Raw genomic sequence first — 114,571 nt, 5'->3', positions numbered from 1 at the left:
CCGATCATCATGGGCCACTCGTTCGGCGGCGTCATCACGCAGATGCTGGCCGACCGCGGCCTCGGCGCCGCCTACGTCGGTGTCGCGCCCGCACAGACCGCCGGCATCAGCGTGCTGCCGCTGTCCACGCTGCGCACCGGCCTGCCGATCCTGTCCAACCCGTTCGGCCGCAACGGCGCCAAGCCGCTCTCGAAGGCGCACTTCCACTTCACCTTCGGCAACGACCTGAACCGCGCCTCGTCGGACGTCCTCTGGGAGCAGTCCGCCGTCCCGTCCTACAACCGGGTCCTCTTCGAGGGCGTCGCGTCGACGATGAACGAGAAGACCGGCGTCACCCACGTCGACTACGCCCGCGCCGACCGCGCGCCGCTCCTGGTGATCACGGGCGGCATCGACCACGTGGCCCCGCCGGCCATCGGCAAGGCGATCGTGGCCAAGTACACCGGCACCGGCAGCCCCTCGGTCGTCGAGTACAAGGAGTACGCGGGCCGCACGCACCGGCTCGTCTCCCAGCCGGGCTGGGAGGAGATCGCGGACCACGCCCTGACCTGGGCCACGTCCCACGCCGCCGTCACCGCCTGACGGCGGGCTAGGGTCCGAGGGTGCGCATCGAGACCAACGGCCGCCCTGCGGCACCCACGGACCTGTTCAGCACCTACGGCCACTTCACGGCCATGCAGGTGCGCGACGGCGGGGTCCAGGGCCTGGACCACCACCTGACCCGGCTCGACGAGGCGCACCGCGAGCTGTTCGGCCGGCCGCTGGAGGCGGACCGGGTCCGCGACCTGGTCCGGCACGCGCTGGACGGCACGGCGGACGCGTCCGTGCGCGTCGTCCTGCGGCACGCCGAGCACGTCGTGGTCACGGTCGCCGAGCCGCACCACCCGCCCGCCGCGCCCCAGCGGCTGCGGTCGGTCCCCTACCTGCGCCCGTTCGCGCACCTCAAGCACCTGGGCGGCTTCGCCCAGCTCGAGTGGGCCCGCCGGGTCGGCCGCGACGGGTACGACGACGCCCTGCTCACCACGCCCGACGGCGCCGTCGCGGAGTCCTCGATCGCCAACATCGGCTTCTTGGAGCCCGGCGGTGCCGTCGTCTGGCCGGAGGCTCCCTGGCTCCACGGCACCGCGATGCGGCTGGTCGAGGACACCACGCCGTCGTCCCGCAGGCTCGTCCCGCTGGCCGACGTCGCCGGCTTCGCCGGGGCCTTCCTCGTCAACTCGATCGGCGTCGTCGCCGTCGCGTCGATCGACGACGTCCCGCTCCCCGACGCCGGCCCGCTCCTGACGGGCCTCGTCGACCGCCTGGCCGCAGTCCCGTGGGACCGGATCTGAGTCCGGCCGCCGCGTGCCCTGCGCACGCCAGGTGACACGCCCTGGGACGAGACCGGCCGGGTGCGCTGAACTTCGATCAGCCTGGGCCCGCGTAATCCGGCTGAGCCGAATAATCCTGCACAGCTGAAGAACCCGGGCCACAGCCGAGCGAAGTTCAGCCCAGCCGACACCCTCCGCACGAGTGCTGGCTACTCCGCCGAAGACCCCACCGAAGCCGGGACCTCTCAGACGCCGAGGCTCGCCCCGCCGTTCGCCGTCTCGAACGCCGCGCGGGCCTCGGCGATCTGGTCCTGGTGCTCCTCCGTCCAGGACACCAGAGCCTGGGTCGTCGCGAGCAGCGTGCGACCCAGCGCGGTGAGCTCGTACTCCACGCGCGGCGGCACCTCGGGGTAGACCGTGCGGCGCACCAGGCCGTCGCGTTCGAGGTTGCGCAGCGTCACGGTCAGCATCCGCTTGCTGATGCCGTCGATCTCCCGGCCCAGCTCGCCGAACCGCAGCGTCCGCTCGTCGAGCAGGGCGATGACCAGCAGGGACCACTTGTCGGCGATGCGGTCCAGGATCTGCCGCACCTGGCAGTCCTCGCGGACGTCCCACTGGAACGGGTCGCGGTCCGCCCGGCACTCCGCCAGCTCCGCGGCGGTTACCTCGGGGGAACCCGGTGACGTCGAAGTGCCTTCTTGTGCCATCCGTCGATCGTGCCCAACGATCGTCATGGTTACAAGTGGTAACCATGCGGCATCCGAGCGAGGAGATCTCTGTGACGGACACGAGTGCGGTCGCCCGACCGACCACCGCGACACGGACGGGCTGGGGAGTGCTCGCCGTCGTCTGCGGCGCGCTCTTCCTGGAGGGCATCGACATCGCGATGCTCAACGTCGCGGTGCCCGCCATCGCCGCCGACATCGGCCTGGCGACCGCCGACGCGCACTGGGTGATCAGCGCCTACGTGCTCGCCTACGGCGGGTTCATGATCCTCGGCGGCCGCACGGCCGACCTCGTGGGCCGGCGCCGCACCTTCCTGGTCGCCCTCGCGGTGTTCGTCGTGTTCTCCGGCCTGGGCGGCCTGGCTGACGACGCCTGGGTGCTGGTCGTCGCCCGGTTCGTGACCGGAGCTACCGCGGGGTTCATGACGCCGGCGGGCTTCAGCCTGCTGACCACCAGCTACCCCGAGGGTCCGCTGCGCGACCGGGCGCTGGCGATCTACGGCGCGATCGGCGCGGGCGGGTTCACGCTCGGCGTCGTGGCGGGCGGGTTCCTCACCGACGCCGGCTGGCGCTGGGTGTTCTTCGCGCCGGTGATCGTGGGCGCCGCGCTCTGGGTCGCCGGGCGGCTGCTCATCCGGACCGACGAGCCGGCCGCGGGGCCGCGCGGCGGGTTCGACGTGGGCGGCGCGATCACGCTGACGGGCGCGATGGTCGCGCTCATCTACGGCGTCGTGGCGCTGGGCGAGGGCGGCGACGTCGTCGCCGGGGTCGCGTCCTTCGTCGCGGCGGCGGTGCTGACCGGAGCGTTCGTGCTGATCGAGCGGCGCGCGGCCGACCCGCTGCTGCGGCTCGCCGTGCTGCGCGAGGGCCTGCTGCTGCGCGCGAGCCTCGCGGGGCTGCTGGTGATCGGCGCGTTCTTCGCGTTCCAGTTCCTGATCACGCTCTACCTGCAGGAGTATCGCGGCTGGTCGCCCGTCGCGACGGGGCTGGTGTTCGCCGTCATGGGCGCCGACATGCTCATCGCGCCGCTGGTCACCCACCGGCTCGTCAGGCGGTTCGGGAACGTCCCCGTGCTGGTGGTCGGGATCGGCGCCGGCGCGGTCGCGTTCGTCCTGGCGCTGCGCCTCGACGGGACCTGGGGCTACCTCGACCTGCTGCCGTCGCTGCTGCTGGTCGCGGTCATGTTCGCGCTGGTGTACGGGCCGCTGACCGCCGCGGCGACGGCGGGCCTGGCCGAGTCGGAGCACGGTGTCGCCGGCGGCGTCGTCTACACGGCGTTCCAGTTCGGGGCCGCGCTGGGCGTCACGGCCGCGACGATCGTGCTGGTCGACGGGCACGCCACGGCCGCCGGCGCGGGCGACTACCGGCGCGCGCTGCTGGTCCCCGCGGTCGCCGCACTCCTGGCGCTGGCCCTCGGGATCGCCACCTGGGTCCGGGGCCGTCGGGCGGGCGCCACAGCCGCGCGCTGACGCCCCCCGGTCCGGGCGCTCGCACGACCCCCCGGACCGGGTGATTCCTGGACAAATTCACCGAGCTGCCGGGGCCCGTTCACCCGCCCGTGGCCGGGGAGATCGATCGTGTGCGTGCGCCGTCGGAGGACGACGGCGCGACGGCGTGCAACCAGCGCCCGCCTCCCCTCCGCACACGAGGAACCCCCATGCGCACTACGACCCCGAATCGCCGGTGGTCCCGCTCCCTGGCCGCGGCTGTCGCCGCGGCCACCCTTCTGACAGCGCTGCCATCCGTGGCCCAGGCCTCCGACACCCTGGAGTCCGGCAACCCGGTGGACGAGCTCACCCTGATCGACACGGTCGAGGACGTCGGCCCGGGCATCAGCCTGCGGCACCTGAAGGCGGTGGAGGCGGGCGGCTGGTACGACGCCCGCTTCCTCACCGTCGACCTCTCCGAGGATGCCGTCAGCACCGACCTGCTGACCGCCGGCCCGGTCGCGTCGGCCGGCCCGCTGAGCGCCGCCGCCAACCGGGCAGGTGCTGTCGCCGGCGTCAACGGCGAGTTCTTCGACATCGGCAACAGCAACGCCGCCCTGGGCGGCGAGGTGCAGGGCGGCGTGCTGCGCAAGTCCGCGGACGTCGGCGGGCGCGAGCACGTCGGCGTGAGCAGTGCGGGCATCGCGCAGCTCGTCGACCTCGCCGTCGACGCGAGCGCCGACCTGGCGGGGGCCGCGCACGACGTGCTGTCGGTGAACGCCGCGAACGGGGGCGGCGTGCCCGCGAACGGCATGGTCGCGTACACCCCGGTGTGGGGCGAGTACAGCCGCAACCGCGGGTTCACGAACGTCGCGGCGGACCGGATCGCCGAGGTGGTCGCGGACGACGGCGCCGTGGTGTCGGTCGCTCCGTCGGGTCCGGCGGGCTCGGGGCAGCTCCCGGAGGGCGGGTTCGCCCTGGTGGGACGGGACGGTGCGGCCGACGCCCTGCGGGCGCTGCGGCCGGGCGACCCGGTGTCCCTGCGCTACGGGCTGGCCGACGAGGCCACCCGCGACCTGGAGTTCGCACTCGGGCACGGCGGCACGATCGTGCGCGACGGCAAGGTGGTCGACGGTCTGCAGACGTCGGTCGCGCCGCGGACCGCGCTCGGTTTCAAGGACGGCGGCCGCACGCTCGTGCTGGCGACCTGGGACGGCCCGGGCGGCACCGGCAAGGGCGGTGTCGGCATCGACAAGGCCGCACGCGACCTGGTCCGGCAGGGCGTCGAGACCGCGGTGAACCTGGACGGCGGCGGCTCGACCACCATGGTCGCGCGGGCGCTGGGCGACCAGGACGCGACCCTGCGCAACGTGCCCTCGGACGGGCACGAGCGCAACGACCCGAACGGCGTGGGCGTCTTCGTCGCCCCGGGTGACGGCCGCCTGCACGACCTCCTGGTCTCCCCCGCCGCCGGCGCGGCCACCGCGGACGGCGACCTGCGGGTCTTCCCCGGCCTGCACCGCACCCTGGTGGCCAAGGGCACCGACGACCACGAGACACCGGTCGAGGTGGACGCCGGCGACGTGCGCTGGGACGCGCGCGGTGCGTCGGTGACCGGCGGGCGGCTCCAGGCCCCGGCGAAGGCCCGCGGCGAGATCACCGTCACCGCCCGGTCGGGCCGCGAGCGCGACACGGCGGACGTCCGCGTGCTCGGCGCCCTGGACGACGTCGAGCTGTCGACCGAGCGGCTGTCGATCGCGGACGCGACGTCGTCCGCCGTCACGGTCGGGGTGACCGGACGCGACGCCCAGGGCTTCACCGCCCCGATCGAGGCCGGCGACCTGGAGCTCGACTACGACCGCGACGTGGTCCGGGTCGAGCCGGCGCCCGGCGGTCTGCGGATCACCCCGCTGCGGGACGCGGCGACGATCCTCACGATCGCCGTCGCGGGCGAGTCCGTGCAGCTCCCGATCACGATCGGCGTGCAGAACGTCACGGTCTACGACTTCGACGACGACGTGCTCGCCCGCTGGCGCAACAACAGCACCCGGGCCACGTCGTTCTCCGCGGACCCGGACGGTCTGCGGGTCGACTTCGAGGGCATGCGTAACGTCGGCATCTCCGCGGCGTCGGCGTCCGTGCGCGTCCCCGTGCCCGGCCAGCCGCTGCGCCTGCGGGTGCGGCTCAAGTCGAGCATCTCCGTGCCGAGCGGCCTCACCTACATCGCCTACGTCGACGCGACCGGCAAGAGCGGCGGCGTCTACGGCACCGGCCTGACGCCGTCCGACGACTGGCAGAACGCCACGTTCACGCTGCCCGCCACCACGGCGTACCCGATCTCGGTCACGGGCTGGCAGGGCATCAACACCAACGCGGCCCAGCAGAAGCCGGGCACGTTCGTGCTGGACCGGATCGAGGCCGACGTCCCGACGTCGATCGAGCTGCCCCCGCGCCCCGACCTGGAGGCCGACCCGCTGATCTCCGTCGACGGCGAGGGCCTCGACGGCCGCGGCACGTGGAACTTCGCCACGCTGTCCGACGTCCAGTTCACCGCCGACAATACCGACCTGACCCAGGTCGCCACCACGGCGCTGCACACGATCCGCGCCACGAGGCCGGACCTCGTGGTCCTCAACGGCGACATCACCGACCGCGGCCTGCCGCAGGACATCGCGCTCGCCCGTCAGGTCCTGGAGGACGCCGGGTGCGACCTCGTCGCGGTCGGCGAGGAGCCGGCGCCGGACAGCACGCCCGACCCGCGCTCGGGCACGGTGCCCTGCTACTACGTGCCGGGCAACCACGAGTCGTACGGGCTGAACAACACGCAGGCCACGCTCGACCCGTTCGTCGCCGAGTTCGGGCAGCCGTACCGGACCTTCGACCACAAGGGCACGCGGTTCGTGCTGCTCGCCAGCTCGTACGGCACGCTGCGCGGCACCGCCTGGGACCAGCTCCCGATGCTGCAGAAGGCGCTGGCGGACGCCGAGCGCGACCGCACGGTGGACAACGTCGTCGTCTTCGCCCACCACCCGGTGGCCGACCCGGGCGACACCGCCGCCAGCCAGCTCGGTGACGGCAACGAGGTGGCGCTGGTCCAGAGCATGCTCACCGGGTTCCGGGAACGCACGGACAAGGGCGCGGTCATGGTCGGGTCCCACGCCCAGATCGTGGACGTGCATCGCGAGGAGGGCGTGCCGTACGTGGTGCTGCCGTCGTCCGGCAAGAGCCCCTACGGCACGCCCGACCGGGGCGGCTTCACGGGCTGGGTGAGCTGGTCGGTGGACCCGCGCGGCGAGGCCGACGAGCAGTGGGTCGAGGCCGACGTCCGCGCGTTCGCGCAGTCCGTCGAGCTGACCACGCCCGAGACGCTCGAGGTGGGCACGACGGCGCAGCTCAGCGGCAACATCGTCCAGCCGAACGGCGTCGCGGAGGGCACCCGTGTGGTGCCGCTGCGCTACCCGATGTCGGTGCACTGGAGCGGGTCGCACGACCTCGCGATCGGCTCCGGCGAGCGCGCCGTCGAGGCGGCCCGCCGCTCCGGCAAGGTGGCGGTGCTCGACCCGGAGACCCGGACCCTGACGGCGCTGCGCCGCGGCGAGGTGACCGTCACGGTCACCAACGACGCGATGCGGCCCTACGACGGCGACGCGTCGCTGGCGCCGGTCACCACGTCCGAGACGATCGACGTGGTCCCGGCGGCGGACGCCGGTCCGCGGATCACCGCCGAGGCCCCGGTGTTCACGGCACAGCCCGTGGGCACCCGCGGCCAGGTGCAGAAGGTGACGATCACGAGCACCGGCACGGCGCCCGTCCGGATCCGCGCGGTGGACGTCGAGGACGACGAGCGGCACAGCCCGTTCACGGTCGACCGCGACCGCTGTGACGACCGGGTCCTCGCGCCCGGCCGGACCTGCGAGGTGTGGGTGCGGTTCGACCCGGTGCGCCCGGACGAGACGTCCACGGCGGAGCTCCGACTCACGACGAACGGCGTCGGGCGCACCGTGACGGTGCCGCTGACCGGCACCAGCACCAGGCTCACCTGGACCAGGACGGACGACGGTCCGGCGCGCCACTGAGGCCACCGCTGGTCGAGCTTGTCGAGACCTGGGTCTCGACAAGCTCGACCGGCACGACGGGCTCGACGTCAGCTGTTGCGGGCCGCGTCCAGGATGACCCTGGTGACGGCCCCCGGCTGGCTGATCATCGCGACGTGGGAGCTCTTGAGCTCGACCGTCGTGGAGCCGGCGCGCTTCGCCATGGCCCGTTCCGCCTGGGGCGGGATGATCCGGTCGTTCTTGGCCACGATGTACCAGCTCGGGATGTCCTCCCAGGCGGGTGGGCCGGACGGCGTCACCAGCGAGCTGAGCGTCGCCGGGCGCTGGGTCGCGGCCATGAACCGCGCCTCGTCGCGCGGGAGGTCCTGGGCGAACAGCCGCGGGAACCAGACGGGGTCGATGTACGCGTCGGCGTCGTTCTCCGGGGCCCCGGGGTAGGGGCGCAGCACGAGGTGGTCGATCACCTCGGGCGGCGGGCCACCGCCCAGCGCGTTGGCGTCGGCGACCGTCTCCCCCTCAGCGAGCGCGAAGCCCGCGACGTAGACCAGGGCCTCGACGTCCGGGTCGCCGGTCGCGGCGTTGGTGATCACGGCACCGCCGTAGGAGTGGCCCACCAGCACGATCGGCCCCTCGATCGTGTCGAGGAACAGGCGCAGGTACTCGCTGTCCGACGTCGCGCCGCGCAGCGGGTTGGAGAACGCGATGACCGGGTAGCCGCGGTCCATGAGGCGTTCGGAGACGCCGGACCAGCCGCTGGAGTCGGCGAACGCGCCGTGGACCAGCACGACGGTGGGCTTGTCGTGGTCGCCGTGGCCCCCGGAGGGGCCGTGCGTACGGGCCGGCGTCGCGGCGCCGGTCACGGAAGAGAGTGCGAGCAGCGTCGTGGCGAGCGCTGCGACCAGTGCGGTGGGGCGGGTGAAGCGTCTCCTGGTCATCGGTATGTCTCCTGTCGTGGTACGGACACCAAAGATCATCCGCAGCAGGCCGGGTGATATGGACCACGTGAACCGCGTAGTCCCTCGCCGTCGGCCCTACCGTGGGCGCATGGAGACCGCCGCCGCCCCCGTCGGGCGCGACGAGGAGCTGCGCCGGCTGGCCACGCTGCTCGGCGGTGCGCGCAACGGCCGGGGCGGCTCGCTGCTGGTCCTGGGCGAACCGGGCATCGGCAAGACCTGCCTGCTGACGGCGGCGACGCACGCCACAGGCCTCGCCACGATCCGCCTGGACGGGTACGAGTCGGAGTCGACCATCCCGTTCGCCGCCGTGCAGCGGCTCGTCTCCCTGCTCCGCGAGCACTGCGAGAGCCTCCCGGAGCGGCAGCGGCAGGCGGTGCGCGTGGCGTCCGGCCAGGCCGACGGGCCCGCCCCGGACCGCTTCCTGGTGGGCCTCGGCGTGCTCGGCCTCCTGGCCGCGGCCGGGGCCAGGCGGCCGGTGGTGTGCGTGGTCGACGACGCCCACCTGATCGACGCCGAGAGCCTCGACGCGCTCGCCTTCGTGGCGCGGCGCCTCGCGGTCGAGAACGTGGCGGTCGTGTTCGCGGCCCGGGACGACGGCGGGTTCGCCGACCGGATGGGCGGGGTGCCGCGGCTCGGCCTCACGGGCCTCTCCCCGGAGGCGGCCGCGCAGCTCCTGAACCGTTCGGCGGAGCGGCCGCTCGCGCCGTCGGCGGCCGCCGCCATCGCCCGCGCGACCGGCGGCAACCCCCTGGCCCTGATCGACCTGGCGGGCGACGCCCTGGTGCACGAGCTGCCGGACCTGGGCCTCGGCGGGGCGCCGGTGCCCGTCGGCCGGCACCTCGAGGAGCACTACGTACGGCAGGTGCGCCGGGCCGACCCGCACGTGCAGACCTGGGTGCTGCTGGCCGCGGCGGACTCGACGGGGAACATCGACCTCGTGACCGCCGCGGCGGCCGACGTGGGCCTGGGACCCGACGACGGCGACCGGGCCGAGGTGGCCGGCCTGGTGGAGCTGCAGCCCGTCGTGCGGTTCCGGCACCCCCTGGTGCGGTCCGCCGTCTACAACGCCGCGCCGGGCGCGGAGCTGCGCCGGATGCACGGCGCGCTCGCGCGGGCGGCCGAGGGGCTCGGCATGGTCGAGACCGAGGCCTGGCACGCCGCGCGTGCCGTGCTGGGCACGGACCCCGCCGTCGCCGACCGGCTGGCGCACACCGCGGACCTCGCCGCGCGGCGCGGCGGCCTCGCCTCGCGTGCGACGATCCTGACCCGGGCGGCCGAGCTGACCGCGCCCGGCCCGGTCCGCGACGCGCGCCAGGTCGGCGCCGCCGAGGCCGCGCTGGCCGTGGGGGCGGTCCACGTGGCCCAGCGGCTCGCGGACGAGATCGACCTGCCCGCCGTGGACCCGGTGACGCGCGGCCGCGCGCTGGCCGTACGCACCGCGCTCAGCCTCTTCACCGCCGACGCCGACCAGGTGCGCGGCGCCACCGCGGCGCACCTGCGCGCCGCCGACGCGTTCCACGGACACGACGCCGAGCGGGAGCAGGTGGCCCTGATCCGGGCGTTCGACAGCTGCTGCTCGGCCGAACGGCTGGTGGTGGGGGTCACCCGGACCGAGCTGGGGCGCCGCCTGTCCGCGGGAGCCGCCGTGGCGGACGGCCCGGCGGCGGACGTCTTGCGCGGGCTGGGCGCACTGATCCTCGAACCGTACGAGCGCGCGGTCGCCCCGGCGCGCGCGGCGTTCGACGCCGTCCTCGCCCTGCCCGACGACCACCTCATGCAGATGGGCACCATCATCGCGGCGCTCGGCTCCTTCCTGTGGGACGACGGCGGCCGCGGCGCCGCGCTCGAGCGGGCCGCCGACGCGGCGCGGGACGCCGGGGCGCTGCAGTCGCTCGACACCCTGCTGTGGGTGATGGCGATCTCCGAGCTCTGGGGCGGCACCGCCCGCCGGGCCGCGCGGTACGACGAGCTCGTCCGCGAGGTACGCCATGCCATGGGCTACGACGCCCAGAACGTCGTCAACGTCGCGGTGCTGGCCTGGACCGGGGCTCCGCGCGAGGTCGTGCAGGCGGTCGCCACGGGCGCGGACGCCGTCGGGTTCGGCGGGGTCGGCGCGTCCGCCGTCGCCTCGCTCGCCGTCCGGGACCTCGCCGAGGGGCACTACGGTGCCGCCTACGAGCGGTTCGGCCCGCTGATGGCGCAGCCATTCCTCCAGGTCACGCCGACCCAGTACCCGGACTACGTGGAGGCGGCCGCGCGGAGCGGGCAGCCCGGCGAGGCGTCGCGGGTCGCGGGGATCCTGGCGGCGCTGGCGGACGCGAACGGCTCCGACTGGTGCCGCGGGGTGGCGGAGCGGGCGCTGGCGCTGGCTGCCGGGGACGAGGACGCCGAACGACACCACCTCGCGTCGATCGAGGCCCTCGGCCGCACCGGGGCCGAGATGGACCTCGGCCGGGCCCACCTCGTGTACGGCGAGTGGCTCCGTCGCGTCCGGCGGCGCCGGGCGGCCGGCGAACAGCTCCAGCTCGCCCTCGAGCACCTCCGGCACAGCGGGGCCGAGCTCTTCGTCCCCCGCGCCCAGGCGGAGCTCGAGGCGGCCGGGCTGCACGAGGTCGCGGGGGCTGCGCCACACCGCTTCGACCTGACGGCGCAGGAGCACACGGTGGCACGGCTCGCCGGGTCCGGGCACACCAACCCCGAGATCGCGGCGAACCTGTTCATCAGCCCCAGCACCGTCGACTACCACCTGCGCAAGGTCTTCCAGAAGCTCGGGGTCACCTCGCGGCGGCAGCTCGCCGACCGGCTGGCGGCCCCGCCGTCGTCGGCGCCGGGCGCGACCCCGCCGTCGGACGAGAATCCCCGCCCCACCACGTCGTAGCCCAGGTCACGGGCCTGCGACGGACTACGTGGTTCGCGTGGTCCGCGCGGACGGGGGTGGGCGGCAAGGTCAAGGTTCATCACCCGACCGACCAAGGGGGGCCACATGCCTTACGTCACCGCCGACGACGGCGCCGAGATCTTCTACCGGGACTGGGGCACGGACGGCACGCCCGTGCTGCTGAGCCACGGCTGGCCGCTGAGCTCCGACGCGTGGGAGGCGGCGGCGCTGTTCCTGGCCGAGCGGGGCCACCGCGTCGTCGCGCACGACCGGCGCGGCCACGGCCGGTCCAGCCAGACCTGGCAGGGCAACGAGATGGACACCTACGCCGACGACCTGGCGGTGCTCATCGACACGCTCGACCTGCGCGACCTGACCCTCGTCGGTCATTCCACCGGCGGCGGCGAGATCGTGCGGTACGTGGGCCGGCACGGCACGGCGCGGGTCGCCAGGCTCGTGCTGGTCTCCGCCGTGCCGCCGCTCATGGTGCGCACCGACGACAACCCCGAGGGCCTGCCGCCCGAGACCTTCGACGCCATCCGCGCGGGCGAGCGGGCCAACCGGGCCCAGCTCTACCGCGACCTGGCCGACGGCCCGTTCTTCGGGCACAACCGGAACCAGGACGTCGACCAGGGGTTCCGCGACGCGTTCTGGGCGCAGGGCATGGCGACCGGGCACCGCGGCGCCTACGAGTGCATCGCCGCGTTCTCGGCCACGGACTTCCGGCCCGACCTCGCCAAGGTCGACGTGCCGACGCTGGTCATCCACGGCGACGACGACCAGATCGTGCCCTTCGAGGTGGGCGGCAAGCGGTCCGCCGCGCTGGTCGACGACGCCGTCCTGACCGTCTACGAGGGCGCCTCCCACGCCCTGCCCGACACGGCGCGCGAGCGCCTGCACGCCGACCTGCTGGCGTTCATCGACGGCTGACCGGCCGCACCGCACTACTCCGTCCGTCCCCGCTGTTCCCCGCTGTTTCCCCGCTGTTCCCGCTGTTCCCGCTGTTCCCGCTGTTCCCGCACCCCGAGGAGCCCTGTCATGAACGCAGCACAACCCGACACCGTCGTCCTGGTCTACGGCCTCTGGATGACCCCGCGCAGCTGGGAGGCCTGGGTCGACCACTACCGGGCCAAGGGCCTGAACGTGGTGACGCCCGGCTACCCCGGCTTCGAGATCGAGGTCGAGGCCCTGCGGGCCGACCCGGACCTCATCGCGAAGCTCACCGTGCCCGAGACGGTCGACCACCTCGCCGGTGTCATCGAGGCGCTGCCGAGCGCGCCGATCATCATGGGTCACTCGTTCGGCGGGACGCTCACGCAGCTCCTGCTCGCCCGGGGGCTCGGCGCCGCGGGCGTGGTGATCGACTCCGCGCCGACCGAGGGCGTGCGGGTCAACCCGTTGTCCCAGGCCAAGTCCCTGTTCCCCGCGCTGAAGAACCCCGCCAACCGGCACCGCGCCGTCGGCTTCACGGCCGAGGAGTTCCACTACGCGTTCACCAACACGCTCTCGGAGGAGGAGTCCCGGCAGGTCTGGGAGCGGTACGCCATCCCGGCGCCGGGACACTGGGTCTGGGAGTACGGCCTGTTCGCCAACTTCAAGCCCGGACCGCAGGAGACCTGGGTGGACTACGCCGCCGACCGCGCTCCCCTGCTGTTCATCGCGGGCAGCGAGGACCACATCATGCCGCCGTCGGTGAACCGGTCGAACGCCAAGCACTACGACAAGTCGCCCGCGATCACGGAGTACTACGAGTTCGAGGGCCGCGACCACTGGACGTGCGGCGCGGAGGGCTGGCAGGAGGTCGCGGACCACGCGCTGGCGTGGGCCCAGGAGCACGCGTCCGCCGACAAGCCGGTCGCCTGACGCCTGACTCCTGACTCCGGACGCCTGACGCCTGACGCCTGACGTCTGACTCCTGACACACCTCACCTTTGAGGCCCGGGTTTCTTCGCTTTGACGTAGTCCAAAGCGAAGAAACCCGGGCCTCAAAGGGAAGTGGGGCGCCGGGGCCGCGGTCAGGCCGGGCCCGCGGTCAGGCCAGTTCCGCTGTCAGGCCGGGCTCGCGGCGGCGGGGGACGACGTCGGGGTCGCGTCCGCGACGCCGTTCACCTCCGGCGTCACCCGCCGCCCGACGGCGTACGACGTCGCCGCGATCCCGGCGCAGCCCGCCACGACCACGCCGATGAAGGCCCCGGCCCAGCCGTGCTCCAGCAGCAGCCCCGCCACCACGGGCCCGGCGATGGTGCCCGCCTGGAACGAGCCCGACCCGATCGCGTTGTACCGGCCGCGCAGGTGCGCGGGCGCCATGTCGTTGGTCAGGGCGGGCAGCACCGACTGCATGAGGGTCTCCCCCAAGCCGAACACGCCGTGGAACGCCAGGACGATCACCACGGCCGCCAGCCCGCCCGGCATCAGCCCCGTCACCCCGAGCAGCAGCCAGGCCGCCGCCCAGACCACGGCCATGAGCGCCAGCACCCGCGTGCGGCGGCGTCCGCTGACCCGGTTCATCACCCAGAACTGCAGCGCCACGATCACCACGGTGTTCACCACGAACGCGAAGCCGACCACGCGCGTGGACACCTCGGCGACCTGTCGCGCGAAGGCCGGGAAGCCGCCCTCCATCTGGCCGTAGCCCACGAACGCCGCGAGCAGCCCGAGCGCGGCGAGCCACAGGACCTCGGGCCGGCGCAGGATCGCCAGGTAGCTCTCGCCGCCCACCTCGGCGTCGTGCGGCCGGTCCACGCGACCGTGCAGGTGGCGCAGCGGCCCGAGCAGCACCACGATCGGGAGCAGGAACGTCGCGGCGTTGACCAGGAACGCCATGACGAAGGTGCCGGGCCGGTCGACGTCGACCACGAGCCCGCCGACCACGCCGCCCACACCGACGCCGAGGTTGAGCAGCGCGAAGTTCACGCCGTAGTACCGCTGCCGCAGGTCGCCGTCGACCACCGTGGCCACGAGCGCGTTGACCGACGGCCAGCCGACGCCGAGCTGCACGCCGAACAGGGCGAGCCCGGCGGCCGCGACGAGCGGGGTCGTGGCGAAGGCCAGCACCGAGTAGCCCGCCACGGCGAAGAACAGGCCGGTCAGCATGACGCGCCGGGCGCCGTACCGGTCCACGAGGGCGCCGGCCGGGCCGGTCACGAGCACGCCGACCACGGCGATCAGGCCCATGAGCGTGCCGGACAGGGCGAGCGAGAACCCCCGCACCTCGTGCAGGTAGATGATCGTGAAGGGGAGCGTCAGGCCGCGGCCGAAGAACTGCACCACCACGGTGGACAGCAGCCAGCGGCCGTCCTGCGGCAGGTCCGCCCAGAATCCGAGGGCGCCGGTGCGTGGAGAAGAGGTCACTGCCCGATCCTCACCCCGGGCGCGGCGGCGCGGAAAGCGGATTTCGGACGTCACCGTGCCGGCGTCGGGAACGTCACACCGGCACGGCCCCCGAGCGCACCCAGCCGCGGGTCGCGGCGTGCCAGCCGAGCTGCACCCGCGTCTCGACGCCGGCGAGGTCCATCAGCGCCCGGACCCGCCGCTGCACGGTGCGCAGGGACGTGCCGAGCTGTTTGGCCACCGCCTGGTCGGTGAGCCCGGCGAGCAGCAGCCCGAGCACGCGGGCGTCGTCGTCGTCCACGTGGTCCACGACGTCGCCGGCCAGGCCGGACGTGCCCACCAGCAGCGGCGTCGCCCGGTCCCACACGTTCTCGAAGAGCGCGAGCAGGGCGTCGAGCAGCGTGCTCTCCCGGACCAGCAGCGCGCCGACGACGTCGCCCGACGACGTGAGCGGCATCAGGGCGAGCCGGCGGTCGATGACGATGAGCTTGAGCGGCACGCGCTCGGCGAACCGGACGTCCTCCCCCGCCTCCGTGGCCTCGACGGCCTCGTCGATCGTCACGTCCTGGCTCTCCAGCATGCTGCGCTCGACGACCACGCGGTACTGCACGCCCCGCTCCACGGCCTGGCCCTCGGCAGAGTTCTCCTGGCTGGACGTGACGATCACGGGCGGCCGCACGAAGGCGTCGACGCACTCGCGCGCGCCGAGCTGGAGCTGCTCGAACCGGTGTCGCACCGCGTCCTCGCCCCGGATCACGTCGACCACGTCGGTGGGCCCGCGGCCCGCCGCGGCCACCCGGTAGACCTCCTCCAGGCGGCTGAGCTCGACCTCCGCGTGCCGCACCTCGTCCTGCCGGCGCGCGAGGAGGGCGCCGAGCGCGATCGCGGGCGGCGCGGCGGCGAACCGACGCTCGTCGCCGGTGATCCGCGCGGCCAGGCCGTGCTCCTCCAGGCGGCGCAGCAACCGGTGGGCGTCCCCCAGCGAGGTGCCGAAGGGGCTGAGCGCGGCCGCGAGATCCGCCACGGTCGCCGAGGGCAGGGCGACGAGCTCGCTGTACGCGAGGGTCTCGTCAGGGGTCAGTCCGAGCACGTCGCCGAGCATGGCACTCCTCCGTCACGTCGATGGGTGCCCAACTCTGGCGGAGTCGCGACATGCCGTAAAGCCGCCACGATGCGCCTCTTGTGACGTGTCGCCGCTCGCTGGGAGTGTCCAGGTCCATGAGATCCCCCACTCGGCGCGGGCTGTCGGCCGCCACCCGGGCCGCCGCGGCAGTCGCCGCGACCGCCCTGGTCGCTGCGATGGCCACCACGGCGCACGCGACAACCGACCCCACGTCCGCCGCAGAGCCCGCCGCGGGCCCCCGCAGCTCGTCCGGTCCTGGCGGCTCCGGCGGCTCCGGCGCCGCGCCGCGGACGCCTGCCCTGGCCGACGGCCGCACCACCGTCACCCTCGTGACCGGCGACGTCGTCGACGTCACCACGACCGACACGGGCGCGCTGACAGTCGGCGTCGAGCCGGCCGACGGCGGCGCCGTCCGCACCCAGCAGGTGGGCGACCATCTCTACGTGGTGCCCGACGCCGCGCTGCCGTACCTGGCCGCGGGGACGCTCGACCGGCGGCTCTTCGACGTCACCACGCTGCTGGAGCTCCAGTACGACGACGAGACCGTGGCCGCGACGCCGCTCATCCTGGAGCACACCCGCGCCGCGGCGCGCTCCGCCACGTCCGACCTGCCGGGGGCCAGGCGCACGCTCGACCTGCCGAGCATCGACGCGTCCGCCGTGGACGCGAGCAAGAAGAAGGCGTCGGCGTTCTGGTCGGCGGTCGCCGCACCCGAGGCCGCGTCGGCGCGAGCCGCGCGCGGCGCGGCGGCGGACGCCGGCACGTTCCGCGGCGGAGTCGAGAAGATCTGGCTCGACGGCAAGGCCGAGTCCACGCTGGACCACAGCACCGCGCAGATCGGCGCGCCCGAGGCGTGGGCCGCGGGCTTCGACGGCACGGGCGCCACGGTGGCCGTGCTCGACACCGGCATCGACGCCACGCACCCCGACGTCGCCGACCAGATCGCGCAGGCGGAGTCGTTCGTGCCCGGCCAGGCGGTCGACGACGACCAGCACGGGCACGGCACGCACGTCGCCTCCACTGTGCTCGGCACGGGCGCGGCGAGCGAGGGCCTGTACAAGGGCGTCGCCCCGGGCGCCGACCTGCTGGTCGGCAAGGTGCTCGACAACGACGGCTACGGCCAGGACTCCTGGATCATCGCGGGCATGGAGTGGGGTGCCGCGAACGCGGACGTCGTCTCCATGAGCCTCGGCGACTCGAGCCTCAACGACGGCACCGACCCCATGGCGCAGGCGCTCAACGCGCTGAGCGAGGAGACGGGCGCCCTGTTCGTCGTCGCGGCCGGCAACAGCTACGCGGAGGGTTCGCTCGGCAGCCCGGGCACGGCGGACGCCGCGCTCACGGTCGGCGCGGTGGACGACGACGACGTGCGCGCCGACTTCTCCAGCTACGGCCCGCGCGTGGGCGACCACGCGATCAAGCCCGACCTGACGGCGCCCGGCGTCGGCATCGTCGCGGCCCGTTCACAGCAGTCGGGCGGCGAGGGCTGGTACGTGTCGATGAACGGCACCTCCATGGCCACCCCGCACGTCGCGGGCGCGGCCGCCATCGTCAAGGGCGCGCACCCGGAGCTCACCGGTCAGCAGCTCAAGGAGGCGCTGGTCTCCTCCGCCGCCGACATCGACGCCCCGGCGTACGAGGTGGGCACGGGGCGACTGGACGTCCCGGCCGCGCTCGACGGCGTGGACGCCTCCGGCGCCGGCTTCCTCGGCTTCTACGACTGGCCGCACGATGGCGACGAGCCCGCGAGCAGCACCGTCACCTTCACCAACGCCACGGACGCCGACGTCACGCTCGCGCTGAGCACCGACGTCACCGGGCCGGACGGCGCGCCGAGCGACCTGATGACCCTGTCCGCCTCCGAGGTGGTGGTCCCGGCGAGCGGCACGGCCGACGTCACGGTCACCGCCGACGCCGACGACGCCGGCCTGGCCGGCAAGTACAGCGGCGCCGTCGTCGGCACGGACGCCTCGGGCGAGGTGACCGTCCGGACCGCCGTCGCGCTGGTCAAGGAGGAGGAGCGGTACGGCCTCGACATCACGGCGCTCGACCGGTCCGGCGAGCCGGCCGGCGGTTACGTGGACTTCTACCGCTACGGCGACCAGTTCGTCAGCAGCCTGCCGATCGACCCGGCCACGGGCGAGGTGCCGACGCAGCGTCTGCAGCCCGGCGTCTACTCCGCGACCGCGTTCCTCGACGTCGCCGGCTCGACGGGCCCCGGCTCGACCGGCATCGCGCTGGTCGGCGACCCGCAGGTCGTCGTCACGGACGCGGACCAGTCGCTCGTGCTGGACGCACGCGACGCCGACGAGCTGACGCTCGACACGCCCCGCGCGAGCGACGTCGCCTACCGGCGGTTCCAGTTCTTCAACGACTCCGGGATCGGCGGCCTGTACTCGACGTTCGGCGCCACGTACGCCGTCCCGGCGGACGTCGACTCGTTCTACGCCGCGAGGACCGGCCCCGTCGACAGCGCCGACTTCGACTTCGCCGTGCGGTGGCGGGCCACCGAGCCGGCGCTCGACGTCCGGGCCTGGACGCCGCTGCCCGCGGCGTTCGACCCGGTCTACCAGGTCGGCTCGGCACGGCTCGACGGCCGGGTCTCGCTGCGGGCCGTCGCGGCCGGCACGGGTACGGCCGCCGAGTACGAGGGCGTGCACGCCGAGGGCCGCGCGGTCCTCGTGACCCGGGACGACGCCGTGTCCGCCGAGGAGCGGGAGGCCGCCGCCCAGGCGGCTGGTGCCGCCCTGCTGGTGGTCGTCAACGACCGGCCGGGCTCCCTGGTCGGGTACGCGACGCAGGGTGACGTGCCCGTCGTCTCGGTGCGGGCCGCGCAGGGCGCGAGGCTCCTCGCGGCGGCGGGCAAGGGCCGGCTCACCCTGACCGGCAAGGCAGTCGAGTTCCCGACGTACCTGTACGACGTGTCCAAGAGCTGGCCCGGCGAGATCCCTGCCGAGCTCGCCCTGGCGCCGTCGACACGGCAGCTCGCGACGGTCGAGAGCCGGTACAACGACACCGAGGCGCGTCTCGCGGTCGACGACCGCGCGGACTGCCGCGACTACCAGTGGCCGCCGTGCCTCAGCGTCCGGGTGCTGCAGCCGACGGCGTCGGAGCGGACGGACTACGTCTCCACCTACGACGACGTCACCTGGTACGAGAACGTGGAGCACGAGAGCACCTGGGAGCAGCGCGGCGTCCGGCAGGCGTACGAGCCGCGCAGCACCACCGTGCGCGACTGGTTCGCGCCGGTCACCGCGCCTCGCACGGGTGACGGCTACTGGGGTCCGTGGCACAGCGGCGACTGGTTCGCGGTCAACGTGTCGGCCGCGGGCGGCCAGGACGGCCTCACCGGCGGCTTCCCGTGGGGCGAGACCCCGGTGACCTCCCGGCTCTACCAGGGCGACACCCTGGTGCGGGAGAACATCGGCCAGGCGGTCCAGGCCTCGGTCCCGGCGGTCGAGGGGCCGCAGGCCTACCGGTTCGAGATCGACACCGACGCCGCCGACGACACTCACCGGTACTCGACGAGCACCCGCACGTCGTGGACCTTCGTGGCCGACCAGGCGGACGCCGAGGTGCCGGGGCAGACCGGCACGCCGCTCCCGCTGGTCCAGCTCGACTACGACGTGGACACCGCGCTGGACGGCACGGTCCGGGCCGGCTCGACCGTGCCGTTCGCGGTGGAGCCGTACACGGTGCCGGGCGCGCCGCGGGCGGGCACGGTCAAGGGGGCGACGCTGGAGGTCAGCTACGACGGCGGCACCACGTGGTCCAAGGTCTCGCTGCGGCGCGACGACGACCGCTGGGAGACGCGCCTGCGCATCCCGTCCCGCGGCGCCGACCTGGTCTCGCTGCGGGCCACCGCCCGTGACGACGCCGGCAACTCGGTGACCCAGGAGGTCACGGCGGCGTTCGGCATCTCCGGCAAGAAGTAGTCCCGCAGGAACGCCGACGAGGCCCGGTCCCCCGCACCCAGCGGGAGACCGGGCCTCGTGTCGCGAAGGGTTCGACCGGATCAGGCGACGATGTACCGTGTGTCGCCGATCGTGACCTCAACACTCAGAGTGCCGCCCAGAGCCTGGGCGTAGCGGCGCAAGGTGTCGAGCCGAGTCGACTCCGCGCCGCCCGACTCGATCTGCGAGACCCGGTTCTGACCGACGTGCATACGCGCCGCGAGCTCGGCCTGGGTCAGGTCCTGCTGGGTACGTAGCTCGCGCAGCTGCCAGGCCCGCTGCCGCGCGAGCAGCCGCTCCTCGGCGGCGGCCACCTTCTCCGGATCGACCGGCCGAGCCCGGTCGAGGTCGTCAAGGCTTCGGGTCATCGTTCCTCTCCTCTTCCTGCGTCGCCGTCGGCCCGCCTCCAGAGCGCCTCGAGATGGACGTCGTAGCGGTCGTCAGCCATCGGGATCGCGGACCGGTACCAATCCTGCCAGCGACCTGCCTTGTCACCGCCGACCAGCAGAATCGCAGATCTCTCGGGGTCGAAAGCAAACAACACGCGCAGTTCGCTGCGACCTGCTGACCCTGGCCGCAGCTCCTTCATGTTCTTGTGCCGCGATCCGACAACCGTGTCCACCAGCGGCCGACCCAGCTGCGGACCTCGGTCGCGCAACACGTTGAGCGCAGCACGCACCTGAACGAACGACTCCTCCTCCAACCCGGTCAACCACTCGAACACCGCCTCGTCGAACTCCACATCCCAAGCCACACTATCAGGCTATCGTGATGTACTGATGGTGTCGCGACGAACGAGCGCAGCGCGGCGGCCCCCCGGGGGGCGTCACGGGAACAGCATGAAGTAGTTGAAGGCGCTCAGGAACGAGTTCCATGCGACACGACCCGTCGAGACACCCAGTCGCCGCGATGCCCTCCACGAGGAGACACCCATCAGCAGCGTCCCCGACAGGCACAGCGCGACGGTCAGCACCCTGATCCACCCGGGAATCGGGAACACAAGGGCGACGAAGGAGATCAGCAGGCCGACGAAGCCGATCCAGACGGCGACCACCGCCGTCGGAGTCGCGAACTCCTGGGCGAACGAGATCCCTCTGCGAGGGCGAGCGCGTCCGGCCTCATCGACCTGTCCGTTCATCGGAGGAAGCCTCCCAGGACGCATGCGCATCGCGCAGGGTTACGGAGAGGGAGCAGTGCTACTTCTCCGTTACCCAACCCGTCCGCACGTCTTCGCACGCGGCGGTCCAGGTTCGGCCCGACCCCGGTTCGCCTCGTCGAGTCCCCTTTGAGGCCCGGGTTTCTTCGCTTTGAGCTGGCTCAAAGCGAAGAAACCCGGGCGTCAAAGGTGATGTGGCCGCGGCAGCCCCGGCACCGGGGTCCGCCACACGCGGTCGACGGCGGCCGGCGGCCGGCGGCCGGCAGCCGGCAACCGAAGACGACCGGCGGTCAGCTCAGTCGCAGCTGTCGCAGACGCCCGTGGCCGGGAGCTGCATGAAGCAGGTCGGGCAGGTCGGCGGGGCCGGCTCGGGCTCCTGGGCGGCCGCCGCCTTCGTCTTCCTCGCGGCCTTCGCGGCGCTCGTCCGTCCGGCCGGTGTGGCCGGGGTCGACAGCACCAGGCGCTCGTACCCGCCCTCGTCCTTGCGCAGGTCTACGGCGTCCTTGCTGAAGAAGGCCGTCACCTCGTGCCCCGTGCCGGGCGAGACCGCGATGTACGTGCGCGTGGTCGGGATCCAGATGCGGGACGTGTCCAGGCCCTCCGCGATGGCGCGCATGGCCGGCCGGTTCGCCTGCGGGACCTGCAGCGCCTCGAGCGCCGCGTCGAGGGACTCGAAGTCGTCGCGGCCCGGGTCGCCGTCGAGGGCGATGAGGCACGACCTGCAGATCTTGAACTTCTGGCGGTCCAGCTCGGTCGCGGGCTGGAGCGTCGCCAACCGGCTCGGGGTCAGGTGCGGGCAGTCCTTGCCGTGCAGGACCTTGCCGTAGGGCACCCGGTAGAGCAGCTCGATCGGTATCTCCGCCCCCGCCTCCGCAGGGGTCACGATGGACGTAGTCACACTCCAGTATCGCGGTTCCGCGGACTCCCTCCTGCCACGGGTGTCATCTGCGGCGGAGCTCGGCCCGGATGAGGTCGGCGTAGACGTCGACCCTCGTGTACCCGCTGTAGGCGTCCGCGCACACCGCGCCGTTGCGGGAAAGGATCGGCCCGAACACCCCCGCGAGCCGCCCGTCGACGACCAGCGGGCCGTCCTCCTCGTAGATGCCCCAGCCGAGGATGGTTGCCTGCCGTCCGGGGGCGCGTAGCGCCCCGCGTCGTCGGCGTCGACCATGCGGAGGGTGCGGTAGGGCATGGGGTCCTCCAGGGTCAGCACCGACAGGTCGCCCCCGCCGACGAACACCGGCCCCCCTGGGCGGGCGCGGCGGCGAGGGACAACAGCATCGCGACGGCGACGACGGGGGCGAGCAGGACGGAGGCGAGAGGTGCTCCGGTGGGTGTCATGCGTCCGACCGTAGAAAGGTCTCGGCCCCCTGACATCGGGATTGCCCCTGGTAGCGACCCCGACCCGCCGGGCCGGAGAAATCCGGCGAAGATTTCTCGTGACCGGTTGTCGTATGCGGCCCGGCCGTGCCGACCAAGGGGTACCACGACGGCAGAGCGCCGTCGGACCCAACCCAGGAGGAACCATGAAGTACCTGATCCTGATGCAGATCAACCCCACCGTCCTCGAACAGCTCACGCCGGAGCAGAACAAGCTGGTCCAGGACGGGCACGAGGCGTTCATGGCGCACCTCAAGGAGCGCGGCGAGTTCGTCGGCACGCAGGCCCTGGCCGACCCGAGCCAGAGCAAGGTGGTGCGGTCCGTGGCGGGGACGCCGCAGACCAGCGACGGGCCGTTCGCCGAGGCCAAGGAGTTCCTGGGCGGCTTCTACCTGGTGGACGTCGAGGACGAGGCGCGGGTCCTGGAGCTCGCCCGCATGATCCCGGACACGTCCATCGACGGGCTGGCCGTCGAGGTGCGGCCCGTGATGTTCAGCGACCTCGGGGACCTGTGAACCCTGGACCGGGCGTCGGCGAGGACCTGCTGCGCGAGCTCGCGCCGCAGGTCCTCGCCCGGCTCGTGCGCACCCACGGCCCGGGCCAGTTCGACGTGTGCGAGGACGCCGTCCAGGACGCCCTGCTCGCGGCGTACCGCCAGTGGCCGGCCGACCCGCCGTCGGACCCGCTGGCCTGGCTCGTCACCACGGCCCGACGGCGGTACGTGGACCGCGTGCGCGCCGACAGCCGGCGTCGTGACCGCGAGACCCGCGAGGCGCTCCTGGCCCACCCGCTGAGCACGCCGCCGGACGACACGGACCCCGGCGCCTCCCCCGCCGACGACAGCCTGCTCCTGCTCCAGCTCTGCTGTCACCCGGCGCTCGCCCGCCCCGCGCAGGTGGCGCTGACGCTGCGCGCCGTGGCCGGCCTGACGACGGCGCAGATCGCGAACGTCCACCAGCTCCCCGAGGCGACCGTCGCCCAGCGCATCACCCGCGCCAAGCGCCGGCTGGCCGAGCTCGGCGGGGACGTACCCCGGCCTCGCGATGCCGCCGAACGGCTCAGCCCCGTGCTCGACGTGCTCTACGCGATGCTGACCGAGGCCCACCACACGACGTCGGGCGCGCCCGCCCGGGACGCGGACCTCGCGGCGGAGGCGATCCACCTGGCCCGGCTGCTGCGCCAGGCCCTGCCGGAGGACCCGGAGGTGGCCGGGCTGCTCGCGCTCATGCTGCTCACCGCGTCGCGCGGGCCCGCACGGCAGGCGGACGACGGCTCCCTGGTGCCGCTGGACGAGCAGGACCGCACCCGGTGGGACCGCGCCCTCGTGCGCGAGGGCGTCGCCCTCGTCGAGGCGACCGTGCCCGGCGCAGAGCCCGGTCCCTACCTGCTGCAGGCCTGCGTCGCAGCGCTGCACGCCGAGGCCGCCGACACCGCCTCGACCGACTGGTCGGAGATCCTCGCGCTGTACGGGGTGCTGGAGGTCGTCACCGGCCGGAAGAACCCGACGATCGCGCTCAACCGGATCGTCGCCGAGGCCCAGGTGCACGGCGACGGCGCGGCCCTGGCCTCGGTCGACGACCTGGGGCGGCAGCATCCCGGGCTGCCCCGCCTCGACGCCGTCCGCGCGCACCTCCTGGAGCGCCTGGGCCGGACGACGGAGGCCGCCGACGCGTACCGCCGGGCCGCCCGGTCGACCCACAACCTCGCCGAGCAGCAGTACCTGAACCGCCGCCTGCGAGCCCTCCTGCCGGGCCTTCCCTGAGGGGACCCGCGGTGAGGTCGGCAGGTGCCGCCAAGATCGGCAGTTTCCTGCGAGGTCGGCAGTTTGTATCGAGGTCGGCACAGGCCTGTGCCGACCTCGATGCAAACTGCCGAGTTTGCGATGCAAACTGCCGAGTTTGCGATGCAAACTGCCGAGTTTGCGATGCAAACTGCCGAGTTTGCGATGCAAACTGCCGAGTTTGCGATGCAGACTGCCGACCGCCCGGCTCACGCTGCCGATCGCACCGCGCCGCGCGGCCGGACGAGCCCCAGCTCGGCGAGGCTGCGGCCGGTGTCGACCAGCGTCTCCCGCACGGGCCGCATGCTCCAGCCGAGCTCGCGGCGCGCCTTGTCCGCGCTGACGAGCTCCGCGCTGCCGACGAAGTCGAGGCCGAGCCGCACCTCGCGGTCGAACCGGCCGACCGTCCAGAGCATCCAGTACGGCATCCTGCGCCGCGGCACGCGGTACCCCAGCGGCCCGAACTCCTCGTCGAGGATCCGTGCGAGGTCGCCGAACCAGAAGTTGTCGCCGGCGCAGATGTACCGCTGGCCCGCGGCGCCGGGCGCCTCCATGGCCAGCCGGTGCGCCCGCGCCACGTCCCGCACGTCGACCGGGGCGAACCCGAGCTCCGGGACCGCCGGGATCTCCCGGCCGAGGAGCCTGCGGACCAGCGACACCGACGTGCCGGACGCCGCGTGCTGCACCGGACCCAGGACGAGCCCCGGGTTGATCACCGCCAGCTCGAGCTCGGGGTGGTCGGCGACGAAGTCCCAGGCCGCGCGCTCCGCCAGCGTCTTGCTCTTGGCGTAGGGCGCGATCCGGTCCGGGTCGCTCCAGTCCTCCTCCGTGCACCGCCGGTCGCCCGCGCGCGAGGAGGCCGCGCTCACGGCGGCGAGGGACGAGGTCATGACCACGCGCCGCACCCCGGCTCGCGCGCTCGCCCCCAGGACCCGCAGGGTGCCGTCGACGGCCGGCCCGACCAGCTCGTCCTCGTCCCGTGGCGGCGCGGCCGGGAACGGCGAGGCCATGTGCAGCACGTACTCCCGTCCGGCCACGGCGTCGTCCCAGCCGTCGTCGCGGGACAGGTCGGCCTCCACCAGGTCGAGCCGCCCGCCGACTGCGTCGGCGATGCGGTGCAGGTGTGCCACGCGGGCCGGATCCCGCAGCGAGCGCACCGTGCCGCGCACCTCGTGACCGTTCCTGAGCAGCTCCTCGATCGCGTGCCCGGCGATGAACCCCGTGGCGCCGGTGACAAGAACCCTCGACATCGCGTCTCCAGTCTGAGCAGTGTTTAGATTATGAGCACCGTATAGATTGCGGCCATGGAGGTCAACGGGTCACGCACACGGGAGACGTACCACCACGGCGCGCTGCGCGAGGAGCTCGTCGAGGCCTGCGTGCGGCTCATCGAGGCCGAGGGGATCGCCGCCGTGAGCCTGCGGCGCGTCGCACGCGAGGCCGGCGTGAGCCCGGGCGCGCCCTACCACCACTTCGCGGACCGAGCGGCGCTGCTGTCCGCGATCTCGGCCCGCGGCTTCGAGCTGCTCACCCAGGACTTGCTGGGCGCGACCGGCCGGCCAGGCACGACGTCGGGCGGCGACGAGGTGGCGCGGACCGTCGCCGCCTACGTCGCCTTCGCCCGGCGGCAGCCGGGCCACTTCCAGGTGATGTTCCGCCCCGAGCTCTCCGAGCCCGAGAAGCATCCGGCCGTGCAGGAAGCGGGCGACGCCGCGCTCCAGGTACTGACCGACCTGGTCGGCCGGCTGGGCGTCGCCGACCCGCACGCGCTCGGGCTCACCCTCTGGGCCACGGGTCACGGCTTGGCGGCACTCGCGCTCGACGGCCTGCTCACCCAGAAGGCCGAGACCTGGGACACCGACCCCGACGACCTGCTCGCTCGCGCCGTCGGCCAGATCGGCCGGTCGGTCGACGCCCTCACCGGGCTGCCCGGCGAGGCGCAACAGCAGAAGGCCTGACCCCGCCGCACGGCGGGGTCAGGCCGGGTCAGGCTGGGGTCACGCCCAGCGCTCGCCGCGCCGGTTGGGCTCCTCGATCGGCGCCGCGTCGACGAAGGTCCGCGCCCGCACGGCGCCGTCGTCGTCGACGAGCCACAGGTGCAGGCGGGCGGACGACGCCCCGCCCGACGCCGGGGTGCCGGGCGGCGGCACCGTGACCCGGACGGCCGGGCTGAGCACGAACGGCTTGGCCTCGACGGTCTCCGACGCGACGCCGCCCGGCCCGTCGGAACCCAGAGGACTCCCGGCGAACGGCGTGCCCGCTGGGACCCAGGCCGCGCGGACCTGCCCGCGCACGACGCCCGGGCCGTGGTGCGAGACGTGCACGTCGAGGCCGAGCTCGGCGTCCGGCACGGGGAGGTCGGCGCCCGCGTGCGCGGGGACGAGGTCGACCACGAGCACCGTCTCGGCGTTCATGTCGCGCGGTTCGAGGCCGCCGCGGTCCTTGGGCCGGCGGTCGACGTCGAGCAGACCCGCCATCTCGTGCTCGACGTCGGTCAGCTCCGTGTAGACGTAGCCGGCGAACCGGTCGTGGCGGCGCAGCTCCTGGGTCTGCCAGCGCAGGTGCCAGGCCCGTTCGAGGCTGGTGAACCCCGCCCCGTACTCGCTGTTCAGCACGGGCAGACCGGTGCGCGGGTGGTCCGCCGACCCGTACAGCGACTTCCTGGCCAGGAAGTCGGCGGCGAGCCGGACCGGGAAGTCCTCGCCCGTGCCGTCCGCGAGCGCCGCGACGTTCGCGGCCCAGGCGGCGGGGTCCTCGTCGTAGTAGTGCCAGTCCACGAGGTCGGTGCGCACGTGGGCCCAGCCGGAGTTCTCGACGATCGGTCGGGTGTCGTCCAGCGCGTGCAGCGTGTCGTAGGCCCGGACGGCGGCGGCCGCGCGGTCGGTGCTGCCGGGGATGTCCCAGTCCAGGCCCCACTCCTCGTTGTACAGGCCCCAGATCACGATGCTCGGGTGGTTGCCGTCGCGCTCGACCATGGGCGCGACCTGCTCCTCGAACGCCCGCGCGGCCTCGGGGCTGAACCGGCTGGGGGCGGGCGGCTCGGCCCAGACCAGCATGCCCGTGCGGTCGGCGTGGTGCAGCCAGCGCGGGTCCTCCAGCTTGATGTGCTTGCGGACCAGGTTGTAGCCGAGGTCGCGGGCGTGCTCCAGGTCGGCGACCAGGGTGTCGACGTCGGGGGCGGTGAGCCCGGAGTCGGGCCAGTAGCCCTGGTCGAGGACGCCGCGCAGGTAGATCCGCTCGTCGTTGAGGTACAGGTGCTCGCCCCGGCGGTCGATGCGGCGCAGCCCGCCGGTGATCGCGACGGCGTCGGGTTCGCCGGCGCCGTCCGGCCCGGCGCCGTCGGCGGCCCGGCTGGTCACCGTGAGCACGTACAGGTGCGGGTCCGCCGGGCTCCAGAGCCGGGGTTCCGTGATCTCGATCCGGCCCGACGCCGCGCCCGCGCCGTCGGCGACCAGCTCGACCCGCTCCCCCGCACCCGCCGCGCCGCCCGGACCAGCCGCACCCGGCCCGGCCGTCACCTCGACCGTCACCACCGCGCCCGCGGGCGCGTCGCCCGCGACGTCGACCGTCACGTCGAAGCCGGTCAGCGAGTCGCCCCGGACCCCGACGCGTGCGGCATAGGTGCGGCCGCGGGCCTCCAGCCAGACCGGCTGCCAGATGCCGGAGGTCGGGGTGAACGAGACGCCGTCGTAGTCGTCGCGCGGGATGGAGCGCTGCTTGCCGTGCGGGATGGCGCGCTTGTCGGCGGGCGCGTGCACCTCGACCTCCAGCGTCCCGGTCGCGCCGGCCGCGAGGACGCCGTAGAGGTCGACCTCGAACGGCGTGGACCCGCCGACGTGCTCGGCGACCTGGACGCCGTCGACCCGGACGACGGCGTGGTGGTGCACGGCGCCGAAGCACAGCACGGGCCGCGCGTCCGTCCAGGCGGCCGGGACGGTGACCGGGCGCCGGTAGGTCGCGTGCTCCAGCCAGGTGCGCCCGACGCCGGAGGCCGCCGTCTCCCAGGCGAACGGGACGGTGACCGGCACCGTGCCGCCGGGCACGTCGAGGTCCCACGTGCCGTCCAGGCTGGTCCAGCGGTCGGAGCGGTCACGGTCGGGCCGGGGGTAGGCGGGGGCTGCGTCGGGGCGAGCGGCGTCGGGGCGCGGGAGAGCCGAGGTCATGTGTGTGTCTGCCTTTCAGGAATGCGGGGTTCAGCCCTTGACGCTTCCGGCGAGGATGCCGTTGATGAAGTGCCGCTGGAGTGCGATGAAGACGATGAGGAGCGGGACGAGGGCGATCGACGCGGCGGCGAGCAGCTCGCCGGTCACGGTCGCGTAGTCGGCCCCGACGCGGTTGCCGGTGATGTTCTGCGCGAGGGTGGAGAGAACCACCTGCAGCGTGGCCATCCGCTCGGAGCTCGCCGCCACCACGGGCCAGACGAAGTCGTTGTAGATGTTCATGACGGTCAGGACCGCCAGCCCGGCCAGCGCGGGCCGGATCACGGGCAGCACGATCCTGGTGAAGATGCCGAACTCGCCGCAGCCGTCGACGCGCGCGGCGTCGAGCAGCTCGTCGGGGACGTCGGCGATGACCTGCCGCATCCAGAAGATGGCGAAGGCGTCCACGGCGCCCGGCAGCACCAGCGCCTGGTAGGTGTTGACCCAGCCCAGCGCCTTCATCTCCAGCAGCAGCGGGATGATCAGCACGATCGTGGGCAGCATGAGGGTGATCAGCACGGTGCCGAACAGCAGGTCGCGGCCCGGGAACCGGTACTTGGCGAACGCGTAGGCGGCCAGCGGGGCGCAGAACAGCGTGATGCTCCCCTTGGTGACCAGCACGACGGCGGTGTTCAGGAAGCCCTGGCCGATAGGCACGTCGGCGAACATGCGCTCGTAGTTGTCGAACGTCAGCGCCGTCAGGTCCAGGCCCAGCGGGTCGCTGATGATCTGCGTGGCCGGCTTGAACGCCGAGACCAGCGCCCACACGACCGGGGCGAGGAAGGCGAGGGCGAGCAGCAGCAGGAAGGCCTGGGAGCCGACGGCGGCGGGCAGCCCGCGGGGGCTCGTCCGGGGTGGCCGGGTCGCCGTTGCGCGGGTCCGGGCCGGCCGGGTCCCGGCCGGGCTGGGGGCGTGCGTGGTGGTCATGTCAGTCCTCCGTCCGCAGGAACCGGACGAACAGCAGCGAGAGGCCCATGACGACGACCACGAGCAGGAACGAGTTCGCCGCCCCGGTGCCGAGGTCGCCGCGGGTGATGTGCTCGTACAGGTGCAGGCCCGCGGTGGTCGTCGAGTTGTAGGGGCCGCCGTCCGTCACCACGAACGGCTCGGCGAACATCTGGAACACGGCCAGAGTCTGGAGCACCACGGAGAACATCAGGGTGCGCCGCACCAGCGGCACGGTGATGCTCCAGAGCTGGCGGGTGCGGGAGGCGCCGTCGATCGAGGCCGCCTCGTAGACGCTCGCGTCGATCGACTGCAGGCCGGAGAGCAGGATGATCACGATGAAGCCCGTGGTCTTCCACAGGAACAGCAGCGCGAGGGTCGGCTTGGCCCACGCGCTGGTGGTGAGCCAGCCGACGTCGGGCAGGCCGACCAGGTTGAGCAAGCCGTTGACCGCCCCGAACTCCTGGTCGAAGACGACCACCCAGATCTGGGCGACGGCGACGAGCGGCGTCACGAACGGCACCAGGAACGCGATCCGGTAGAAGGAGCGCATCCGGATCTTCGCGTTGTTCAGCAGCACCGCGACGAGCAGGCCGAGCACCACCTGGACCGGCACGATCATCAGCCAGAGCACCGCCGAGTTGGCCAGCGAGCCCCAGAACATGTCGTTGCCGAGCAGGTAGGTGTAGTTGTCCCAGCCGACCCACCGCGCCGCGCCCGAGCCGCGCCAGTCGGTGAAGCTCAGGCGCAGCGTGAACAGCATCGGGTAGACGCTGAACGCGACGAAGATCGCGACGAACGGGAGGACGAACACGTACGGCGCGACCTTGCGGGGCAGCCAGGGCCGCAGCAGCGGCCGGCTCTGGCTGCCCCGGACACGCTCCGGGCTGACGAGCGTGCTCACTGCCGGTCGACGAGGTTCGTCTGGATGTCGGCGGTCGACTGCTCGATGACCTCGTCGGGGGTCATGTCGCCGTCGTACATCCGCTGGACGTTCGTGCCGAGGTAGTCGACCGCGCCGGTCCACCAGGTCGGGGCGGGCGCCCCGCCGGGGATCTGCGCGCCGGCCTCGACCGCGGTGGTCCACAGGTCCTGCCCGCCGAGCCCCTCGACCGGCCCGAACAGCGGCTTGTCCGGGTCCGCCGCGGGAGCGTACGCCGGGATCGACGTCGCCAGGCCGTTCGGGTAGGTGTCGTTCTCGCCCCAGACGGCGCTGTAGCCGTCCTCGTGGAACATCAGGAACTCGTAGAACAGCCAGGCCAGGTCGGAGTTCTCGCCGTCCTTCGGCAGCACGAACGACGAGCCGCCCATGGCGCCGGAGCGTGCCCCGCCGTCCTCCCACGCGGGCAGCGGCATGGCGCGCCAGTCGCCGCTGGTCTTCGTGAGCTGCTGCTCGGGGGCGAAGCTGAACCAGATGGCCCAGGGGTAGAACACCTGGTCACCGGACTCCAGCGCGCCGACGTCGGACGGCGACAGATACTCCGCCCGGGTGCCGAGGCCCTCCTGGTTGACGGTGTCGAGCCAGCCGAGGACCTGCCGGTACTCGTCGGAGTCGAGCCGCAGCTCGCCGTTCTCGTCGGCCAGCGCCGTGCCGAGCTGGCTCGCGTACATCTCGAGCTGGAGCTGGCCCAGGAACGGGCTCTGCTCCAGGTGGATCGGCTTCGACCCCGGTACCGCCTCCTGGTACTCGCGGGCCGCCGCCAGCAGGTCGTCGTAGGTCTCGATCGTCGTCGCGTCGATCCCGGCCTCGGTCAGTGCCGTCTCGTTGTAGAACAGCAGCCCCGGGTCGAGGTCGAACGGCACGCCGTAGATGGCGCCGTCCTGCGAGTTGACGTCGATCTTCTGCGGGGCGATGTCGTCCGTGTACGGGGCCAGCACGTCGGTGAGGTCCCAGAGGTAGTCGGAGAAGCCGGCCACCTTGGCGTCGTCGAGGAACACGCCGTCGGGCACGTCGGCCCCGGTGATCAGGGTGTTCTGCAGCTTGGCGTCGATGTCCACGGCCTCGTGGTGCACCGTGATGTCGGGGTAGACCTCGTTGAAGTCGTCGATGACGGCCTCGAACACGTTGAACAGGTCGCCGGACCGGTCCCAGATGGTGATCTCGCCCTGGGGCGACTCCTCGGCGGGGGCCTGGAGGCGGTCGGCGGACGCCGCGGCGTCGTCCGGGCCGGCCTCCCCGCTCGTGATGGCGGGGCCGCACGCGGCGAGCGTGGCCGCCAAGGTCAGGGCTCCGGCGGCGACGGCCGCCGTGCGGCGCGCGGCGGACGGGCGGCCGACGGCGGACGGGCGGGCGGTGACCGCGTGGCTGTCGGCCGCGCGGGTGGTGCGAATCGGGTGCATGAGCACTCCCTTGTGCATGCGCGGGGCATGGCGCCCCGCGAGGTTTTCAACGTGTGCAAACTAGCTCGGCTTTGCGTACGTTGCAAGGCCTATCCTTAGGTCCACCAGGATGAAAGGGGACCGCGGTGCCGATCACACTGCGCGATGTGGCAGAGAAAGCCCAGGTCTCGGTGCGGACGGTGTCGAACGTCGTCGCCGGCTACACGCACGTGAGCGAGCGAACCCGGCAGCGCGTGCAGGCCGCGATCGAGGAGCTGGACTACCGGCCCAACCCGGTGGCCCGCACGCTGCGCACGGGGCGCACCGGCGTGCTGGCGCTCGTGGTCCCGGAGATCGACGTGCCGTACTTCGCGGAGCTCGCGCGGGAGGTGATCGACGCCGCCGCCGCGCTCGACTACCGCGTCATGGTCGACCAGACGGGGCACGACCACGAGCGCGAGCGCCGGCTCCTGACGGGCGCCGACCGCACGATGCTGTTCGACGGCGTCCTGTTCACCCCCCTGGTCACGCAGGGCGAGCTGGCCGAGATGGAGCCCAGCCGGTCGATGCCGCTCGTGCTGCTCGGCGAGCACGACTTCGACGGCCGCTACGACCACGTGGCCATCGACAACGTGCAGGCCGCCCACGACGCGACGGCCCACCTCATCGCGACCGGCCGCACCCGCATCGCGGCGATCGGCGTGCAGCCCGACGAGGACTACACCACGCCGCGCCAGCGCACCGTGGGCTACGAGCGCGCGCTGGCCGAGGCCGGGCTCACCCCCGAGCGCGACCTGCTGCGCCCGGCCGCGCACTACAGCCGGGCCGACGGGTACGACGCCGCCACGGCGCTGCTCGCCCTGCCCGAGCCGCCCGACGCGATCTTCTGCTACTCCGACCTGCTCGCCATGGGCGCGATGCGCGCCGTCTTCGACGCCGGCCGCAGCGTGCCGGACGACGTCGCCGTGATCGGCGTCGACGACATCGAGGAGGGCAAGTACACGCACCCCAGCCTGTCGACCGTCTCCCTGGACACCCCGTTCATCGCCCGGCAGGCAGTGGGCCGGATCGCCGAGCGCATCGACGACCCCGACACCCCGGCGGTCGAGGTCACGGCACCGCACACCCTGGTGGTCCGCGAGAGCACGACGGTCCCGACCGGGGGCTGACGGCGGGGGCCCCGCTCTTGGAGCTGGTGGTGCCGGAGTCGGCCCTCCGGTTCTCGCGCCGGGACTGAGCCAGAGCCTGCTCTCCGGTTGTCACGCCGGGGCTGAGCCAGAGCCTGCTCTCCGCTCCTTGAGCCTGGCTGGCGGCAGGTTCGGCAGTTTGCCCCGCAAACTCGGCAGTTCGCATCCAGGTCGGCAGTTTGCCCCGCAAACTCGGCAGTTTGCATCGAGGTCGGCACAGGCCTGTGCCGACCTCGATGCAAACTGCCGAACCCTCTGGCGTCCTCCCGACCGCGAGAGCACGACGGCGCCGGCCGGGAGCTGACAGCATCGCCCGACACCGGGTGTGCACTGCCCAGCGTTGACCGAGCGTCACCCGACACCCGCGCCGAGCCAAGCTGGGGCCGAGCCAAGCCGGGGCCGAGCCGGGCCGGGCCGGGCCACGCCGGGCCACGCCGGGCCGCACCGGGCCGCACCGGGCCGCACCGGGAAGTCACGGTCCACACAGTCATTGCGCCCGGAACTCATGTGATTCCGGGCCAGATCGCTGGGTAGAACACGACTTTGCCGCGCGCCGGGTCTTGCAACGTGTGCACATCGTGGGCCACAGTTGGCTTTGCAACGTCTGCAAAGGTGCATCTCGGGCACGACGTCCCGCACCGCTGCCGGACATCACGCGCACGACAAGGAGGTCCTGCACCATGTCTCGACATCTCACGACCCCGCGGAGATCCGCCGCGCTGGCCGTCGCCCTCGCCGCGGCGTTCGCCCTGGCCGGAGCACCGGCCGGTTCGACGGCGCCGCTGGGAGCCGCGCCGGCCACGGCGACCACGACCACAACTACGACCGCGACACCAGCGACGACGCCGTCCGGCGACGTCGCCCCCGCCGCCCTCCCCGGCACCGTGCTGTACAGCCCGGACCTGGGCCAGCACCCGAACGGGACCGCCGGCTACCCGCGGGCGGTCCGCCTCGACCACGATCAGAGCGCGAACCAGACGATGCTCGCCACGTTCGCGCGCGGCGGCACCGGCTCCCCCACGGCGCTGCCCGTCTACCGCAGCACCAACGGCGGCCAGTCGTGGTCCGCCGTGTCCACCATCACCTCGAACACGCCGGGCTGGGACCTGGAGGCGCCCACCCTGTACGAGGTGCCGCGCGCCATCAACGGCCTGGCCGCCGGCGACGTCCTCGCCGCGGGCACCGCCTGGCAGGTGGGCGACTACAGCACGCAGAAGGTCGAGGTCTTCCGCTCCACCGACCGCGGCGCCACGTGGCAGTTCCTGTCCAACTGCACGCAGACCTCGGGGCAGCCCGACACCTGGGGCCACGGCATCTGGGAACCCGTCTTCCTGGTCACCGAGGACGACCGGCTCGCCTGCTTCATCTCCGACGAGCGCCCCGCGAACACCCCGACCAACAACCAGGTGATCGGGCACTACACCTCGTCCGACGGCGGACGCACGTGGAGCTCCTCGATGACCGTGGACGTCTCCTTCCCGGCCGACAACCTGCGGCGTCCGGGCATGCAGACGTTCGCCGCGCTGCCGGACGGCGACCACCTGATGGCGTACGAGATGTGCCGCGACGCCACCGACCCGGACCACGCCTGCGAGGTGTACGTCAAGCGCAGCGCGAACGGGTACGACTGGGGCGCGGCCGGCGACGCGGGCACCCTGGTGCGCACGGCCGACGCGCGCGAGCTCCTGCACACCCCGTACATCTCGTGGGTCCCCGGCGGCGGCCCGAACGGGACCGTCCTGCTGTCCGGCCAGCGCGTCGTCGCCGGGCCCACCGGCAACAAGACGGTCCTCGCGGAGTCGGGCACCGTGCTGTTCGCCAACACGTCGCTCGGCAACGGCGCGTGGACCGAGGCGGCCACCCCGGTCACCGTCAGCCCGACCGGCGGGTACGGCACAGGCGTGCCGTCGTGCCCCGGCTACTCCACCCCGGCCATCCCCCGCGAGGACGGGACCTCCTACCTCTACCTCGCCGCGACGTGGCTCGGCACCGGCAACCAGTGCGAGGTGCGGTTCGGCATCGGCGCCCTGCCCGGACCCACCGGGCCGGTCGGCGCGCCGGGCGGCAAGTGCCTAGACGTCGACACCAACACGGCCGTGAACGGGAACGCCGCCCAGCTCTGGTCGTGCGGCACCGCGACCGGCCAGACGTGGTCCATGGGCGCGGACGGCACCGTCCGCGCGTTCGGCAGGTGCCTCGACGTGGACGCCAACGGCACCGCGAACTTCACCAAGGTGCAGCTCTGGGAGTGCAACGGCTCCGGCGCGCAGCAGTGGGACGCCCGGGCCGACGGCTCGCTGTACAACCCGCAGTCGGGCCGCTGCCTGGACGTGCCCCAGGGCAACACCGCCGACGGGACCGACCTGCAGATCTACGACTGCAACGGGCTCTGGACCCAGGTCTGGAGCGTCCCGCAGTAGGTCCGCGGGCCGCGGGACGGGCGCCGGCCACCCGTCCCGCGGCAACCCGGCGAGACTGATCACGAAAAGATCACGTCAGGTGGGTCCCGCACCGCCGGATGAGGCGCTAGTGTGGGCGCACCTCGGCTCGGCCCACCACGACGCCGCGTGTGCGCTTCCCCTTCCGAACCAGAAAGGTCCCAGCCTTCATGGATCCCAACCTCGAACCGGCCGCACTCCCCCGTGCACGCGGCCGGCACCGGGCGGCGCACCGCCCCCTGGCCGGCGTCGCGCGCGCCGCGGGCGAGCAGGTCAGCTCGTTCGCCGGACGCGGTGCGGTCGTCGCGGCGGCGGGCGGCGGCGTGCTGCTGTCGCTCATCGCCACCCCGGCCCAGGCGGCACCGGCCACGACGGCGCTGCAGGGCGCGCCCGTCCAGGGCGCGCTCAACACCGCGGACCTCAACGCGCTGACCGCCCAGGCCCGCGAGTCGGTCTCGGCCTCACCGATGATCACCGTCGCCGCGGACGCACAGCTGACGCTGGAGAAGTCAGCCGTCTCCGTGGTCTCCGCGACGGAGAACGCCGAGTACCAGGCGCAGATCGAGGCCGAGCAGGCGGAGCAGGCCGCGAAGGAGCGGGGCGCTTCGGTGGTCTCCATCGCGATGCGGTACCTGGGCGTCCCGTACGTGTGGGGCGGCACCACGCCGTCCGGCTTCGACTGCTCCGGGTTCACGTCCTACGTCTTCGCCCAGGTGGGCATCGACCTGCCGCGCACCTCGTCCCAGCAGCTGTACGCCGGTACGCCGGTGTCGTGGGCCGAGGCCCAGGCGGGCGACCTGATCTGGACGCCGGGACACATCGCGATCTACGCGGGCAACGGCATGCAGATCGAGGCGCCGGTCCCCGGCAAGAGCGTGCGGTACACCAGCATCTGGCAGTCCAACCCGACGTTCCTGCGGGTCGGCTGAACCCAGGTCGCGTCTTCGGGCGGTGTTGCGGAGAGTGGACGATGTCGACTCCCCGCAACACCGCCCGAGTCGTTTCCCGACCACCGTGCGACGACGCGCGACGCGCGCGCCGACCACCGAGCGAGGTGCCATGGTCAGATCACCCGGACCCGACCGGATCCGCCGGCACTGGGACCGGCAGGCGGCGGCCTACGACCGCAAGATGAACGGCGCCGAGCGCATGTTCGGCGACACCCGGGACTGGGTCTGCCGGCAGGCCACCGGCCAGGTGCTCGAGGTCGCCGTCGGCACGGGCCTCAACCTGGGCCTCTACCCCGCGCACACCACCCTGACCGGGATGGACCTGAGCCCGGCCATGATCGACCTGGCCCGCCGGCACGCCGCCGAGCTGGGCCGCGCGGTCGACCTGCGGGTCGGCGACGCCCAGCGGCTGGAGTTCGCCGACGCCTCGTTCGACACCGTGGTCTGCACGTTCGGGCTGTGCGCCGTGCCCGACGACCGCGGCGCCGTCGACGAGATGGTGCGCGTGCTGCGGCCCGGCGGCATGCTGCTCCTGGCCGACCACGTGGTCAGCACCTCGGCCCCGCTGCGGGCGCTCCAGGCCGTCGCGGAGCTGTACAGCGTGCGGTTCCAGAACGAGCACTTCCGACGCCGCCCGCTGCTGCACGTCGAGGCCGCCGGCCTGGCGATCGAGCGGCACGACCGGTTCAACCGCGGCGTCATCGAGCGGCTCGCAGCCCGCCGGCCGGGGCTCGCGCAGGAGCCCGGGCCGCAGCTCGCGCAGGAGCCCACGCCCGAGCCCGGGCCGGAGCTCAGCCCGCCGACATCGCCGCCAGCCCCCGCGCGGTAGCGGCGTCCCGCTCCTCCGGCGTGAGCTGGAGCCGAGCCTTGACGTCCCGGGTCCACTGGTCGGCGAGCACCTCGGCCGAGCCTGCCTCGACGCCGTCGAGCGCGGCGTCCGCCAGGGCCGACGGCGCGATCTTGTCCACGGCCCAGCCCGCCGACATGTCCGTGTCGGCCAGGCCGAGGTGGACGGCGGTCACGAGCGTGCCCTGCGGGGCGAGCTCCAGCCGCACGCCGTTGGTCATGGCCCAGGCCGCGGCCTTGCTCAGGTGGTACGCGTTCGCGCCGTCGACCCCGAACCACGACATGGCGGACAGGACGTTGACGACGGCGCCGCCGCCGTTCGTGGCCAGCGCCGGGGCGAGCTCCCGGATCATCGCCAGACTGCCGAACAGGTTGGTCTCCAGCTCGTGCCGGACGCCGTCGAGCGGGCCGGTCAGGAGGCTGGTGCCCGTGGTGATGCCGGCGTTGTTGACCAGGAGGGTGACGTCGGAGGCCACCTCGGCGGCGGCGCGCACGGACGCGGGGTCGGTGACGTCGAGGGCCAGTACCTCCACTCCGGGCAGGTCCACGGTCTCCGGACGGCGGGCCGTGGCGTAGACCTTGCGGGCGCCCCGGTCGAGGAGCCGCTGGGCGAAGGCGCGGCCGAGCCCGCGGTTGGCTCCGGTGACGAGGGCGACTGAGTTGTTGATGTCCATGTCCGGTACGCTAAAACCTGACGCTGACGTCAGGGTCAAGCAGCAACTCGCCAGACGATCAAAAAGGGGCAGTGATGACGGTCACCGAGGCAGCGGCCGCAGTGGGAACAGGGCCGCTGATCCGCATCGGCGAGGTGGCGCGGGGCGCCGGCGTCTCGGTGCGCGCCGTGCGCTACTACGAGCAGCAGGGGCTGCTCACCGCGGAGCGCAGCCCGTCGGGTCAGCGGCTCTACCAGCCCGGCACGGTGGACCGCGTGCGCTTCTTCCAGCAGATGTACGCCGCCGGCCTGACCAGCCGCAACATCGCGGAGCTGCTGCCGTGCATCGAGTCCGGGCACACGGACGCCGAGCAGCGCACCATGCTGCACGCCGAGCGCGACCGGATCCGGGCGAGGATCGACGAGCTGCAGACCGCCCTGGACCGGCTCGACCAGGTCATCGAGGTGACGGCGAGCCACCCGTAGGCGCGGTCACCCCGTGTCGCGGCCGGCCCGCTCACCGCCGCGCGCCGGGATCCGGCCGGCCACCAGGGGCAGCACGATCACCGAGAGCACGCCGGCGCCGACGAGCGCCGCCCCCGTCTGCGTGGTCATGATGCCGCGCTCCACCGCGATCCCCGTCAGCGCGACCAGCAGCGGGAGGGCGGTCGCGGAGTAGAGCGCGGCCTGGACCCGCTCCCCGGTGGGCAGCTCCCGGCGCAGCCACACCAGCACCGGGCCGCCGCGGACCAGCACCATCAGGGCGAACAGGACCAGGGGCAGGGCGGGTGCGGCGAGGATGGAGGCCACGTCCAGCGCCATCCCCGAGCTCACGAAGAACACCGGGATGAACACCCCGAACGCCACGGCGTCGAGCTTCTTCTCCAGGCTCCCGACGTCGCCCGGCGCCCAGCGCCGCAGCACCATGCCGCCGACGAACGCGCCGAGCACGGCGTCGAAGCCGAAGGCCGACGCGACGGAGAGCAGCCCCACCAGCAGCAGCACCGTCAGCCGCAGCGTGCTCTGCCCGGTGCCGTGCTCGGAGTCCTGGACGAGCCGCACGGCCACCGGCGCCCGGGAGCCCGGTACCAGGGCCACGGCCACGGCCAGGACGGCGAACAGCACCAGCAGCACGGCGGCGGCCCCCGAGCCGCGGGTCCCGAGCAGCAGCGCCATCGCGACGATGGGCCCGAGCTCGCCGTACGCGCCCACCACGAGAACGGCGCGGCCGAACGGGGAGTCGAGCCGGCCGGCGTCCCGCAGCACCGGGAGCACCACGCCGAGCGCGGTGGTCGTCAGCGCGATCGCCCCGGCCGCCAGCTCCTCCTCCTTGTCCGGCCGGACGATCAGGAGGACCACCACCGCCGCGAGCAGCAGCGAGGTGCCCCACGCGGCGCCCGCCCGGCGACCGAACCGCTCGCGCAGCAGGCTCGGCTGCAGCTCGTAGCCGGCGAGCAGGAAGAGGAAGCCCATCCCCAGGTCGGAGAGCAGCGTGACGTCGTCGGGCTCGGCCATCTTGAGCCCGGCCGGGCCGATGAGCACGCCGCCGAGCAGGAGGAGCACCACCTGGGGCAGCCGGGCCCGCACGGGCATCAACCCGGTCAGCAGCGGCGCGAGCAGCGCCACCACGAACACGGGCACGAGCGGCGCGTAGACGTTCACGACTCGACCGTCGCGGGCCGGCGGGCGTTGAGCAGCCCCTTGAGCAGCGTGCCGACGAGTGCCCCGAGGATCGCGGGGACGGTGACGGCGGCCCCCGCGCTCACGCAGAGCAGGAGGGCGAGGACGAGGGCGGTCACGGGCATCCCGGCGGCAGCCGCGACCCCGGCGGCGAGGCCGCAGGCCACCAGGGGCGCGAGCGCCGTCCCGGGGATCAGGAGGGCGGCCGCGGCACCGGCGGCGGCGCCGATGAACACCGACGGGAAGATCGTCCCGCCGTGGAACCCCGTGCCGAGGCTCACGGAGTAGGCCGCGGACTTCACGACGGCGACGACGACCAGCGTGCCCGCGGCGGTCGTCGTCGTCACCGTGGACAGGGACTGCTGCCCGGAGAACAGCACGGTGTCCACGTCCGCGCCCGTCGTCGCCCGGACCAGCAGCGCGAGGAGGCCGACCGTCAGGCCGCCCGCGAGAAGCGCGACGAACGGGCCGCGTGACGCCAGCCGTCGCGCGACGGCGCCGAGGCGCATGGCCGCGACGACGAGGCCCGCGGCCACCAGGGCCGCCAGGGCCCCGGCGAGCAGGTCGACCACATGGAGGGCGGGGTACGAGCCGAGGTCGCCCATGGACAGCTCGGGGACGTGGACGCCGGGCCAGTCGGCGATGCCGATGCGCACCACGTAGCCCGCGCCGAGCGCCGCGAGGATCGGGACCACCTGGAGCACCGGTTGCTCGGGACGCGGCCGCGCGGAGAGGAACATCGCCTCCAGCACGAGCAGCATCGTGACCACGGGGTTGCCCAGGACGACACCGAGCGCGGCCGCGGCGGAGGCCATGACGAGCACCTTGGACGCGTCGGTGCCGAGCCGGCGGTGCACGGCGAAGCCGATGCTCGTGCCGATCGCGATCAGCGGGGCCTCCGGGCCGAGCACCGCGCCGAACACCAGGGAGGACGCCGCCGCCAGCAGCGTCGAGGGCAGCTCGTGCGCCGTGATGTCGAAGGCGAACCCGTCCAGCGGGTGGTGGCCGCCGTGCCCCGGCAGCCGCGACGCGCCGGCGACGCCCAGAGCGCCGAGCAGCAGCATGAGCAGCACCCACCACCACGGCACGCCGTCGAGCCCCAGGGTGTTCGGGAGCCAGGTCCACAGCAGCTGCTCGGCACCGTGGACCAGCGACGTGAAGAGCGTGGCGAAGAGCGCCGCCGCGACGCCGACCACCGCGGGCAGTCCCACGAGCGTGGCCAGCGGCCTCTTGCCCTGTGCGTCCATGGCCGCACCCTCGGTCGCCTACCGCTGAACATGCCGATCGTCGCACCGCGCCGCGCGGTTCGCGCGCGGACGGCTCCCCCGGACGGCCGGTCCCGGGGTGATCTCCGCCGTCAGACGCCGCTGGCGACCAGCGGGATCAGCGGCACGTCCGGGTGGGCGCGCTCGAAGGCCCGGGCGTGCCAGACGTCGCGCAGCAGCACGAGCGGGGTGCCGTCGCCGCGGCGCACGACCTCGACGCCCGGGTAGGCGGCGATCGTGTCGATGTGCTCCGGCGCGGCCTCGCGGGCCAGCGACAGGCCGAGCTGCTCCGTCCGGATGGGTGCCGAGAACTCGTGCTCCATGCGGAAGGTCGCGACCTCGAACTGGAGCGGGCCGACGGCCCCGAGGATCGGGTTGCCGTCGCCGCGCGCCTCGGACACCAGGACCTGGACCACGCCCTCCTGCTCGAGCTGCGAGATGCCCTTGCGGAACTGCTTGGAGCGGCCCGGGTCGGCCGAACGGGCGGCCGCGAAGTGCTCGGGCGCGAACACCGGCATCGGCGGGAAGCGCACGTGCGGGCCCGCGGCGTCGAACACCGTGTCGCCCACGGCGAGCGTGCTCGCGTTGACCAGGCCCACGACGTCGCCGGGGTAGGCGTCCTCGACCGTCGAACGCTCGCGCCCGAACACCGACAGGGCGTACTTCGTGGCGAACGGCCGGCCGGTGCGCTCGTGCGTCACGACCATGCCGCGCTCGAAGCGGCCCGAGCACACGCGGATGAAGGCGACGTGGTCGCGGTGGTGGGGGTCCATGCCGGCCTGCATCTTGAACACGAAGCCGCTGAACGCCTGGTCGACGTCGCGCGCGCCGCCGTCGACGTCGGGCCGCGCGCCGGGCGCCGGGGCGAGGTCCACGACGGCGTCGAGGAGCTGGCGGACGCCGATGTTGGCCAGCGCCGCGCCGAACAGCATCGGCGTCGTGGTGCCGGCGAGGAACGACTCGCGGTCGAGCTCGTCGAGGAGCTGCACGCTCTCGACGGCCTCGGTGTGGTCGTCGCCCAGGGTGTCGGCCGCGGCCTGCGGCGTCAGCAGCTCCTCCTCGGCGATGGACGCGCCGCCGGGCGCGCGCCGGTAGGTGCGCACCTCGCCGGTGGCGCGGTCGAGCAGCCCGAGGAACCGGCCGGCCTCGCCGATGGGCCAGCTCAGCGGCGTCGGGCGCAGGTTGATGCGCTCCTCCAGCTCGTCGCACAGCTCCAGGGCCTCGCGCCCGGGGCGGTCCCACTTGTTGACGAAGGTGATGACCGGGACCCCGCGACGGCGGCACACCTCGAACAGCTTGAGCGTCTGCGGCTCCAGGCCCTTGGCGGAGTCGAGCAGCATGACGGCGGCGTCCACCGCCGTCAGCACGCGGTAGGTGTCCTCGGAGAAGTCGGCGTGGCCGGGGGTGTCCAGGAGGTTGATCACCACGTCGCCGTAGGCGAACTGCAGGGCCGCGGACGTGATGGAGATCCCACGCTTCTGCTCCATCTCGAGCCAGTCGGAGACGACACCGGCACGGTTCCCCTTGCCATGCACCGCCCCGGCCTCGTCGATCGCGTGGGCGTGCAGCGCGAGGGCCTCGGTGAGGGTCGACTTGCCGGCGTCGGGGTGGGAGATGACCGCGATGCTGCGGCGACGTGCCGCCTCGGTCCCGACGGGACGGGTGTCGGAGGTCAGGACGGTCATCGGGCTCCACCGTTCAGTTCGTGCTGCACCAACGCCATCCCCATCTCCCGCATCTCCTGCTTCCGGACAGCCGACAACTCTACCCTCCCCCTCCCCCCGCTGAGTGCTGGCTATGTGCGGTCCGAGGCGGCTCAAAGGCGCAGATAGCCAGCACTCAACGGAGGCTTCTGCGCGGGTATACACCGTGTGTATAGTCGCTGGCATGACCGTTGGACATGCACTGCTCGGGCTGCTCGAGGGCGGGCCGCGGCACGGGTACGACCTCAAGCGTTCCTACGACGAGCGGTTCGGCCACGACAGACCGCTGGCCTACGGCCAGGTCTACTCGACGCTCGCCCGGCTGCTGCGGAACGGCCTCGTCGAGGTCGAGGCCGAGCCGGGCGCCGGCCCCGAGCGCAAGAAGTACGCGATCACCGAGGCGGGCGTCTCCGACGTCGCCGCCTGGCTCGCCCGGCCGGAGAAGCCCGAGCCCTACCTGCAGAGCACCCTCTACACCAAGGTGGTGCTGGCCCTGCTCACGGGGCACGACGCCGACGACGTGCTCGACACGCAGCGCACCGAGCACCTGCGCCTCATGCGGGAGCTCACCCGCCGCCGCGACGCCGGGGACCTGGCCGACCAGCTCATCTGCGACCACGCCCTGTTCCACCTGGAGGCCGACCTGCGCTGGCTGGAGGTCACGGCGGCGCGCGTCCGGCAGCTCGCCGCGCAGGTCCGCGCGTAGCCGCTCCCCCACCGACCCGCGCGCGCCCGCCGCGTGCACCGACCCTGGAGAAACGATGGCCGACGAACCCCTGCTCATCGCCGAGAACCTGCACCTGCGCTTCGGCTCCACGACGGCGCTGGAGTCCGCCTCCGCCGAGGTGCACGCCGGGGAGGTGCTGGCGCTCATGGGCCCGTCGGGCTCCGGCAAGTCCACCCTGCTGCACTGCCTGGCCGGCATCCTGACGCCCGACGCCGGCCGCGTGACCTACGCCGGACGCGACCTGACCGCCATGCACGACACCGAGCGCAGCGCGCTGCGGCGCACCGAGTTCGGGTTCGTGTTCCAGTTCGGGCAGCTCGTCCCGGAGCTCAGCTGCCTCGAGAACGTCGCGCTGCCGCTGCGGCTGGGCGGCGCGAGCCGCCGGGCGGCGCTGCGGAGCGCGGCGGCCTGGCTGGAGCGGCTGGAGGTGTCCGACGTCGCGGGCAAGCGCCCGGGCCAGGCCTCGGGCGGTCAGGGACAGCGCGTGGCGGTCGCCCGCGCCCTGGTGACGCGGCCGCGCGTCGTCTTCGCCGACGAGCCGACCGGCGCCCTGGACACCGTCAACGGCGACCGCGTCATGCAGCTCTTCGTGGCCGCCGCGCGGGACACCGGGGCCGCCGTGGTGCTCGTGACGCACGAGCCGCGGGTCGCGGCGTACTCCGACCGCGAGGCCGTGGTCCGCGACGGCCGGGTGCGCGCGCAGGAGTACGTCCGATGAGGCGGTGGTTCGTCGACCTCTCCCTCGGCGTCCGGCTGAGCGTGGGCGGCGGACGGTCCGGCTGGGCGCGGCTCGCCCTGATCGCCGCCGGCGTCGGGCTCGGCGTCACGATGCTGCTGGTCGCGGCGAGCATCCCGCCCGTGCTGGACGCCCGTGACGAGCGCGCCACCGCCCGGTCGGTGGACACGGAGCAGGTCCTGACGCCGGGCGCGCCCACCCTGCTGACCGCCGAGGTCCGGTCCGTGTTCCACGACGCGGCGATCAACGGCCGGCTGCTCCAGCCCGAGTCGGACGCCGCCCCGCTGCCGCCCGGCGTGACCCGGCAGCTCGCGCCGGGCGACGTCGTCCTCTCCCCCGCGCTGGAACGCCTGCTCGCCTCCGATGACGGCGCCGCGCTGCGCGGCCGCTGGGGCGAGCGTGTGGTCGGCACGATCGGCGCGGCAGGGCTGGCCGGACCCGGGGAGCTCACCTTCTACCTGGGCACCGACCAGCTCACCGACGAGACGGCGGACCGGATCCAGTCGTTCGGCGGGGCCACCGCGGTCGAGGAGGGCCCCGGGCCCGTCCTGATGCTGCTCGCCCTGGTCGGCATGGTGGTGCTGCTGCTCCCCGTCGCGATCTTCGTCAGCACCGCGGTGCGGTTCGGCAGCGAGAACCGGGACCGCCGGCTCGCCGCCCTGCGCCTGGTGGGGGCCGACGTCGGCGCGACCCGCCGGATCGCCGCCGGCGAGACCCTCACGGGCGCCGTGCTCGGGCTGGCCGTCGGCGCCGCGCTGTACCTCGGCGTCCGCCAGGCGGCCGGATACCTGGTTCCCGGCGGCATGAGCTTCTACCCGGGCGACTTCCGGCCCGTGCCCGCGCTCGCCGCCCTGGTCGTGGTGCTCGTGCCCGTGACGACGGTACTGGTCACGCTCTCCGCCCTGCGACAGGTGCTGGTCGAGCCGCTCGGCGTGGTGCGGCGCAGCGGCGAGCGCCGCCGCCGCCTCTGGTGGCGGCTGGTCTTCCCCGTGCTGGGGCTGGCGCTGCTGCACCCGCTGGTCACCGGCCTGGACGACGCGCTCGGTACCCAGGTCATGATCGTGGCGGGGCTCGTGCTCCTGCTGACCGGGGTCGCCCTGGTCCTGCCGTGGCTCGTGGAGGCGACCGTGCGTCGGCTGGGCGGGGGCGGCGTCGCCTGGGACCTCGCGGTGCGCCGGCTGCAGCTCGACAGCGGGACGGCGGTGCGCGCCGTCTCGGGGATCGCGGTCTCGGTCGCGGGGCTGATCGCCCTGCAGGGGCTGGTCGGGGCGATCGGGGCGCTGACCGCGCAGGCGCAGGCCGACACCAGCACCTACCAGGCGTCCGTGCTGGACATCCGCGGCGGGTCCGGTGCCGGCGAGGCCTGGGCCCGCGAGCTGGCAGGGGCCCCGGGCGTGACGGCGGTCGGGACGCTGAGGTCGGTGTGGGCCACGCCCGACCCGGCCGGATCCGGGGCAGGGTCCGCCGACGAGGTGCTGATCGACTCCGGTTCCTGCGACGTGCTGGCCCAGCAGGCGCAGCTCGGTTCCTGCGCGGACGGCGACACGTTCGTCGTCCTGCCCGAAGGCGCCACCGCGCCGGCGGCCGGCAGCTCGTACCTGCTGGGTGACCCCGGCGCCGGCGATCCGTCGGGCGGCAGCAATCCGTCCGGCGCCGGCGATCCGTCCGGCGCCGGCGCCCCGTCCGGCGCGGGCGGCCCGGAGGACCTCGCGCGGTGGACGCTCCCGGCGTCGGCCACCACGGTGGCGCCGCCCGAGGGCGGGGTCTCCGCGATGGGCGGCGGCGGGCCGGCGCGGATCCTGGTGACGCCCGGGGCGCTGGCGGGTGCGACATTCGTGCCGATGTCGGTCACCTCGTACGTCGCGCTCGATCCCGCCCAACCGGACGCCCTGGACCACATGCGGACGGCGGCGGCGCAGGTCGACCCGACGGCCTACGCCTCGCCGATCGACCAGCGCGGCATCGCGGCGGCGCTCGGCGGGCTGCGCCAGGTGCTGCTGGTCGGCACGGTCGCCCTGCTGCTGATGATCGGGGCGAGCATGCTGGTCAACGTCGTCGAGCAGCTCCGGGAGCGACGTCGCCTGCTGGCGGTGCTGGTCGCGTTCGGGACGCGACGCCGGACCCTGAGCGCCTCAGTGCTGTTCCAGGTGGCGATCCCGGTGGTGCTCGGGCTGGCGCTGGCGGTGGTGACCGGCACGGTGCTCGCGGTGGCGCTGCAGACCGCCGTCGAGGCCCCGGTCCGGTTCGACTGGGTGGGTGTGGGCGCGACGTCGGGCGTGGCCGCCCTCGTGGTGCTGCTCACGACGGCGGCGGGCCTGCCGCTGCTGTGGCGGCTGACCCGCCCGGAGGGCCTGCGCGCCGAGTGACCGGACCACCCCCTGACTCGCCGCACCAAGGGTGCCGAGTCAGGGGGTGGTCCGGTCGGCCACCAGGTGTCAGACGGCCGTCCGATCCCGACAGCCGGCCTGGGCGGCGACCCGGGCGGTCGGGTCGGAGACCGCCACTCCCGGCAGGGCGCCCGGCGTCGTCCCCGTCACCCGCACGGTGATCCGGTGCCCGACGTCGGCGGCGGTGAGCCGGTACGTCCGGCCCTCCGCCCCGGAGACCGCCGCGCCGTCGCGCAGCCACTCGTAGGCGAACGCGAGCCGCCGCTGGTCCCACTGCCCGGACGTCGCGGTGAGCGTCGACCCGGCCGTAGCCCGGCCGTTCACCTTGGGCGGCCGCTGGGCCTGCGGCCGGACCCCGGCGTAGGGCAGCGGGTCCACGCTCGTGAGGGTGGGCGTGACCTGGTGCATGAGGCCGTCGGCGCCGAATGTCAGCCGGTCGATCGTGGTCTCGCGGTGGGTCCCGTCTCCGCCGGGGATCGCGAAGCGGTGGTAGGCGATGTACCACTCGTCGGTGCCCGGCACCTGGACGATCGAGCTGTGGCCGGTCGCCTGGATGCCCTGGCTGGTGTCCTTGGACAGGATCACGCCGCGGTAGGTCCACGGCCCGTCGACGCTGGTGGCGGTGGCGTACCCGACGCGGTAGTCGGCGGACCCGGTGTCGTCGATCGAGTACGTCAGGTGGTACAGCCCGTCGCGGTAGTTGAGGAATGTCCCCTCACGGAAGCTCGTGAGCCCGCCGATCCGCGCCAGGGTCTCCTGCTTGATCGACAGCATGTCGTCGCTCAGCTCGGCGTACACCGGGCCGTTCGACGGCCCGCCGTTGCCCCAGAACAGGTAGTACCGGCCGGTCTCCGGGTCCTGGAACGCGGCGGGGTCGATCGCCTGCCCGGACGTGATCGCCTCGTTGTTGAGGATCATCGCCGTCGGCTGCGCGACGAAGGGGCCCTCGGGGCTGTCGGCGACCGCGACGCCGATCGTCTTGCGGTTGTAGGTCGCGTTGTGGCCGGAGAAGTAGAAGTAGTACTTCCCGCCCCGCTCGATGATCGTGGGCGCCCAGGCGTTGCCCGTGGCCCACGGCACGTCGCCTCCTCCGCCGTCCAGGGTGAGGATCGGCTCGGCCGAGCGCTCCCAGTCCACGAGATCCTTCGACGTCCAGACGTAGAAGTCCTTGCCGCCCCAGCCTGCGACGCCGTCCGACGTCGCGTAGAGGTAGTAGCTGTCGCCGAAGTGCGCGATGTTCGGGTCGGCGTACAGGCCCGGCAGCACCGGCGAGCGCATCTCGACGGCGCGCACGGTCCAGTCCCGGCGGGCGCCGTCCTGCGCGGTGACGGTGAACGTGCGGGGCTGCGACAGGTCGATCGGCCCCGTGACCTGCGGCGAGACCGTCGAGGTGGACACGGTCTGGAAGGCCGGCTCCAGCGCGGTCACGTCGGTTCCGGGAGTCACCGGCAGCGTGACGGTCGACGTCGCGGCGTCGATGACGGCCGGGACCTTCAGGGCCTCCAGCTCGACGCCGGTGACGGCGGTCGGGTCCGCCCCGAGCTCCCGCACCTCGTCGGCCGACAGGGCGCGGTCGTAGATGCGGAAGTCGCGCACCTTGCCCTTGAGGTACCGGTCCGCGGCGTAGGTCGAGCGGCCGATGTAATTGGCCGTGGTCCGGCCGTCACCGATGTCGCCGGGCTCGATCGTGACGCCGGTCTTCTCGCCCACCCGCGCTCCGTCGAGGTAGAGCCGGGCGGTGCCGTCCTGGAGCGTGTAGGTCAGCGTCTGCCAGGCGCCGCGCGGCAGCGCCGCGCCCGAGGCGACGGTCTGCTCGGTGGACCAGTTGCCGGTCGCGATCGAGGAGCGGTAGTTGTTCCCCGTGGTGAACAGGTAGCCGTTGCCGACGCCGCCGCCGTCGGTGTTGCCCAGGCCCCAGATGAAGTACGGCGTGGCCTGCGCGGGATCCAGCCAGACCGTGGTCGAGACCGTGATGGCGTCGAGCCCGGCCATCATGTCGTCCGGCAGCCGCACGTGGCCGTTCGTGCCGCCCAGGTTCAGCCCGCCGTCGGCCCAGGTGGCGTCGCCGCTGACGACGCCGTCGTACCCGTGGCCGGTGCCGTCCGAGGCGACCGTGCCCGTGGTCTCGTCCAGCGCGTAGTGCGCGACCAGGCCGTTCTCGTCGGACTCGACCGGCGTCGGCGGTTCGGGGACCACGATGCCCTCGCGCAGCGCCGCGAGCTCGGCGGCCGTCACGGGGATGACGGTGCCGTGGCGGGGGCTGGCGGGCAGGTCGTAGTCCGCGGGCACCTGCCAGTCGGGGTTCTCCAGGTCGTCGGTGCCGAGCGGGATGTAGCCGCGGCCGCCGTACTCGTCGACGAACAGGTAGAACGGCGAGCCGGACGTGTCGCCCGGGTTCGCCTTGAAGACGGTCGGCCCCTCGACGGCGGACGTGCCGGCCTCCCGGCCGATGCAGCCCGCCATGAACTCCCAGGCCGGGTCGCCGGGCAGGTCGACGGCGGTCAGCGACGTCGACTTCTCCTGGATGATGTCCGAGCAGCCCGTACCGCCGCCGCCCTCGTCCTTGGTGAACCGGTAGTAGACGTCGCCCTCCCGGATCACCGTGGAGTCGATCCGCGACTCGCCGCGGTCCTGCCAGACCTGCGCCTCGCTGAACGTCACGAAGTCGCGCGTGGTGGCGTAGAGCATGCGGTTGTAGGCGCTGCCGGTGTGGTCCGGGTCGTCGTCCGCGTAGAGCTTCGAGGCCCAGAACACGACGTACTGCCCCAGCGACTCGTCCCAGTACGCCTCGGGCGCCCACGTGTTGCCGGCGTTGTCCGGCGAGACCTTGACGTGCCGCTGCTCGGACCAGGTGATCAGGTCCGTGGACTCCCAGACCTCCAGGTACTGGCTGCCGTGGCGCTGCGCCGCGTCCCAGTCCCCGTTGCGCCCGATCGAGAGGTCGGTCGCGATCAGGAAGAACCGGTCGCCCTCCGGCGAGCGGATCAGGAACGGGTCGCGCAGGCCGAGCGTGCCCTCGCCCGACTCCAGCACGGGCTGCCCGTCGTTGACCTCGTCCCAGGTCAGGGCGTCGTTGCCGCGGCTCGCCGCGAAGTAGATCTTCTCGCCTGCGACCGAGTTGCCCGTGAAGTAGCTGAACGCGTAGCCCTCGTACGGTTCGACGGCGGGCGCCTCCCGCACGGTCAGCGGGATCTCGCGGACGGCGGTCGCGCCGCCGACGTCGGCGGTCGCGGTCAGCGTGACCGCCGCGTCGCCCGCGCCGTGCGCCGGACGGCGGACGACACCGTCGGCCGCCACGACGGCGGGGTCGGACGACGCCCACGTGACGCTCGCGCCGTGCAGGCCGGACGTCGGCAGGGTGAGGTGGCCGCGGACGTCGTCGGCGTGCACGACGTCGAGCGCGGCGGCCGCGGCGTCCGCCTCCGCCCGGGCGGTGCTGTCGGCGGTGTCGGCCGTGGTCTCGGCGGTGACGGACATCGTGGACTCCGGGGCGGTCGCGGGCAGCCGGGCCGCCGTGGCGCTTGCGGGGAGGAGGGGAACCAGGCCGCCGAGCAGTGCGACGACGGCGCCCGTGGCGACCGCGCGCAGGGGCAGGCGGGAAGGACGAGTGCTTCTTTGCACAGTGACCTCGCGAGAATGTGAGCGTTAACAGTCGCGTCATCCGACCATCGGCGGATCGCCGTGTCAAGGGACCGGGGCGAAAAAACGTGGCGCCGGACGGACGCCTGCTCGTAGGGTCGGCCGCGATATGAACGCCATGATCAGGCAGCGTTCCGCCCGCTAGCGGCGCGGAACGCACACCACCACCCAGCGCGTGCTCCGCGCCGCCGGCTTCCGCCGGGCGGCGCGTTCGTGCTGCCCGGATTCCTGTCAGCCGACGAATCCTGGAGCACACACCATGTCGCGCAACCGATCCTCCCGTTCCGCTGCCCGCACGCCCCTCCGCACGGACCCGGAGGCCCGACGCCGGGGCGGAGCCCGCGGGTCGGGCGACGTCGATCGCGGGCCCACCCGTGGTTCGGGTCACCTCGACGGAAGCCCTGCCCGCCGGCCGGACGACCTCGACCAGGGCAGCGCCCACCGGCCGAGCGAGCACCCCGGCGGCGCCCACGAGCTCGGCCAGAACCTCCTGGTCGACACGCAGGTGATCGGCCGGGTGGTCGCCCTGGTCCCCGCCGCCGACCGGCCCCTGGTCGAGTGGGCGGCCGGGCGCGGCGCGCTGACCCTGCCGCTGGCCCGGCTCGGCCGTCCGGTCGAGGCCGTGGAGATCGACCGGCGCTCGGTCGCGCGGCTGGGGCGGATCGCGCCGGGCAACGTCACGGTGACGCGGGACGACATCCTGCGCCACGCGCCGCCGTCGGGCGCCTACGACCTCGTGAGCAACGTGCCCTTCCACCTGACCACCCCCGTGCTGCGCCGTCTGTTCACCCTGGACGGGTGGGAGCGCGCCGTGCTGATCACGCAGTGGGAGGTCGCGCGCAAGCGCGCCGCCGTCGGCGGCACCACGCTCCTGACGGCGCAGTGGTGGCCGTGGTTCACCTTCCGCCTGGACCGGCGCGTGCCCGCCGCGGCTTTCCGGCCGCGCCCGAGCGTCGACGCCGGGCTGCTCGTGATCGACCGGCGTCCGCGGCCGCTCGTGCCCGTGACCGACCTCGGCCGCTACCAGCGCTTCGCCGCCGCCGTGTTCAACGGTCCCGGCCGGGGCGTCCGCGAGGTGCTCACGCGGTACGGCATCGCACGGAACGACGTCGGACGATGGGCCCGGGAGCACGGCGTCGGGCCGAACGCGCTGCCCCGCGATCTGGACGCGAGCGCCTGGGTGGGCGCGTACGCGATGTCCGTCCGGCGGCGGTCGCGATGAACAGGTGGCGGCGGTCGCGATGAGACCCATCACGTGATGCCCAGCGGTTCGCCATGAGTCCGGCATGACGATGCTGTCGAATAGGCGCATGTCGTCGTACGCAGCCGCGCCGCCGAGCGCACCTCGCCGTCCCCGTCGTTGGATCGCCGCCCTCGTCTCCGTGATCGGGGTGCTGGTCGTCCTGGGCGTGGTCGGCGAGGTGGTGCTGCGCGGCATCATCGACGACCGGATCGCGACCGCCGAGGCGGACCTGCCCGACGGCGTCACGGTGGAGCGCGACGACACGCTCGCGCTCGTGCAGGTGGCGACGGGCCGGGCCACGCTGCGCGCGGAGGTCTCGCCGGCGGCGCTCACCGACCTGGCCCGCTCGGCCACCGACCTGCCGAACCTCCAGGTCACGCCGCAGTCCGGCAACCTGGTCGCGCAGGTGCCGTTCTCGATCGCGGGCAGCGAGCAGAACGTGGACGTGCTCCTCACCGTGGCCGCCGAGGACGGCCGGGCCGTGCTGCGCGCGGAGTCCGTCGAGCTCGCCGGCCTCTCCCTCCCGCTCGCCACCGTGGCCGACCAGCTCGGCAACGACCAGCTCGACCAGCTCGTCGAGGGCGTGGCCTTCCCCGAGGACGAGACCGACGTGACGATCTCGTCGGCGGTCGCGACCGAGGCCGGCCTGGAGCTGGGCGCGGAGGTAGCGATCTGGTGAGGGGCCGCTGAGCCGGACGCCCGTGACAGACTGCCCAGATGGGTCGAAGAGCACTCCTGGTGGTCGTTGCGGTGCTCGGCACGGTCCCCGTGCTGAGTGGACTCCTCGGCATCGTGGTCGGACCGGGAGCGCTGCCTGGCGGCGGACCGGTGAACGCCACGATCGACAGCGAGTACCGGTTCACCAACACGTTCTGGCTCGCCGCCGGGCTGCTCGTCTGGTGGAGCCTGCGCCGACCCGAGCAGCGTGCTGACGTCACGCGTGTGGTCCTCGCGATCGCAGCACTGGGCGGTGTCGCACGGCTCGTCTCGATCGCCGCGTCCGGCTGGCCGCACCCCGTGTTCGTCGGGGCGCTGGTGCTGGAGCTGGTCGTCGTGCCCCTCGTGATCTGGTGGCACATCCGCACGATCGGCCGCGTACCCGACCATCTGACCCGCACGTTCCGGCCGGCAAACCGTCGCCAGCCGCACGGGCGGCGTGCCACTCTCCGGGCATGACGCTTCGTTTGACGCCGCCGCTGGCATGAACCGGCTCTCCGGCCACACGTGGCGCACCACGGTGTCGACCGCGACCTTCGACGGCCGGTCATTCCGCGTGGTGCGCCCGGCACGGCCCGTCGCGAACGCATCACTGCACGAGAGCTGGCACGGTGGGCAGATGGCCATCCATCAGGACTTCGCAGGCGACCTCGTCGCCGCCTGGTGGCTGGCGGCGCGCTCCCCGCGCTCGCTCGTCCACCTTCCCTTGCGCCGCTCGGGCCATGTAAACGGCGCGGACGACGGTGAAGGCGGCGACCGACCACTCGACCTCGTCTTGCTGCATCACAGCCTGGGATTCCGTCCTGCTCACTGGAAGTCGCTCCGGGCGCGCACCACTGCCGGTGGAGCCGCACACACGGTCGAGCTCCCAGAGCACTTGTTCCCGACCTTCACCGCCGACGACCACCGGGCCAAGCACCACCGCGAGCACCTGGACGAGCTGCACTGGACGATCGCCGCGGACACCCTGTTCATCGCGGGGAGCCGGGACGCCTTCCAGCTGCAGGGACCCGAGCTGCAAACCTTCGCCGAAGAAAGCGCGGCTCTGCTCGCGGCACGACCCGACGGGCACGTCTGCGCCGAGATCGGAATCGGCACGCAACACTTCGAGCAGCACAAGCGCAGTCCGTATGCCTACCTGCACATCCAGACCTGCGAGACCCACCGGTGAGGAGCCCTCGCACCCGGCGGGGCGGCCGATAGCCTGCCCGTATGGGTCCTGATGACGTCGCCGCGTTCGAGTTCTGCCAGGTCATGACCACCGTCTCGAACCGAGCGGACGCCGAGGCCCTGGGCCGCTCGGCCGTCGAGGCCCGGCTGGCACCGTGCGCACAGGTCGAGGGGCCGATCACGAGCACGTTCTGGTGGGACGGCGCCGTGCAGGTCGAGGAGGAGTGGCGCGTCGTCCTCAAGACGCCGTCCGACAGCTACGCGGCCCTGGCTCAGCATCTCCGCGACCACCACGCCTACGACGTGCCGGAGATCATCAGCGTGCCGATCCTGGCCGGCACCCTGGACTACCTCGACTGGATGCGTGCCGAGACCCGCCCGCGCTGACCTTCGTCAGCTCAGGACGAGGCTTGCGACCTTGCCGCCGCGCAGGTCGAACTTGAACGGCCCCGTCCCGTTGAACCGGTTGCTCGTCACCTTGATGGTGACCGTGTAGGCGTCCGGACCGTCGCCGGGCGCCACGGACACGAGCTCGAACTGGCTCTTCATCCCGATGTTGTCGGTCTCGTTCCAGCTCCGGACGCCGTCGGGGCCGTGGAACTCGCGCCCCCAGTCGTTCAGGTACGCGTCGTCGGTGAACGTCGCGACGAAGCGTTCGGTGTCGCCGGCGTTGGTCGCGTCGATGAACTCCTGGATCGCGGCGGGCAGGTCGGGAGCAGCCATGGAGTGCCTCCTGGGCGGTCGGTTGCCTCGACCATAAGCAGGACGCGCCGCGCCGCGCAGACCCGCGGGGAAAGACACACACAGCCGAGAGGGTAACGCTGAGGTAGCGCTGCTAGCTCAGTGTTACCCCCTCGGCTGCGCAACCACTTCCCCGGAGCCTCGTGGCGCAGGCGTCGCAGTCTTAACCGTTTCACCCCGTGGTCTCGCCCGTCCCCGCTCCGGACAGTGGTTCCTGCACGCGCCGTGGCGGGCCCCGCCAGGCGCACCCGCCCGAGCACCTGGAGGAACCCATGTCCATCCGTGCGCACGCGCGCAGTCTCACGCTGGCCGTCACGGTGGCGCTGGTCGCGCCCTTCGCGATGGTCGCCGTCGTCGCGGCCGACACCGTCACGGCGGCCCCGGCCGCCGCCCACGGCTCGGTGACCGACCCGCCCACCCGCAACTACGGCTGCTTCGAGCGCTGGGGCAGCGACCACCTCAACCCCGAGATGGCCGAGCTCGACCCCATGTGCTGGGGCGCCTGGCAGGCCGACCCCAACGCCATGTGGAACTGGAACGGGCTGTACCGCGAGAACGTCGGGGGCAACCACGAGGCCGTCATCCCCGACGGGCAGCTCTGCTCGGGCGGCCGCACCCAGTCGCCGCGCTACGACTACCTCGACACCCCGGGCGAGTGGGTGGCCAAGGACGTGCCCCAGCAGTTCCACCTCACCCTGACCGACCAGGCCCGGCACGGCGCCGACTACCTGCGTATCTACGTCTCCAAGCCGAGCTTCGACCCGACCACGGAGGCGCTCGGCTGGGACGACCTCGACCTGGTGCAGGAGACCGACCCCTACCCCTCGCAGGGCACGTACGAGACCGACGTCGACCTCACGGGGTACAGCGGCCGCGCCGTGCTGTACACGATCTGGCAGGCGTCCCACCTCGACCAGCCGTACTACCTGTGCTCGGACATCAACATCGGCGGCACGGCGGGGACGCCGGCGACCACAGCGTTCCGGCTGGGACAGACCGCCGCCTGATCGCTCACCTGCTTGCTTGCCCCGCTCGTGAGCGGGGCAAGCAAGCGCAAAGCATCGACATGATCGATACCTGAGACAGATCTTGTCTCACAGTGCCCGCCCGCGTAACCTGCACGAGTCGAGCCACCCGCTCGCCACGAAACACGCAGCCGCGCGACCACACGGTCGCCACACGCAGGGAGGACGTCTTGAGCACCGTGCGCTCCGCACTCCCCGACCGTCTCGCCGTCGTCGCGCGCCCGATGTGCGAGACCGGCCGCTGCCCCCGAGGCTGTCTGTAGAGCGTCCGCACGCGCCAGACCACGCCGGCTCCGTCCGCGTGGCCAGGCCGCCAGCGGGACGCTCCGGCCCCGACACCAGCCCCAGACGCTCGACGCCGGCTCCGAGGCGCGCATCCGCACGACCGGGGCGCCGACGTCGGGCAGCGCACGACCCCAGCCAGACCCGCCACCCAGCGAAGGAAGAACAATGGCCCGCATCTACGACGACGCGACCAAGCTCATCGGCAACACACCCCTGGTCAAGCTCAACCGTCTGACCGACGGCCTCGAGGCGACGGTTCTCGGCAAGCTCGAGTTCTACAACCCCGCCAACTCCGTGAAGGACCGCATCGGCGTGTCCATCATCGACGCCGCCGAGGCGTCCGGTGAGCTCAAGGAGGGCGGCACGATCGTCGAGGGCACCTCGGGCAACACGGGCATCGCCCTCGCCTGGGTGGGCGCGGCCCGCGGTTACAAGGTGGTCCTGGCGATGCCGGAGACCATGTCCAAGGAGCGCCGCGCCCTGCTGCGCGCCTACGGTGCCGAGCTGGTGCTCACGCCGGGTGCCGAGGGCATGAAGGGCGCCGTCGCCGCCGCCGAGAAGATCGCGCAGGAGCGCCCGGGCGCGATCCTGGCCCGCCAGTTCGCGAACGCCGCCAACCCGGCGATCCACCGCGCCACCACCGCCGAGGAGATCTGGGCGGACACCGACGGCGCCGTCGACATCCTCGTGGCCGGCATCGGCACGGGCGGCACCATCACCGGCGTCGGGCAGGTGCTCAAGGAGCGCAAGCCCGAGGTCAAGGTCATCGCGGTCGAACCCGAGGAGTCGCCGATCCTGAACGGCGGCCAGCCCGGCCCGCACAAGATCCAGGGCATCGGCGCCAACTTCGTGCCCGACATCCTGGACCGCGAGGTCTACGACGAGGTCATCGACGTCAACCTCGCCACCGCGATCGACGCGGCCCGCCGCGCCGCCACGGAGGAGGGCCTGCTGGTCGGCACCTCGTCGGGCGCCGCGCTGTCGGCGGCCCTGGAGGTCGCGAAGCGCCCGGAGAACGCCGGCAAGACGATCGTCGTGATCATCCCCGACTTCGGCGAGCGCTACCTGTCCACGCCGCTGTTCGAGGGTCTGGTCGACTGATGGCGAAGGGGCGCGGGCTGCTCGGGGTCCTGTCCGAGGACCTCGATGCCGCGCGCGCCCACGACCCGGCCGCACGGTCGCGCCTGGAGGTCGCGCTCGCCTACCCGGGCGTGCACGCCCTCTGGGCGCACCGGGCGGCGCACCGGCTCTGGCGGGTCCCGGCCCTGCGCCTGCCCGCGCGACTGCTCTCGCAGCTCGCGCGGGCGGCGACCGGCGTCGAGATCCATCCGGGAGCCCGGCTGGGCCGGCGGCTGTTCATCGACCACGGCATGGGCGTGGTGATCGGCGAGACGACGGTGGTGGGCGACGACGTCATGCTCTACCACGGCGTGACGCTGGGCGGCCGGTCGCTCAACCGCGGCAAGCGGCACCCGACGCTCGGGGACCGGGTGACCGTGGGCGCCGGCGCCAAGGTGCTCGGCCCCGTCTGGGTGGGCGACGACGCGCAGGTCGGCGCCAACGCCGTCGTCGTCAAGGACGTTCCCGCGGGAGCCGTCGCGGTGGGCATCCCCGCGCGGATCCGGGTGCCGAAGGCACCCGTCGCGGAGCGCTCCCGCAACGAGGACCCGTCGGAGCTCATCGAGTACTCCATCTGAGCGGTCCGGCCCCGAGCTGGACCGACCGAGCGCATGGTCGACGAGGGTCGGCGGACCTGGTCCGCCGGCCTTTTCTCTTCGCGGACTTGTTCTAGTTGCAGTAGATCAAGTAGCGTTGGACCCATGATGTTCCGGATCGATCCCACGAGCGACGAGCCGCTCTTCGAGCAGCTCGTCGCCCAGGTGCGCATCGGGGTCGCCAAGGGAGAGCTCGCGCACGGTGAGCGCCTCCCGGCCGCGCGTGAGCTCGCGCAGGCGCTCGAGGTCAACGTGCACACGGTCCTCAAGGCCTATCAAGTGCTGCGCGACGAGGGACTCGTGGACCTGCGCCGCGGCCGAGGAGCGGTCGTCACGGGCCGGACGCGGGCTGAGCTCTCGGCCGTCGAGCTCGCAATGGCCGACCTGATCCGTGCCGCCAGGGCGGCACATCTCTCACCGGACGCCACGGCGACCCTCGTCAAGGAGGCAATGCGATGACCACCGGAATCCTGCTGCACCAGCGGTTCGGGCACAGCCGACGGGGCCAGATGGCGATCAGCGCTCTGTGCAGCCTGTCGCTGCTCGCCCTGGCCGCGGGCCTGGCGCTGTCCTGGCGCGACAGCCTGCCCGATCCGGTGGCAGCGCACTGGTCTTCAGGAGGTGATCCGGACGGTTTCATGTCGCTCGGGGCCTTCGTCGCCGTGCTCGTCGGCACCGCAGCGGCCTGCGTCGCCCTGTTCTCCGTCATCGGGGTCCACTGGGGCAGGGCAGAGAGCACGAGGCGACTCTCGGCGGCGATGAACGTATGGATCGGCGGGTTCATCGGCACCATCCTGGTGGGCAGCCTGTGGGCGCAGCGTGGTCTCACGGATGCGGCGCAGGCGGGGATCCCCGGCTGGCTGGTCGCCGTCGCCGCCCTCGGGCCCGCCGTGCTGGCCGTGATCGCGGCGATGCTCGTACCCGGCGACCCGCGCACGCCGGCGTCCGGCCCGGTCGAGCCGGACGCCGCACGGGCCGAGCTGGCCCCCGGCGAGCGCGCGGCGTGGATCGGACAGGCCACCACGACGACGGGCGCCATGGTGCTCCAGCTCGGCGTGGCGCTCGCCACCGGGGCGCTGGCCGTCCTGACCCAGTTCTGGGTCATGCTCGCCGTGCCCATCCTGCTCGTACTGCTCTTCCTCGCGATGCTCTCGTTCACCGTGCGCGTCGACAGCACCGGGCTGACCGTGCGCTCCGCGCTCGGATGGCCGCGCACCCGCATCCCGGCGGACGAGGTGCTGGTCGCGTCCGCGACGCACGTCAACCCGTTGCGGGACTACGGCGGCTGGGGCTGGCGCGTGGCCCTCGACGGTTCCGGCCGCACGGGAGTGGTGCTGCGCAAGGGCGAGGCGCTGCAGGTGGACCGCACCGCCGGCCGTGGGCTCGTCGTCACGATCGACGGGGCCGCCGAGGCTGCGGCGCTCCTGAACACCATGGCGGAACGGGCACGGTCCGATGCACCAGCCCGTTCCGACGGCGTGCCCGGCACCCCGTGACACCTCGGGCCCGGCGCCCGGGATCAGCGGCCTGCCGGTCAGCGCAGGCAGTCAGCGCAGGCCCTCACCGCCGGGCCTTCAGCGGAGGCGGTCGGCGTGCTCCTGCGCGAGCTTCGGTGGGGCCGTCGCCAGCCACGCGTCCACCAGAGCCTCGCGGAGCCCGACCTCGGCGATGACGTCGAGCTGGATCAGCATCCCGGCGAAGCCGTCGAAGTGCGTGATGGTGAAGAACCCCGGCCGGCCCTCGGCCAGGATCGCCTCCTTCTCCCCCAGGTCCTCGACCCGCACACCGAGGATCGGGCCCTGCGGCACCGGCTCGTCGCCGAACCGCTTGAGGTCGGCCTTGGTGAAGGGGCGCTCCCAGGCGAACGCCTTGGTCCGCACGGACCAGGCGCGGTGGCTGTAGCTCGAACCCTCGGCCGTCTCGGGCAGCGCGAGGGCGAGCCGGGCAACGTCGTCGTAGGTGGCCACGACTCCACCGTAACCACAACGGGCCCCGCGCGACCGGTAGGGTGTGGGGCAGTACCTGGGACGCGCCGTCCCAGGTAAGCCGTTCCCACGACGAGGTGAACCCCATGCGCATCGGATTCCAGACCGGTTACTGGTCCCGCAGGCCCCCGAAGGGCATCCAGCAGTTCATCGTTGCCGCCGACAAGCTGGGCCTCGACTCGGTGTGGACCGCGGAGGCCTACGGCTCGGACGCCTTCTCGCCCTTGGCCTGGTGGGGCTCCCGCACCAAGAATGTGCGCCTGGGCACGGGCATCGCCCAGCTCTCCGCCCGCACGCCGACGGCGACCGCCATGCAAGCGCTCACGATGGACCACCTGTCGAAGGGCCGGTTCGTGCTGGGGCTCGGCGCCTCCGGGCCGCAGGTCGTCGAGGGCTGGTACGGGCAGCCGTACAAGCGGCCGCTGGCCCGCACGCGCGAGTACGTGGACATCGTGCGACAGGTGATGCGCCGCGAGGCGCCCGTGACCCACGACGGCTCGTTCTACCAGCTCCCGCTGTCCGCCGAGGCGCCCGGCGCGACAGGGCTCGGCAAGGCCCTCAAGCCGACCGTGCACCCGTTCCGCCCCGAGATCCCGATCGTGCTGGCCGCGCAGGGCCCCAAGAACGTGGCCCTGGCCGCAGAGATCGCCGACGGCTGGATGGCCGGCTTCTACGCGCCGCGCATGGACGACGAGTTCCGCGCGCTGCTCGCCGAGGGCTTCGACGTCCGCTCCGAGGAGCGGTCGGCCACCGACCGGTTCGAGGTGTGCGCCACGGTGCCCGTCGTCGTGCGGGACGACGTCGAGGCCGCCGCCGACGTCATCCGCCCCCACATCGCCCTGTACGCGGGCGGGATGGGTGCGAAGGAGGCAAACTTCCACAAGCAGTCGCTCGACCGGCTCGGCTACCAGGAACCGCTCGACAAGGTGCAGGAGCTGTACCTCGCCGGGCGCAAGGAGGAGGCGGCCGCGGCCGTGCCGACGCAGCTCGTCGAGGAGATCGCGCTCGTCGGGCCGATCGACAAGATCCGCCGCGAGCTGCCCACCTGGGAGAAGACGGCGATCACGACGCTGCTCGTCCAGGGCGACCCGGCCTCGATGCTCGCGCTGCTGGCCGCGACCCAGGACACCTCCCTGGCCGGCCGCGCCCGCTCGACGGCGGGCTCGCTCCTCGCAAGGGTCGCCCCGTCCAAGGCGTGATCCCCGCTCTTCCCGCTCGCTGAGTGCTGGGTATTTGCGCATTTCTAGTTGCCAGAAGCGCAAATACCCAGCACTCAACGGCCGGGCACGGGAGGCTACGGGAGGACCGTGATGCGGCCCTCCGGGGTGACGTCGATCGTGCCCTCGGCACGGGCGTGGGCCGCGATGACCTCCGCGTCGACCGGGGCGTCGCCCAGCGGGACCAGGACCTCCGCGTCCTGGAACCCGCTGACCCCGTCGCCGCCGCCGATCACGTAGTTCGTCGCCGCGACGGTGTAGGACGCGTCCGGGTCGAGCGGCGCGCCGCCCACGCTGACCTCGCGCACCCGCGAGCCCGCGGGCGCACCGGCCGAGTAGGTGTACGCCATGCCGGAGACCTGCGGAAAGCCGCCGCCGGCGTCCTGCACCCGCGCGACGGCGTCCTCCAGCGACCGGCGCAGGCCCGCGCCCGTGATCCGCACCTCCATCACCCGGTTGGCGAACGGGGCGATCGAGTAGGCGTGGCGGAGCGTGAAGTCGGGCCCGGGCGCCTGGGCGCGCAGCCCGCCGCCGTTCACCCAGCCGACGTCGGCGCCGTGCTGCGCGCGGAACGCGTCGGCGACGAAGTCGCCGAGCGCGGTCTCCTCGGACCGGCTCTTCTGCTCCGGGTCGAGCAGCGGGGTGCGCACGTCGGCCAGCACCTCGGAGAGCCGCTCGTCCATCTCGGCGGCGTACCGCTCCTCGACCTCGCGCAGCTCGGGATCGGGCGTGACCGTGTGGTCGACCTCGATCACGGACGGCCGGACCTGGTACTCCGGCCGGTGCCCGCCGTGTCCCGCGGTGAGGCGCCCGCCGCGCTCCCGGCGAATGTCCAGCCGGATCAGGGAACCGATGTTCCCCTCCGACGCCATGAGCGGCACGTCGCCCTCGTACTCGACCACCGACTCGTACTCCGCCATCTCCTCGCCGAAGACGGCGTCCAGCTCGGGCACGGCCCGCACCAGCTCGTGGTTCTCGTCCATCGGGTACTGGGTGACGGCCACGATCACGTCGGCCCGGGCGTGGGCACGCAGGTCGGCGACGGCGGCCCGAGCGGCCTCGACCGGGTCGGTCTCGACCAGGTCCGCGGCGGCGGACGTCGTCTCGATCGCGTCGGTGAGCCCGATGAATCCGACCCGGACCGGACCCACCCGCCGCACGGCCCAGGTGCCGCCCTCGACGAACGGCGACCCGTCCGTGCCGGTCAGGTTGGACGTGATCCACGGGAAGTCGGACGCCGCGACCAGGTCGCGCGCGTGGTCCACGCCGAAGTCGAAGTCGTGCTGGCCGAAGTTCGCCAGGTCCACGCCCACCTCGTTGAGCGCCTCGACCATGGGCACGCCCCGGTAGAGCCCGCCGAACAGGGTGCCGCCGGCGAGATCGCCGCCGAAGACGACGGCCGTGGCCCGGTTGCGCTCCTCGACCGTGCGCACGGCCGTGGCCAGGCGGGCGACGCCGCCGCGGTCCTGGCCGCCGGTGAGCACCGGGCCGATCTCGTGCGCGTCGTGGAAGTAGAGGAGGGTCGCCGCGGGCCGGTCGCGCTCGGGCGCGGGCCGGGCCTGCGCGGGCAGCACGCCCGACGTGGCGGCTCCCGACACGAGCAGCAGGGCGCCGAGGAGCGCGGTCGTACGGGCGAGCGGGCGGCGCATGGCAGGACCTCCGGCAGCGGATCGGACTCGGGGACGGTAGCCCGGACGCGTGAACAATGCGGCCCGGGCGCATGAACGGTGCGTGACTGGTGCCCAGGCCGGTCAGGCGTGGTGCGGGGGCTCGTCGTCCTCCGGGAACCAGACCGCGCGTCTCAGGTTCACGCGGCGGCCGTCCTTGGACAACGGGCAGCCCTCGGCCCGCAGCGCGTCGAGGGCCTCGGTCAGGTGGTGCTGGGGCGGCGATCCCGCCGCGTTGACCACGCGCCACCAGGGCACGCGGTCGCCGTCCGACGGCGGTGCGCCGGCGCCGTCCGCGCCCTCGCCGTCCGCCCCGCCGTCGTGCACCCCGCCGTCGTCCGGCACGAGGTGCGCGTACCTGCTCCCCGAGCCGGCCAGGACGCTCCCGACCTGGCGCGGGCCGCCGCGGCCGAGCTCCTCGCCGACGATCTCCGCGATCAGGCCGTACGTCATCGCGCGTCCGGACGGGATGCTCCGGACCACGTCGAGCACGGCGGCGGCGTACTCCTCGACGTCGGTGAGCGGGGGTCCGGGCGGCGGCTGGGTCACGCTGGCGATCGTAGACGCGGACACCGACACCGCGCGCCGTCGCCGACCGCCGTCATCGCGTGCCGTCCGACCGGCAGTTTTTCACTTGCCGACGGGTGCGACGATCGACGCATGGCACTTCCCCAGATCGCCCTGCCGGCGGGCTACCGCTGGCGCACGCTGACCTCCGACGACCAGCGCCTCGTGACCGAGCTCGACACCTGGGCCTTCCCGACGGGCCACGCCCACGACGACCTCGACGCCATCCCGTCCCCGCTGACCTGGGAGCGTGCCGTGGCCATCGAGGCGGACGGCGCGGACGGCCTGGTGGCCATGCACGCGTCCTACCCGTTCGGGCAGTTCCCCGTGCCCGGCGCCGAGCTGCCGACGGCGGGCCTGACCTGGGTGGGCGTGCATCCGCAGCACCGCCGCCGGGGGCTGCTGACCGCGATGATCGACCTGCACCTGGCGCGATCGGCCGAGCGAGGCGAGCCGCTCAGCGCCCTGTTCGCCGCGGAGGCCGCGATCTACGGCCGGTTCGGCTACGGCCACGCGGCCGACGACCTGCGCCTCGACATCCCGCGGGGCGCCGCCCTGCGCGACGTGCCCGGCGCGGAGCGGCACACGGTCCGGGTCGAGGTGGCGTCCCGCGAACGCCACGGCGAGCTGGTCGACCGCCTGCACCGCGCCGCCGGCGCCGCGCCGTCCGGGGAGCCGGGCATCAACCGGCCCGGCTGGGTCACGCGCGAGACCGAGGAGCTGCAAGCCGTCCTCTGGGACGACGCCCCGGTCCATCGCGGCGGCCGCGAGTCACGCCGCATCATCGTCGTCGAGCTCGACGGCGAGCCCCGCGGTTACGTGACGTTCCGCCGGAACCTGTCCTGGGAGCCCACCGGCCCGCGCGGTCAGGTCAGCGCCGGCGAGGTCGTGGCGCTCGACGCCGCCGCGGCCCGTGCCCTGTGGGGCGCGCTGCTGGACCTCGACCTGACCAACGAGGTCAGCCCGTTCATCCTCCCCGTGGACGACGTGGTCACGCAGTTCCTGGTCAACCTGCGCGCTGCGGCACCGCGCACCCCGGACAACCTGTGGGTCCGGCTGGTCGACGTGCCCGCAGCGCTGGCGGGCCGGCAGTACGCCGCCGACGTCGACGTGACGCTCGCCGTGACCGACTCCCGCCTCCCGGCGAACGCCGGGGTGTACCGGCTCCAGGCCGAGGCGTTCGGGCCGGCGTCGGTGGAGCGGGTCGACCCGGAGTTCGAGGCGCCCGAGCTGTCGCTCGACGTCCGCGAGCTCGGCGCGGCCTACCTCGGGGGCAAGTCGCTCGCGACGCTGGCGGCGGCGGGTCTCGTCACGGTGCACCCGCGCCCCGGGCAGCGGCCCGGGGTGCTGGCGCGGGCGAGCACCGCGTTCGGCTGGCCGGTCGCGCCGGGCGCGTCCTGGGTGTTCTGAGCCGGGCCGGGTCCGGCCCGGCCGGGCGGGCGGGCGCGGCCGGGCCGCGGCGGCCAGGCCGCGCCGCGGCCGTCAGGTCTGGCAGACCCCGCACCAGAACAGGTTGCGGCCCGCCAGCTCCTTGACCAGCACGGGCGACCCGCACACCCGGCAGGGCAGCCCGTCGCGGTGGTACACGTAGAAGGCCTGGTCGGAGGGCACGGCGCCGGGCGAGCCGTCGGTGTTCTGCCGGGTCCGGCCGCGGCCGCGGTCGGGCGCGGGGATCGACCCGGCGCCGCCGTCCGCCACGGGGACGGGCCCGGAACCTGGGACCTGCCCCGCGCCTCGGTCCGCCGGCCGCGTCGTGACGATCGCCCCGTGGTCGGCGCCGTCGCGCATGAGCACCACGAGGTCGTCCCAGATCGCGCGGACGGTCGAGGCCGGCACGTCCCGCCCCGGGCGCAGCGGGTCGACGCCGGCGCGGAACAGCACCTCGGCACGGTAGATGTTCCCGACGCCCGCGACGACGGCCTGGTCCATGAGCTGCTGCCCGATCGTCACCCGCGACCGGCCGACGGCGGCCACGAAGGCGCTGGCGTCGCCGTCGTCCCGGATCGGGTCGGGACCCAGCCGGGCCTCGACGGCCCGCTTCTCGTCGGCGGTGATCACCTCGCACGCCGTCGGACCGGTGAGGTCGGCGACGGCGTGCGCGCCGAGCAGGCGCACGCGTACCTGCCCGCGCGGCTCGGGCACCTCCCACGTGCCCGACACGTGGGTCACCCGGGTGACCTGTCGGTCTGACACGTCGGGCGCGGCCGGGGTCGGGACCGAGTCCCGCTCGCCGATCCGGCGCCGGGGTGCGCCGATCGCGTGGGCGACCTCGGGCGCGTCCGGGGCACCCGCGAACGTCCACGCGCCGTACAGCCCGAGATGGGTGCGCAGCCACAGCGTGTCAGACGTGTGGGTCACCCCGGTGACCTGTGCGTCTGACACGTCGGCCGGCGCGAAGCCCAGGAAGAGCTGCTTGCCCCAGGCCTCGCTCGCCACCAGACGTCGGCCGTCGAGCACGCCCGCGCCGTCCGCGAACCGCCCCTGCGGGCTGCTCACCCGCAGGACCTGCCCCGCGAACAAGGTGTCGAACGTCCGCGCGAGGCGGTGGACGGTGTGCCCCTCAGGCACGCTTGCTCTCGTACTCGGCGAGCTGGTCGATGCGGCGCTGGTGCCGCGCGTCGCCGCTGAACGGCTCGGCCACGAAGGCCTCGACGAACGACGTCGCCTCCTCGACCGTGTGCATGCGCCCGCCGACAGCGATCACGTTCGCGTCGTTGTGCTGGCGGCCGAGCTTCGCCGTCTCCAGCGACCAGGCGAGCACGGCCCGGACGCCCGTGACCTTGTTCGCGGCGATCTGCTCGCCGTTGCCCGATCCACCGATCACGATGCCGAGCGAGCCGGGCTCGGCCACGACAGCCTCACCGGCGGAGAGGCAGAAGGCCGGGTAGTCGTCCTGGGGGTCGAGCTCGTGGGCACCGTGGTCGACGACCTCGTGCCCGGCCGCGGTGAGATGGCCCACCAGGTGCTGCTTGAGGTCGTACCCGGCGTGGTCGGCGGCGATGTGGAGACGCATGGCCCCATCTTCCCTCATGCGCGAGGTCCACGTTGCGTACGCTGGCGCAATGACCACCGACGCCACGGGACTCACGTCGGGGATCGACCTCGACGCGCTCGATCCCGCAACCCGACCGCAGGACGACCTGTACCGCCACGTCAACGGGAGGTGGATCGACAGCCACGAGATCCCCGCCGACCGCGCGATGGACGGGGCGTTCCGCGCTCTCTACGACCAGGCCGAGGTGCACGTCCGGGAGATCATCCAGGACGCGCCCACCGGCTCCACGATCGGCGACCTGTACGCCAGCTTCATGGACACCGAGCGCATCGCCGAGCTCGGCACAACACCCCTGGACGAGGACTTCGCCCTGATCAAGGACGCCGGGGACGCCGCCGCGCTGACCCGCGTGCTGGGCGCGCTGCAGCGCACGGGCGGCACGGCCGGCGTGCGCTTCTGGGTGGACAACGACGCGACCGACCCCGAGAAGTACGTCGTCTACCTGCGGCAGTCCGGGCTCGGCCTGCCCGACGAGGCGTACTACCGCGAGGAGCAGTACGCGGAGCTGCGCAAGAAGTACGTGCCGCACGTGGCGCGGATGCTGGGCTTCGCCCCGGTCGAGGAGACGTGGGGCATCTCGCCGCAGGACGCGGCGCAGCGCGTGTACGACGTCGAGAAGCAGCTCGCCGGCCACCACTGGGACGTGGTGCGCGACCGCGACGCGACGCTCACCTACAACCCGATGACGCTGGCCGCGCTCGTCGAGTCCGCGCCGGGCTTCGACTGGGTGGCCTGGGCCGAGGCGCTGGGCGTGCCGGCCGGGTCGTTCGACGACATCGTGGTGCGCGAGCCCGACTTCGCGACCGGGTTCGCCGCCCTCTGGAGCGAGCTGCCGCCGCTGGACTGGCAGCTCTGGATGACGTACCACGTGGTCAGCGCGCGAGCGCCGTACCTCACCGACGAGATCGTCGAGGCCAACTTCGACTTCTACGGCCGCACTCTCACCGGTGCGCAGGAGGTCCGCGAGCGCTGGAAGCGCGGCGTGGCCCTGGTCGAGGGCGCGCTCGGCGAGGTCGTCGGCGCGGAGTACGTCGCGCGGCACTTCCCGCCGTCGAACAAGGAGCGGATGGACCGCCTCGTGGAGGCGCTGGTCGCCGCGTACCGGGAGTCGATCCAGGGGCTCGACTGGATGACGGACGAGACCAAGGCGAAGGCGCTGACCAAGCTGGAGAAGTTCACCCCCAAGGTGGGCTACCCGGTGCGCTGGCGCGACTACTCGGGCCTGGAGGTGGACGGCGCCGACGTGGTCGGCAACGTGCGCCGGTCCAACGCGTTCGACCAGGACTACGAGCTGGCCAAGATCGGCAAGCCGCTGGACCGCGACGAGTGGTTCATGACGCCGCAGACCGTCAACGCCTACTACAACCCGGGCATGAACGAGATCGTGTTCCCCGCGGCGATCCTGCAGCCGCCGTTCTTCGACCCCGAGGCCGACGACGCCGTGAACTTCGGCGGCATCGGCGGCGTCATCGGGCACGAGATCGGCCACGGGTTCGACGACCAGGGCTCCAAGTACGACGGCGACGGCCGCCTCGAGGACTGGTGGACCGACACCGACCGCACCGAGTTCGAGAAGCGCACGAGCGCGCTCATCGCGCAGTACGACGCGTTCCGGCCGGCGCAGCTTCCGGCGTCCGCCGTCGGCTCCGGTTCCGGTGACGGCGAGGGTGAGGGCGAGGCCGCGGCGGAGGGCCACGTCAACGGCAGCCTGACGATCGGCGAGAACATCGGCGACCTGGGCGGGCTGTCCATCGCGATCAAGGCCTACCGGATCGCGCTCGGCAAGCCGCTGGACGAGGCGCCCGTCGTGGACGGCCTCACCGCCCTCGAGCGGATCTTCCTCGGCTGGGCCCAGGTCTGGCAGTCCAAGGGCCGCGACGAGGAGGTGCTCCGCCGCCTCGCGACGGACCCGCACTCCCCCAACGAGTTCCGCTGCAACGGCGTGGTGAGCAACGTGGACGAGTTCTACGCCACCTACGACGTCCAGCCGGGCGACGCGCTGTACCTGGCCCCGGAGGACCGGGTCCGCATCTGGTAGTCGCCCCTCACCTTTGAGGCCCGGGTTTCTTCGCTTTGAGCAGTCTCAAAGCGAAGAAACCCGGGCCTCAAAGGTGAGCGGAGGTCCCGTCGACGGCGTCAGGCGTCCTTGGCCTGGGCCTTCAGCGCCCGCTCCGTGCCCGCCAGGGCCTCGACGACCAGACGGCGCAGCGCCGGGGCCGCGTCCGCGTTCGTCTCCAGCCACGCCTTCGTCGCGTCGCGCAGCTCCGCCGACGCCAGCGGGGCCGGGTAGAAGCCCTCGATGATCTCCTCGGCGATGTGGTAGCTGCGCTCGTCCCACACCTTGAGCACGGCGTCCAGGTAGGGCTGCACGACGTCGGCCAGGGGGGCCGGGTCGTTCACGTGCAGGAACCCGAGCCCGGTGTTCCGGATGATCGCGTTCGGCACGTCCGCGGCGTCGACCACCGAGGACAGGGCGGCCAGCTTGCCCTCGACCGTGGGCTTCGCGGCCCGGGCGCGGGCGGCGGACTGGCGGCCCGTCGCCGTGTCGTCGGCGGCCAGCGTGGTGTCGATCTCCGCGTCGCCGGCCGCGCCGTTGAGCACGAGGCCCTCCAGCAGCTCCCAGCGCAGGTCGGTGTCGATCTCCAGCCCGTCGAGCGCGACCGAGCCGTCCAGCAGGCCGGACAGCGTCGCGACGTGCGCGGGCGTCGAGGCCACGTGCGCGAAGAACTTCACGAGCTGGAACTGCGTGTCCGAGCCGGCCTCGGCGTCACCGACCAGGGACCAGAGCGTGTCGCCCACCGTGGCGAGCGTCTCCGCGCGGGCCGACGGCGCCACGAACTGCTTGGCGGCCAGCACCATCTGGTTGAGCGTGGTGCGCAGCGTCGTCGACTCGGTCTCGCCGGCGATACCGCCGAGCACGAGCTTGACGTACTCGGATGCCGGCACCTCGCCGTCGCGCACCGCGTCCCAGACCGAGCCCCACACCAGGGAGCGGGCCAGCGGGTCGGTGATGTCGGCCAGGTGCTCCAGCGCCACCGCGAGCGAGGCGGGGTCGAGCCGGATCTTGGCGTACGCGAGGTCCGCGTCGTTGAGCAGCACGAGGGCCGGGCGGTCGAGCTCGACGAGCTCCTTCACGTCCGTCCGCGGGCCGTCGACGTCGACCTCGACGAAGTGGGTGCGCGCGAGCTCCCCGGCGTCGGACAGGCTGTAGAAGCCGATGCCGAGGCGGTGCGGGCGGATCGTGGGCCACTCGGCGGGGGCCGTCTGCTCGACGACGAACGACATGATGCGGCCGTGGCTGTCCGTCTCGATGACGGGGCGCAGCGTGTTCACGCCCGCGGTCTCCAGCCAGAGCTTGGACCAGGCCTTGAGGTCACGGCCGCTGGTGGCCTCGAGCTCGGTCAGCAGGTCGGGCAGCTCGGTGTTGCCCCAGGCGTGCTTGCCGAAGTAGGCGGAGACACCCGCGACGAAGGCGTCCCGGCCCACCCAGGCCACGAGCTGCTTGAGCACCGAGGCGCCCTTGGCGTAGGTGATGCCGTCGAAGTTGACCTGGACGTCCTCCAGGTCCTTGATCTCCGCGACGATCGGATGCGTGGACGGGAGCTGGTCCTGCTTGTAGGCCCAGGACTTCTCCATCGCGGAGAACGTGGTCCAGGCCGCCTCCCACTCCGTGGCCTCGGCCGTCGCGAGCGTCGAGGCGTACTCCGCGAACGACTCGTTGAGCCACAGGTCGTTCCACCACTTCATGGTGACCAGGTCGCCGAACCACATGTGCGCCAGCTCGTGCAGGATCGTCACGACGCGGCGCTCACGCACGGCCTCGGTCACCTTGGAGCGGAACACGTACGACTCCGTGAAGGTCACGCAGCCCGCGTTCTCCATGGCGCCCATGTTGTACTCGGGCACGAAGAGCTGGTCGTACTTGGTGAACGGGTACGGCACGCCGAACGTGGACTCGTAGAACTCGAAGCCCTGGCGGGTCTTCTCGAAGATGTAGTCGGCGTCGAAGTGCGCCGACAGCGACTTGCGGCAGAACGCGCCCAGCGGGATCTCGCGGCCGTCCGACGAGGTCAGCGACGAGCGGACCACCGCGTACGGGCCCGCCACGAGCGCCGTGATGTAGGTCGAGATGCGGCCCGTGGGCTCGAAGCTCCAGGTGGCGGCCTCGACGTCCCCGCTGGTCGAGCCTGCCGAGACCGGCTCCGGCGTCGGCTCGTTGCTCACGACCTCCCACGCGGCAGGCGCGGTGACGGTGAACTGGAACGTGGCCTTGAGGTCGGGCTGCTCGAAGCAGGCGAACACGCGGCGCGCGTCCGGCACCTCGAACTGGGTGTAGAGGTACACCTCGCCGTCCACGGGGTCCACGAAGCGGTGCAGGCCCTCGCCCGTGTTCGTGTAGCCGCAGTCGGCGACGACGACGAGCTCGTTCTCCTCGGCCAGGCCGTCCAGGGCGATCCGGGAGTCGGCGAACACGGTGGCCGGGTCCAGCTCGCGGCCGTTCAGCACCACGGACCGCACGGCGGGGGCGACCAGGTCGACGAAGGTCGAGGCGCCCTCCGTGGCGGTGAAGCGCAGCGTCGTGGCGGACGCGAAGGTCTCCGGACCGGTGGTCAGGTCCAGGGCGATCTCGTACGACTCGACCGCTACGACGCCGGCGCGTTCGACCGCCTCGGCGCGGGTCAGGTTCTCTCCGGGCACGGGCCCTCCACGTCTGTCTGCTCATGGGCGCCGCAGGCGCCCCGCGCGTCCGAATAACGCGCTTTATCGGTTGGCTTCTCGTCCGGTGTGTGAACTACCTGCGACGACTCGTCGATCATGCCACGCAGGAGTAACAGCGAGTAACGCCTTTGTGTACGATCGACCGCGGTCGCCCAGACCGACCGATTTGAGCTGAGGAGTTGCCCGATGTCCGGCACTGTGCCGCCCCCGCCACCGCCACCGGGCGGCAGCCCTGACGAGGAGCCCACCGCTCCCCTTCAGGAGCAGCACCCCGCCACCATGCCCACGCCTGTCCAGCAGGCGCCGGTGCAGCGTGTCTCGGCGGCGACGCGCAAGCCGCCCGCCATCTCGCCGAGCAACCAGTTCGCCCAGGCCGTCACCCCCGCGCCGGCCGCGCCGGGTGCTCCCATGGTGCAGTCCGTGCAGCGCGGCGGCGACCCGACGATGCAGCAGCAGTACTACCCCGAGCAGTACCAGCAGGGGTACGCCGCGCCGCAGGGCGCGCAGTACAACCAGCAGGGCCAGTACCAGCAGGGTGGCCAGTACCAGCAGCAGCCCGGGCAGTACCAGCCGCCCGCGCAGTACCAGCCGCAGGGCTACGACCAGTACGGTCAGCCCGTCTACGCGGGTCAGCCGGGCGGTTACGAGCCCGAGCCGCCGCGCCGCAAGCTCAGCCCCGGCTGGATCGCGTTCATCGCCCTGGACGTGCTGCTCGTGATCGCCGCGATCGTGTTCGCCGTGAACCTGCTCGGTTCGCCCGACACCTCGGCCACGGGCGGCGAGTCTCCCGCGGCCGAGCAGTCCACCGAGCCGGAGGCCGAGGAGGGCCTGGAGACGGACGGCGGAGCCGGCGTCGAGACCTTCGCGGCACCGTCGCTCAACATCACCTGCACCATCTCGGCCGACGCCGCGACGTGCGGCATCGCGGAGCTCACCCAGAAGCCCGCGCCCGACGCCTCGTGCGACGGCGCGTCCGGCTACGTGGCGAAGGTCGACCCGAGCGGCAACGTGACGCAGCCGTGCGTCAGCAAGAACGACCAGCCCAAGAAGGCCAAGGGCAATGTCGCGATCCTGGACTACGGCCAGACCAAGAAGGCGCACGGCTTCACCTGCGCCAGCGCGGACACGGGCATGACCTGCGTCGCCGACGCGACGGGCAGCGGCTTCTCGATCGCCCGCGCGGGCATCGGCTCGGCCTGACCGAGCCGCGCCGCGCGGCAGCGGCACCGGCAGCACAAGGTGCGCTTCTATCCCGTCGTCGGGCCCGGAATCACGGTGATTCCGGGCCCGACGACGGGATAGAAGCGCACCTCGGCGACGACGGACCGGCGCGGCCGGGTGACGCGGCCGGACGCCGTGCGCACCGGGGTCAGGCCGGGGGCTCCTCGTTCATCACCGTGACCAGGCTGCGCAGGCGGGCGTTGGTGAACAGGTCCTCCAGGAGCACCACGGTGCCCGCCGAGTCCGCGAGCGGCACCCGCCAGTTCGGGTACTCGGAGTCGGTGCCGGGCTGGTTCTGCGTGCGGCGCTCGCCCACCGCGTCGGCCAAGGACACCCCCACCAGCGCGGACGGCGTGTCCTTGAGGTAGCGGTGCAGGCCCTCGACGAGCTCGCGCTCGGACGGGTCGAACGTCGTCAGCCCCCGGCGCGACAGCGCCTCCACGAGCGACTCGCGCTCCTGGCGGGCCCGCGCGCGCAGGATCGTCGCGTCCTCCGTCAGCAGGCCGAGCCGCTCCCGCAGGTCCACGTGCTCCCCCGCCAGATACCCGGCGGTCGGCGGCAGGTCGTGGGTGGTCACGGTGGCCAGGGCCGCGCTGCGGTAGGCCTCCGGCTCGACCGGCGCGCCGGCCTCGTCCCGCTCGAACAGCAGCACGGACGTGCCCAGGATGCCGCGCTCCGCGAGGTAGTCGCGGATCCAGGGCTCGAACGTGCCCAGGTCCTCGCCCACGATCGCGACGCCGGCGCGGTGCGCCTCCAGGCACAGGATGCCGATCAGGGCCTCGTGGTCGTACGTGACGTACGCGCCCGCCGACGCGCGCGCCCCGCCCGGGATCCACCAGAGGCGGAACAGCCCGAGCACGTGGTCGACCCGCAGGCCCCCGCAGTGCCGCAGCACGGTGCGCAGCATCTCGCGGTACGGCGCGTAGCCCACCTTGGCGAGCGCCCGCGGGTTCCACGGGGGCTGGGACCAGTTCTGGCCCTGCTGGTTGTACATGTCCGGCGGAGCACCCACGGACACCCCGCGGGCGAGGACGGCGGCGTCCGCCCAGGCGTCAGCACCCTCCGGGTTCGAGCCGACGGCGAGGTCCTTGAACACCCCGAGCCGCATGCCCGCGTCGAGGCCGGCGCGGTGGGCCGCGCGGAGCTGCTCGTCGGCCACCCACTGCAGCCAGCAGTAGAACTGGACCCGGTCGGACAGGGCGTTGCGGAGGGTCTGCACGCCGGACGAGCCCGGGTCGGAGAGCTCCGTGGGCCAGTCCCGGCCGTCCAGGTGCTCCTTGATGGCGCACCACGTGGCGAAGTCGGCCAGACCACGCCCCTGGGCCAGCACGAACTCGTCGAACGCCGTCTGCCGGGCCGCCGACCGCGGCGCCGTCCAGACGACCTCGAGCGCGGCCTTCTTGGCCTCCCAGACGGCGTCCCGGTCGATCGGCCCGGAGTCCTCGGACAGCTCCCGGACGGGCTCCGCGGCCCACTCCACGAGCGACCGGTCCGCGGCGGAGAGATACGCCGTCTCACGGATGTCCTCGACGCGGATGTACAGCGGCGACATGAACCGCCGCGACGTCGGCAGGTAGGGGCTGGGGGTCACCGGCAGCACCGGCTCGGTCGCGTGCAGCGGGTTGATCGCGACGAAGTCGGCCCCGCCGTTGTGCGCCGTCTGCCAGGCGAGGTCGGCCAGGTCGGCGAGGTCGCCCATCCCCCAGGAGTCCCGGGACCGCACCGAGTAGAGCTGGACCATGAAGCCCCAAGCCTGCTTGCGGGCGACCGGCTCGCGCAGCTCCAGCCGCGCGGGCGTCACCACGAGCGAGGCCTGCGCCGTCTGCCCGCCCGACTCCGCGTGCAGCGTGTGCCAGCCCAGCGGCAGCGTGTCCGGGAGCGTGAACGTGGCCCGGCCGACCTTGCGGCTGTCCACGGTGCGCGGCTCGGCGTAGACGTCGGCCTGGCGCAGCTGCACCCGGGCGCCCCGCACGGTGGCGAACGAGCCGGACGTCGGGGCGGCGCCGGGCGCCGTCACCCGCCACGGCGTGGCGCTGGCCGGGACGACGGGCGTCTCGGCCTGCTCGAGCTCGACCCACGCGGTCACGTCCGCGCCGTCTGCGACGTGCACCGGGACCTGCACCTCGGTGCCCTCGCGCGTGACGACCGTGGGCGGCAGCATGGCGCGCCACTCGTCGTCGCGGGCGCGGTCCAGGCTGGCCGTGACGGCGCCAGGGGTCGACGCCGGGACCCCGAGCGCCTCCAGCACCGCGACGAGCGTCGAGGGGCTGACCTGCTGCACGCGGCCGTCGTGGTCGGTGTACTCGCACTGCACGCCGTGGGCGGTCGCCAGCTCGGCAAGCTCCGCGGGCACGGCGGAGCCGTCTCCGGTGGCCCCGGGCATCGGTTCGTCGGTCACAAGGAAAGATCCTGCCATCTACCGACCCGTACCGGGCGCAACCCGGCCCGAAAAACCCTGCGCGACGTCAGCTGACGCCGGGGGTGTCCCCCGTGACGCCGTCCTCGAACGGGGCAGGCACCGAGCGCGCGACGATCCCCGCGTCCAGCAGGGCGGCGTGCGCGGCCACGCGCAACGACCGGGCGACGGCCCACTGCTGGGCCGGGCGCACCTGCGCGTGCAGCGTGAAGGTCAGGCCGCCCTGGTCCACCTCGTCGACGCCGCGCACCGACGGGGTCTCCAGGAGGCTGTCGGCCAGCTCGGGGTCGTTCTTCACGCGGTCGACGGCGCGGCCGAGCGCGGCGCGCACGGCGTCGATGTCGGCCCCGAGCGGAACCTGCACCGGGGCGACGGCGCGGCTCCACTCCTGGGTGCGGTTGCCCGCGCGCACGATCTCGCCGTTGCGGACGTACCAGAGGGTGCCGTCGAACGCTCGGATCTGGGTGAGGCGCAGGCCCATGGCCTCGACCGTGCCGACCACGCCGGCGCCGAGGTCCACGTTGTCGCCCACGCCGAACTGGTCCTCGATGAGCAGGAACACGCCGGAGATGAAGTCCTTGACGAGGCTCTGCGCACCGAAACCGATGGCGACACCCGCCACACCGGCGCCGGCGAGCAGCGGGGCGATCTTGACCTCGAGGGTCTGCAGGATCCAGAGCGCCATGACGGTGCCGATCACGATGTTGATCGTGGAGTTGAGCACGGACCCGACGGTCCGCGCGCGCTGCGCACGACGCTCGGCCGCGCGCGGGTTGACCGCCCCGAAGACGTCGGCCAGCGCCTGCGGCGTCATCAGCACGTTCTTCTTGCGCTGTTTGGTCGTCCCCGACCCGGCGCCGGGCGTCGTGACCGGGATGGCGCCCGTCGTCGTGCCCACCGGCGGCGTTGCGGTCTCGACCACGGCGCGCGGCTTCTGGCCGATCGCGATGCGCTCGGTGAGGGCAGTCACGACACGGCGCATCACCCCGATCGCAACCATGCCGATCACGAGGATCAGGATGATCGTGAGGGGTTTGTCGAGGAACCAGGTCCAGAAATCCTCGGCGCTGTCGAACACGGAGGCAGCAAGAGACTCGAACACGGCCCCCAACCTACTCGGGTCGAACCGGAGGACCGGTACATCTCCGGCCGGTTCCGAGGGACCACTGCGCGACCTTCACAGCCCGTTCGCGCCCCGGTTGCACGCGGCGGGCGGGCAGTGAAGCAGGTCACGGGCCCGGGAGCTCGTCCCGGGCCCGCGCACGCCACTCGTTACGGGTTCACGCCCTCGTGATCACACCCTGAGCGTGTCGAGCTCGGCCGCGAGGTTGTCCGCCTCGGGTCCGACGATCACCTGAACCACCCTGCCCGACCGCACCACGCCGAACGCTCCCGACGACTTCAGTCCGGGCTCGTCCACGAGGGACGGATCGCTCACCTCGACCCGTAGCCGGGTGATGCACGGTTCCAGCTCGACGACGTTCGAGGTTCCCCCGAGTGCCGCAAGAATCTGGTCAGCCTTGGTCATGTCTCAACTCCCACCGTGCGTCGCTGCAGGTTTGTCCCCACCCTATCTGTGCTGGCAAGCCCTTCGCCCGGGCAATTGTCGACTTGCTCACACGAGACCGAGTTTCACCGGACCGTCATAGGCGGGTGGCAGGATGACTGGCGTGACACAGGAACCTTCCTTCTTCGAGGCCGTCGGCGGCCACGACACGTTCGTGCGCCTCGTCGACGCGTTCTACGACGGCGTCGCGGACGACCCGGTGCTGCGCCCCATGTACCCCGAGGAGGACCTGGGGCCGGCCAAGGAGCGCCTGACGCTGTTCCTCGATCAGTACTGGGGCGGCCCCGGCACCTACTCCGCGCAGCGTGGGCACCCGCGGCTGCGGATGCGGCACGCGCCGTTCAAGGTGAACCCGGACGCCCGCGACCGCTGGCTCGCGCACATGCGGACCGCCGTCGACTCCCTCGGCCTGGCCCCGATCCACGAGTCGCAGCTGTGGGACTACCTGGAGCGCGCGGCCTTCAGCATGATCAACACGTTCGAAGACTGACCCCGCACGAAGACAGACCCAGAGGAACCGAAGGAGACGCCCGCCCGTGGACGCCACCCCTGACCTGATCGCCGGCGACGCCACGTCGGACCACACGCCCGACGCGCTCGACCGCCTGCTGCAGGTGCTCGACCTGCGGCACCTCGAGGGCTGGGGACCGCGCGGCGAGGAGGACGTGCTGCGCGGCAACAGCATGCCCGCCCTGGCGAACCGCGCCTACGGCGGTCAGGTGCTCGCGCAGGCGATCCTCGCTGCGGACCGAACGGTGCCCGACGGCCGCCAGATCCACTCCCTGCACGGCTACTTCCTGCGGGAGGGGCGGGTCGAGGAGCCCATCGCCTTCGCGGTGGAGCGGCTGCGCGACGGGCGCTCGTTCAGCGCGCGCCGCACCCACGCGATCCAGTTCGGCAAGCCGATCCTGTCGATGATCGCCTCCTTCCAGGAGGACCAGCCCGGCTACGAGCACTCGATGCCGATGCCCGACGGCGTCCCCGCGCCCGACGAGGTCGGCTCCGCCTTCGACGAGCTCGCCTCCCTCAGCGCCGACGCCCGCGCCCAGTTCTGGGCGGACTCGCCGTTCGAGCTGCGGCACGTGGGCGGGTCGCTGTACCTGCACCCGGACGCCGCGGTGGCCCAGGGCGGCACGCCGCCCGCCACGCAGCTCGTCTGGATGCGCACGCGCCGTCCGCTCGGCATCAAGGACCAGTCGATGCACCGCGCCCTGCTGGCCTACGCGTGCGACCAGCTCATGCTGGAGCCCGCCATGCGCGCCGCAGGCAAGTCCTGGCAGGACGTCGCCGCGACGGTGCCCATGGCCAGCCTCGACCACGGCATGTGGTGGCACCGCGACGTCCAGGTGGACGAGTGGATGCTGTTCGTCCAGTCCTCGCCCACGGCCCAGGGCGGTCGCGCGCTGGGCACCGCGACGGTCTACACGCAGGACGGCGTGCTCGTGGCCTCGGCGGGCCAGGAGGGCATGATCCGGCTGCCGGCCTGATCCGCTCCACCCGGGGCGCCGCCCGCCAGACCCGCTACGCCCCGAGCTCCGCGAGCCGGTCGCGGGCGGCCTGCTCCGCCAGGCGGACGGTCGCGATCTCGTCCGGCGACGCCGCGACGTCGACCCGCTGCTCCAGCGCGCGCACGAACAGGGCCAGGGCCTCGCCCAGGTAGGGCCGCGCCTGGTCCGCGTGCACCTCGAGCGCCTGGTCGTAGCGGCACCGGCCCCAGTCCTGCAGGGCGAAGAACTCGAGCCGCCGCGCGTGCTCGATGCTCGCGGCGTGCTCCCCGTAGTAGTGCGCGGCCTCCAGCGCGAGGCCGAACAGCAGGTCGGCCTCCGAGAAGCGGTGCCGCCACTGGAGCACGTGCGCCAGCCGCAGCAGGGGCGCCACGGCCCCCAGGGGCACGTCGGCGGCGTGCGAGTGGGCGGCCGCGGCGTCGTCCTCCGGCCCGCCGGCCAGACCGAGGGCGAGCCACCCGAGGCGCTCCGCCTCGGCCAGCTCGGCGTCGGGGTCGTCCGCCTCGGGGGCCAGGGCCCGGGTCAGCGGGACCCGGACGGCGAGCATCGCCGGCTCGTCGCGGGCCGGACCCCCGGCCAGCTCGGCGAGATACGCCCGGGCGGCCGGGACGTCGTCGAACACCTCGTGCAGGGTGACCGGGTCAAGGTAGTGCTGGGGCAGATCCACTGTTCCTCCGTGGCCGAAACCAAGGGGGATGAATCTAGCAATTCGGACACGCCGAGAACCAACCCGTCCACGTGTCAGACGTCCAGGTCACCCGGGTGACCTGCCCGTCTGACACGTCAGCCGCGGTGGCGGAACGTGATCGGGTCCTCCTGGAACTCCTTCCAGGCCAGGCGCTCCCCCTCGGTGAGGCGGCGGGGCCGGTCCGTGGCGGCGTCGACGAAGACGAGCGTGGTGGTCGCCCGGGCGTACGGCTTGCCGCCCGACGTCGGGCCGGTCTTCGCCATGCTCGCCGTGCCGTCGTGCACCTCGTAGCAGACCTCCGCGCTCGCGCCGCCGATCCGGCCGAGCCACATCTCCACGCGCACCGGCGTGCGGGTGAACAGCAGCGGGCGCAGGTACTCGATGCGCTGGCCGGCCACGAGCGTGTGGGAGTCGGCGTCGGGTCCGGTCGGCACCACGGCCGTGGGCCAGGCCTCGCCCTCGGGTGCCTCGGGGTGCTGCCAGAAGGCCGTGATCCGGGCGTCCTCCAGCAGGCGGAACATCGCCACGTTGTTGACGTGGGCGTAGGCGTCCAGGTCGGACCAGCGCAGCGTGACGGGGACGTGCAGGCGTGTCATGGTCCCTATCCTCTCCCGGCGGCAGACCTCAGCTCGCCGCGACGGTCGCCGCCGTCCGGCAGCTCGCGAGCCGGGCGAGCTCCTCCCCGACGGGCTCCCGCACCAGCCGGTCGGCGACCTTGGCCACCGACTGCCGCAGCCGTCGCCGCGCCGCGTTCGCGCGGCGGCGGGCGCCCAGGGCGCCGAAGATCCGGCACACCAGGGCGAGCAGCAGCCCGAGCACCACCGAGCCGAGCACCATGAGCGTGGGCCACGGGACGGTGAACGGGTCCACGCCGAGCCCCTCGCCCGAGCCGGACCCCGGTGCCCCCGGGAAGACGACGCCGTCGCCCGACCAGGTCGGCAGCGACAGCACGGGCGTGGGCAGCGGCGGGAGCTGCAGGTATGCGAACCCGAACAGCACGAGCAGCCACAGCAGGCCCGCCGCGAGCACGGCGACCAGGAGCCACTGCACCACGTTGACCAGCGACCACCACACCGGGCGGCGCTGCGCCTCGACGCGGGTCGCGGCCACCGCCTGGTCCAGGGCGTCGGGCAGCGTGTCGATCCCCGCCTGTCCGCGCGAACGGGCCGCCAGCACCCACGGGTCCGCGACGCCGCGCGTCACCTCCTCGACGTAGCGCCGCACGGCCGAGGCAGCGGTGGACCGCACGGCGGGCCGCGCCGTCGGCAGCGACGTGCGCACCAGGTCCTCGCGGCCCGACGGCGCCCGGTGCTCCCGGTCCGCCGTCCGCAGCCCGAGCCGCCGCAGCGGGTCCTTACGCAGCCGGCCGATCCACCGCGTCAGGGGCCAGCCGGTCGCCGCCCGGGCGTCCCGGCGCGCGGAGACGCGCACGGCGTCGACCACCGTGGGCACACCCGCGGCGTCCTCCAGGGCGGCCACCAGGTCCCCCGTGGCCTGGCTCCCGGCGCGCGACGGCGGCGGAGTGCCGCACTCGTCGACGATCCGCTGCGCCACCACCCGCTCGTCCGCGGCGAGCCGGGCGGTCGCGGCCTCGCGCCGCGCGGCCGCCTTGGCCAGCAGGCCGCGCAGGTCGTCGATGCCCTGCCCGGTCCTCGCGGACACCGCCAGCACCCGCGCGCCGTCCAGGCCGTCCTCGGCCACGAGCCGCCGCAGGTCGGCGAGCATCGCGGACGTCTCCTCCGCCGTCAGCCGGTCGGCCTGGTTGAGCGCGACGACCACGACCTCGGCACGCCCCGCGAGCGGGCGCAGGAAGCCCTCGTGCAGCGCGGCGTCCGCGTACTTCTGCGGGTCCACCACCCAGACCAGCAGGTCGGCGCGCTGGACCAGCCGCTCGGCCCGCAACCGGTGCTCGGTGACGATCGAGTCGTGGTCGGGCAGGTCCAGCAGCACCAGCCCGGTCGTGTCCCCCGCGGGGGTCCGACGGCGGAACGGCCCACGACCCGCCGGCTCGTCCGGTGCTTGCTCGACCGCCGCGGGCTCCACGTGGTGCCGGCGGCCCACCTCCAGCCAGTCCAGCAGCGGGTCCGCGCCGTCACCCCAGACGGCGGCCATCGGGTGCGACGTCGTCGGACGGCGCACGCCGGGCTGCGCGATCGCAGCACCGGCCACCGCGTTCAGCACCGACGACTTGCCCGAGCCGGTGGCACCGGCCAGCGCCACCACGGTGTGCTCCGCGGAGAGGCCACCACGCTCCCGCGCCCGGGTCACGACGGCGCGCGCCTCGTCCAGCAGCGCGGGCTCGACGCGGCCGTCCGCGGCCTGGACCGCGGTGTCGAGGGCCGTGGTGCGGTCGGCCAGGTCGAGGCGGCTCACCGGTCGCCGTCCCCGAACAGGCGCTTCCAGAAGCCCTTGCGGGCCGGCTCCTCGGTCAGACCCTCGCGGACGTCCGCCGGACCCGTGCCGCCGGCCGGGGACCGGACGCCCCGCAGCCCGCGGCTCTCGGTCAGGTCCCCGACGCCCCTGGACACCGTGTCCGTGTCGCGGGCCCGCGACCGGCGCTCCGCCGCGGCGGCCGAGGCGACGGCGTCGGCCGCCGTACGCAGGGCGGAACCGCCCGCCTCCGCGGAGCCGAGCGCGTCGAGCTGCGCGGTGTAGCGGGCGGCCTGCCCGTCCATGACGGCCTGGATGCGGGCCCGCAGGCGGTCGCGCGCCTGCACGGCAAGCCGGCGCACGGCGTCCTCACCGAACACGGCCTCCAGCAGCCGTTGCGCCAGCACCGCCGAACCACCCGCGATGCCCACCTCGATGCCGGTGAGCCCGCCCGTGGAGGCGAACACGAAGATCATCAGTGCCACGCCAAGGCCGTTCACGCCGAACGACAGGGCGCGGGCCTTGCCGCGCTTGGACTCACCCTGTTCGCGCACCAGCCCCAGGACGTCGCCCTGCCAGCCCCGGATCTGCTCGCCCACCTCGGCGCGCAACGCCGCCGGCGTCCGCGACAGCTCCAGGCCCTCCAGCAGGGCCGTGCCCGCGGCGTCGCCGCGCCAGCCCTGGTAGGAGCGCTCGGCAGCCTCCTCGGCGGCGTCCAGCACGACCGACTCCAGGCCGTGGGCGATCGCCTTCTCGACCTGGGGCGCTTCCCGGGGCTTGCCGCGGAAGAACGAGCTCACCGCGTCCCGGAACCGGCCGATGCCCTCCTCGACCGCGCGGAAGAACTCGCCCGTGCCCACGAAGTCCTGCCACCGCGCGAGCACCTCGCCGCGCAGCAGCGCGCCGTCCGACGTCGCCGCGGCCACGTGCGCCACCGCGTCCGCGTAGGCGCGGTCCACCACGTGCCGCAGCCGCGCGTCGGCGGCCCGCTGCTCGTCGGCGGCGTCGGCCAGCTCGCCCGCCCGCACCACGAGGGAGTCGACCACGCCGTCGCGGGTCGCCGCGATGACCCGGCGGCGCGCGTCGGCGTCGCCGCCCAGCCCGGTGAGCCAGCGCGAGACCTCGCCGACGGCGCCCTCGGGCAGCATGCCGTCGTCGGACAGGTCGCCCTCGGGGATGACGAACAGCGGGCTGTCGGTCAGCCCGTGCTCGACCATCATGTCCCGCAGGTCGTCGGCCGTGGCCTCCGCGCCCGGGTCCACCCGGTCCAGCACCATCGCCACCTGCGCCTTGCGGGCGGCGGCCTGGTTCAGCAGGTCCCACGGCACCGCGTCGGCGTAGCGCGCCGACGTCGTGACGAACAGCCACAGGTCGGCCGCGCCGAGGAGCTGCGCGGCGAGCTCGCGGTTGGCGGTGTCGACCGAGTCGATGTCCGGCGCGTCCAGCAGCGCCAGGCCCTTGGGCAGCGAGTCGCTGGACACGAGACGCAGGGTGCGGGAGGGGTCGTGCGGCGTCCCGTGGACTTGCTCGACGACGGCGGGACCCACTGCCGACCTGGTCGGCGTCCCGGTGCCCGACGCCGTCACGCGCGCCAGGCCGGGCAGCACCCGGTCGGTGGAGAACCAGCGCGCGTCCAGCGGATGGTGCACCAGGACGGGCGCCTTCGTCGTGGGCCGCAGCACGCCCGGCTGGGTGACCCGTTCGCCCAGCACCGAGTTCACGAGCGTCGACTTGCCCGCGCCGGTGGACCCGCCGACCACGACCAGCAGCGGGGCCTTCTGCGCCCGCAGCCGCGGCAACAGGTAGTCGTCGAGCTGGTCCGTGGACCGGCGCAGCTCCGTGCGGGCCGCCTCGGCGCCCGTGGTCTCCAGCGGCAGGCGCAGGGCGCCGAGCCGGGCCCGGAGCACCTCGAGGGCACCGGTCAGGCCGGACTCCTCGTCGGGGCCCGCGGACGGCTCAGGAGCGGGCTCCGTGGGCAACCCGGCGGTCTGCCAGGGGCTCACGCCCGGGTTCGGTCCGCCGGGCACCGCGCCGTCGTCGGGCTTCTCGGTCATGGCGCTCAGTCTGCCGCAGCAGCGCAGGTCAGGCGCGCCCGTGACGTGGCAACCGGGTGAAGACGTCAGCCGCCGAGGCGCGAGCGCAGCCAGTCGAGGGCGGCGTGGGCCACCTCGCGCTGCACGGAGCGGCCGTGCGGCACGCCCGGCTCCGGCGGCCGCATCGACTCGAGCACCAGGGCACCGGCGACCACGGTCACGGCGCAGGTCAGTGCCTCGGGGTCGACGTCGGGCAGGGGGTGCCGGTCGAGCACCACGCCGGGCGGCGGAGCGCCGTCGACCCGCAGGTGCGGCAGCAGCAGCACGACGTCGAGGAAGGACGCGCCGTGGGACGGCATGAACCAGTCGACGGCGTGCGCGCTGGTCGCGTCCCAGCCGTGGTCGGTGATCAGGATCGACTCCCGGCGCAGCGCGCCGTGCACCAGGTTCTTGCCGGACATCGCCTCGCCGGCGTAGCGGGCGATGTCCGCGAGGTGGTCGACCTTGTCGGACAGCCACGGCGTGAAGGCCGTCAGGCCGGCGGGGCGCATCGCCGCGATCGTGGCCCAGGCGCCCACGTCGATCAGGTCGAGCGCGTCGGGCAGGTCGGGGGGCGCCTCGGTCGAGCCGATCTGGATGGCGAGCTCGACCGCCGCGGCGAGGTCGCCGTCGTCCCAGGGGTCGTGGGGCGGCCGGATGGGCTCGTTCCGGTAGCCGAGCACCACCCAGCGGCCGGCCCCGGGCAGCACCTCGTCGACGTACCACTCGCGTTCCAGGCTCGGCACGTCGTCGGGCAGCGTGGCCAGCGACGCCGCCTCCGCGGCCATCCGGTCCTGGGTCAGCGGGGCCTCCGGCCCCACCGCCCGCACGATCGAGCGGGCCGACGCCGTCTGCAGCACCTCGAGCGGGGCCAGATCCGTGCCGCTCATGGGGGCCGAGCCGATCACGCGTCCCCCCATGGACTCGCTGACTCGAGAACGGACAGACGGGGGTAGATCGGACCAAGCCGGTCGCCGCACAGCGCTCATGGCCGGAGTGTGCCGAACTGCGCTTTCACCCGCAAACCACAGCACGTGTTGCAGGAACGGCGTGGATCAGAAACCGAGCCTGGTCTGCAGCCACTGCACGGCCGCGCGGGCCAGCCGGTGCTGGTAGGCGCGCAGCTCCGGCATGTCCGTGGGCGGCGTGTCCATCGAGGACTTCACGTAGTGGCCGGCGAGCACCGCGATCCAGCAGGTGACGGCGTCCCGCTCCGTGCCGGGCGGCAGCCCGTAGCGGCGCAGCGTGGCCTCCGGCGGCGGACCGTCGTTGGCGCGGACGTGCAGCAGCATCGAGACCAGGTCGAGGTACGGCGCCCCGACGCTGCCGCGGATCCAGTCGGTGACCAGCGGCTTCTCGCCCAGCCGGGCGGGCAGCAGCACGTTCTGCACGCGCAGGGTGCCGTGCTGCAGGCTCGTGCCGGCGATCGCGTCCGGGGCGTGCGCCACGATCTCCGCGAGGCCCTCCAGGCGGTTGGCGAGCCACGGCGAGTGGTGGGCGAGCCCGGCGGGCCGCTTGTCCGCGAGGTACTCCCACGAGTCCGTGGGGAAGACCTTCTCCTCGGGCAGGAACATCGGGTCGTCCGGCGCCTCGAACTCCCCGATCCCCCGGACCACCTTGACCATGGTCGCGACGTCCTCGTCGGGCCAGGTGGGGTCGATCGGGCGCACGTTGGACTTCATCGCGTAGCCGACGGCGACCCACCTGCCGAGGTTGGGCAGCACGTCGTCGAGCGACCAGAGGAGCTCCGGGTGCGGCGCCGCGGCGGGCAGCAGCGGCGACAGCGCGATCTCCTGCCGCAGGAAGTTCAGCGGTCCCGGCTGCTCGGTGCCGATCGCCTTGACGAAGACGTGGCCCTTCGTCGTCTGCACCTGGAAGCGCGCGCCGGGGAGGATCCCGGAGTCGTCCGGCTGCTTGGCGGCAATCACACGGGCGCCGAGCAGATCGGTGATGCGGTCTCGCAGCAGGGGCGGAAGCTCGCGCCATCCGGGCCGTAGGGCAGGGCTCACTGCGGCATCCTGTCGAAGATGCCTACTGACAGCAAGGAACATACGCGAAATTCGCCCGTTATGCGGGCGCGGGGGCTCACCTTTGAGGCCCGGGTTTCTTCGCTTTGAGCGGGCTCAAAGCGAAGAAACCCGGGCCTCAAAAGGGATGGGGCGGGCGTCTCGTCAGTCGCGGGGCCGGTCTCGCGGCTTCCTCGGGGCAGGCGGGGTGGGCGGCCTCGTTCCTCGGCCGCCCACCCCGCCTGCCGCGTCGTCAGTCGCGGGTCAGCTTGCGGTACGTGACCCGGTGCGGGCGCGCGGCGTCGGCACCCAGGCGCTCGACCTTGTTGGCCTCGTACGACTCGAAGTTGCCCTCGAACCAGTACCAGTTCGACGGGTTCTCCTCGGTGCCCTCGTAGGCCAGGATGTGCGTCGCCACTCGGTCGAGGAACCACCGGTCGTGCGAGACGACGACGGCGCAGCCGGGGAACTCCAGCAGGGCGTTCTCCAGCGAGCCGAGGGTCTCGACGTCGAGGTCGTTGGTGGGCTCGTCGAGCAGCAGCAGGTTGCCGCCCTGCTTGAGCGTCAGCGCCAGGTTGAGGCGGTTGCGCTCACCACCGGACAGCACGCCCGCGGGCTTCTGCTGGTCCGGGCCCTTGAACCCGAACGAGGCCACGTAGGCCCGCGACGGGATCTCGACATTGCCGACCTTGATGAAGTCGAGCCCGTCGGACACGACCTCCCACAGCGTCTTCTTCGGGTCGATGCCGCCGCGCGACTGGTCGACGTAGGAGATCGAGACGGTCTCGCCGACCTTCAGCTCACCGCCGTCGAGCGGCTCGAGGCCCACGATGGTCTTGAACAGCGTGGTCTTGCCGACGCCGTTCGGGCCGATGACGCCGACGATGCCGTTGCGCGGCAGCGTGAACGACAGGCCGTCGATGAGCACACGGTCGTCGAAGCCCTTCTTGAGGTTCGTGGCCTCCAGCACCAGCGAGCCCATGCGCGGGCCCGCAGGGATCTGGATCTCCTCGAAGTCGAGCTTCCTGGTGCGCTCCGCCTCGGCCGCCATCTCCTCGTAGCGGGCCAGACGGGCCTTGGACTTGGTCTGCCGGCCCTTGGCGTTGGACCGCACCCACTCCAGCTCCTCCTTGAGGCGCTTGGAGAGCTTGGCGTCCTTCTTGCCCTGGACCTCCAGGCGCGCCTGCTTCTTCTCGAGGTAGGTCGAGTAGTTGCCCTCGTACGGGTAGAGGCGGCCGCGGTCGACCTCGCAGATCCACTCCGCGACGTGGTCGAGGAAGTACCGGTCGTGGGTCACGGCGAGCACGGCGCCCGCGTAGGACGCGAGATGCTGCTCGAGCCACAGCACGGACTCGGCGTCGAGGTGGTTGGTCGGCTCGTCCAGGAGGAGCAGGTCGGGCTTCTCCAGGAGCAGCTTGCACAGCGCGACACGGCGGCGCTCACCACCGGAGAGCAGCGTCACGTCGGCGTCCGGCGGCGGGCAGCGCAGGGCGTCCATCGCCTGCTCGAGCTGCGAGTCGAGGTCCCACGCGTCGGCCGCGTCGATGTCCTCCTGCAGCGTGCCCATCTCGGCCAGCAGCGCGTCGAAGTCGGCGTCGGGCTGCGCCATGAGCTCCGAGATCTCGTCGAACCGCGCCTTCTTGGCCAAGATCTCGCCGACGGCCTCCTGGACGTTGCCGAGGACCGTCTTCTCCTCGTTCAGCGGCGGCTCCTGCTGCAGGATGCCCACGGTGTAGCCGGGCGACAGGCGCGCGTCGCCGTTGCTGGGCGTGTCCAGCCCGGCCATGATCTTGAGGATCGTGGACTTGCCGGCGCCGTTCGGGCCGACGACACCGATCTTGGCGCCGGGCAGGAAGTTCAGCGACACGTCATCGAGGATGACCTTGTCGCCGTGCGCCTTACGCGCCTTGTACATGGAGTAGATGTATTCAGCCACTGCCTGTGTTCCACCGTTCACAGAAGGTACGTCGGATGGGTGCGCTCACGCGGAGCGGGTGCCGGGGGCGTCCGCACAGGAGATGCCACCGGCACCCGCGGACCGCTGAGCACGACTGGGACCAGCCTACGCGGTCACGAGCTCCCGCTGCCCGACGCCGGCCCCGTCGCCCTGGTCTTCCTCGTCACCCCCGGGACCCGGCAGGTCGACGCCGAACGGGTCGGTCTCGCCCGCCCGCGCCGCGACCAGCCCGGCGGCGTCCGGAAGCTCCGCCACGTCGCTCTCACCGCGGGAACCGGGCACCGGCTCGTGGTGCACGAGCCGCGAGTACTCGACCTTGCCCCGGGTCGCGTCCACGCCGACGCCGGTCGCGGCGATCACGAGGCCGCTGCGCTGCTCGCCCTCCGGGCCCTCCCACTCGTCCATCTCGAGCCGGCCCGTGACGACCACCGGGTCACCCTTGCGCACCGACCGGACCAGGTTCACCGCCGCCGTCCGCCACGCCTTCACCGTGAACCACAGCGTCGTGCCGTCGGTCCACTCGCCGGCGTCGTTCATGTACCGGCGCGTGCTCGCCACGCGGAACATGGCGAACGGCCTGCCCTTGCCCGTGTGCAGCACCGGGGAGTTGCCGGCGAAGCCGGAGACAGTCACCGTGACGTCGTTCATGGAGCCCTCCTGGGTTTCCGGACCGGCCCTCGCGGCCGGTCCGTACCCAGCATCAGGCGCGGACGGAGCGCAGGTCGGTCAGTCCGAAGTCACCTGTTGACGAAACCCGGATCTGGCTGCCTGTGGTCGCGTTCTCTTCCACACGAAGCGGTATCGAGGGTCCGTCGTCGCGCGCGCTCTGTGCGAGCTCGCGCACCGCGCGGTGCTCGTCGAGCAGGCGCTGGGTGGGCACGCCGAGGGTCTGGCGCAGCACCCGCTCGAGCGCGGCGCGGCCCGACGCGATGACGGCCTGCGCCCGGCGCGCGGCCAGCGCGCGGCGCATCTGCATAGCCACGAGGAACACCACGAGCGCCGCGACCGCGGCCACCACGGCGGCGACCCCGAGCACGGTGGTCCAGGTGTCGCCCACGGGCAGCATCCCCGTCGAGGCCAGCACCGTGCAGATCCCGAGCAGCACCGCGAGCAGCACCGCCCCGAGCGCCAGGCGGCGGGTGAGCGGCTGCGTCGTCGGGCCGCGGGTGTCCAGGGTGACGCCCTGCAGCGCCGTCGACACCGCACTCGTGACGTCGCGGGCGCTCGCCACGCTCTCGGCGAGCGAGCGCTGCCAGCCGGGCTTGAGCGACTCCCCGGAACCGGTGAGCCAGCGCGAGCGGGACAGCGCGATCGAGTCCGGGTCCGGGTTGCGGAACTCGGGCGAGCCGTAGCCGTTGCGCACCGCGGCGCCGACCTGCGCCGCGACGGACTCCAGGCCGGCCGCCCGCGCGAGGGCGTCGATCTCGCGTTCGAGGACGGTGTCGATGTGCCACGGCACCTCGGCCGGGGTCTGGCCGAGCAGCAGGGTCGCGGCGGCGTCCAGCTCGCCCGCGGCGCGCCCGGCGGAGACCGACCGGCGGGCCACCGTCTGCTCCAGGAGCCCACGCAGGTCGTCGATGCCGATGTCCGTCTTGCTCGACGCCGCGATGACCGGCACGTTGTCGAGGCCGTCGTCACGCAGCAGGCGCTTCACGTCGTTGACCAGGTTGTCGCGCTGGCCCACGGGCACCGTGTCGATCTGGTTGAGCACCACCACGGTGGAGGCCCGCATGCCGGACGAGTCACGCAGGTAGCCGGTGTGCAGGGCGTCGTCGGCGTACTTCTGCGGGTCCACGACCCAGACCAGCAGGTCGACCAGGGGCAGCACCTTGTCCACGACGTCGCGGTGGGCGGGCGCGACCGAGTCGTGGTCGGGCAGGTCCAGCAGCACGAGGCCGCTCAGGGCGGCCTCGTCGGCCGAGTCGAGCTCGCCGGCCCGGGTGATGCGGCGCTCCCGCTCCACGCCGAGCCAGTCCAGCAGCGTGGCGGCGTCGTCGCTCCACGAGCAGGCGGTGACCTTGGCGGTGGTGGGGCGCTTGACGCCGACGTCGGCGAAGGTGAGGCGGGAGATCTTGTTGAACGTGCTCGACTTGCCCGACCCGGTGCCGCCGGCGAGCGCCACCACCGTGTGGTCCACGCCGAGGGCGAGCCGTTCGCGCACCCCGGCCACCGAGCTGGCGACCTTGCCGAAGACCGTGTCGTCGAGGCGGGATCCGGCGATCTGGAGGGCTCGGCCGAGGTCCTCGGTCCGAGCGCCGAGGGTCGCGTCGTGGCTCGTCATGTCAGCCTCCTGAGCTCGGCCAGCCGCACGCGGAGCGGAGCGGCCGCGTCGTCGGCTAGCGCGGGGACGTCAAGGGCACTCTGGACAGAACGGGCCTCTTCCGCAACCGCTAGCGCGACCTGGTCGGCAAGTTCGCCCTGCAGCTCCTCGATCGAGTCCCCCGCGCTGTCGCCGAGCACGCGGTCGACGAGCGCCAGGGAGTCCTCGTTGCCGAGCGCCGCGGCCTGCAGGAGCGTTGCGAGCCCGGCGTCGCCGAACGCCTTGCGGGCGCCCGTCGCGCGGGCCACCGCCTCGGCGTCGGACGTCGCGGGGTCGGCGTCCGCCATGCGGCCGACCACGTCGTCGGCCAGGCGGGACCAGGCCGCGGCCGCCTTCTGTCCCCAGGCGAGGCGCTCCTTGGCGCGGCTCGACGCGGACGGGAGGATCGTCTCGCCGGCGGGCGGCGCGCCGGGCCCGGCCAGGGCGCCGCGCAGGCTCTCCTCGGTGCGCACGCCGGCGGCCACGAACGCGCGGGTCGCGGTGGCCTCGACCTCCTCGCGCAGCCGGAGCAGGGCCGTCTCGCGGGCCTTCCCGGCGCGCTTGGTGGTCCGCGCGATGCCGTCGCGGACCGTGACCCGGGAGATGTGGTCGGTGCTGGCGATCTCGGCGAACCGTGCGGCGACCGTGCCCTCGCCCGACGTCCCCGACAGGACGGCGGTACGCGCGGCGAGCTGCGCGTCCGGGACGACGGCCTGGACGGCGTTGCGCAGGTCGAACGCGGCGGTGCCCTGCTGCTCCACCGCGGTGACGAGCCCCGTCACCCAGTCCGGGAGGGCGCCGATCGCGCCCTTGAGGGTGCGCAGGATGACGGTGCGCGAGCGCTCGGGGCCGGCCATCAGGTTGAGCCAGCGCTGGATGGGCGCCACGAGCTTGGCGTCGAGCAGCCCCTCGTGCGGTCCGACGTCGGGCACGATGAACAGCGGGACGTCCTTCATCCCGCGCTCCTTCATGCGGGTGTTGAGGTCGGCGCGGATCGTCGTCAGGTTCTCCTTGGGCACCCGGTTGAGCACCATGGCCACGCTCGCGCCGCGCTCCTTGGCGCGGTCGAGCGCCTGCCACGGGAGCGCGTCGCCGTAGCGGGCGGCCGTGGTGACGAAGAGCCAGAGGTCGGCCGCCTCCAGCAGCTGGTGGGCCGTCGAGCGGTTCTCCTTGAGGAGCGAGTCGAGGTCAGGCGCGTCCATCAGCGCGGTGCCGCGCGGCACGCCCTCGTGCTTGACCAGCCGGGCGAGCTCGGTGACCGGCCCTGTGGTGAGCGTGTCGACGTCCCGGGGGTGCACGCCCACGACGGGTTCGCGGGTGGTGGGCCGCAGCACCCCGGCCTCGGACACCTCCTCGCCCAGGAGGCTGTTGAAGAGCGTGGACTTGCCGGCTCCCGTGGAGCCCGCGAGCACCACGACGGCGGGGCTGGAGAGCTCCGCGAGGCGCGGCAGCAGGTGCTCGTCGAGCTGGGCCAGGAGGCGTTCCCGGGACGCCTCGGCCTCCTCGGCGCCGTCGACGGGCAGGGGCAGGGTGGCCGCGGCGACGTCGCGGCGCAGGTCCTGCACGACGTCGTGCACCGTGAAGCCGAGCTGCTCCGCAACGTTCGGGTCCACACCACCCCGACGGCCGAGCACTGCGGAGCGTGTTCCTGGAGTCACGGCTTCATCCTGATAGGTCAAGATCGTTCTGCCAAGCCGTAGCGGCTGGTGGGTGTGCAGAAACAAGGGTTTTGTGCAGGCCGCCGGAGGGTGTCTCCGACGCCCGACGACAGCAGATCAGTGCCCCCGGCAGGATTCGAACCCGCGACCTAGTCATTAGAAGTGACCCGCTCTATCCAGCTGAGCTACGGAGGCAAGCGAGCCGAGTTTAGCCTAGGCCGGGCCGGTCTTGACCATGGCAAATAGCGGAGTCACGGGGAGGTCGGGGTGGACGGCGACGCCCCGGGCGCCAGCGACGCCGCCAGGAGGGCCACCGCGATGGTCAGCACGGAGACGCGCGTCACCCTGCCCGGTCGGGTCGGCTCGGGGCTGTCGGCGCCGGGTCCGTCGGCGGGGTTCCCTGGTGTCGAGGTCATGACTCGATCCCACCGGTCCGGGCCGGTACCCACCAGTGCGACCGCGTCACCGCTCCCCCGTGACATACCGCAGGCCGCGGCATGACACGGCGTCACTGGTGGGGCGGGCCGTGCCCGGGAGACAGTGCGGCGTCGGGCCCGGTGAGTGTCACAGGCGCGACGTACTCTTCCCGCATGCCCCCCGGAACCACGGACCTCGCCCCCGACGCCGCGCGCCGGCTGCGCCTGCGCACGCAGGGACTGGCAGTGCCCGCCGACGGGCCGAGCTCCGCGACCCCGGCCGACGTCGTCCGCCGGATGGTGGCCCTGCAGGGGCAGGACCTGCCCGCGGTGCTGCGCGCGATCGCCGTCCGGTCGCGGCCGGGCACCACGCTCGACGACGTGCGCGCCGGGTTCGACAGCGGTGAGCTGGTGCGCGGCTGGACCCAGCGCGGCACCCTCTTCGCGACCACGCCGTCAGACCTCGCCGCGCTCGTCTCGCTGACGGGTGAGCGCGTGACCCACCTGGGCCGACGGGTCCGCGAGGCGGAGGGGTTGGACGACGCGCTCGTCGACCGCGCCGAAAGCATCACCCGGGAGGCGCTGGCGGCGTCGGACGGGTTCACACGGACCGAGATGATCGACCTGTGGCAGCAGGCCGGGGTGCCCATCGAGGGGCAGCGGGGCTACCACCTGATCGTCACCCTGGCACTGCGCGGGGTGCTGCACTGGGGTCCGTTCGCGGGGGCGCAGCAGAAGATGGTGGCGTCGCCGGCCGCGGGCGGTGTCGCAGGCGGGCCGGCCGAGGGGCCCGACGCCGCCCTGCGCCGCATCGCCCGGTCCTACTTCGCGAGCCGCGGCCCCGCCACGGTGGACGACCTGGCCTGGTGGCTCGGCCTGCCCAAGACCCCCGTGCGCGCCGCCGTCGCCGCGCTGCGCGAGACCGAGCCGGACGCCGTCGCCGAGGTCACGGTCGACGGGCGAGTGATGCTCGTTGGCCGCGCGGCGGACGGGCCGGACGCGGGGATCGCGTTCGAGCGCGCGCCGGGGCTCACCGAACCCGGCGGTGTGCTGCTCGTGCCCGGCTTCGACGAGATCGTGCTGGGCTACCAGGACCGTGACCTGGTGGCGGACGCCGAGGCTATGCGGACCGTCGTCCCGTTCACCAACGGGATCTTCCGGCCGGCGGTGCTCCTGGACGGACGCCTGGTCGGCACCTGGCGCCGCGCGCCCAAGACCGGCGAGGCGCCGTACGAGCTCGTGCCGGGGATCGCGGGACCGGCCCGCACCGCCGTCGAGCAGGCGGTGGCGGCGTGGCCGCTGGGGTGAGGCTCAGCTCTCGGGGGCGGTCGGGGCGGCGACGGCGCCGCTCGTGAACCAGGCGGCGCTCTCGGCGTCGGCCGGGTAGTACGACTCGATCGCCACCTCGTCGAGCGTGATGTCCATCGGGGTGCCGAACGTGGTGATCGTCGAGAAGAGCCGCAGCTCCCGCCCGTCGATCCGGATGATCATGGGGATCACCACGTCCGACTCGGCCGCGATCGACCGGCCGGCGTCCGACAGGCCTCCGTCGTCGTCCCGGCCGGGCGCCAGCAGCTCCTCGTAGAGGGCGGTCAGCCCGGCGTCGGGCACGGTGGCGAGCTGGCGTCGCACCCGGGCGCGGAACACGGCCCGGACGTCGGCGAGGTTGACGACCAGCGGGGCGAGCCCGCGCGGGTCCAGGCCCAGGCGCACGAGATTGACCGGCGGGCGCAGCAGGTCGGGCGCGACCCCGGCGAAGAACCGGTCGACAGCCCGGTTGGTCATCAGGATGTTCCACCCGCGGTCGAAGACCAGCGCGGGGTAGGGCTCGTGTGCCCGCAGCACCCGCGCGACGGCGTCCCGGGCGGGCGCCAGGGCGTCGGTGCCGAGCGGACGCTCGTCGTACCGCGGCGCGAACCCGGCGGCGAGCAGCAGCCGGTTGCGGTCACGCAGCGGCACGTCGAGCTGCTCCGCGAGCCGCAGCACCATGTCGGCGCTCGGCCGGGACCTCCCGGTCTCCACCAGGCTGACGTGCCGCGCCGAGACGTCGGCGGCGATCGCGAGATCGAGCTGGCTGAGCCGACGGCGCTGCCGCCACTGCCGCAGCAGCTCGCCCACTGTTCCCATGGACGTCGAGTGTCGTGCACGGCGGGCCGGAGCGCCATGAACTCCGAGTTCATCGACAACCGTCGCGGCCGGGTCGAAGACTGCGGGCATGACGACACAGAACATGACGACAGAGGACACGCCGGCACCGGGCACGACCACGCCGGGCACCTCGACCGACAACACGAGCATCGTCACCGCCGCCTTCGCGGCCCTCACCGAGACCGGCGACGTCGACGCCGTCGGGCAGGCGCTGAGCGACGGCTTCGTCCACCACCGGCCCGACGGGATGTCGCGGAGCAAGACCGAGTGGCTCGCCGCCGTGCGCGGCTCGCTGGACCACGTCGACGGGATGGAGGTGACGGTCCTGCACGTGCTGGCCGACGGCGACCACGTGCTGCTGCACTCGCGGCGTCGACTCCCCGCCGGCCCGGAGATCACGGTGGTCGACATCATGCGGTTCGAGGACGGCCGCATCGCGGAAGCCTGGGAGCTCATCGAGCCGACGGCAGAAGCCCGAGCCCACCTGACCTGGTGGGCATGACGTGTTGACCACAGCAGTTGCTGCCAGGACCGGCCCCGGCGTGGCAGCAACTGCTGTGGTCAACGCCTCGGGCCGCGGCTGGTCGGGCGGCGGGTCAAGATGGAGCATGCTGCTCGCCGAGGTCGCCGCCACGTCCGACGCCGTCGCCGCCACGCGCTCGCGCCTGGCCAAGCGTGCGGCCATCGCCGACCTGCTGCGCCGGACGGCGGACGGCGGGGCGGCGGCGCCAGCGGATGCCGCCGACGACCTGGAGCACGGAGGCCCGGCCGACGGCGCGGCGTCCGCCCCCGATGCCGGAGCGGTCGCCGACGACCTCGAGATCGTCGTCGCCTACCTCGCCGGCGCGCTGCGCCAGCGCCGCACGGGTCTCGGTTACGCCGCGCTGCGCGACCTCCCGGCGCCGGCGGCCGAGGCGACGCTCACGGTGCGCGACGTCGACGCCGCGTTCGCCGCGATGGCCGCGCTGGAGGGTTCGGGCTCGGCCCAGGCCCGCTCCGCCGCGGCCGCCGAGCTCTTCGGCGCCGCGACCGAGCGGGAGCAGGCGTTCCTCCGCGGCCTGGTCGCGGGCGAGCTGCGGCAGGGCGCGCTCGACTCCGTCGTCGTCGACGCCGTCGCGGAAGCCGCCGGAACGCCCGCCGACGCCGTCCGGCGCGCCGTCATGCTGCGCGGGGCGACCGGACCGGTCGCGAGCGCCACGCTCCTGGCGGAGGACCCGCAGGCCGCGCTGGCGGCGTTCACCCTGGAGGTGGGCCGGCCGGTGCGGCCGATGCTCGCGCAGTCGGCCCCGGACATCGCGGCCGCCTTCGAGAAGCTCGGCCCCGGCGACGAGCCCGCCGAGCTGTGCGTGGACGTGAAGCTGGACGGCATCCGCATCCAGGTGCACCGGCTCGGCGACGAGGTGCGGGTCGTGACGCGCTCCCTGGACGACATCACCGAGCGCGTGCCGGAGATCGTCGAGGTCGTGCGCGCCCTGCCGGCGGACCGGCTGGTGCTGGACGGCGAGGCGCTCGGCGTCGGGCCGGACGGCGTGCCGCGGCCGTTCCAGGAGACGGCCGCCCGGTCCGCGACCCACGAGTCGACGCGAGGGTTGGCCCGCGGCCCGGCGCGGGCGACGTCGGCGGAGGAGGCGCTGGCCGACCAGTTCGAGCTCACCCCGTTCTTCTTCGACGTGCTGCACGCCGACGGGCGCGACCTGCTCGACGCCCCGCTACGCGAACGACTGGCGGTGCTGGACGAGGTCGCGGCGCCGCACACGGTGCGCCGCCTGCTGACGTCCGACCCGGAGGCCGCGGCCGGGTTCTTCGCGGGCGCGGTCCGCGAGGGCCAGGAGGGCGTGGTGGTCAAGTCCCTGGAGGCGCCCTACGCGGCCGGACGCCGCGGCGCCGGCTGGGTCAAGGTCAAGCCCCGCAAGACCCTCGACCTCGTGGTGCTGGCGGTCGAGCGCGGCTCGGGCCGCCGCCAGGGCTGGCTGTCCAACATCCACCTGGGCGCGCGGGACCCCGAGGGCGGCTTCGTGATGCTGGGCAAGACCTTCAAGGGCATGACCGACCAGATGCTCCAGTGGCAGACCGAGCGGTTCCGGGAGCTGGAGGTCGAGGACAACGGCTGGGTCGTCACCGTCCGGCCGGAGCAGGTCGTGGAGATCGCGTTCGACGGCCTGCAGCGCTCGTCCCGCTACCCCGGCGGCCTCGCGCTGCGGTTCGCACGCGTGCTGCGCTACCGCGACGACAAGACGGCCGCGGAGGCGGACACGATCGAGACGGTCCGCTCGCTCGCCGGCTGACCCCTCGGGTTCTCCTTCGAGGCCCGGGTTTCTTCGCTTTCCGCCGTCCGAAAGCGGAGAAACCCGGGCCTCAAAGGGGAGGTGCCCCGGCAGGCGGCGGGACGACGACGTCCTCCAGGCCGTGCCCCTCAGGACTCCGGGTCGTACATCAGCTCCCGGACCTCCTGGGCGCAGCGGCAGCCCTCGGCGATCCGGGCCGCCCACTTCAGCGCCTCCTCACGCGTGGGCACCTCGATGATCGAGAACCCACCGATCACGGCCTTGGTCTCCGGGAACGACCCGTCGACGACGGTGCCGTCGGTCGCCACGACCGAGGCCTGCTGGTGTTCGATCCCGGCGCCGAAGATCCACACGCCGGCATCCTTGGCCGCCTGCACCACCGCGTGCGAGGCCTCGGCCACAGCAGGCAGGTCCTCCTGCGGGAACGTCATCGCACCGTCGTCGAACGAGATCAGGTATCGCGGCATGTCGGCCTCCTTGTCGTCACGGCCGTCGCTGGCCGACTCCTCCGGGCAGACGACGCGTGCCCCGGGAAGTCATCGGTGACCGCCCGCGCACTTCCGTGGCGGGCCGTGGGTCGCCGCGGGGAGGATGACCCCCATGGAGTCCTACGTCGAACGTCCGCCGCTGCCCGCGCTGGCGGGCGCGGTGCGGACGGTGTGGGTCCAGCGCACCGGCGCGACGGCGTACGTCCAGCGGAACCTGCCCACCGGCGGTGTCGAGATTCACCTCGCGATCGGGGGCAGCCCTCAGCTCATCGGTCCGCTGACCGGCCCGGAGATCGAGGTCGTGCCGCCGCGCACCACGATCGTCGGCGTGCGGTTCCTCCCGGCGACCCCGCCGCCCCTGCCCACGCCGCTCGACGACCTGGTGGACCAGCGCGTGGACCTGGCCGACCTGTGGGGCGGGTCGGTCGACAAGCTCGTGGACCGGACCGCGCGGGCGAGCACCCCCGAGCAGGCGCTCGACCTCCTGGAGGTCCATCTCGTGCGGCTCCTGCAGCGAGCGGCCCGGCCGGACCCGCTGGTGGCCGCGGCCGTCGGCGCGCTCATGCCGTGGCGCCGGATCGGCATCGACGCCCTCGCCGGACGTCTGGCACTCTCCCCGAGCCAGCTCCGTCGCCGCTGCCTGCACACCGTGGGCGTTACGCCCAAGGTCCTCCAGCGGACGCTGCGCTTCCAGGGCTTCCTCGCGCTGGCCCAGGCCGGTGCGGTGGCCAGCGGCCGGCGGGGTTCGGACGGCGCCGCGGGCCTCGCGATCGACACCGGCTACGCCGACCAGGCCCACTTGAGCCGGGAGTGCCTGCGGCTCACCGGCCTCACCCCGCGGGGACTGCTCAGCGGCGGGATGGACCGCTGCGCCTGCGGTCATGAGCACGCCGCGTCGTACCGCCCCTTCCTCGCCACACGACGCCGGGTGCCGCTGAGGGCCTGAGCCTGCTCGTTTCGTTCAAGAACCCGTCGCCGTCCGGCTCCTAGGTTGGGCCCAGCCATCCCGCAGAGCACCATCCCCGCCGAAGGAGCCCCGACATGCTCGAACCCGCCGTACGCCGCGTCCTGGACGGCACCTCCATCGCTCACGTCGCCACCGTTCTCCCCGACGGTGCGCCGCACGCCGCCCCGGTCTTCGTCGGCACCCACGGCGACCAGATCGTCTTCTTCACCGGCCCCACGATGCGCAAGGCCCGCAACCTGCGCCGCGACCCCCGGGTGGCCCTGTCCATCGCGCCCGTCGACAACCCGTTCGAGCCCGTCGTCGTGCGCGGCAGGGTCGTCGAGTGGCTCGACGGCGAGGCGGGCTGGGCGATCGTCGACCGGCTGGCCAGGAAGTACACCGGCGCGCCCTACTCCCGCGAGCACGAGCGGGTGGTAGCCGTGATCGAACCGGAGCGGCAGAACGTCGGCATCGGCTGAGGCGTCACGAGCCCTCTCGCAGCCGCCCCGCTTCGGGGCGGACGTTGTGCCCACGGCTGGGTAACGCTGAGCTAGCAGTGGTAGCTCAGCGTTACCTGTCCGGGGCGCACATCAGTCCCCCGGAGGTCGGCCGGGCATCGGGCCACGCGTGCGACAGGCTCCTCAGAGCCGGACGGCGTCGCGCAGCAGCCGGGCGTACGGGTGCTCCGCGTCGTCGAACACCGTCGCGGCCGGGCCCTGCTCGACGATGCGACCCTCCTGCATCACCGCGACGTCGTCACTCATGTGCAGCGCGACACCAAGGTCGTGGGTGATCAGCAGGTACGCGAGGTCGCGTTCGCGCTGGATCCGGTCCAGCAGGTCGAGCACCTGCGCCTGGACCGAGACGTCGAGCGCCGAGACCGGCTCGTCCAGGACCAGCACCCGGGGCTGCGGCGCGAGCGCCCGTGCGATCGAGACGCGCTGCCGCTGCCCGCCGGACAGGTGCAGCGGGCGACGGGCGGCCAGCGCGGGGTCGAGGCCCACGGTGTCGAGCAGGGCCGCGATCTCGGCGCGCACCGGTCCGGGCCGGACCGAGCGCCCGCGGGTCACGGCGTCGGCGAGGACGGAGCCGACCGTCCAGCGCGGGTCGAACGTGCTCAGCGCGTCCTGGAACACCGCGCCGACGAGCGGCCGGCGTGCCCGGCGTCGGGCCTCCGGGAGCGGGTTCCACGGCTCGCCCAGCAGCGTGACCTCACCGGCGTCGGGGTGCTCCAGGCCGAGCAGGAGGCGTGCGGTGGTCGACTTGCCCGACCCCGACTCGCCGACCAGCCCCAGCGTCCGCCCGGCGCGCAGGGAGAACGAGACGTCGGCGGCGGCGACGATCTCCCGCCCGCCGACGTGAAACACCTTCTCCAGCCCCCGCGCTTCGACGAGAACATCCCGCCCTCCGGCGGCCGCCTCGTCGAACGTAGGTTTGGTCGCCGTGTCAGCGCCGTTCAAGCGACTATCTCTACGTTCGACGGCGGGCAACGGCGGGACGGCGGCCGACGGCGCCGCGCCCGCGCCACCGGACAGCGACGCACCCCGCGGCCGGCCCGCCGGGACGGCGTCGACCAGCTTCCGCGTGTACGGGTGTCGGGGGCGCTCGAACACGTCGGCGGGCGTGCCCTCCTCGACCACGACGCCGTCGGTCATCACAAGCACCCGGTCCGCGATGCCGAGCACCACGGACAGGTCGTGGCTGATCAGCAGCACGCCGGTGCCGTCGTCGCGGAGCTGCCCGAGCAGCCGAAGCACACCGGCCTGGACGGGCTGGTCGAGCGCGGTGGTGGGTTCGTCGGCGATGACGAGGCGCGGGCCGGCCGCGATGCCGGCGGCGATCAGCGCGCGCTGGCGCTGACCGCCCGAGAGCTGACCGGGGCGTTGACCGGCCCGCAGCTCGGCGTCGGGCAGACCCACCCGCCGGAGGAGCTCGAGGGTGCGCGCGCGGCGCGCCGCGGCGTCGAGGTCGGTGTGCAGGGCGAGCGTGTCGCCGATCTCGCGGCCGACGGGGCGCAACGGGTCCAGGGAGACGAGCGCGTCCTGCGCGATGAGCCCGACGGTGCCGCCGCGCAGCTTCCGCAGGCGCCGCCCCGACAGGGACAGCACGTCCTGCCCGGCGACGGACAACCGGGCCGCGGACACCCGCGCGCCCTCACCCGCCAGGCCGACGACGCTGCGCGCGGTGACGCTCTTGCCAGACCCGGACTCGCCGACGATCGCGACGCACTCGCCTGGAGCGACCTGGAGGCTGACGCCGTCGACGACCTGCCGCCCGGAGAACGACACAACAAGGTCGCGCACGTCCAGCACCGGCGCGCCCGGCACCGACGCGTCGGGCCCCGCCGCCGTCCGCCCCACCCCGCTCATGCCCCGCTCCTGTTCCGCTTCTGCATGGCCCGCCCGATCACCGTCGCCGCGGCGGCGCTGGCCACGATCGCGAGGCCGGGGAAGAACGTCATCCACCAGAAGTTGGCGATGTAGGTGCGCCCGGCGGCGAGCATCGCGCCCCACTCCGCGGCGGGTGGCACGGCGCCCAGCCCGAGATAGCTCAGGGAGGACACCCAGATGACGGCCTGTCCGAGGCCGAGGGTGGCGAGTACGAACAGCGCGGCGGTCACGTTCGGCAGGATGTGGCCCGCAGTGATCCACAGCCGGCCGCGGCCCAGCACGCGTGCGGCCTCGATGAACTCCGCCGACGCCGTCCGGCGCACCTGGGAACGGATGATGCGCGCGTACCCGGGCGCCGTGGCCAGGCCGACGGCGATGGTCGAGCTCAGCACGCCCGGCCCCGTGACCACGATGAACAGCAGGGCGAGCAGCAGCCCGGGGAACGCGAACAGCACCTCGACCACGCGGGTGGTGCCGAAGTCGAGCCAGCGCGGCCCGAGCCCGGCAACGAAGCCGAGCACGATCGCCAGGCCGATGCCGATCGCGGTGGCGAGCACGCCGATCAGCAGCGACTCCGAGGCGCCGTGCACCACGCGGGTGTAGATGTCGCGGCCGGACTCGTCGGTGCCGAACAGGTGGGCCAGCGACGGCGGCTGGAAGGCGTCGGCGTGCGAGACGGCGAGGGGGTCGCCGGGGGCGAGCAGGCTCGGCCACAGCGCGGCGACCACGAGGAGTACCAGGAACACGGCGGCGATCACCTCGGCCACGGTGAACCGGAGGCTGCCGACGCCGCTCGGACGCCGCACGCGACTCATTCGGCCACCGCCCGGGTGCGCGGGTCGATGACCCGGTCGGCGAGGTCGGTGACCAGGGTCATCACCGTGTACGCGAGCGCCACCACCAGCACGATGCCGGTCACGAGCGTGACGTCGCGCAGCTGCACGGCGGACAGCAGGCTGCGCCCCAGCCCCTGCCGCGCGAACACGGACTCGACCACCACGGCCCCGCTGATCAGGGACCCGAAGGCCCACCCGGACAGGCCGACGGCGGGGATGGCCGCATGCCGCAGCGTGTGCCGCCAGAAGATCCGCACCTCGCTCTCGCCGCGCGCCCGGGCCGTGGTGACGAACGGCGACTCCATGGCCGTGAGCAGGGACTCGCGCATGACCTGGCCGAGGAACCCGGCGAGCGGGATCGCCATGGTGAGCGCGGGCAGCACGATGCCGAGCGGCCCGGGCACGCTGACCGGCGGAAGGATGCCGAGGGTCAGGCTGAAGAAGAGGATGAGCACGGTCGCGAGCCAGAAGTGCGGCACGGCGGCGGCGACCAGCTCCAGCCCGGAGCCGATGGCCCACGCGACCCGCCCGCCCCGCACGCTCCACGCCGCCAGGCCGGTGGCGAGCGCCCACGCGAGCGCGAGGGAGACCAGGGCGAGCGTGAGCGTGGCGCCGAACTGCTCGCCGATCGCGGTCAGCACCGGCTTGTGCAGGGAGTACGACTGGCCGAGATCGCCGGTCACCAGCCGCCCCAGATAGGTGAGGTACTGCACCACGAGCGGCTGGTCGAGGCCGTACTCGCGGCGCACCTGCTCCAGCGCCTCCGGCCCGGCCTGCGAACCGGGCCCGCCGAGGATCGCCTCGGCGGGGTCGCCCGGGACGAGCCGCAGGGCGAAGAACGTGATGGTCGCGGCCGCCCACAGGACGAAGAGGACACCACCGGCGCGCAGGAGCAGCCAGTGCCGGTTGCTCGGCACCGGCTTCCTGCGCGCCCCGGTGGTGGCGACCGGAAGGGTCAAGGCACCAGCCATGCCCCGGCGAAGGTCGGCGTCGACACCGTCGGCATCGCGCGCAGCCCCTGCACGGCGGACGACCGCAGGAAGTGGTTCTGCTGGTCGTACAGCGGCAGGATGTAGTAGCCCTCCAGGATGATCTGCTGCGCCTGCTCGTAGAGCGCGGCCCGCTCGTCGGCGTCGCTCGTGGCGGAGGCCTGGGTGAGCAGGTCGTCGAGGTCGGCGTCGTCCACCTGCGCGAGGTTCGCGAAGTAGCCGCTCGGCGCGGGGGTGATCGAGTCGGAGTGGTAGAGGATCCGGAGCACGTCGGGGCCGACCTTCGTGTACGGCGCGCTGACCAGGTCGTACTCGTTCTCGGCGAGCACGCCGTACCAGCTCGACAGGTCGAGCGGCTGGAGGTTGACCTCGAAGCCCGCGGTCTTGGCGTCGGCCTGGATCTGCTCGAACAGGGACTGCTCGGCGGGGATCGACTGGTTGGTGCTCACCGGGAAGTCGAGGCTGAGGCGCTCGCCCCCCTTGACGCGGTAGCCGTCGGCGTCGCGCTCGGCCCAGCCGGCGTCGTCCAGGAGGTCGGACGCGGCGTCGGTGTCGACGGCGAACAGGTCGGGCAGGCTCAGGCCCAGCGGCTCGACACTCGACAGCGGCGAGTACGAGCGCTCGGCGGTGCCGAAGAAGAGGCTCTGGATGCCGTCGTCCACGTTCACGGAGCGGATGAACGCCTCGCGGACGCGCTCGTCGTCGAACGGCGCCTTGCCCGAGTTGAGCTCGATGCGGTTGGACGCGCCGGGGCGCGGGGCGTCGAGCTCCTCGATCGCGTCGTCGGACTCGGCGGACTTGATCGTGTCCGGCTGCGCGTTGTCGACGACCTGGACCTCGCCCGACTGCAGGGCGGCGTAGCGGCTCGCGGAGTCGGGGATGAACCGCCACACGATCGAGTCGAGGTACGGCAGGTCGGTGCCCTCGGTCGCCTCGGCGACGTCGGCCGGCGGGGAGTTGTAGTCGTCGTTACGGACCAGGGTCACCGAGTCCTGGCGCTCCCACTGGTCGACGACGAACGGCCCGGTGCCGACGGGCGCGGCGCAGTTCTCCTCCTGGCTGCGCTCCAGGGCCTTGGGCGACTCCATCGCGACCCACACCTGCGACAGCGACTCCAGCAGCGCGGAGTCGGGGGCGCTCATCTCGAGCCGGACCAGGTGGTCGTCGGCGGCGACGACGTCCTTGATCTTCGCTAGCGCGAGGTACCCGGTGGACGACGCCGTGGCCGGGTCCTGCACATGCGCGATGTTCGCGGCGACGGCCTCGGCGTCGAACGGGGTGCCGTCGGTGAAGGTGACGTCGTCGCGGAGCGTGAACTCCCACTCCAGGCCGTCGTCGCTCGCGTCCCACTCGGTGGCGAGCCACGGGATGACCTCGCCGTCCTCGTCGAGGGAGACCAGCGACTCCAGGTACTGGGTGGCGATGAGCGCCTGCGGGTAGTTGCCGCCGACGTGCGGGTCGAGGCAGGACGGCTCGGCGTCGCCCGACGCGTAGGTCAGCGTGCCGCCCGTGACGGGCTCGCCCGACGGTTCCGTGGTCGTCCCGCCTCCCCCGGGTGAGCACGCGGCGAGCAGGAGGGCGACGGCTGCCGTGACGACGACGGCGGCACGCGGGCGGGAGAACCGGCGCGAAGGCATGGCTACGGGTGCATCCTGTCTGGAAGGGTGTCCGAACGACTCCGTTCATGCTCCCAAACCCCGGGCCCGGGCGGGCCTATTCCGTGGGCGGACGCCGGGTGAGGCGCGCCACACCGACGAGTCACCCACCGCCCCGGGAACTCTGCTCGCCGCCCCCTCGTTCTCACCCCGCCGAGCAGCGCTTCCGCCCTCGAAGACGGTAGCCCGCGGCATATACTCGCCGCGTTCGGACGCCCTATCTCGAGGAGCACCGATGACCGAGCCGATGCCGCTTCAACCCCCCGCGCCAGCAGAGCCGCTCGTGCTCACCGCGCCCGACCCGGTCCAGCCCGTCGCCGCGACGCAGGCACCCAAGATGGCGCCCAAGGTCGACCCCGCCGTGGCCCCCGCGCTCGACCAGAAGGTCACCACGTACCTGGACGGCCTGCTCGGCACCGACACCCGGTCCCCCGAGTTCGCCCGAAAGGCAGACGACGTGCGCACCATGGGCGACCAGGACATCCGGCAGGCCGCCGACTCCAGCAACCGCCTGCTGGCCACGCCGGTCCGCGCCCTGAAGGAGGGCGGCCTCGCCGACGGCTCGAAGGTGGGCCAGACCCTCCTGGAGCTGCGCCGCACGGTGGAGGACCTGGACCCGTCCGAGGCCAGCGTGGGCCGCAAGATCCTCGGCGTCATCCCGTTCGGCGACAAGATCCAGGACTACTTCCGCCGCTACGAGTCCGCCCAGGGCCAGCTCAACGCCATCATCCAGGCCCTCTACAACGGGCAGGACGAGCTGCGCAAGGACAACGCCGCGCTCAACCTGGAGAAGCAGAACCTCTGGGACACCATGACGCGGCTCAACCAGTACATCTACGTGGCCGAGCGGCTCGACGCCCAGCTCTCCGCGAAGATCGCCGAGCTGCAGATCGCCGACCCGGACCGGGCCAAGGCGCTGTCCGAGGACGTGCTGTTCTACGTGCGCCAGAAGCACCAGGACCTGCTCACCCAGCTCGCGGTCTCGATCCAGGGCTACCTGGCGATCGACATCATCATCAAGAACAACGTCGAGCTCACCAAGGGTGTCGACCGCGCCACCACGACCACGGTCTCGGCGCTGCGCACCGCCGTCATCGTGGCACAGGCCCTCGCCAACCAGAAGCTGGTCCTGGACCAGATCGGCGCCCTGAACACCACGACGTCGAACATGATCGCCTCCACGTCCAAGATGCTCGCCGACCAGTCCGCGACCATCCAGGAGCAGGCCGCGAGCTCGACCGTGGGCATCGAGCAGCTCCAGTCGGCGTTCGCGAACATCTACGCGACGATGGACTCCATCAGCGACTTCAAGACGCGGGCGCTGGACTCGATGTCGCAGACCATCGGCGTGCTGCAGACCGAGACGACCAAGGCCTCCGAGTACGTCGAGCGGGCCCGGCGCACCAACACCGACGGCGTGGCGAGCGGCTCCCTCGACCTCGGCAACCGGTGACGGCCGCGGGCACGGGGGAACGCATGGGTTGGTGGCAGCGGGTCTTCGGCGGCGGACGCACCGAGGAGGAGCAGCCCCTCGCCATCCCGGCACCGCCCACGACCGAGCAGATCGTGACGTCGGTGGACGCGGTGCTGGCGCGCGCGTCCGGGAAGGCGCCCGCGGCCGTCACGGCCCGGGTGCAGCGCGTCGCCGAGACCGTGCACGAGATGGCACCCCGGCTGGACCGGCTCGGCGCGGGCTCCCAGCAGGCGCACACCGTGGTGGCGACGGCGACGAGCTACCTGCCGGAGGCCGTGGACGCCTACCTGCGGCTGCCGCGGGACTTCGCCGACCGGCGCGTCGTGGACCGCGGCAAGACGTCGCTGCTGATCCTGTGCGACCAGCTCGACCTCCTGGGCGCCACGCTCGACAAGATCTCCGACGCCGTCTCCCGCGCCGACGCGGTGGCCCTGGTGGCGCACGGCCGGTTCCTGGAGGAGAAGTTCGGCACCTCGGGCGGCCTCACCCTCCCGAGCGCCGGCCAGGCCCTGCCCGGTCCGGGCACGGCAGGCCCGGGCCCGACAGCGGGGCCCGCGCCCCTGGAGGCCCCGTGACCACCACGCCGCTCACCGCCGCCCTCGACACCCTCGCGGCGGCCGGCACCGCGGCCGGCCTGAGCGGCCCGGAGGCCCGCGCCGAGGGTGAGCGGCTGGCCGCCGCCGTCGCCGAGTCCTCCCCGGGGGCACCGGCCGACTGGCTCACGGCGACGTCCCCCGGCAGCGCGGCCGGGCTGCAGCCCTTCTTCGACGCCGCCGTGAGCGCCCGGCGCTGGCGCTCCGCCCCGACCGACCTGCTGGACCAGCTCATCGCGACAGCCCCGCAGCACGCCCCGGCCTACGCCGACGCCCTGGCCGCCGTCGTCGACGCGGCCGCCGCCCTGGGCGACCCGAGCATCAGCGCCATCGCCGCCGCCGAGGGCACCAAGGCCGTCCACCGCAGCGCGGCAACGGGCAGGGACAAGCCGCCCACAGGACCGACTCCCCAGTACCCCACCACCCGGGACGCGGCCCAGCCCTACCCCACCTGGCCAAGCACCCACCCCACCCCGCCCACGTCCGAAGGTGACCTGACCGGAGAGGCCGCGGGGTCCGAGGCCGCCCCGACCACGGAACCAGCACGAGCAGAACCGCAGAAGACGCTGGAAGAGCTCCTGAAAGAGCTCGACACACTCATCGGCCTCGGCCGCGTCAAGGACGAGATCCACCGCCAGACCGAGCTCCTGCGTATCGAGCGCCTCCGCGCCGAGGCGGGCCTGACCTCCCCCACCCTGACGCGCCACCTGGTGTTCACCGGCAACCCCGGCACGGGCAAGACGACGGTGGGCCGCCTCGTGGCCGGCATCTACCGCGCGCTCGGTCTGCTGGACAAGGGCCACCTCGTGGAGGTGGACCGGTCCGAGCTGGTGGCGGGCTACCTGGGCCAGACCGCGGAGAAGACGACGGCGATGGTGCAGCGCGCCCTGGGCGGCGTGCTGTTCATCGACGAGGCGTACGCGCTGGCCGAGGACCAGTACGGCCGCGAGGCGGTGGACACGCTGGTCAAGGACATGGAGGACCACCGCGACGACCTCGTGGTGATCGTGGCGGGCTACCCGGGCCCGATGGCCCGGTTCGTCGGCACCAACCCGGGCCTGGAGAGCCGGTTCTCGCGGACCATCACGTTCGAGGACTACTCCGCCGCCGAGCTGCGGCAGATCTTCGCGGCCATGGCCGGGGCCGCAGACTTCGAGCCGGAGCCGGAGACGCTCGACCGCTTCGACCGCCTCGTGGCGGACCAGGTGCGCGGCGAGGGCTTCGGCAACGGCCGCTGGGCACGCAACGTGCTCGACTCCGCGATCGCCCGGCACGCCTGGCGCCTGCGGGACGTTGAACGACCAACGGTGGACCAGCTGCGCACGCTGGTCCCGGAAGACCTGGAGGACGTCGTGGACATCGGGACAGACAGCGAGGCCATCCTGTGACGGCACCCCTGACCACCACGGGCCCGCCCCGGACCGAGCCGGGCCAGGCGCCGGACACCGCGGGCGAGGGCCCCTCGCGCGTCTCCGTCCGGGACCGCCTCGCCGCGGAGCTCGCGACCACCCCGGGCCGGCTGGCGCTCGCCACCGCCGTGGCCGTGCTGGCGTGCCTGCTGCTCGCGGCCACCGGGTTCCTGGCGGGCAGCAGCCAGTCGGCGGCGCTGCGGGACGCGCAGCGCGACGCCGCGCAGCTCGTCGGCACGCAGGAGCTGCGGAACGACCTGGTGTCGGCGGACGCGACGGCGACCAACGCGTTCCTCGTCGGCGGGCTGGAGCCCACGGAGGCCCGCGAGCGCTACGAGGCGAGCGTGTCCGAGGCCGCGGAGGCGCTGCCCGCGCTGGCCGCGACGGCGCAGGGCGCGGACGAGACCGCGGACCTGGCCACGGTGTCGGACTCGGTGCAGCGGTACGCGGGCCTGGTCGAGTCGGCCCGGGCGAACAACCGCCAGGGCTTCCCGGTCGGCGCGGCCTACCTGGACCAGGCCTCCGCCGCGCTGCGTGACGAGGTGCTGCCCACGCTCGACGACGTGGCGGTCTCGACGTCCGAGCGCGTGGACGCTGACCTGACATCCGTGTCCCTGAGCCAGGCGCTGCTGCTGTTCGTCCTGCTGGGCCTGGTGGCGCTGGCCGCCGTCCAGCTCTGGCTGGCGCGCCGCACGCACCGCCGGCTGAACCTGGGCCTGGCGGCCGCGAGCGTCGCCCTCCTGGTGGGCGGCATCGTGGCGACGGCGGCGGTGCTGGGCGGCAACGGCGTGGCCCGGTCGGTGGCGAGCGGGCCGTACGCGGCCACGGTCGCCACGTCGCAGGCCCTGTCGCTCGCCACGGACGCTAAGTCGATGGAGTCGTTCACGCTGATCAAGCGCGGTTCCGGCGCAGAGTTCGAGGAGTCCTACCAGGCCTCGGTCGCCCAGGCCCGGGACCTCCTGACCGAGGCGCAGGACGCCTCGGACACCGGCTCCGACCCCCTGGACCTGTTGAACTCCTGGGACGAGAAGCACGCCGAGATCCGCGCGCTGGACGACGGCGGCAGGTGGGAGGAGGCGGTCGACGCGGCGACGTCCACGGCCGACGACTCGGCGGGCGCGGCCTTCACCGCGTTCTCCGACCAGGCCCACGCCGACGTCGAGACCACGAGCACCGCCGCGGTGGACCGGCTCGGCTCCGCGGCGACCACCGCCCAGATCGCGGCCTGGGTCGCCCTCGTGCTCGGTGTCGCCGGCGCCGTCGCCGCGGCCGCCGGGATGAACGTCCGCCTGAAGGAGTACCGATGAGCACGCGCGCAGCCCGCAGACCGATCGTCACCGCCCTGGTGGCGCTGGCCCTCGTCGGCACGACGGCGGCGTGCGCCCCCCAGCCCACGACGCAGCTCCTGACGGGCGCGGCCGGGGCGGGCTCGTCCGCCGAGCAGTCGGTCCAGGAGACCACGAAGGACTCCGCCCAGCAGTCGGCCCAGGGCTCGGCCCAGCAGGGCGCGACGACGTCGGCCACGGCCACGGCCCCCGCGGAGGACTGCAACGACGGCCTGCCGCCCGTCGCGTCGATCGACCCGGGCGGCAGCCCGGAGGTGACGTCCGGCTCCACGATGGCCGAGATCCGCGAGCGCGGCGTGCTCAAGGTGGGCGTCTCGGCGGACACCCTGCTCATGGGCTCGCGCAACCCGTTCACGGGCGACATCGAGGGCTTCGACATCGACGTGGCGCACCAGATCGCCGAAGCGATCCTGGGCGACCCCGACAAGATCCAGTACCGGGTCATCACGTCGGGCGACCGGGAGGCCGTCCTGGAGGACGGCGGCGTCGACATCGTGACCCGCGCGTTCACGATCAACTGCGACCGGTGGGAGAACATCGCGTTCTCCGCGGAGTACTACCACGCGGGGCAGAAGCTGCTGGTGCCGTCGACGTCGGACGTGCAGAGCATCGAGGACCTGGACGGGCAGCGCGTGTGCGCGCCCGAGGGCACCACGACCCTGGAGCGGCTCGAGCAGTGGGAGGGCGTCGAGGCGGTGCCCGCCGCCACGCACACCACGTGCCTGGTCCTGTTCCAGCAGGGTGCGGTGGACGCCATCACCGGCGACGACACCGTCCTGGCGGGCTTCGCCGCCCAGGACCCGTACGCCAAGGTCGTGGGCGACGCTGTGAGCGACGAGCCCTACGGCGTCGGCATCCCGGCGGGTGACGCGGACATGGTGCGGTTCGTCAACGGCGTGCTGGAGGACATGGTCGCGGACGGGCAGTGGGAGGAGTCCTACGACCGCTGGCTGGGCGACGCGCTCGGCGCGGCGCCGTCCGCACCCGAGCCCGTGTACGGAAGGACGCCGTGAGCCGGACGCAGCGCGCGCCCGCGCCGCCGGGCGCCCTGGGGGTCGCGGCCGAGCCGGCCGCGCTCCTGGCCTACCTCTCCGACCTGCGGGTGTGGCTCGACGTGCGCCGCGCCGACCTGGACCGCCTCGATGCCGCGGCCCGGCAGTCCGGCGCGGACGCCATCACGGCTGACGTGGTGCTCGCCCTGACCCTGTGGCAGGCCGTGCGCACGCGCACGGACGAGCTGGTCGAGGTGTGGGACTCGGGCCGGGCGGACGCCGTGGCGCGCGAACGGATGTCGCAGCTCGTCTGGGGCCGCCTCGGGGGCGACCCCGCGACGTCGCTCCTCTCCCTGGTCGACGCCGCGCGCCTCTGCGACGCCCAGGCCGACCAGCTCGCCTCCCGGCTCTCGTTCGACCCGCACGCGGCCGACGTCACCGCCCGGTTCCGGGCGCTGGCCGCCGGGATCGTCCGGGCGGAGGACGCCGCACGGGCCACGGCCGCGACGCAGGACGACGACGCCGTCGCCCGCCTCCGCGACCGGCACGCCCGGCTCAAGGCCGACGCCGCGCGCGGTGCCGACGTCACGGGGCCCCTCGGCGCGCTGGAGAACGAGGTCGCGCGCACGGAGCGGGACCTGATCGTGCACGCGGCCCGGAGCCGGTCGCTCGCCAAGGACCGGCAGCGCGCCGTCGAGCTGCGCGCCGCGCTGGCCGACCGGGCGCCCCGGCTCGCGCAGCTCGCCGAGCGCTGCCGCCGGGAGATCACCGACCCGCCGCGGCTCGCGATCCCGGACGTGCACCGCCTCGGCGAGGTCCCGGACGAGCAGGACCGGCTCACCACGTACGTCCAGCGCCTCGGCGCCGTCGAACGCGCCATGGAGCAGGTCGAGGACGCCTACACCGCACCGCTGCGGGAGCGCGCCGAGCTGCGCTACCGCGTGAAGAACCTGATGACGAAGGCCCAGGGCAACGGGCGCGCGTCGTCCTACACCGTGAAGGCGGGCGAGGACGAGGTGCGCGAGACGCTCGACGCGACCCCCTGCGACCTGGCCCTGGCCCGGCACTTCACCGAGCAGCTCGAGACGCTCGTGCGCGATCTCCCGGAGGGACACCGATGACTGAACAGGCCTGCGCCGAGCCGGGCTGCACCGGCACCATCGAGGACGGCTACTGCAACGTGTGCGGTACGCCGGCCGGCGGCAACCCCGACGGCGACGCGCTCGCCGCCGTCGCGGCGTCCTGGGCCGACGACGACCTCGACGCGGCGACCGTCCGCGCCGCGGGCTCCGCGTCCAGCGGCACGGCCGCACTCGGCGGCACGGCCGTGCCCAGCGGCGCGGCCGAGCCGTCGACCGGGCGCACCAGCTCGTCCCGCCTCGCGTCCACCGCTCTGGGCTCCGCCCGCGTGACGGGCGGCACCCGGCAGACCCGCCGGGTCGGCACCGGGTCCACGCGCCTGCGCGGGCACCGGCTCGGGGCGGGCCTGACCACCGTGCCGCACACGCCCGTGGCCGACCCGCTGCAGGCCGTCATGGAGACGCCCGAGCTCGCCGAGTCCAAGCGGTACTGCCCCACGTGCGGGCAGCCGGTCGGCCGGGCCCGGGACGGCGTGCCCGGCCGGATCGCCGGCTTCTGCGGCCACTGCGGCGCGCGGTACGACTTCGCCCCCGCCTTGAAGGCGGGCGACCTCGTGGCCCGGCAGTACGAGGTGGTGGGCTGCCTCGCCCACGGCGGGCTCGGCTGGATCTACCTGGCCCGGGACCGCAACGTCAGCGGCCGCTGGGTGGTGCTCAAGGGCCTGCTCAACGCGGGCGACACCGAGGCGTACGAGGCCGCGGTCGCCGAGCGCCAGTTCCTCGCCGAGGTCGAGCACCCGCTGATCGTCGAGATCTTCAACTTCGTGCTCCACGAGGGCCTCGGCTACACCGTCATGGAGTTCGTGGGCGGCCGGTCGCTCAAGGACGTGCTCAAGGACCGCCGCGAGCAGGACGGCGGGCAGCCCCGCCCGCTGCCCGTGGACCAGGCCATCGCCTACATCCTCGAGGTGCTGCCCGCGTTCAGCTACCTGCACGACCACGACCTGCTGTATTGCGACTTCAAGCCGGACAACATCATCGCCCAGGGCGACGGCGTCAAGCTGATCGACATGGGCGGCGTGCGCCGCACCGACGACCTGACGTCGGCCATCTACGGCACCGTCGGCTACCAGGCGCCCGAGGTGCCGGAGGTCGGGCCGTCCGTGGCGTCCGACATCTTCACGCTCGGCCGCACGCTGGCGTCCCTGGTGCTGGACTTCCGCGGCAACACGACCGTCTACCAGGCGTCGTTCCCGCCCGTGGCCGACACCCCTGTCTTCCAGAAGTACGACTCGTTCTACCGCTGGCTCGCCAAGGCGTGCGCCCCCGCGCCCGCCGACCGGTTCGGCACCGTGGACGAGGCCCGGGTCCAGCTCCTGGGCGTACTGCGCGAGGTGGTCGCCACCGACAAGGGCCCCGGGTACACCGCGACGACGTCCGCCGAGTCCCTGCTGTTCGGCGTGCCGCCGCTCGACGGTGCCGACGGCGCCCTCGACTGGAACGAGCTGCCGCTCCTGAAGGTCGACTCCGCCGACCCGATGGCGTCGTGGCTGGCCGGCGTCAACGTCGCCGACCCCGTGGAGCGCATCAAGGCGCTGGCCGACCCCGACGAGCACACCGTCGAGGTGCGCCTCGCCGTCGCGCGCGCCGCGATCGAGGCGGACGACGCCGCGCTGCTGCGCACCACCGTGGCACAGATCCTGGAGGACGACGCGTGGGAGTGGCGCGCCGCCTGGATGGAGGGCCTCGGGCACCTCGCGTCGGGCAACTCCGCCGCGGCCCGCGCGTCGTTCAACGCCGTCTACGGGCAGGTGCCCGGCGAACCGGCGCCGAAGCTCGCCCTCGCCACGTCCTGCGAGCTCTCGGGCGAGCCAGGCGTCGCCGAGCAGCTCTACGGCACCATCGCCCGGGCCGACGCCAACTACACCGGCGCCGCCGCCTTCGGCCTCGCCCGCGTGCGGTCCGGCGGCGGCGACCTCGACGGCGCCCTCGGTGCCCTCGAGCTGGTGGGCCCCACGCGCGGGTCCTTCCCGGACGCCCGCCTCCAGCGGGCCCGGCTCCTCGTCTCCGCGCACCGCACGCTGCTCGACCTGGCCGACGCCGTCGCCGGGCTCGACGCCGCCCACATCCCCGACCGGCCCAAGGCCCAGGTCACCGTCGAGGCCCTCGACGAGGCGCTCGACATCGTGCTGCGCGACGGGCCCGTCCCGACCGTGCGGGTGGCCGGTGTGAGCGCCGAGGAGCACGAGCTGCGCGACCGCCTGGAGCTCGCCCTGCGCAACCTCGCCCACCTCACCGACGAGCGCTCGGAGCGCGTCGCGCTCGTGGACCGGGCAAACTCCGTACGGCAGTGGACGTGGCGATGACGAACGCAAGGAGATCGACCGAGACATGAGCGCCGACGACAGTGTCCTCGTCCGTTGCCCGAGCTGCGGGGAGAGCGCGGCGCCCCGCGCCCGGTTCTGCGAGAACTGCGGTACCTCGCTGGGCGCCGTCGCCGACGACCCGTCCCTGCCGTCCGAGGTGACCCTCGACGTGGCCCCCACCGTGCTGGACCTCGACCCGGCGACGGGCGAGGCCGGGCGGCGCAAGTGCGCCGCGTGCGGCGGCCTCATCGCAGACGACGGCTACTGTGCCGACTGCGGCACCCCCGGCCAGTCCGAGCGCGACCACTTCGAGGAGCGTCCGGCCGCGTGGGTGGCCGGTGTCTGCGACCGGGGCATCCGGCACGCCCGCAACGAGGACGCGATGGCACTCGCCGCGAGCAGCACCTTCGCCGCGCTCGTGGTGTGCGACGGCGTCTCCAGCGCCCCGGACTCCGACGTCGCCTCGCTCGCCGCGAGCCGCGCCGCCCGGGACGTGCTCGTGGCCTACGGACCCGAGGGGTCCAGCTCGGTCGCGGGCGCCACCAGCCGGCGCATCGCCGGCTGGACCGACGCCATGGTCGCCGCGTCGCGCGCGGCCGGCCAGGCGGTGCGGGGCGCGGCGGAGCAGCTCGCCGCGACCAAGGGCACGAACGTGGCGGACGACCCGCCGTCGTGCACCTTCGTGGCCGCCGTCGTGGACCACGACCTGATCGTCGCCGGGTGGCTGGGCGACTCGCGCGTGTACTGGCTGCCGGACGCCGGGCCGGCCGAGCAGCTCAGCGTCGACGACTCGTGGGCGCAGGAGATGATCGCGGCGGGCGTGCCGCGGGCCCAGGCGGAGACGTCGCCCCAGGCGCACGCCATCACGCGGTGGCTCGGCCCCGACGCCGCCGACACCGACGCGCGCTGCGCCGCGACCGTCCCGTCCGGCCCCGGCTGGCTGCTGGTCTGCTCGGACGGCCTGTGGAACTACTGCTCCGACGCGCACCAGATGGGCGAGCTCGTGCGCAGGTTCGCCGGCTGCGGCGAGCCCCACGCCGCCGCGGCGGCGCTCGTCCGCTGGGCCAACGCCCAGGGCGGGCGGGACAACATCACCGCCGCGCTCGCGCGGATCGCCCCGACTGTCACCGAGCAGCGCTAGCCTGCCGTAACCGAGAGGAGCCACCGTGGCCGAGTTCTCCGCCGAGGTCTTCCAGAACGAGTTCCTGTCCGACGGCGGCACCGACGTGCACGCCATCGTGTCCGTGACCTGCACCGGCGCGGGCGCGGCCGGGGCCGTCGGCGTCGCCGCGGACGCGAGCCCCACCAGCGACGCCGGCGGTGCGGGACAGGTCGCCGAGATCGTCGCCGTCGACACCTCCGGGTCCATGCAGGGCCGCAACATGGAGGCCGCCAAGCACGCCGCCGCGGTCGCCGTCGACCAGATCCCGGACGGCACGCTGTTCGCGATCATCGGCGGCTCGCACGTGGCCACCCGGATCTTCCCGTACCCCAACGCCCGCGTGCCGATGGTGGCCATGGAGCCCGGCGCCCGCGCCGAGGCCAAGCGCGCCATCTCCACGATGTCGGCCAGCGGCGGCACGGCCATCTCGACGTGGCTGCGGCTCGCGGACGACCTGTTCGCCGCGGTCCCGGCGGCGCAGAAGCACCTGATCCTGCTGACCGACGGCAAGAACGAGTCCGAGCCGTCGATGCACCTGGACCGGATGATCACGGACGTCACGGGGCACTTCCAGTGCGACGCCCGCGGCGTGGGCGACCGCTGGGTGGTCGAGGAGCTGCGCAAGATCTCGACGGCCCTGCTCGGCACCGTCGACCTCATCGCGCGGCCGGAGGACATCGCCGAGGACTTCGCGGCCCTGGTGCGCAAGTCGATGGCGCGCGGTGTCTCCTCGGTGGACCTGCGGGTGTGGGCGCCGCAGGGGTCGCAGGTCCTGTTCGTCAAGCAGGTGGCCCCCGAGGTGGACGACCTGACGAGCCGTCGCACCGAGGTGAACCCGCTGACCAGCGGGTACCCCACCGGCGCGTGGGCCGACGAGACGCGCGACTACCACGTGGCCGTGCGGGTGGCGGCCAAGCCCGTGGGCTCGGAGCAGCTCGCGGCGCGGGTCCAGGTCGCGGTGGGCGGCGAGGTGCAGGCGTCGGGCCTGGTCAAGGCCAAGTGGTCGGACGACTCCACCCTCACCGCCCGGATCAGCCCCGAGGTGGCGCACTACACCGGCCAGGCCGAGCTTGCCTCGGCCATCCAGGAGGGTCTGGCGGCCAAGGCCGCGGGCGACGAGGCGACGGCGACCGTGAAGCTCGGCCGCGCCGTGCAGCTCGCCGCCGAGACCGGCAACGACGAGGCCACGTCGCGCCTGCGCAAGATCGTCGAGGTCGAGAACGAGGAGGAGGGCACCGTGCGGCTCAAGCGGAACACCGCCAAGCTGGACGAGATGGCACTCGACACCGCCTCCACCAAGACGACCCGGGTCCGGCGCGCATGACCGTCATCTGTCCGGAGGGACATCCCAGCCAGGCCACGGACTACTGCGACGTCTGCGGCACGCCGATCCCCGCAGGCGCCGGCACCGCGTCGTCCGGCGGGTCCGCCGCACCCGCGAGCGCCGCGACCGGAACCGGCGCGTCCGGTGGTGCGCCGGCCGCGCCCGCCGGGGCCTCCGCCGGGCCTGTGACCTGCCCGAACTGCGGCGACCTGTCCCCCGCCGACTCCCTGTTCTGCGAGAACTGCGGGTACGACTTCACCACCGGGACGCCGGCTCCGCCGCCCCCGCCGACGTCCGGCCTGGACCTCGGCGACCTGGACGCCACGCAGCCCGCGAGCGGCTCCGTGGCGGGGGCCGGTGCGGCGTCGGCGGGTTCGCCGGGGCCCTCGACCGGTCAGCCGGCGGGCGAGCCGGCCGGGTCGGCCTCGGTGGGTTCGGCACCCGCCGGTCCGGCACCGGCCCCGACCGGCACGGCGCCGCCGTCGGCCGGAGTGCCCGCCCCCGCGCCGTCGACGGACGGCGGCGGCCTGGCCGCGCCGCCCGTCCCGGGCGACGACGCCTGGGTGGCCGAGATCTGGGTGGACCCCGACTGGTACGCGCACGAGCGGCCGGAGGACCCGATGCCGTCCGCGGGGCTGCCCGGTCTGGTCACGCTGCGGCAGCGCAGCCTGCTGGTGGGGCGGCCGTCGCGGTCGCGCGGCATCCGGCCCGACATCGACTGCGGCAGCGACCCCGGGGTGTCCCGACGGCACTGCCAGCTCACGACGGACGGTCAGCGCTGGTGGGTCGAGGACCTCGGCTCGTCGAACGGGACCTTCGTGGCGGCGGCGGGCGACGCCCTCCCGGACAGCCCGCTGAACCAGGGCGTGCGCCGCGAGATCGAGGAGAACGACCGGGTCTTCCTCGGCGCGTGGACGCGCCTGGTGATCCGCAAGGCCCTCCCGGGCGAGGCCTGACCCGGACGTGTGAGTAGGTTTTGTGGACAGGGGGGCCTGGGTGGCTGACACGGCCGAGTCGGGGGGGGGGCGTGAACGGAGAGCTAACAACCATGGCTAAACCAAC

At 73.4% G+C, this 114,571-nt stretch carries 95 protein-coding genes, 1 tRNA gene and 1 pseudogene (1 of these 97 only partly in view); 51 read left to right on the top strand and 46 right to left on the bottom strand.

All coding sequences use genetic code 11. The features are described from left to right. Window positions 1–582, top strand: partial view of an alpha/beta hydrolase gene (locus ACZ7LE_RS07880; RefSeq protein WP_470402731.1) — the 3' portion only. It extends 279 nt beyond the left edge of the window; the window shows 582 of its 861 coding nt (coding positions 280–861); its start codon lies off the left edge, out of view; it ends in the stop codon at window positions 580–582. A gap of 20 nt (window positions 583–602) precedes the next feature. Beyond that, complete coding sequence (locus tag ACZ7LE_RS07875; protein ID WP_470402730.1) at window positions 603–1,331, top strand: aminotransferase class IV; 729 nt, start codon at window positions 603–605, stop codon at window positions 1,329–1,331. 224 nt (window positions 1,332–1,555) lie between these two features. Here the strand turns inward: ACZ7LE_RS07875 and ACZ7LE_RS07870 are convergent, their stop codons facing one another. Next, window positions 1,556–2,017 (bottom strand): winged helix-turn-helix transcriptional regulator, encoded by a 462-nt coding sequence (locus tag ACZ7LE_RS07870; protein ID WP_470402729.1) that lies wholly within the window; start codon window positions 2,015–2,017, stop codon window positions 1,556–1,558. Window positions 2,018–2,088: 71 nt separating this feature from the next. On the opposite strand from ACZ7LE_RS07870, the gene ACZ7LE_RS07865 reads away from it, so the two are divergent. Further along, window positions 2,089–3,504 (top strand): MFS transporter, encoded by a 1,416-nt coding sequence (locus ACZ7LE_RS07865; protein WP_470402728.1) that lies wholly within the window; start codon window positions 2,089–2,091, stop codon window positions 3,502–3,504. A 188-nt stretch (window positions 3,505–3,692) separates the two neighbouring features. Continuing rightward, window positions 3,693–7,538 carry a phosphodiester glycosidase family protein gene (locus ACZ7LE_RS07860; protein ID WP_470402727.1) on the top strand — a complete coding sequence of 1,282 codons (3,846 nt, stop codon included), beginning with the start codon at window positions 3,693–3,695 and terminating at the stop codon, window positions 7,536–7,538. Between the two features lie 68 nt (window positions 7,539–7,606). On the opposite strand, the gene ACZ7LE_RS07855 is transcribed toward ACZ7LE_RS07860, so the two are convergent. Then, window positions 7,607–8,452 carry an alpha/beta fold hydrolase gene (locus tag ACZ7LE_RS07855; RefSeq protein ID WP_470402726.1) on the bottom strand — a complete coding sequence of 282 codons (846 nt, stop codon included), beginning with the start codon at window positions 8,450–8,452 and terminating at the stop codon, window positions 7,607–7,609. A 109-nt stretch (window positions 8,453–8,561) separates the two neighbouring features. Between ACZ7LE_RS07855 and ACZ7LE_RS07850 the strand changes: the two genes are divergently transcribed. From ACZ7LE_RS07850 to ACZ7LE_RS07840, 3 genes are all read left to right on the top strand, one after another. Beyond that, a complete protein-coding gene (locus ACZ7LE_RS07850) occupies window positions 8,562–11,351 on the top strand; it encodes a helix-turn-helix transcriptional regulator (RefSeq protein WP_470402725.1) in 2,790 nt (929 codons plus the stop codon). A gap of 105 nt (window positions 11,352–11,456) precedes the next feature. Further along, window positions 11,457–12,281, top strand: a complete 825-nt coding sequence (locus tag ACZ7LE_RS07845; protein WP_470402724.1) for an alpha/beta fold hydrolase — start codon at window positions 11,457–11,459, stop codon at window positions 12,279–12,281. Between the two features lie 108 nt (window positions 12,282–12,389). After that, window positions 12,390–13,214 carry an alpha/beta hydrolase gene (locus ACZ7LE_RS07840; RefSeq protein WP_470402723.1) on the top strand — a complete coding sequence of 275 codons (825 nt, stop codon included), beginning with the start codon at window positions 12,390–12,392 and terminating at the stop codon, window positions 13,212–13,214. Between the two features lie 186 nt (window positions 13,215–13,400). Here the strand turns inward: ACZ7LE_RS07840 and ACZ7LE_RS07835 are convergent, their stop codons facing one another. Together ACZ7LE_RS07835 and ACZ7LE_RS07830 are read right to left on the bottom strand one after the other, a co-directional pair. Beyond that, on the bottom strand, window positions 13,401–14,702 hold the full coding sequence (locus ACZ7LE_RS07835) for an MFS transporter (RefSeq protein ID WP_470402722.1): 1,302 nt from the start codon (window positions 14,700–14,702) through the stop codon (window positions 13,401–13,403). Window positions 14,703–14,775: 73 nt separating this feature from the next. Continuing rightward, complete coding sequence (locus tag ACZ7LE_RS07830; RefSeq protein ID WP_397392955.1) at window positions 14,776–15,783, bottom strand: helix-turn-helix domain-containing protein; 1,008 nt, start codon at window positions 15,781–15,783, stop codon at window positions 14,776–14,778. Window positions 15,784–15,899: 116 nt separating this feature from the next. Here ACZ7LE_RS07830 and ACZ7LE_RS07825 point away from each other — a divergent pair, with 116 nt between their 5' ends. Next, window positions 15,900–19,739 (top strand): S8 family serine peptidase, encoded by a 3,840-nt coding sequence (locus tag ACZ7LE_RS07825; protein WP_470402721.1) that lies wholly within the window; start codon window positions 15,900–15,902, stop codon window positions 19,737–19,739. An 80-nt stretch (window positions 19,740–19,819) separates the two neighbouring features. On the opposite strand, the gene ACZ7LE_RS07820 is transcribed toward ACZ7LE_RS07825, so the two are convergent. The 4 genes from ACZ7LE_RS07820 to ACZ7LE_RS07805 form a co-directional block, all read right to left on the bottom strand. Next, window positions 19,820–20,125: a helix-turn-helix domain-containing protein gene (locus tag ACZ7LE_RS07820; protein WP_470402720.1), complete on the bottom strand. Its 306-nt coding sequence runs from the start codon at window positions 20,123–20,125 to the stop codon at window positions 19,820–19,822. Beyond that, a complete protein-coding gene (locus tag ACZ7LE_RS07815; RefSeq protein ID WP_470402719.1) occupies window positions 20,122–20,511 on the bottom strand; it encodes a type II toxin-antitoxin system RelE/ParE family toxin in 390 nt (129 codons plus the stop codon). The genes ACZ7LE_RS07820 and ACZ7LE_RS07815 overlap by 4 nt, the downstream gene beginning before the upstream one ends. A 72-nt stretch (window positions 20,512–20,583) precedes the next feature. Beyond that, window positions 20,584–20,895, bottom strand: coding sequence for a hypothetical protein (locus ACZ7LE_RS07810; protein ID WP_470402718.1), 312 nt, complete (start codon window positions 20,893–20,895; stop codon window positions 20,584–20,586). A 313-nt stretch (window positions 20,896–21,208) separates the two neighbouring features. Then, window positions 21,209–21,811 (bottom strand): hypothetical protein, encoded by a 603-nt coding sequence (locus ACZ7LE_RS07805; protein WP_470402717.1) that lies wholly within the window; start codon window positions 21,809–21,811, stop codon window positions 21,209–21,211. 628 nt (window positions 21,812–22,439) lie between these two features. On the opposite strand from ACZ7LE_RS07805, the gene ACZ7LE_RS07800 reads away from it, so the two are divergent. The 3 genes and pseudogenes from ACZ7LE_RS07800 to ACZ7LE_RS07790 all read left to right on the top strand — a co-directional run. Continuing rightward, window positions 22,440–22,808, top strand: a complete 369-nt coding sequence (locus tag ACZ7LE_RS07800; protein WP_397392952.1) for a YciI family protein — start codon at window positions 22,440–22,442, stop codon at window positions 22,806–22,808. Next, a complete protein-coding gene (locus ACZ7LE_RS07795) occupies window positions 22,805–24,055 on the top strand; it encodes an RNA polymerase sigma factor (RefSeq protein ID WP_470402716.1) in 1,251 nt (416 codons plus the stop codon). Before ACZ7LE_RS07800 ends, ACZ7LE_RS07795 begins: the two co-directional genes overlap by 4 nt. Before the next feature lie 99 nt (window positions 24,056–24,154). Then, window positions 24,155–24,241 (top strand): annotated as a pseudogene (locus ACZ7LE_RS07790) (hypothetical protein); the annotation flags it as partial. Window positions 24,242–24,282: 41 nt separating this feature from the next. On the opposite strand, the gene ACZ7LE_RS07785 reads toward ACZ7LE_RS07790, so the two are convergent. Then, window positions 24,283–25,323: an SDR family oxidoreductase gene (locus ACZ7LE_RS07785; protein ID WP_470402715.1), complete on the bottom strand. Its 1,041-nt coding sequence runs from the start codon at window positions 25,321–25,323 to the stop codon at window positions 24,283–24,285. A 54-nt stretch (window positions 25,324–25,377) separates the two neighbouring features. Here ACZ7LE_RS07785 and ACZ7LE_RS07780 point away from each other — a divergent pair, with 54 nt between their 5' ends. After that, entirely contained in the window at window positions 25,378–26,031 is a 654-nt protein-coding gene (locus ACZ7LE_RS07780; protein WP_470402714.1) for a TetR/AcrR family transcriptional regulator, read from the top strand. Window positions 26,032–26,070: 39 nt separating this feature from the next. Here the strand turns inward: ACZ7LE_RS07780 and ACZ7LE_RS07775 are convergent, their stop codons facing one another. Genes ACZ7LE_RS07775 through ACZ7LE_RS07760 form a run of 4 tightly spaced genes read right to left on the bottom strand, consistent with a single transcriptional unit; the run spans window position 26,071 to window position 31,557 of the window. Then, window positions 26,071–28,236, bottom strand: coding sequence for a glycoside hydrolase family 2 protein (locus ACZ7LE_RS07775; RefSeq protein WP_470402713.1), 2,166 nt, complete (start codon window positions 28,234–28,236; stop codon window positions 26,071–26,073). 30 nt (window positions 28,237–28,266) lie between these two features. Continuing rightward, window positions 28,267–29,199, bottom strand: a complete 933-nt coding sequence (locus ACZ7LE_RS07770; protein ID WP_470402712.1) for a carbohydrate ABC transporter permease — start codon at window positions 29,197–29,199, stop codon at window positions 28,267–28,269. A gap of 1 nt (window position 29,200) precedes the next feature. After that, entirely contained in the window at window positions 29,201–30,121 is a 921-nt protein-coding gene (locus ACZ7LE_RS07765) for a carbohydrate ABC transporter permease (RefSeq protein WP_470402711.1), read from the bottom strand. Next, window positions 30,118–31,557 carry an ABC transporter substrate-binding protein gene (locus tag ACZ7LE_RS07760; protein WP_470402710.1) on the bottom strand — a complete coding sequence of 480 codons (1,440 nt, stop codon included), beginning with the start codon at window positions 31,555–31,557 and terminating at the stop codon, window positions 30,118–30,120. Before ACZ7LE_RS07760 ends, ACZ7LE_RS07765 begins: the two co-directional genes overlap by 4 nt. 146 nt (window positions 31,558–31,703) lie before the next feature. On the opposite strand from ACZ7LE_RS07760, the gene ACZ7LE_RS07755 reads away from it, so the two are divergent. The 4 genes from ACZ7LE_RS07755 (at window position 31,704) to ACZ7LE_RS07740 (ending at window position 36,940) form a co-directional block, all read left to right on the top strand. After that, the gene (locus tag ACZ7LE_RS07755; RefSeq protein WP_470402709.1) at window positions 31,704–32,705 is read left to right on the top strand and encodes a LacI family DNA-binding transcriptional regulator; all 1,002 of its coding nucleotides are present in this window, start codon (window positions 31,704–31,706) and stop codon (window positions 32,703–32,705) included. 698 nt (window positions 32,706–33,403) lie between these two features. Then, window positions 33,404–35,143, top strand: coding sequence for a ricin-type beta-trefoil lectin domain protein (locus ACZ7LE_RS07750; protein ID WP_470402708.1), 1,740 nt, complete (start codon window positions 33,404–33,406; stop codon window positions 35,141–35,143). A 188-nt stretch (window positions 35,144–35,331) separates the two neighbouring features. Then, entirely contained in the window at window positions 35,332–36,090 is a 759-nt protein-coding gene (locus tag ACZ7LE_RS07745) for a C40 family peptidase (RefSeq protein WP_470402707.1), read from the top strand. Between the two features lie 130 nt (window positions 36,091–36,220). Further along, window positions 36,221–36,940 (top strand): class I SAM-dependent methyltransferase, encoded by a 720-nt coding sequence (locus tag ACZ7LE_RS07740; protein WP_470402706.1) that lies wholly within the window; start codon window positions 36,221–36,223, stop codon window positions 36,938–36,940. On the opposite strand, the gene ACZ7LE_RS07735 is transcribed toward ACZ7LE_RS07740, so the two are convergent. After that, entirely contained in the window at window positions 36,903–37,631 is a 729-nt protein-coding gene (locus ACZ7LE_RS07735) for an SDR family oxidoreductase (RefSeq protein ID WP_470402705.1), read from the bottom strand. The two genes, ACZ7LE_RS07740 and ACZ7LE_RS07735, sit on opposite strands and share 38 nt — an antisense overlap. Before the next feature lie 74 nt (window positions 37,632–37,705). On the opposite strand from ACZ7LE_RS07735, the gene ACZ7LE_RS07730 reads away from it, so the two are divergent. Then, window positions 37,706–38,095: a MerR family transcriptional regulator gene (locus ACZ7LE_RS07730; protein ID WP_470402704.1), complete on the top strand. Its 390-nt coding sequence runs from the start codon at window positions 37,706–37,708 to the stop codon at window positions 38,093–38,095. 6 nt (window positions 38,096–38,101) lie between these two features. On the opposite strand, the gene ACZ7LE_RS07725 is transcribed toward ACZ7LE_RS07730, so the two are convergent. From ACZ7LE_RS07725 to ACZ7LE_RS07715, 3 genes are all read right to left on the bottom strand, one after another. Continuing rightward, window positions 38,102–39,271, bottom strand: a complete 1,170-nt coding sequence (locus tag ACZ7LE_RS07725) for a cation:proton antiporter (protein WP_470402703.1) — start codon at window positions 39,269–39,271, stop codon at window positions 38,102–38,104. Further along, on the bottom strand, window positions 39,268–40,536 hold the full coding sequence (locus ACZ7LE_RS07720) for a chloride channel protein (RefSeq protein ID WP_470402702.1): 1,269 nt from the start codon (window positions 40,534–40,536) through the stop codon (window positions 39,268–39,270). Before ACZ7LE_RS07720 ends, ACZ7LE_RS07725 begins: the two co-directional genes overlap by 4 nt. Before the next feature lie 110 nt (window positions 40,537–40,646). Next, window positions 40,647–42,239, bottom strand: a complete 1,593-nt coding sequence (locus tag ACZ7LE_RS07715) for a peptide chain release factor 3 (protein WP_470402701.1) — start codon at window positions 42,237–42,239, stop codon at window positions 40,647–40,649. A 202-nt stretch (window positions 42,240–42,441) separates the two neighbouring features. Between ACZ7LE_RS07715 and ACZ7LE_RS07710 the strand changes: the two genes are divergently transcribed. From ACZ7LE_RS07710 to ACZ7LE_RS07700, 3 genes are read left to right on the top strand one after another with little or no spacing between them, the layout of a single operon-like run. Continuing rightward, a complete protein-coding gene (locus ACZ7LE_RS07710; protein WP_470402700.1) occupies window positions 42,442–42,963 on the top strand; it encodes a PadR family transcriptional regulator in 522 nt (173 codons plus the stop codon). A 55-nt stretch (window positions 42,964–43,018) separates the two neighbouring features. After that, entirely contained in the window at window positions 43,019–43,702 is a 684-nt protein-coding gene (locus ACZ7LE_RS07705) for an ABC transporter ATP-binding protein (RefSeq protein WP_470402699.1), read from the top strand. After that, window positions 43,699–46,086 carry an FtsX-like permease family protein gene (locus tag ACZ7LE_RS07700; RefSeq protein ID WP_470402698.1) on the top strand — a complete coding sequence of 796 codons (2,388 nt, stop codon included), beginning with the start codon at window positions 43,699–43,701 and terminating at the stop codon, window positions 46,084–46,086. The genes ACZ7LE_RS07705 and ACZ7LE_RS07700 overlap by 4 nt, the downstream gene beginning before the upstream one ends. Before the next feature lie 69 nt (window positions 46,087–46,155). Here the strand turns inward: ACZ7LE_RS07700 and ACZ7LE_RS07695 are convergent, their stop codons facing one another. After that, window positions 46,156–49,728, bottom strand: coding sequence for a family 43 glycosylhydrolase (locus tag ACZ7LE_RS07695; protein ID WP_470402697.1), 3,573 nt, complete (start codon window positions 49,726–49,728; stop codon window positions 46,156–46,158). A 277-nt stretch (window positions 49,729–50,005) separates the two neighbouring features. On the opposite strand from ACZ7LE_RS07695, the gene erm reads away from it, so the two are divergent. The 5 genes from erm (at window position 50,006) to cutA (ending at window position 53,263) form a co-directional block, all read left to right on the top strand. Next, entirely contained in the window at window positions 50,006–50,968 is a 963-nt protein-coding gene (erm, locus tag ACZ7LE_RS07690; RefSeq protein ID WP_470402696.1) for a 23S ribosomal RNA methyltransferase Erm, read from the top strand. 88 nt (window positions 50,969–51,056) lie between these two features. Beyond that, the gene (locus ACZ7LE_RS07685; RefSeq protein ID WP_470402695.1) at window positions 51,057–51,668 is read left to right on the top strand and encodes a hypothetical protein; all 612 of its coding nucleotides are present in this window, start codon (window positions 51,057–51,059) and stop codon (window positions 51,666–51,668) included. A gap of 38 nt (window positions 51,669–51,706) precedes the next feature. Next, window positions 51,707–52,165, top strand: a complete 459-nt coding sequence (locus ACZ7LE_RS07680) for a DUF4345 domain-containing protein (RefSeq protein ID WP_470402694.1) — start codon at window positions 51,707–51,709, stop codon at window positions 52,163–52,165. 25 nt (window positions 52,166–52,190) lie between these two features. Then, on the top strand, window positions 52,191–52,877 hold the full coding sequence (locus ACZ7LE_RS07675; protein WP_470402693.1) for a hypothetical protein: 687 nt from the start codon (window positions 52,191–52,193) through the stop codon (window positions 52,875–52,877). Between the two features lie 41 nt (window positions 52,878–52,918). Beyond that, window positions 52,919–53,263 carry a divalent-cation tolerance protein CutA gene (gene cutA, locus ACZ7LE_RS07670; protein ID WP_470402692.1) on the top strand — a complete coding sequence of 115 codons (345 nt, stop codon included), beginning with the start codon at window positions 52,919–52,921 and terminating at the stop codon, window positions 53,261–53,263. Between the two features lie 6 nt (window positions 53,264–53,269). On the opposite strand, the gene ACZ7LE_RS07665 is transcribed toward cutA, so the two are convergent. Further along, window positions 53,270–53,599, bottom strand: coding sequence for a nuclear transport factor 2 family protein (locus ACZ7LE_RS07665; RefSeq protein ID WP_470402691.1), 330 nt, complete (start codon window positions 53,597–53,599; stop codon window positions 53,270–53,272). 290 nt (window positions 53,600–53,889) lie between these two features. Between ACZ7LE_RS07665 and ACZ7LE_RS07660 the strand changes: the two genes are divergently transcribed. From ACZ7LE_RS07660 to ACZ7LE_RS07640, 5 genes are all read left to right on the top strand, one after another. Continuing rightward, on the top strand, window positions 53,890–54,624 hold the full coding sequence (locus ACZ7LE_RS07660) for a lytic polysaccharide monooxygenase auxiliary activity family 9 protein (protein ID WP_470402690.1): 735 nt from the start codon (window positions 53,890–53,892) through the stop codon (window positions 54,622–54,624). Window positions 54,625–55,092: 468 nt separating this feature from the next. Next, window positions 55,093–56,028: a cysteine synthase A gene (gene cysK, locus ACZ7LE_RS07655; protein ID WP_470402689.1), complete on the top strand. Its 936-nt coding sequence runs from the start codon at window positions 55,093–55,095 to the stop codon at window positions 56,026–56,028. Then, entirely contained in the window at window positions 56,028–56,624 is a 597-nt protein-coding gene (gene epsC / locus ACZ7LE_RS07650) for a serine O-acetyltransferase EpsC (protein WP_470402688.1), read from the top strand. Before cysK ends, epsC begins: the two co-directional genes overlap by 1 nt. A 123-nt stretch (window positions 56,625–56,747) precedes the next feature. Then, the gene (locus tag ACZ7LE_RS07645; RefSeq protein WP_470402687.1) at window positions 56,748–57,101 is read left to right on the top strand and encodes a GntR family transcriptional regulator; all 354 of its coding nucleotides are present in this window, start codon (window positions 56,748–56,750) and stop codon (window positions 57,099–57,101) included. Further along, window positions 57,098–58,138 carry a DUF1648 domain-containing protein gene (locus ACZ7LE_RS07640; RefSeq protein ID WP_470402686.1) on the top strand — a complete coding sequence of 347 codons (1,041 nt, stop codon included), beginning with the start codon at window positions 57,098–57,100 and terminating at the stop codon, window positions 58,136–58,138. Before ACZ7LE_RS07645 ends, ACZ7LE_RS07640 begins: the two co-directional genes overlap by 4 nt. Before the next feature lie 78 nt (window positions 58,139–58,216). Here the strand turns inward: ACZ7LE_RS07640 and ACZ7LE_RS07635 are convergent, their stop codons facing one another. After that, on the bottom strand, window positions 58,217–58,609 hold the full coding sequence (locus tag ACZ7LE_RS07635) for an MmcQ/YjbR family DNA-binding protein (RefSeq protein WP_470402685.1): 393 nt from the start codon (window positions 58,607–58,609) through the stop codon (window positions 58,217–58,219). 104 nt (window positions 58,610–58,713) lie between these two features. On the opposite strand from ACZ7LE_RS07635, the gene ACZ7LE_RS07630 reads away from it, so the two are divergent. Continuing rightward, window positions 58,714–59,826 (top strand): LLM class F420-dependent oxidoreductase, encoded by a 1,113-nt coding sequence (locus ACZ7LE_RS07630; RefSeq protein WP_470402684.1) that lies wholly within the window; start codon window positions 58,714–58,716, stop codon window positions 59,824–59,826. A 95-nt stretch (window positions 59,827–59,921) separates the two neighbouring features. Here the strand turns inward: ACZ7LE_RS07630 and ACZ7LE_RS07625 are convergent, their stop codons facing one another. Further along, window positions 59,922–61,493, bottom strand: coding sequence for a bifunctional metallophosphatase/5'-nucleotidase (locus tag ACZ7LE_RS07625; protein WP_470402683.1), 1,572 nt, complete (start codon window positions 61,491–61,493; stop codon window positions 59,922–59,924). Between the two features lie 102 nt (window positions 61,494–61,595). Next, a complete protein-coding gene (locus ACZ7LE_RS07620; protein WP_470402682.1) occupies window positions 61,596–62,060 on the bottom strand; it encodes an MGMT family protein in 465 nt (154 codons plus the stop codon). 111 nt (window positions 62,061–62,171) lie between these two features. Here ACZ7LE_RS07620 and ACZ7LE_RS07615 point away from each other — a divergent pair, with 111 nt between their 5' ends. Next, window positions 62,172–63,488 carry a GNAT family N-acetyltransferase gene (locus ACZ7LE_RS07615; RefSeq protein ID WP_470402681.1) on the top strand — a complete coding sequence of 439 codons (1,317 nt, stop codon included), beginning with the start codon at window positions 62,172–62,174 and terminating at the stop codon, window positions 63,486–63,488. Window positions 63,489–63,560: 72 nt separating this feature from the next. Here ACZ7LE_RS07615 and ACZ7LE_RS07610 read toward each other — a convergent pair whose 3' ends face one another. Both ACZ7LE_RS07610 and ACZ7LE_RS07605 read right to left on the bottom strand, forming a co-directional pair. Then, a complete protein-coding gene (locus ACZ7LE_RS07610; protein WP_470402680.1) occupies window positions 63,561–64,646 on the bottom strand; it encodes an Fpg/Nei family DNA glycosylase in 1,086 nt (361 codons plus the stop codon). Further along, a complete protein-coding gene (locus ACZ7LE_RS07605; RefSeq protein ID WP_470402679.1) occupies window positions 64,639–65,091 on the bottom strand; it encodes a ribose-5-phosphate isomerase in 453 nt (150 codons plus the stop codon). Before ACZ7LE_RS07605 ends, ACZ7LE_RS07610 begins: the two co-directional genes overlap by 8 nt. A 49-nt stretch (window positions 65,092–65,140) precedes the next feature. On the opposite strand from ACZ7LE_RS07605, the gene ACZ7LE_RS07600 reads away from it, so the two are divergent. Further along, the gene (locus tag ACZ7LE_RS07600) at window positions 65,141–67,171 is read left to right on the top strand and encodes a M13 family metallopeptidase (protein WP_470402678.1); all 2,031 of its coding nucleotides are present in this window, start codon (window positions 65,141–65,143) and stop codon (window positions 67,169–67,171) included. Between the two features lie 98 nt (window positions 67,172–67,269). Here ACZ7LE_RS07600 and pepN read toward each other — a convergent pair whose 3' ends face one another. Beyond that, window positions 67,270–69,831: an aminopeptidase N gene (gene pepN, locus ACZ7LE_RS07595; protein ID WP_470402677.1), complete on the bottom strand. Its 2,562-nt coding sequence runs from the start codon at window positions 69,829–69,831 to the stop codon at window positions 67,270–67,272. 207 nt (window positions 69,832–70,038) lie between these two features. Between pepN and ACZ7LE_RS07590 the strand changes: the two genes are divergently transcribed. After that, the gene (locus ACZ7LE_RS07590) at window positions 70,039–71,052 is read left to right on the top strand and encodes a hypothetical protein (protein ID WP_470402676.1); all 1,014 of its coding nucleotides are present in this window, start codon (window positions 70,039–70,041) and stop codon (window positions 71,050–71,052) included. 169 nt (window positions 71,053–71,221) lie between these two features. On the opposite strand, the gene malQ is transcribed toward ACZ7LE_RS07590, so the two are convergent. The 3 genes from malQ to ACZ7LE_RS07575 form a co-directional block, all read right to left on the bottom strand. Further along, the gene (gene malQ, locus ACZ7LE_RS07585) at window positions 71,222–73,456 is read right to left on the bottom strand and encodes a 4-alpha-glucanotransferase (RefSeq protein ID WP_470403292.1); all 2,235 of its coding nucleotides are present in this window, start codon (window positions 73,454–73,456) and stop codon (window positions 71,222–71,224) included. 82 nt (window positions 73,457–73,538) lie between these two features. Continuing rightward, a complete protein-coding gene (locus tag ACZ7LE_RS07580; RefSeq protein WP_470402675.1) occupies window positions 73,539–74,591 on the bottom strand; it encodes a mechanosensitive ion channel family protein in 1,053 nt (350 codons plus the stop codon). A 192-nt stretch (window positions 74,592–74,783) separates the two neighbouring features. Continuing rightward, window positions 74,784–75,017, bottom strand: coding sequence for a PTS sugar transporter subunit IIB (locus tag ACZ7LE_RS07575; RefSeq protein WP_020018155.1), 234 nt, complete (start codon window positions 75,015–75,017; stop codon window positions 74,784–74,786). A gap of 142 nt (window positions 75,018–75,159) precedes the next feature. On the opposite strand from ACZ7LE_RS07575, the gene ACZ7LE_RS07570 reads away from it, so the two are divergent. Both ACZ7LE_RS07570 and ACZ7LE_RS07565 read left to right on the top strand, forming a co-directional pair. Further along, window positions 75,160–75,546: a globin gene (locus ACZ7LE_RS07570; RefSeq protein WP_470402674.1), complete on the top strand. Its 387-nt coding sequence runs from the start codon at window positions 75,160–75,162 to the stop codon at window positions 75,544–75,546. Between the two features lie 46 nt (window positions 75,547–75,592). Beyond that, on the top strand, window positions 75,593–76,543 hold the full coding sequence (locus ACZ7LE_RS07565) for an acyl-CoA thioesterase (RefSeq protein ID WP_470402673.1): 951 nt from the start codon (window positions 75,593–75,595) through the stop codon (window positions 76,541–76,543). A 34-nt stretch (window positions 76,544–76,577) separates the two neighbouring features. On the opposite strand, the gene ACZ7LE_RS07560 is transcribed toward ACZ7LE_RS07565, so the two are convergent. The 12 genes from ACZ7LE_RS07560 to ACZ7LE_RS07505 all read right to left on the bottom strand — a co-directional run bounded on the left by ACZ7LE_RS07560 (window position 76,578) and on the right by ACZ7LE_RS07505 (window position 90,027). Then, window positions 76,578–77,228 (bottom strand): hypothetical protein, encoded by a 651-nt coding sequence (locus ACZ7LE_RS07560; protein WP_470402672.1) that lies wholly within the window; start codon window positions 77,226–77,228, stop codon window positions 76,578–76,580. Between the two features lie 116 nt (window positions 77,229–77,344). Beyond that, window positions 77,345–77,845 carry an acyl-CoA thioesterase gene (locus ACZ7LE_RS07555; protein WP_285103036.1) on the bottom strand — a complete coding sequence of 167 codons (501 nt, stop codon included), beginning with the start codon at window positions 77,843–77,845 and terminating at the stop codon, window positions 77,345–77,347. 28 nt (window positions 77,846–77,873) lie between these two features. Then, window positions 77,874–79,622 carry a GTPase gene (locus ACZ7LE_RS07550; RefSeq protein ID WP_470402671.1) on the bottom strand — a complete coding sequence of 583 codons (1,749 nt, stop codon included), beginning with the start codon at window positions 79,620–79,622 and terminating at the stop codon, window positions 77,874–77,876. Beyond that, entirely contained in the window at window positions 79,619–81,673 is a 2,055-nt protein-coding gene (locus ACZ7LE_RS07545; protein ID WP_470402670.1) for a dynamin family protein, read from the bottom strand. The genes ACZ7LE_RS07550 and ACZ7LE_RS07545 overlap by 4 nt, the downstream gene beginning before the upstream one ends. A gap of 65 nt (window positions 81,674–81,738) precedes the next feature. Then, window positions 81,739–82,581 carry a hypothetical protein gene (locus ACZ7LE_RS07540; RefSeq protein WP_470402669.1) on the bottom strand — a complete coding sequence of 281 codons (843 nt, stop codon included), beginning with the start codon at window positions 82,579–82,581 and terminating at the stop codon, window positions 81,739–81,741. Between the two features lie 165 nt (window positions 82,582–82,746). Then, window positions 82,747–83,700, bottom strand: coding sequence for a phosphotransferase (locus tag ACZ7LE_RS07535; RefSeq protein WP_470402668.1), 954 nt, complete (start codon window positions 83,698–83,700; stop codon window positions 82,747–82,749). A 250-nt stretch (window positions 83,701–83,950) separates the two neighbouring features. Continuing rightward, window positions 83,951–85,633 (bottom strand): energy-dependent translational throttle protein EttA, encoded by a 1,683-nt coding sequence (gene ettA / locus ACZ7LE_RS07530; RefSeq protein WP_470402667.1) that lies wholly within the window; start codon window positions 85,631–85,633, stop codon window positions 83,951–83,953. A gap of 126 nt (window positions 85,634–85,759) precedes the next feature. Further along, window positions 85,760–86,302, bottom strand: a complete 543-nt coding sequence (locus ACZ7LE_RS07525) for a single-stranded DNA-binding protein (protein ID WP_470402666.1) — start codon at window positions 86,300–86,302, stop codon at window positions 85,760–85,762. Between the two features lie 52 nt (window positions 86,303–86,354). Then, window positions 86,355–87,935, bottom strand: a complete 1,581-nt coding sequence (locus ACZ7LE_RS07520; protein ID WP_470402665.1) for a GTP-binding protein — start codon at window positions 87,933–87,935, stop codon at window positions 86,355–86,357. Beyond that, window positions 87,932–89,611: a GTPase gene (locus ACZ7LE_RS07515; RefSeq protein ID WP_470402664.1), complete on the bottom strand. Its 1,680-nt coding sequence runs from the start codon at window positions 89,609–89,611 to the stop codon at window positions 87,932–87,934. The genes ACZ7LE_RS07520 and ACZ7LE_RS07515 overlap by 4 nt, the downstream gene beginning before the upstream one ends. Window positions 89,612–89,732: 121 nt before the next feature. Beyond that, window positions 89,733–89,806: transfer RNA gene (locus ACZ7LE_RS07510), tRNA-Arg, on the bottom strand. A 56-nt stretch (window positions 89,807–89,862) separates the two neighbouring features. After that, window positions 89,863–90,027 carry a hypothetical protein gene (locus tag ACZ7LE_RS07505; RefSeq protein ID WP_470402663.1) on the bottom strand — a complete coding sequence of 55 codons (165 nt, stop codon included), beginning with the start codon at window positions 90,025–90,027 and terminating at the stop codon, window positions 89,863–89,865. A gap of 174 nt (window positions 90,028–90,201) precedes the next feature. Between ACZ7LE_RS07505 and ACZ7LE_RS07500 the strand changes: the two genes are divergently transcribed. Then, window positions 90,202–91,335, top strand: coding sequence for a winged helix DNA-binding domain-containing protein (locus ACZ7LE_RS07500; protein WP_470402662.1), 1,134 nt, complete (start codon window positions 90,202–90,204; stop codon window positions 91,333–91,335). Between the two features lie 3 nt (window positions 91,336–91,338). Here the strand turns inward: ACZ7LE_RS07500 and ACZ7LE_RS07495 are convergent, their stop codons facing one another. Continuing rightward, window positions 91,339–92,154 (bottom strand): helix-turn-helix domain-containing protein, encoded by an 816-nt coding sequence (locus ACZ7LE_RS07495; protein WP_470402661.1) that lies wholly within the window; start codon window positions 92,152–92,154, stop codon window positions 91,339–91,341. A gap of 88 nt (window positions 92,155–92,242) precedes the next feature. Between ACZ7LE_RS07495 and ACZ7LE_RS07490 the strand changes: the two genes are divergently transcribed. Both ACZ7LE_RS07490 and ACZ7LE_RS07485 read left to right on the top strand, forming a co-directional pair. Next, window positions 92,243–92,677: a nuclear transport factor 2 family protein gene (locus tag ACZ7LE_RS07490; protein ID WP_470402660.1), complete on the top strand. Its 435-nt coding sequence runs from the start codon at window positions 92,243–92,245 to the stop codon at window positions 92,675–92,677. Between the two features lie 106 nt (window positions 92,678–92,783). Further along, the gene (locus ACZ7LE_RS07485; protein WP_470403291.1) at window positions 92,784–94,460 is read left to right on the top strand and encodes an ATP-dependent DNA ligase; all 1,677 of its coding nucleotides are present in this window, start codon (window positions 92,784–92,786) and stop codon (window positions 94,458–94,460) included. A 128-nt stretch (window positions 94,461–94,588) separates the two neighbouring features. Here ACZ7LE_RS07485 and ACZ7LE_RS07480 read toward each other — a convergent pair whose 3' ends face one another. Continuing rightward, a complete protein-coding gene (locus ACZ7LE_RS07480) occupies window positions 94,589–94,927 on the bottom strand; it encodes a YciI family protein (protein ID WP_470402659.1) in 339 nt (112 codons plus the stop codon). A gap of 133 nt (window positions 94,928–95,060) precedes the next feature. Here ACZ7LE_RS07480 and ACZ7LE_RS07475 point away from each other — a divergent pair, with 133 nt between their 5' ends. After that, window positions 95,061–95,894 (top strand): helix-turn-helix domain-containing protein, encoded by an 834-nt coding sequence (locus ACZ7LE_RS07475; protein ID WP_470402658.1) that lies wholly within the window; start codon window positions 95,061–95,063, stop codon window positions 95,892–95,894. 95 nt (window positions 95,895–95,989) lie between these two features. Continuing rightward, window positions 95,990–96,373: a TIGR03618 family F420-dependent PPOX class oxidoreductase gene (locus tag ACZ7LE_RS07470; RefSeq protein ID WP_470402657.1), complete on the top strand. Its 384-nt coding sequence runs from the start codon at window positions 95,990–95,992 to the stop codon at window positions 96,371–96,373. A 162-nt stretch (window positions 96,374–96,535) separates the two neighbouring features. Here the strand turns inward: ACZ7LE_RS07470 and ACZ7LE_RS07465 are convergent, their stop codons facing one another. Genes ACZ7LE_RS07465 through ACZ7LE_RS07450 form a run of 4 tightly spaced genes read right to left on the bottom strand, consistent with a single transcriptional unit; the run spans window position 96,536 to window position 101,746 of the window. Next, entirely contained in the window at window positions 96,536–98,263 is a 1,728-nt protein-coding gene (locus ACZ7LE_RS07465; RefSeq protein ID WP_470402656.1) for a dipeptide ABC transporter ATP-binding protein, read from the bottom strand. Further along, complete coding sequence (locus tag ACZ7LE_RS07460; RefSeq protein ID WP_470402655.1) at window positions 98,260–99,099, bottom strand: ABC transporter permease; 840 nt, start codon at window positions 99,097–99,099, stop codon at window positions 98,260–98,262. The genes ACZ7LE_RS07465 and ACZ7LE_RS07460 overlap by 4 nt, the downstream gene beginning before the upstream one ends. After that, a complete protein-coding gene (locus ACZ7LE_RS07455; RefSeq protein ID WP_470402654.1) occupies window positions 99,096–100,079 on the bottom strand; it encodes an ABC transporter permease in 984 nt (327 codons plus the stop codon). Before ACZ7LE_RS07455 ends, ACZ7LE_RS07460 begins: the two co-directional genes overlap by 4 nt. Then, window positions 100,076–101,746 (bottom strand): ABC transporter substrate-binding protein, encoded by a 1,671-nt coding sequence (locus ACZ7LE_RS07450; RefSeq protein ID WP_470402653.1) that lies wholly within the window; start codon window positions 101,744–101,746, stop codon window positions 100,076–100,078. The genes ACZ7LE_RS07455 and ACZ7LE_RS07450 overlap by 4 nt, the downstream gene beginning before the upstream one ends. 253 nt (window positions 101,747–101,999) lie before the next feature. Here ACZ7LE_RS07450 and ACZ7LE_RS07445 point away from each other — a divergent pair, with 253 nt between their 5' ends. Genes ACZ7LE_RS07445 through ACZ7LE_RS07400 form a run of 10 tightly spaced genes read left to right on the top strand, consistent with a single transcriptional unit; the run spans window position 102,000 to window position 114,465 of the window. After that, window positions 102,000–103,217, top strand: coding sequence for a toxic anion resistance protein (locus ACZ7LE_RS07445; RefSeq protein WP_470402652.1), 1,218 nt, complete (start codon window positions 102,000–102,002; stop codon window positions 103,215–103,217). Between the two features lie 23 nt (window positions 103,218–103,240). After that, window positions 103,241–103,813 (top strand): hypothetical protein, encoded by a 573-nt coding sequence (locus ACZ7LE_RS07440; RefSeq protein WP_470402651.1) that lies wholly within the window; start codon window positions 103,241–103,243, stop codon window positions 103,811–103,813. Continuing rightward, window positions 103,810–105,219 carry an AAA family ATPase gene (locus tag ACZ7LE_RS07435; protein ID WP_470402650.1) on the top strand — a complete coding sequence of 470 codons (1,410 nt, stop codon included), beginning with the start codon at window positions 103,810–103,812 and terminating at the stop codon, window positions 105,217–105,219. Before ACZ7LE_RS07440 ends, ACZ7LE_RS07435 begins: the two co-directional genes overlap by 4 nt. After that, on the top strand, window positions 105,216–106,547 hold the full coding sequence (locus ACZ7LE_RS07430; RefSeq protein ID WP_470402649.1) for a hypothetical protein: 1,332 nt from the start codon (window positions 105,216–105,218) through the stop codon (window positions 106,545–106,547). Before ACZ7LE_RS07435 ends, ACZ7LE_RS07430 begins: the two co-directional genes overlap by 4 nt. After that, a complete protein-coding gene (locus tag ACZ7LE_RS07425) occupies window positions 106,544–107,599 on the top strand; it encodes a glutamate ABC transporter substrate-binding protein (RefSeq protein ID WP_470402648.1) in 1,056 nt (351 codons plus the stop codon). The genes ACZ7LE_RS07430 and ACZ7LE_RS07425 overlap by 4 nt, the downstream gene beginning before the upstream one ends. Then, on the top strand, window positions 107,596–108,699 hold the full coding sequence (locus ACZ7LE_RS07420) for a hypothetical protein (RefSeq protein WP_470402647.1): 1,104 nt from the start codon (window positions 107,596–107,598) through the stop codon (window positions 108,697–108,699). Before ACZ7LE_RS07425 ends, ACZ7LE_RS07420 begins: the two co-directional genes overlap by 4 nt. Beyond that, window positions 108,696–111,023, top strand: coding sequence for a serine/threonine-protein kinase (locus ACZ7LE_RS07415; RefSeq protein ID WP_470402646.1), 2,328 nt, complete (start codon window positions 108,696–108,698; stop codon window positions 111,021–111,023). The genes ACZ7LE_RS07420 and ACZ7LE_RS07415 overlap by 4 nt, the downstream gene beginning before the upstream one ends. 25 nt (window positions 111,024–111,048) lie before the next feature. Continuing rightward, entirely contained in the window at window positions 111,049–112,164 is a 1,116-nt protein-coding gene (locus ACZ7LE_RS07410; RefSeq protein ID WP_470402645.1) for a protein phosphatase 2C domain-containing protein, read from the top strand. A gap of 25 nt (window positions 112,165–112,189) precedes the next feature. After that, the gene (locus ACZ7LE_RS07405; protein ID WP_470402644.1) at window positions 112,190–113,509 is read left to right on the top strand and encodes a VWA domain-containing protein; all 1,320 of its coding nucleotides are present in this window, start codon (window positions 112,190–112,192) and stop codon (window positions 113,507–113,509) included. Then, a complete protein-coding gene (locus ACZ7LE_RS07400) occupies window positions 113,506–114,465 on the top strand; it encodes an FHA domain-containing protein (RefSeq protein WP_470402643.1) in 960 nt (319 codons plus the stop codon). Before ACZ7LE_RS07405 ends, ACZ7LE_RS07400 begins: the two co-directional genes overlap by 4 nt. Window positions 114,466–114,571: the final 106 nt, after the last annotated feature.

Source organism: Promicromonospora sp. NPDC110617, from assembly GCF_055598465.1.
This window is presented reverse-complemented; position numbering and strand designations above follow the sequence as displayed.

Bases quoted from the DNA above. Each gene is read 5' to 3' on its own strand.
- ACZ7LE_RS07870 (WP_470402729.1), bottom strand. From the start codon at position 2,017: ATGGCACAAGAAGGCACTTCGACGTCACCGGGTTCCCCCGAGGTAACC.
- ACZ7LE_RS07860 (WP_470402727.1), top strand. From the start codon at position 3,693: ATGCGCACTACGACCCCGAATCGCCGGTGGTCCCGCTCCCTGGCCGCG.
- ACZ7LE_RS07855 (WP_470402726.1), bottom strand. From the start codon at position 8,452: ATGACCAGGAGACGCTTCACCCGCCCCACCGCACTGGTCGCAGCGCTC.
- ACZ7LE_RS07850 (WP_470402725.1), top strand. From the start codon at position 8,562: ATGGAGACCGCCGCCGCCCCCGTCGGGCGCGACGAGGAGCTGCGCCGG.
- ACZ7LE_RS07845 (WP_470402724.1), top strand. From the start codon at position 11,457: ATGCCTTACGTCACCGCCGACGACGGCGCCGAGATCTTCTACCGGGAC.
- ACZ7LE_RS07840 (WP_470402723.1), top strand. From the start codon at position 12,390: ATGAACGCAGCACAACCCGACACCGTCGTCCTGGTCTACGGCCTCTGG.
- ACZ7LE_RS07830 (WP_397392955.1), bottom strand. From the start codon at position 15,783: ATGCTCGGCGACGTGCTCGGACTGACCCCTGACGAGACCCTCGCGTAC.
- ACZ7LE_RS07825 (WP_470402721.1), top strand. From the start codon at position 15,900: ATGAGATCCCCCACTCGGCGCGGGCTGTCGGCCGCCACCCGGGCCGCC.
- ACZ7LE_RS07820 (WP_470402720.1), bottom strand. From the start codon at position 20,125: ATGACCCGAAGCCTTGACGACCTCGACCGGGCTCGGCCGGTCGATCCG.
- ACZ7LE_RS07810 (WP_470402718.1), bottom strand. From the start codon at position 20,895: ATGAACGGACAGGTCGATGAGGCCGGACGCGCTCGCCCTCGCAGAGGG.
- ACZ7LE_RS07800 (WP_397392952.1), top strand. From the start codon at position 22,440: ATGAAGTACCTGATCCTGATGCAGATCAACCCCACCGTCCTCGAACAG.
- ACZ7LE_RS07785 (WP_470402715.1), bottom strand. From the start codon at position 25,323: ATGTCGAGGGTTCTTGTCACCGGCGCCACGGGGTTCATCGCCGGGCAC.
- ACZ7LE_RS07780 (WP_470402714.1), top strand. From the start codon at position 25,378: ATGGAGGTCAACGGGTCACGCACACGGGAGACGTACCACCACGGCGCG.
- ACZ7LE_RS07775 (WP_470402713.1), bottom strand. From the start codon at position 28,236: ATGACCTCGGCTCTCCCGCGCCCCGACGCCGCTCGCCCCGACGCAGCC.
- ACZ7LE_RS07770 (WP_470402712.1), bottom strand. From the start codon at position 29,199: ATGACCACCACGCACGCCCCCAGCCCGGCCGGGACCCGGCCGGCCCGG.
- ACZ7LE_RS07760 (WP_470402710.1), bottom strand. From the start codon at position 31,557: ATGCACCCGATTCGCACCACCCGCGCGGCCGACAGCCACGCGGTCACC.
- ACZ7LE_RS07750 (WP_470402708.1), top strand. From the start codon at position 33,404: ATGTCTCGACATCTCACGACCCCGCGGAGATCCGCCGCGCTGGCCGTC.
- ACZ7LE_RS07745 (WP_470402707.1), top strand. From the start codon at position 35,332: ATGGATCCCAACCTCGAACCGGCCGCACTCCCCCGTGCACGCGGCCGG.
- ACZ7LE_RS07740 (WP_470402706.1), top strand. From the start codon at position 36,221: ATGGTCAGATCACCCGGACCCGACCGGATCCGCCGGCACTGGGACCGG.
- ACZ7LE_RS07735 (WP_470402705.1), bottom strand. From the start codon at position 37,631: ATGGACATCAACAACTCAGTCGCCCTCGTCACCGGAGCCAACCGCGGG.
- ACZ7LE_RS07730 (WP_470402704.1), top strand. From the start codon at position 37,706: ATGACGGTCACCGAGGCAGCGGCCGCAGTGGGAACAGGGCCGCTGATC.
- ACZ7LE_RS07720 (WP_470402702.1), bottom strand. From the start codon at position 40,536: ATGGACGCACAGGGCAAGAGGCCGCTGGCCACGCTCGTGGGACTGCCC.
- ACZ7LE_RS07715 (WP_470402701.1), bottom strand. From the start codon at position 42,239: ATGACCGTCCTGACCTCCGACACCCGTCCCGTCGGGACCGAGGCGGCA.
- ACZ7LE_RS07710 (WP_470402700.1), top strand. From the start codon at position 42,442: ATGACCGTTGGACATGCACTGCTCGGGCTGCTCGAGGGCGGGCCGCGG.
- ACZ7LE_RS07705 (WP_470402699.1), top strand. From the start codon at position 43,019: ATGGCCGACGAACCCCTGCTCATCGCCGAGAACCTGCACCTGCGCTTC.
- ACZ7LE_RS07700 (WP_470402698.1), top strand. From the start codon at position 43,699: ATGAGGCGGTGGTTCGTCGACCTCTCCCTCGGCGTCCGGCTGAGCGTG.
- erm (WP_470402696.1), top strand. From the start codon at position 50,006: ATGTCGCGCAACCGATCCTCCCGTTCCGCTGCCCGCACGCCCCTCCGC.
- ACZ7LE_RS07685 (WP_470402695.1), top strand. From the start codon at position 51,057: ATGTCGTCGTACGCAGCCGCGCCGCCGAGCGCACCTCGCCGTCCCCGT.
- ACZ7LE_RS07680 (WP_470402694.1), top strand. From the start codon at position 51,707: ATGGGTCGAAGAGCACTCCTGGTGGTCGTTGCGGTGCTCGGCACGGTC.
- ACZ7LE_RS07675 (WP_470402693.1), top strand. From the start codon at position 52,191: ATGAACCGGCTCTCCGGCCACACGTGGCGCACCACGGTGTCGACCGCG.
- cutA (WP_470402692.1), top strand. From the start codon at position 52,919: ATGGGTCCTGATGACGTCGCCGCGTTCGAGTTCTGCCAGGTCATGACC.
- ACZ7LE_RS07665 (WP_470402691.1), bottom strand. From the start codon at position 53,599: ATGGCTGCTCCCGACCTGCCCGCCGCGATCCAGGAGTTCATCGACGCG.
- ACZ7LE_RS07660 (WP_470402690.1), top strand. From the start codon at position 53,890: ATGTCCATCCGTGCGCACGCGCGCAGTCTCACGCTGGCCGTCACGGTG.
- cysK (WP_470402689.1), top strand. From the start codon at position 55,093: ATGGCCCGCATCTACGACGACGCGACCAAGCTCATCGGCAACACACCC.
- epsC (WP_470402688.1), top strand. From the start codon at position 56,028: ATGGCGAAGGGGCGCGGGCTGCTCGGGGTCCTGTCCGAGGACCTCGAT.
- ACZ7LE_RS07645 (WP_470402687.1), top strand. From the start codon at position 56,748: ATGATGTTCCGGATCGATCCCACGAGCGACGAGCCGCTCTTCGAGCAG.
- ACZ7LE_RS07640 (WP_470402686.1), top strand. From the start codon at position 57,098: ATGACCACCGGAATCCTGCTGCACCAGCGGTTCGGGCACAGCCGACGG.
- ACZ7LE_RS07630 (WP_470402684.1), top strand. From the start codon at position 58,714: ATGCGCATCGGATTCCAGACCGGTTACTGGTCCCGCAGGCCCCCGAAG.
- ACZ7LE_RS07625 (WP_470402683.1), bottom strand. From the start codon at position 61,493: ATGCGCCGCCCGCTCGCCCGTACGACCGCGCTCCTCGGCGCCCTGCTG.
- ACZ7LE_RS07615 (WP_470402681.1), top strand. From the start codon at position 62,172: ATGGCACTTCCCCAGATCGCCCTGCCGGCGGGCTACCGCTGGCGCACG.
- ACZ7LE_RS07605 (WP_470402679.1), bottom strand. From the start codon at position 65,091: ATGCGTCTCCACATCGCCGCCGACCACGCCGGGTACGACCTCAAGCAG.
- ACZ7LE_RS07600 (WP_470402678.1), top strand. From the start codon at position 65,141: ATGACCACCGACGCCACGGGACTCACGTCGGGGATCGACCTCGACGCG.
- ACZ7LE_RS07590 (WP_470402676.1), top strand. From the start codon at position 70,039: ATGTCCGGCACTGTGCCGCCCCCGCCACCGCCACCGGGCGGCAGCCCT.
- malQ (WP_470403292.1), bottom strand. From the start codon at position 73,456: ATGCCCGGGGCCACCGGAGACGGCTCCGCCGTGCCCGCGGAGCTTGCC.
- ACZ7LE_RS07575 (WP_020018155.1), bottom strand. From the start codon at position 75,017: ATGACCAAGGCTGACCAGATTCTTGCGGCACTCGGGGGAACCTCGAAC.
- ACZ7LE_RS07555 (WP_285103036.1), bottom strand. From the start codon at position 77,845: ATGACACGCCTGCACGTCCCCGTCACGCTGCGCTGGTCCGACCTGGAC.
- ACZ7LE_RS07545 (WP_470402670.1), bottom strand. From the start codon at position 81,673: ATGACCGAGAAGCCCGACGACGGCGCGGTGCCCGGCGGACCGAACCCG.
- ACZ7LE_RS07540 (WP_470402669.1), bottom strand. From the start codon at position 82,581: ATGAGCGGCACGGATCTGGCCCCGCTCGAGGTGCTGCAGACGGCGTCG.
- ACZ7LE_RS07525 (WP_470402666.1), bottom strand. From the start codon at position 86,302: ATGAACGACGTCACGGTGACTGTCTCCGGCTTCGCCGGCAACTCCCCG.
- ACZ7LE_RS07520 (WP_470402665.1), bottom strand. From the start codon at position 87,935: ATGACGAGCCACGACGCGACCCTCGGCGCTCGGACCGAGGACCTCGGC.
- ACZ7LE_RS07505 (WP_470402663.1), bottom strand. From the start codon at position 90,027: ATGACCTCGACACCAGGGAACCCCGCCGACGGACCCGGCGCCGACAGC.
- ACZ7LE_RS07500 (WP_470402662.1), top strand. From the start codon at position 90,202: ATGCCCCCCGGAACCACGGACCTCGCCCCCGACGCCGCGCGCCGGCTG.
- ACZ7LE_RS07495 (WP_470402661.1), bottom strand. From the start codon at position 92,154: ATGGGAACAGTGGGCGAGCTGCTGCGGCAGTGGCGGCAGCGCCGTCGG.
- ACZ7LE_RS07490 (WP_470402660.1), top strand. From the start codon at position 92,243: ATGACGACACAGAACATGACGACAGAGGACACGCCGGCACCGGGCACG.
- ACZ7LE_RS07485 (WP_470403291.1), top strand. From the start codon at position 92,784: ATGCTGCTCGCCGAGGTCGCCGCCACGTCCGACGCCGTCGCCGCCACG.
- ACZ7LE_RS07480 (WP_470402659.1), bottom strand. From the start codon at position 94,927: ATGCCGCGATACCTGATCTCGTTCGACGACGGTGCGATGACGTTCCCG.
- ACZ7LE_RS07475 (WP_470402658.1), top strand. From the start codon at position 95,061: ATGGAGTCCTACGTCGAACGTCCGCCGCTGCCCGCGCTGGCGGGCGCG.
- ACZ7LE_RS07470 (WP_470402657.1), top strand. From the start codon at position 95,990: ATGCTCGAACCCGCCGTACGCCGCGTCCTGGACGGCACCTCCATCGCT.
- ACZ7LE_RS07465 (WP_470402656.1), bottom strand. From the start codon at position 98,263: ATGAGCGGGGTGGGGCGGACGGCGGCGGGGCCCGACGCGTCGGTGCCG.
- ACZ7LE_RS07460 (WP_470402655.1), bottom strand. From the start codon at position 99,099: ATGAGTCGCGTGCGGCGTCCGAGCGGCGTCGGCAGCCTCCGGTTCACC.
- ACZ7LE_RS07450 (WP_470402653.1), bottom strand. From the start codon at position 101,746: ATGCCTTCGCGCCGGTTCTCCCGCCCGCGTGCCGCCGTCGTCGTCACG.
- ACZ7LE_RS07445 (WP_470402652.1), top strand. From the start codon at position 102,000: ATGACCGAGCCGATGCCGCTTCAACCCCCCGCGCCAGCAGAGCCGCTC.
- ACZ7LE_RS07440 (WP_470402651.1), top strand. From the start codon at position 103,241: ATGGGTTGGTGGCAGCGGGTCTTCGGCGGCGGACGCACCGAGGAGGAG.
- ACZ7LE_RS07425 (WP_470402648.1), top strand. From the start codon at position 106,544: ATGAGCACGCGCGCAGCCCGCAGACCGATCGTCACCGCCCTGGTGGCG.
- ACZ7LE_RS07415 (WP_470402646.1), top strand. From the start codon at position 108,696: ATGACTGAACAGGCCTGCGCCGAGCCGGGCTGCACCGGCACCATCGAG.
- ACZ7LE_RS07410 (WP_470402645.1), top strand. From the start codon at position 111,049: ATGAGCGCCGACGACAGTGTCCTCGTCCGTTGCCCGAGCTGCGGGGAG.
- ACZ7LE_RS07400 (WP_470402643.1), top strand. From the start codon at position 113,506: ATGACCGTCATCTGTCCGGAGGGACATCCCAGCCAGGCCACGGACTAC.